Source organism: Tessaracoccus massiliensis (assembly GCF_000826065.2).
GTDB classification, from domain to species: domain Bacteria; phylum Actinomycetota; class Actinomycetes; order Propionibacteriales; family Propionibacteriaceae; genus Arachnia; species Arachnia massiliensis_A.
This window is the reverse complement of record NZ_LN623541.1, coordinates 243,434-338,397: the sequence shown is the minus strand read 5'-3', so window position 1 is coordinate 338,397 and position 94,964 is coordinate 243,434. Positions and strand designations below refer to the sequence as shown.

At 68.4% G+C, this 94,964-nt stretch carries 92 protein-coding genes and 2 tRNA genes (1 of these 94 cut by a window edge); 44 read left to right on the top strand and 50 right to left on the bottom strand.

Annotated elements, in window-relative coordinates; genetic code table 11:
* Positions 1-3,938 (bottom strand): glycosyl hydrolase family 95 catalytic domain-containing protein (locus BN1186_RS05900; protein WP_052459846.1); only part of this gene is annotated, 3,938 nt, incomplete at its 3' end.
* A 194-nt stretch (positions 3,939-4,132) separates the two neighbouring features.
* Entirely contained in the window at positions 4,133-5,713 is a 1,581-nt protein-coding gene (locus tag BN1186_RS05895; protein WP_180349027.1) for a dolichyl-phosphate-mannose--protein mannosyltransferase, read from the bottom strand.
* On the opposite strand from BN1186_RS05895, the gene rsmI reads away from it, so the two are divergent.
* The 5 genes from rsmI to BN1186_RS05870 are packed head-to-tail and all read left to right on the top strand — an operon-like array spanning position 5,712 to position 9,662.
* Entirely contained in the window at positions 5,712-6,557 is an 846-nt protein-coding gene (rsmI, locus tag BN1186_RS05890) for a 16S rRNA (cytidine(1402)-2'-O)-methyltransferase (protein WP_040283141.1), read from the top strand. The two genes, BN1186_RS05895 and rsmI, sit on opposite strands and share 2 nt — an antisense overlap.
* Entirely contained in the window at positions 6,557-7,423 is an 867-nt protein-coding gene (locus tag BN1186_RS05885) for a TatD family hydrolase (RefSeq protein ID WP_040283140.1), read from the top strand. The genes rsmI and BN1186_RS05885 overlap by 1 nt, the downstream gene beginning before the upstream one ends.
* Complete coding sequence (rsmA, locus tag BN1186_RS05880; RefSeq protein WP_040283139.1) at positions 7,416-8,267, top strand: 16S rRNA (adenine(1518)-N(6)/adenine(1519)-N(6))-dimethyltransferase RsmA; 852 nt, start codon at positions 7,416-7,418, stop codon at positions 8,265-8,267. The genes BN1186_RS05885 and rsmA overlap by 8 nt, the downstream gene beginning before the upstream one ends.
* Positions 8,268-8,277: 10 nt before the next feature.
* The gene (locus BN1186_RS05875; RefSeq protein WP_246043250.1) at positions 8,278-9,180 is read left to right on the top strand and encodes a 4-(cytidine 5'-diphospho)-2-C-methyl-D-erythritol kinase; all 903 of its coding nucleotides are present in this window, start codon (positions 8,278-8,280) and stop codon (positions 9,178-9,180) included.
* Entirely contained in the window at positions 9,177-9,662 is a 486-nt protein-coding gene (locus tag BN1186_RS05870; RefSeq protein WP_040283137.1) for a MarR family winged helix-turn-helix transcriptional regulator, read from the top strand. Before BN1186_RS05875 ends, BN1186_RS05870 begins: the two co-directional genes overlap by 4 nt.
* On the opposite strand, the gene BN1186_RS05865 is transcribed toward BN1186_RS05870, so the two are convergent.
* Both BN1186_RS05865 and BN1186_RS05860 read right to left on the bottom strand, forming a co-directional pair.
* Positions 9,663-10,355, bottom strand: coding sequence for a TetR/AcrR family transcriptional regulator (locus BN1186_RS05865; RefSeq protein WP_040283136.1), 693 nt, complete (start codon positions 10,353-10,355; stop codon positions 9,663-9,665).
* An 84-nt stretch (positions 10,356-10,439) separates the two neighbouring features.
* A complete protein-coding gene (locus BN1186_RS05860) occupies positions 10,440-11,018 on the bottom strand; it encodes a DNA-3-methyladenine glycosylase I (protein WP_246043249.1) in 579 nt (192 codons plus the stop codon).
* 136 nt (positions 11,019-11,154) lie between these two features.
* On the opposite strand from BN1186_RS05860, the gene BN1186_RS15425 reads away from it, so the two are divergent.
* From BN1186_RS15425 to BN1186_RS15975, 5 genes are all read left to right on the top strand, one after another.
* Positions 11,155-11,233, top strand: a tRNA-Gln gene (locus tag BN1186_RS15425).
* Between the two features lie 34 nt (positions 11,234-11,267).
* On the top strand, positions 11,268-11,588 hold the full coding sequence (locus BN1186_RS05855) for an antibiotic biosynthesis monooxygenase family protein (RefSeq protein WP_040283135.1): 321 nt from the start codon (positions 11,268-11,270) through the stop codon (positions 11,586-11,588).
* A 29-nt stretch (positions 11,589-11,617) separates the two neighbouring features.
* Entirely contained in the window at positions 11,618-12,403 is a 786-nt protein-coding gene (locus BN1186_RS05850) for an HAD-IIA family hydrolase (protein WP_040283134.1), read from the top strand.
* A 245-nt stretch (positions 12,404-12,648) separates the two neighbouring features.
* Complete coding sequence (locus tag BN1186_RS05845; RefSeq protein ID WP_246043248.1) at positions 12,649-14,016, top strand: Gfo/Idh/MocA family protein; 1,368 nt, start codon at positions 12,649-12,651, stop codon at positions 14,014-14,016.
* 3 nt (positions 14,017-14,019) lie between these two features.
* The gene (locus tag BN1186_RS15975) at positions 14,020-15,699 is read left to right on the top strand and encodes a hypothetical protein (RefSeq protein WP_052459844.1); all 1,680 of its coding nucleotides are present in this window, start codon (positions 14,020-14,022) and stop codon (positions 15,697-15,699) included.
* Between the two features lie 144 nt (positions 15,700-15,843).
* Here the strand turns inward: BN1186_RS15975 and BN1186_RS05835 are convergent, their stop codons facing one another.
* The 3 genes from BN1186_RS05835 to BN1186_RS05825 all read right to left on the bottom strand — a co-directional run bounded on the left by BN1186_RS05835 (position 15,844) and on the right by BN1186_RS05825 (position 17,555).
* Entirely contained in the window at positions 15,844-16,365 is a 522-nt protein-coding gene (locus tag BN1186_RS05835; protein ID WP_040283133.1) for a YetF domain-containing protein, read from the bottom strand.
* Between the two features lie 135 nt (positions 16,366-16,500).
* The gene (locus BN1186_RS05830) at positions 16,501-17,268 is read right to left on the bottom strand and encodes a hypothetical protein (protein WP_040283132.1); all 768 of its coding nucleotides are present in this window, start codon (positions 17,266-17,268) and stop codon (positions 16,501-16,503) included.
* 11 nt (positions 17,269-17,279) lie between these two features.
* Entirely contained in the window at positions 17,280-17,555 is a 276-nt protein-coding gene (locus BN1186_RS05825; protein ID WP_040283131.1) for a hypothetical protein, read from the bottom strand.
* Between BN1186_RS05825 and BN1186_RS05820 the strand changes: the two genes are divergently transcribed.
* Positions 17,545-17,742 carry a hypothetical protein gene (locus tag BN1186_RS05820; protein ID WP_139650873.1) on the top strand — a complete coding sequence of 66 codons (198 nt, stop codon included), beginning with the start codon at positions 17,545-17,547 and terminating at the stop codon, positions 17,740-17,742. The genes BN1186_RS05825 and BN1186_RS05820 overlap by 11 nt on opposite strands.
* 6 nt (positions 17,743-17,748) lie before the next feature.
* On the opposite strand, the gene BN1186_RS05815 is transcribed toward BN1186_RS05820, so the two are convergent.
* Both BN1186_RS05815 and BN1186_RS05810 read right to left on the bottom strand, forming a co-directional pair.
* Positions 17,749-19,500, bottom strand: coding sequence for a DUF2207 domain-containing protein (locus tag BN1186_RS05815; protein ID WP_082031127.1), 1,752 nt, complete (start codon positions 19,498-19,500; stop codon positions 17,749-17,751).
* A 31-nt stretch (positions 19,501-19,531) separates the two neighbouring features.
* Complete coding sequence (locus tag BN1186_RS05810; RefSeq protein ID WP_040283129.1) at positions 19,532-21,970, bottom strand: DUF2207 domain-containing protein; 2,439 nt, start codon at positions 21,968-21,970, stop codon at positions 19,532-19,534.
* Between the two features lie 122 nt (positions 21,971-22,092).
* Here BN1186_RS05810 and glmU point away from each other — a divergent pair, with 122 nt between their 5' ends.
* Together glmU and BN1186_RS05800 are read left to right on the top strand one after the other, a co-directional pair.
* Positions 22,093-23,571: a bifunctional UDP-N-acetylglucosamine diphosphorylase/glucosamine-1-phosphate N-acetyltransferase GlmU gene (gene glmU, locus BN1186_RS05805; RefSeq protein ID WP_040283128.1), complete on the top strand. Its 1,479-nt coding sequence runs from the start codon at positions 22,093-22,095 to the stop codon at positions 23,569-23,571.
* Between the two features lie 5 nt (positions 23,572-23,576).
* Positions 23,577-24,554: a ribose-phosphate diphosphokinase gene (locus tag BN1186_RS05800; protein ID WP_040283127.1), complete on the top strand. Its 978-nt coding sequence runs from the start codon at positions 23,577-23,579 to the stop codon at positions 24,552-24,554.
* Between the two features lie 20 nt (positions 24,555-24,574).
* Here BN1186_RS05800 and BN1186_RS05795 read toward each other — a convergent pair whose 3' ends face one another.
* The 4 genes from BN1186_RS05795 to BN1186_RS05780 all read right to left on the bottom strand — a co-directional run bounded on the left by BN1186_RS05795 (position 24,575) and on the right by BN1186_RS05780 (position 26,616).
* Positions 24,575-25,003, bottom strand: a complete 429-nt coding sequence (locus BN1186_RS05795) for a hypothetical protein (protein WP_040283126.1) — start codon at positions 25,001-25,003, stop codon at positions 24,575-24,577.
* Positions 25,004-25,144: 141 nt separating this feature from the next.
* Positions 25,145-25,399 (bottom strand): DUF6457 domain-containing protein, encoded by a 255-nt coding sequence (locus BN1186_RS05790; protein WP_052459843.1) that lies wholly within the window; start codon positions 25,397-25,399, stop codon positions 25,145-25,147.
* Positions 25,400-25,409: 10 nt separating this feature from the next.
* Positions 25,410-26,234, bottom strand: coding sequence for a dimethyl sulfoxide reductase anchor subunit family protein (locus BN1186_RS05785; RefSeq protein ID WP_040283125.1), 825 nt, complete (start codon positions 26,232-26,234; stop codon positions 25,410-25,412).
* A gap of 1 nt (position 26,235) precedes the next feature.
* A complete protein-coding gene (locus BN1186_RS05780; protein WP_052459842.1) occupies positions 26,236-26,616 on the bottom strand; it encodes a 4Fe-4S dicluster domain-containing protein in 381 nt (126 codons plus the stop codon).
* Here BN1186_RS05780 and BN1186_RS05775 point away from each other — a divergent pair.
* Positions 26,576-27,286 (top strand): ABC transporter permease, encoded by a 711-nt coding sequence (locus tag BN1186_RS05775; protein ID WP_040283124.1) that lies wholly within the window; start codon positions 26,576-26,578, stop codon positions 27,284-27,286. The two genes, BN1186_RS05780 and BN1186_RS05775, sit on opposite strands and share 41 nt — an antisense overlap.
* Before the next feature lie 3 nt (positions 27,287-27,289).
* Here the strand turns inward: BN1186_RS05775 and BN1186_RS15725 are convergent, their stop codons facing one another.
* From BN1186_RS15725 to BN1186_RS05760, 3 genes are read right to left on the bottom strand one after another with little or no spacing between them, the layout of a single operon-like run.
* A complete protein-coding gene (locus tag BN1186_RS15725) occupies positions 27,290-27,778 on the bottom strand; it encodes a hypothetical protein (RefSeq protein ID WP_218975403.1) in 489 nt (162 codons plus the stop codon).
* A gap of 34 nt (positions 27,779-27,812) precedes the next feature.
* Positions 27,813-28,592, bottom strand: a complete 780-nt coding sequence (locus tag BN1186_RS15720) for a class II aldolase/adducin family protein (protein ID WP_040283122.1) — start codon at positions 28,590-28,592, stop codon at positions 27,813-27,815.
* Positions 28,589-28,975 carry a hypothetical protein gene (locus BN1186_RS05760; RefSeq protein WP_139650871.1) on the bottom strand — a complete coding sequence of 129 codons (387 nt, stop codon included), beginning with the start codon at positions 28,973-28,975 and terminating at the stop codon, positions 28,589-28,591. The genes BN1186_RS15720 and BN1186_RS05760 overlap by 4 nt, the downstream gene beginning before the upstream one ends.
* Before the next feature lie 95 nt (positions 28,976-29,070).
* Here BN1186_RS05760 and BN1186_RS05755 point away from each other — a divergent pair, with 95 nt between their 5' ends.
* From BN1186_RS05755 to BN1186_RS05705, 11 genes are all read left to right on the top strand, one after another.
* Positions 29,071-30,459, top strand: a complete 1,389-nt coding sequence (locus BN1186_RS05755; RefSeq protein WP_052459841.1) for a glycosyltransferase — start codon at positions 29,071-29,073, stop codon at positions 30,457-30,459.
* Positions 30,449-31,084, top strand: a complete 636-nt coding sequence (locus BN1186_RS05750) for a 50S ribosomal protein L25/general stress protein Ctc (RefSeq protein WP_040283121.1) — start codon at positions 30,449-30,451, stop codon at positions 31,082-31,084. Before BN1186_RS05755 ends, BN1186_RS05750 begins: the two co-directional genes overlap by 11 nt.
* Positions 31,081-31,665, top strand: coding sequence for an aminoacyl-tRNA hydrolase (gene pth, locus BN1186_RS05745; RefSeq protein WP_040283120.1), 585 nt, complete (start codon positions 31,081-31,083; stop codon positions 31,663-31,665). The genes BN1186_RS05750 and pth overlap by 4 nt, the downstream gene beginning before the upstream one ends.
* A 136-nt stretch (positions 31,666-31,801) precedes the next feature.
* Positions 31,802-35,308, top strand: a complete 3,507-nt coding sequence (gene mfd / locus BN1186_RS05740; protein ID WP_040283119.1) for a transcription-repair coupling factor — start codon at positions 31,802-31,804, stop codon at positions 35,306-35,308.
* A gap of 71 nt (positions 35,309-35,379) precedes the next feature.
* Entirely contained in the window at positions 35,380-35,877 is a 498-nt protein-coding gene (locus BN1186_RS05735) for a hypothetical protein (protein ID WP_139650869.1), read from the top strand.
* Between the two features lie 29 nt (positions 35,878-35,906).
* On the top strand, positions 35,907-36,491 hold the full coding sequence (locus BN1186_RS05730; RefSeq protein ID WP_082031130.1) for a nucleoside triphosphate pyrophosphohydrolase: 585 nt from the start codon (positions 35,907-35,909) through the stop codon (positions 36,489-36,491).
* 94 nt (positions 36,492-36,585) lie between these two features.
* Complete coding sequence (gene eno / locus BN1186_RS05725) at positions 36,586-37,866, top strand: phosphopyruvate hydratase (RefSeq protein WP_040283116.1); 1,281 nt, start codon at positions 36,586-36,588, stop codon at positions 37,864-37,866.
* Positions 37,867-38,065: 199 nt separating this feature from the next.
* Positions 38,066-38,641: an FtsB family cell division protein gene (locus BN1186_RS05720; RefSeq protein WP_180349026.1), complete on the top strand. Its 576-nt coding sequence runs from the start codon at positions 38,066-38,068 to the stop codon at positions 38,639-38,641.
* Positions 38,638-39,129, top strand: coding sequence for a DUF501 domain-containing protein (locus tag BN1186_RS05715; protein ID WP_052459839.1), 492 nt, complete (start codon positions 38,638-38,640; stop codon positions 39,127-39,129). The genes BN1186_RS05720 and BN1186_RS05715 overlap by 4 nt, the downstream gene beginning before the upstream one ends.
* Positions 39,111-40,043, top strand: coding sequence for a Ppx/GppA phosphatase family protein (locus BN1186_RS05710; protein WP_040283115.1), 933 nt, complete (start codon positions 39,111-39,113; stop codon positions 40,041-40,043). The genes BN1186_RS05715 and BN1186_RS05710 overlap by 19 nt, the downstream gene beginning before the upstream one ends.
* Positions 40,043-41,041 (top strand): NAD(P)H-dependent flavin oxidoreductase, encoded by a 999-nt coding sequence (locus tag BN1186_RS05705; RefSeq protein WP_040283114.1) that lies wholly within the window; start codon positions 40,043-40,045, stop codon positions 41,039-41,041. Before BN1186_RS05710 ends, BN1186_RS05705 begins: the two co-directional genes overlap by 1 nt.
* Positions 41,042-41,083: 42 nt before the next feature.
* Here BN1186_RS05705 and BN1186_RS05700 read toward each other — a convergent pair whose 3' ends face one another.
* Complete coding sequence (locus BN1186_RS05700; RefSeq protein ID WP_040283113.1) at positions 41,084-42,592, bottom strand: flotillin family protein; 1,509 nt, start codon at positions 42,590-42,592, stop codon at positions 41,084-41,086.
* Between the two features lie 32 nt (positions 42,593-42,624).
* Complete coding sequence (locus BN1186_RS05695) at positions 42,625-43,143, bottom strand: hypothetical protein (RefSeq protein WP_040283112.1); 519 nt, start codon at positions 43,141-43,143, stop codon at positions 42,625-42,627.
* Positions 43,144-43,233: 90 nt separating this feature from the next.
* Between BN1186_RS05695 and BN1186_RS05690 the strand changes: the two genes are divergently transcribed.
* Positions 43,234-43,307 (top strand) — tRNA-Leu (locus tag BN1186_RS05690).
* A 26-nt stretch (positions 43,308-43,333) separates the two neighbouring features.
* The gene (gene cobT / locus BN1186_RS05685; protein ID WP_040283111.1) at positions 43,334-44,386 is read left to right on the top strand and encodes a nicotinate-nucleotide--dimethylbenzimidazole phosphoribosyltransferase; all 1,053 of its coding nucleotides are present in this window, start codon (positions 43,334-43,336) and stop codon (positions 44,384-44,386) included.
* Between the two features lie 312 nt (positions 44,387-44,698).
* Here the strand turns inward: cobT and BN1186_RS05680 are convergent, their stop codons facing one another.
* Entirely contained in the window at positions 44,699-46,126 is a 1,428-nt protein-coding gene (locus tag BN1186_RS05680; protein ID WP_052459853.1) for an MBL fold metallo-hydrolase RNA specificity domain-containing protein, read from the bottom strand.
* Between the two features lie 176 nt (positions 46,127-46,302).
* Here BN1186_RS05680 and BN1186_RS05675 point away from each other — a divergent pair, with 176 nt between their 5' ends.
* On the top strand, positions 46,303-47,166 hold the full coding sequence (locus BN1186_RS05675) for a Bax inhibitor-1/YccA family protein (protein WP_040283110.1): 864 nt from the start codon (positions 46,303-46,305) through the stop codon (positions 47,164-47,166).
* Here the strand turns inward: BN1186_RS05675 and BN1186_RS05670 are convergent.
* Entirely contained in the window at positions 47,151-47,846 is a 696-nt protein-coding gene (locus tag BN1186_RS05670) for an NUDIX hydrolase (RefSeq protein WP_040283109.1), read from the bottom strand. The genes BN1186_RS05675 and BN1186_RS05670 overlap by 16 nt on opposite strands.
* A 177-nt stretch (positions 47,847-48,023) precedes the next feature.
* On the opposite strand from BN1186_RS05670, the gene ypfJ reads away from it, so the two are divergent.
* Positions 48,024-48,929, top strand: coding sequence for a KPN_02809 family neutral zinc metallopeptidase (ypfJ, locus tag BN1186_RS05665; RefSeq protein ID WP_040283108.1), 906 nt, complete (start codon positions 48,024-48,026; stop codon positions 48,927-48,929).
* 74 nt (positions 48,930-49,003) lie between these two features.
* Here the strand turns inward: ypfJ and BN1186_RS05660 are convergent, their stop codons facing one another.
* From BN1186_RS05660 to BN1186_RS05640, 3 genes are all read right to left on the bottom strand, one after another.
* Positions 49,004-49,999, bottom strand: coding sequence for a hypothetical protein (locus tag BN1186_RS05660; protein ID WP_040283107.1), 996 nt, complete (start codon positions 49,997-49,999; stop codon positions 49,004-49,006).
* Between the two features lie 362 nt (positions 50,000-50,361).
* Positions 50,362-51,921 (bottom strand): hypothetical protein, encoded by a 1,560-nt coding sequence (locus tag BN1186_RS05650; protein WP_040283106.1) that lies wholly within the window; start codon positions 51,919-51,921, stop codon positions 50,362-50,364.
* 153 nt (positions 51,922-52,074) lie between these two features.
* A complete protein-coding gene (locus BN1186_RS05640; protein ID WP_040283196.1) occupies positions 52,075-52,539 on the bottom strand; it encodes an aminoacyl-tRNA deacylase in 465 nt (154 codons plus the stop codon).
* Positions 52,540-52,678: 139 nt separating this feature from the next.
* Between BN1186_RS05640 and BN1186_RS05635 the strand changes: the two genes are divergently transcribed.
* Complete coding sequence (locus tag BN1186_RS05635) at positions 52,679-53,434, top strand: hypothetical protein (RefSeq protein WP_040283105.1); 756 nt, start codon at positions 52,679-52,681, stop codon at positions 53,432-53,434.
* Here BN1186_RS05635 and BN1186_RS05630 read toward each other — a convergent pair.
* Positions 53,316-53,717 (bottom strand): ATP-binding cassette domain-containing protein, encoded by a 402-nt coding sequence (locus BN1186_RS05630; protein ID WP_074436945.1) that lies wholly within the window; start codon positions 53,715-53,717, stop codon positions 53,316-53,318. The two genes, BN1186_RS05635 and BN1186_RS05630, sit on opposite strands and share 119 nt — an antisense overlap.
* A 62-nt stretch (positions 53,718-53,779) precedes the next feature.
* Entirely contained in the window at positions 53,780-53,965 is a 186-nt protein-coding gene (locus BN1186_RS05625; protein ID WP_139650868.1) for a hypothetical protein, read from the bottom strand.
* Positions 53,966-54,353: 388 nt separating this feature from the next.
* Between BN1186_RS05625 and BN1186_RS05620 the strand changes: the two genes are divergently transcribed.
* On the top strand, positions 54,354-55,757 hold the full coding sequence (locus tag BN1186_RS05620; RefSeq protein WP_074436944.1) for an MATE family efflux transporter: 1,404 nt from the start codon (positions 54,354-54,356) through the stop codon (positions 55,755-55,757).
* On the opposite strand, the gene BN1186_RS05615 is transcribed toward BN1186_RS05620, so the two are convergent.
* From BN1186_RS05615 to BN1186_RS05595, 5 genes are all read right to left on the bottom strand, one after another.
* The gene (locus BN1186_RS05615) at positions 55,739-56,203 is read right to left on the bottom strand and encodes a GNAT family N-acetyltransferase (RefSeq protein ID WP_040283103.1); all 465 of its coding nucleotides are present in this window, start codon (positions 56,201-56,203) and stop codon (positions 55,739-55,741) included. The two genes, BN1186_RS05620 and BN1186_RS05615, sit on opposite strands and share 19 nt — an antisense overlap.
* A 55-nt stretch (positions 56,204-56,258) precedes the next feature.
* Entirely contained in the window at positions 56,259-57,659 is a 1,401-nt protein-coding gene (locus BN1186_RS05610) for an HNH endonuclease signature motif containing protein (protein ID WP_052459836.1), read from the bottom strand.
* Positions 57,660-57,835: 176 nt separating this feature from the next.
* Positions 57,836-58,465, bottom strand: a complete 630-nt coding sequence (msrA, locus tag BN1186_RS05605; protein ID WP_040283192.1) for a peptide-methionine (S)-S-oxide reductase MsrA — start codon at positions 58,463-58,465, stop codon at positions 57,836-57,838.
* A 70-nt stretch (positions 58,466-58,535) separates the two neighbouring features.
* Positions 58,536-58,724, bottom strand: coding sequence for a hypothetical protein (locus BN1186_RS05600; protein ID WP_040283102.1), 189 nt, complete (start codon positions 58,722-58,724; stop codon positions 58,536-58,538).
* The gene (locus BN1186_RS05595) at positions 58,675-59,415 is read right to left on the bottom strand and encodes a uracil-DNA glycosylase (RefSeq protein ID WP_082031125.1); all 741 of its coding nucleotides are present in this window, start codon (positions 59,413-59,415) and stop codon (positions 58,675-58,677) included. Before BN1186_RS05595 ends, BN1186_RS05600 begins: the two co-directional genes overlap by 50 nt.
* Before the next feature lie 183 nt (positions 59,416-59,598).
* Here BN1186_RS05595 and BN1186_RS05590 point away from each other — a divergent pair, with 183 nt between their 5' ends.
* Together BN1186_RS05590 and BN1186_RS05585 are read left to right on the top strand one after the other, a co-directional pair.
* Entirely contained in the window at positions 59,599-60,402 is an 804-nt protein-coding gene (locus BN1186_RS05590) for a hypothetical protein (RefSeq protein ID WP_040283101.1), read from the top strand.
* Between the two features lie 3 nt (positions 60,403-60,405).
* Positions 60,406-60,867: a DUF2089 domain-containing protein gene (locus tag BN1186_RS05585; protein WP_040283100.1), complete on the top strand. Its 462-nt coding sequence runs from the start codon at positions 60,406-60,408 to the stop codon at positions 60,865-60,867.
* Positions 60,868-61,026: 159 nt separating this feature from the next.
* On the opposite strand, the gene greA is transcribed toward BN1186_RS05585, so the two are convergent.
* Both greA and BN1186_RS05575 read right to left on the bottom strand, forming a co-directional pair.
* Entirely contained in the window at positions 61,027-61,530 is a 504-nt protein-coding gene (gene greA, locus BN1186_RS05580; protein WP_040283099.1) for a transcription elongation factor GreA, read from the bottom strand.
* Positions 61,531-61,542: 12 nt separating this feature from the next.
* The gene (locus tag BN1186_RS05575; RefSeq protein WP_040283098.1) at positions 61,543-61,941 is read right to left on the bottom strand and encodes a DUF4307 domain-containing protein; all 399 of its coding nucleotides are present in this window, start codon (positions 61,939-61,941) and stop codon (positions 61,543-61,545) included.
* Positions 61,942-62,003: 62 nt separating this feature from the next.
* Here BN1186_RS05575 and mca point away from each other — a divergent pair, with 62 nt between their 5' ends.
* Entirely contained in the window at positions 62,004-62,900 is an 897-nt protein-coding gene (gene mca, locus BN1186_RS05570) for a mycothiol conjugate amidase Mca (protein WP_040283097.1), read from the top strand.
* Positions 62,901-62,904: 4 nt separating this feature from the next.
* Here the strand turns inward: mca and BN1186_RS05565 are convergent, their stop codons facing one another.
* A complete protein-coding gene (locus BN1186_RS05565) occupies positions 62,905-63,438 on the bottom strand; it encodes a rhomboid family intramembrane serine protease (protein ID WP_139650922.1) in 534 nt (177 codons plus the stop codon).
* Between the two features lie 117 nt (positions 63,439-63,555).
* On the opposite strand from BN1186_RS05565, the gene BN1186_RS05560 reads away from it, so the two are divergent.
* Positions 63,556-65,565, top strand: a complete 2,010-nt coding sequence (locus tag BN1186_RS05560) for a thioredoxin domain-containing protein (RefSeq protein ID WP_040283096.1) — start codon at positions 63,556-63,558, stop codon at positions 65,563-65,565.
* A 153-nt stretch (positions 65,566-65,718) separates the two neighbouring features.
* Here BN1186_RS05560 and BN1186_RS05555 read toward each other — a convergent pair whose 3' ends face one another.
* Both BN1186_RS05555 and BN1186_RS05550 read right to left on the bottom strand, forming a co-directional pair.
* Positions 65,719-66,156 carry a hypothetical protein gene (locus BN1186_RS05555; RefSeq protein ID WP_040283095.1) on the bottom strand — a complete coding sequence of 146 codons (438 nt, stop codon included), beginning with the start codon at positions 66,154-66,156 and terminating at the stop codon, positions 65,719-65,721.
* Positions 66,157-66,212: 56 nt separating this feature from the next.
* On the bottom strand, positions 66,213-66,836 hold the full coding sequence (locus BN1186_RS05550) for a GIY-YIG nuclease family protein (RefSeq protein ID WP_040283094.1): 624 nt from the start codon (positions 66,834-66,836) through the stop codon (positions 66,213-66,215).
* Between the two features lie 242 nt (positions 66,837-67,078).
* Here BN1186_RS05550 and BN1186_RS05545 point away from each other — a divergent pair, with 242 nt between their 5' ends.
* The 3 genes from BN1186_RS05545 to BN1186_RS05535 are packed head-to-tail and all read left to right on the top strand — an operon-like array spanning position 67,079 to position 70,303.
* Entirely contained in the window at positions 67,079-67,852 is a 774-nt protein-coding gene (locus tag BN1186_RS05545) for an ABC transporter ATP-binding protein (protein WP_052459833.1), read from the top strand.
* On the top strand, positions 67,849-68,946 hold the full coding sequence (locus tag BN1186_RS05540) for a COG1361 S-layer family protein (RefSeq protein WP_040283093.1): 1,098 nt from the start codon (positions 67,849-67,851) through the stop codon (positions 68,944-68,946). Before BN1186_RS05545 ends, BN1186_RS05540 begins: the two co-directional genes overlap by 4 nt.
* Before the next feature lie 55 nt (positions 68,947-69,001).
* A complete protein-coding gene (locus BN1186_RS05535; protein WP_180349025.1) occupies positions 69,002-70,303 on the top strand; it encodes an ABC transporter permease in 1,302 nt (433 codons plus the stop codon).
* A 576-nt stretch (positions 70,304-70,879) separates the two neighbouring features.
* Here the strand turns inward: BN1186_RS05535 and BN1186_RS05530 are convergent.
* From BN1186_RS05530 to trhA, 10 genes are all read right to left on the bottom strand, one after another.
* Positions 70,880-74,119, bottom strand: coding sequence for a family 20 glycosylhydrolase (locus BN1186_RS05530; protein ID WP_139650866.1), 3,240 nt, complete (start codon positions 74,117-74,119; stop codon positions 70,880-70,882).
* 36 nt (positions 74,120-74,155) lie between these two features.
* Positions 74,156-75,598 (bottom strand): sulfatase family protein, encoded by a 1,443-nt coding sequence (locus tag BN1186_RS05525; protein WP_052459831.1) that lies wholly within the window; start codon positions 75,596-75,598, stop codon positions 74,156-74,158.
* Complete coding sequence (locus BN1186_RS05520; protein ID WP_074436943.1) at positions 75,595-76,746, bottom strand: aliphatic sulfonate ABC transporter substrate-binding protein; 1,152 nt, start codon at positions 76,744-76,746, stop codon at positions 75,595-75,597. The genes BN1186_RS05525 and BN1186_RS05520 overlap by 4 nt, the downstream gene beginning before the upstream one ends.
* A 23-nt stretch (positions 76,747-76,769) precedes the next feature.
* Positions 76,770-77,531, bottom strand: a complete 762-nt coding sequence (locus BN1186_RS05515; protein WP_040283090.1) for an ABC transporter ATP-binding protein — start codon at positions 77,529-77,531, stop codon at positions 76,770-76,772.
* On the bottom strand, positions 77,531-78,373 hold the full coding sequence (locus tag BN1186_RS05510) for an ABC transporter permease (RefSeq protein WP_040283089.1): 843 nt from the start codon (positions 78,371-78,373) through the stop codon (positions 77,531-77,533). The genes BN1186_RS05515 and BN1186_RS05510 overlap by 1 nt, the downstream gene beginning before the upstream one ends.
* Complete coding sequence (locus BN1186_RS05505) at positions 78,370-78,966, bottom strand: PadR family transcriptional regulator (protein ID WP_052459830.1); 597 nt, start codon at positions 78,964-78,966, stop codon at positions 78,370-78,372. Before BN1186_RS05505 ends, BN1186_RS05510 begins: the two co-directional genes overlap by 4 nt.
* A gap of 106 nt (positions 78,967-79,072) precedes the next feature.
* Positions 79,073-79,498 (bottom strand): ankyrin repeat domain-containing protein, encoded by a 426-nt coding sequence (locus tag BN1186_RS05500; protein WP_246043247.1) that lies wholly within the window; start codon positions 79,496-79,498, stop codon positions 79,073-79,075.
* A gap of 785 nt (positions 79,499-80,283) precedes the next feature.
* The gene (gene phoH2 / locus BN1186_RS05495) at positions 80,284-81,630 is read right to left on the bottom strand and encodes an RNA 5'-3' helicase PhoH2 (RefSeq protein ID WP_040283184.1); all 1,347 of its coding nucleotides are present in this window, start codon (positions 81,628-81,630) and stop codon (positions 80,284-80,286) included.
* Between the two features lie 162 nt (positions 81,631-81,792).
* The gene (locus BN1186_RS05490) at positions 81,793-82,638 is read right to left on the bottom strand and encodes a PIG-L deacetylase family protein (protein ID WP_074436942.1); all 846 of its coding nucleotides are present in this window, start codon (positions 82,636-82,638) and stop codon (positions 81,793-81,795) included.
* Between the two features lie 34 nt (positions 82,639-82,672).
* The gene (gene trhA, locus BN1186_RS05485; protein ID WP_040283088.1) at positions 82,673-83,395 is read right to left on the bottom strand and encodes a PAQR family membrane homeostasis protein TrhA; all 723 of its coding nucleotides are present in this window, start codon (positions 83,393-83,395) and stop codon (positions 82,673-82,675) included.
* A gap of 277 nt (positions 83,396-83,672) precedes the next feature.
* Between trhA and BN1186_RS05480 the strand changes: the two genes are divergently transcribed.
* Both BN1186_RS05480 and BN1186_RS05475 read left to right on the top strand, forming a co-directional pair.
* Entirely contained in the window at positions 83,673-84,473 is an 801-nt protein-coding gene (locus BN1186_RS05480) for an isoprenyl transferase (protein WP_040283087.1), read from the top strand.
* Positions 84,474-84,499: 26 nt separating this feature from the next.
* Positions 84,500-85,057, top strand: coding sequence for a DUF4245 domain-containing protein (locus BN1186_RS05475; RefSeq protein WP_074436941.1), 558 nt, complete (start codon positions 84,500-84,502; stop codon positions 85,055-85,057).
* A gap of 6 nt (positions 85,058-85,063) precedes the next feature.
* Here BN1186_RS05475 and BN1186_RS05470 read toward each other — a convergent pair whose 3' ends face one another.
* Genes BN1186_RS05470 through BN1186_RS05460 form a run of 3 tightly spaced genes read right to left on the bottom strand, consistent with a single transcriptional unit; the run spans position 85,064 to position 87,277 of the window.
* Entirely contained in the window at positions 85,064-85,255 is a 192-nt protein-coding gene (locus BN1186_RS05470) for an exodeoxyribonuclease VII small subunit (protein WP_040283086.1), read from the bottom strand.
* Positions 85,248-86,522: an exodeoxyribonuclease VII large subunit gene (gene xseA, locus BN1186_RS05465; RefSeq protein ID WP_052459828.1), complete on the bottom strand. Its 1,275-nt coding sequence runs from the start codon at positions 86,520-86,522 to the stop codon at positions 85,248-85,250. The genes BN1186_RS05470 and xseA overlap by 8 nt, the downstream gene beginning before the upstream one ends.
* On the bottom strand, positions 86,519-87,277 hold the full coding sequence (locus tag BN1186_RS05460; protein ID WP_040283085.1) for a hypothetical protein: 759 nt from the start codon (positions 87,275-87,277) through the stop codon (positions 86,519-86,521). The genes xseA and BN1186_RS05460 overlap by 4 nt, the downstream gene beginning before the upstream one ends.
* 89 nt (positions 87,278-87,366) lie before the next feature.
* On the opposite strand from BN1186_RS05460, the gene BN1186_RS05455 reads away from it, so the two are divergent.
* Positions 87,367-88,332, top strand: a complete 966-nt coding sequence (locus BN1186_RS05455; RefSeq protein ID WP_040283084.1) for a 4-hydroxy-3-methylbut-2-enyl diphosphate reductase — start codon at positions 87,367-87,369, stop codon at positions 88,330-88,332.
* Between the two features lie 58 nt (positions 88,333-88,390).
* On the opposite strand, the gene ilvA is transcribed toward BN1186_RS05455, so the two are convergent.
* Complete coding sequence (ilvA, locus tag BN1186_RS05450; protein WP_040283083.1) at positions 88,391-89,665, bottom strand: threonine ammonia-lyase IlvA; 1,275 nt, start codon at positions 89,663-89,665, stop codon at positions 88,391-88,393.
* Between the two features lie 32 nt (positions 89,666-89,697).
* Between ilvA and BN1186_RS05445 the strand changes: the two genes are divergently transcribed.
* From BN1186_RS05445 to BN1186_RS05435, 3 genes are read left to right on the top strand one after another with little or no spacing between them, the layout of a single operon-like run.
* Positions 89,698-91,185 (top strand): hypothetical protein, encoded by a 1,488-nt coding sequence (locus tag BN1186_RS05445; RefSeq protein ID WP_139650864.1) that lies wholly within the window; start codon positions 89,698-89,700, stop codon positions 91,183-91,185.
* Positions 91,186-91,236: 51 nt separating this feature from the next.
* Positions 91,237-92,757 carry a DNA recombination protein RmuC gene (locus tag BN1186_RS05440; protein ID WP_052459827.1) on the top strand — a complete coding sequence of 507 codons (1,521 nt, stop codon included), beginning with the start codon at positions 91,237-91,239 and terminating at the stop codon, positions 92,755-92,757.
* A 25-nt stretch (positions 92,758-92,782) separates the two neighbouring features.
* A complete protein-coding gene (locus tag BN1186_RS05435; protein ID WP_139650862.1) occupies positions 92,783-94,045 on the top strand; it encodes a M18 family aminopeptidase in 1,263 nt (420 codons plus the stop codon).
* Between the two features lie 138 nt (positions 94,046-94,183).
* Here the strand turns inward: BN1186_RS05435 and BN1186_RS05430 are convergent, their stop codons facing one another.
* Positions 94,184-94,964 carry the 3' portion of an iron ABC transporter ATP-binding protein gene (locus BN1186_RS05430; RefSeq protein ID WP_074436940.1) on the bottom strand. 86 nt of this gene lie beyond the right edge of the window, so 781 of the gene's 867 nt are visible here — the last part of the coding sequence; its start codon lies off the right edge, out of view; it ends in the stop codon at positions 94,184-94,186.

The window sequence follows — 94,964 nt, the reverse complement described above, 5'->3', positions numbered from 1 at the left end:
CCATTCAGATGCCGGTGCAGCCCCGCCAGCGTGTACGGCGCCTCCCGCACGAACTTCTTCGGCTTGCTGGCCGGGGGAGTGGTGGGAGGAGTCGTCGGAGGCGTCGTCGGGTCGTCCGTCGGGGGCTGCGTGGTGGGCGGGGTGGACGCCGCAGCCACGGTCAACGTGAAGGTCTCCTGCGTCAGGTTGCCCGCAGCGTCGACGACGTTGACGGTCACGGTGAACTCGCCCGCACCCGTGGGGGTGCCGGTGATGGCGCCCGTGGCGGCGTCGATCTTCATCCACGTGGGGGCGTTGACCAACGAGTAGCGCAGCGGCTCGGACTCGTCGGTGGCAGCCACCTGGAGGCTGAACGGCTCGCCGACGGTGGTGCTCTGGGCGCCGATGGGCGTGATTGCCGGCCCGTCGCTGTCCGCGGCCTCCGTGATGGTGACGGTGGTCACCGCGGCAGCGTTGTTCTCAGCCACGGCCAGCACCTCAGCTTCGCCGAGAGCAGCATCCGCCGCCACCTCGAGAGTGGCGGTGAAGTTGCCTTCAGCATCAGCGGTGGCGGTGACCGAGGCATCGCCAAGGGTGATGGTCACCGTCTCGTTAGCGCCCCAGCCGGAGCCGGTGAGGGTCAGCTCCCCGCCGGCCGCAACAGTGGCCGGGTCTGCGGTCAGCGCCGCGTTGGGCAGCGGATCCGGAGCCGCCGCGTCAACGCCGCGGACGCCGAGCTCGCCGGCCTGTGCCCAAGCCTGGCCGGCAGCCGCGGGGCTGGTGGCGATGAGCTTGATGTAGCGGGCCGTCACCGGCTCGTCGAAGGTCACAACCTTCGGCTCGGTGTTCTTCTCGAACGTGCCGTTGGCCACCGTGGTGTAGGTGGCGTCTGCGGGTTCCGCGTACTGGGCCTGACGCAGCTGGGCAGCGGTGGGCGCGACCCACGTGCCGCCAGTGGCGACCTGGATCTCGTAGTCACCGATCTGGCCGTTGCAGACTGCGGGATCGTTCGACGAGCCACAGTCAGCCTTCGGCCGCGGCGTGTAGACGAAGGACTGGAACTCGGTGTCCTCACCCAGATCCAGCACGATGTAGTGCGGGTAGGTGGGGTTGGCGCCGCTCCACTGGGTGTGCCAGAACGTCGACGGGTTGCCGTCGATAGCGGCGGTGACGAAGCCGTTGGGGGCAGTTTCGCCGGTGATCTCGGCGCTGTTCCAGGCCGCCACGGTGGCGACAGGGATGGCGGCCGGATCGATCAGCTGGATGCCGACGGTGGCCGTGACCTCAGTCTCGGGAGCCACCAGGCTGACCCGCAGCGTGCCCTGGTCGCCCTCGTTGGGCGCGCGGACAGTGAACGACGCGGTGCCGTCACCCTCGGCGGCCACCTGGCGGACGGGGGAAACCTGCCAACCTTCGGGGGCGTCGACGAGGATCTGAGCGCCGGCGGGGGCGCCGGTGTACCCAACGGTGACGGTGCCGTCGGTGGAGTACTCGAGCGATGCCGGAGCAGCGGTCACGGACAGCTTGGTGTCGCCGGTGATCGTGTAGGAGCCATCAGCAGCGGCGTCGAACTCGACGATGCCGTCAGCGCGGGTCGAGGCGACCAGGGTGCCAGCGGCATCACGGACGGTGACAGGAGCCGTTGCCAGCGCGGTCTTGACCTGCACCGGGCCGGCGTTGCCGGTGGCGATGCGGATTTCTTCCGCTGCACCGGCGCTCCAGGTGGCACCCACGGTGACATCGTTCCAGGCCTTGATGCCGTCGAACGAGCCGTCAGCCCAGGCAGCCGGGATGGCGGGAAGCACGCTGATCAGGCCGGGATCGTTGGCCACGAGCATCTCGTTGATGCCGGAGGTGGCGCCGAAGTTGCCGTCGATCTGGAAGGGCGGGTGCGCATCCCAGAGGTTGGGGTAGGTGGAGTTGGAGATGATGTTGCGCACCATCTGGTGGGCGCGATCACCGTCGAACAGCTTGGCCCAGAAGTTGATCTTCCAAGCCATCGACCAGCCGGTACCGCCGTAGCCGCGGTGTTCCAGCGATTTGCGGGCGGCCTCAGCCAGATCCGGGGTGGTGTTGACGGAGATGTTTCGGCCCGGCCACAGCGCGTACAGGTGCGAGACGTGGCGGTGGCCGATCTCGCCGAGGTCATCGGAGTTCTTCCACTCGCGGAGCATCCCGGTGTTCGGGGAGATCTCCAGGCCGTCGTAGGTGTCGGCCAGCGTGGCCTTGATCTCTGCCACCTCGGAGTCGAGACCGAGGATCTCGGCCGCCTCGATGGTGGATTGGAACAGCTCGGTGGCGATCTGCTGGGTCATGGCCGCGCCGGCGGTGAAGTCGCCGTGCTCGGGGGAGTAGGACGGGTTGGCGACCAGGCTGCCGTCGCGGGGATCCTCAACGAGGTACTGCGTCCAGAAGTTCGAGGTCTTCTTCAGCATGGGGTAGGCCTCGTCGCGGAGGAAGTCTTCGTCTCCGGTGTAGAGGTACTTCCACCAGAAGGCCTGCGCCAGCCAGGCGTTGGCATCCGGGAACCAGAAGGCGGTGGCCCAGTCGAACACGCCGGTGAAGCCCCACGGGGTGGTCTCGTTCATGACCATCCAGGTGTCGTCGTAGCCGAAGATGTTCTTCGCCGAGGTCTCGCCTGCGCCCACCAGCGAGGTGATGTAGTCGAGGTAGGCGTCGTAGGTCTCAGGCATGTTGCCGGAGAGAGCCGGCCAGTAGTTCATCTGGACGTTGATGTTGGTGTGGTAGTCAGCGGACCACGGCGGATTGTTGCGTTCGTTCCACACGCCCTGCAGGTTGGCTGCGCCGAGCACGCGGTCACGCGACGACGAGATCAGCAGGTAGCGGCCGTACTGGTAGTACATGGTCTCCAGCGTGCGGTCCTGGTCTGACGTGCCGCGGTAGGCGGAGCGCGCCTGGTTCGTCGGCACGGTGAGGGCCGCGCCGTTGAGGTCGAGCTTCACGCGGTCATAGATGGCCTTGTAATCAGCCTGGTGGGCGGTGACCACACCGTCCCAGCCCTTGTCCTGGGCTCCGTCGACACGCGCGGTGACGCCTGCGGCGACCTGCTCGGCGGTCTGCCCGTTGCGGTAGGACTTGGTGATGTCGGGGTCGTACTCCGGGCCGTAATCGGTGGCTGCGGCCCACACGATGGTGGCCGAATCCGCGCCGGCCACGGTGATCGAGGCGCCGGAAGCCGACGTCGTGCCGCCCTCGGTGGCCACATCAGCCTGCGCGTTGTACTTCAGGCCGTTGTTACCCGAGACGCCGCTCAGCGTGATGCGGGAGCCCTCTGCGGTGACGGTGCCGGTGGCGAGCGCCTCACGGGTGGGGCCGTGCTGGCGATCTGCGTTGAGGCCCTGAAGCTTGCGGTCGTACGTCGTGGTGAAGTTGACCTTGCCCGGCTGATCGGCCGAGATCTTCATCATGATGACGTTGTCGGGGTACGACGCGATGTACTCGCGGGTGAAGGTGGTCTCGCCCACCTTGAAGCTGACCTTGGCGATCGAGTTGTCGATGTCGAGGCTGCGCTCGTACTCGGTGGCCGTGCCCTCGCCGTTGTTGAAGGCGAACTGGAGCTTGCCGAACGACTGGTATTCGCCGTAGCCGAGCTTGGGCTGGCCCAGCAGGCGAGCGACCTCGCCGGAGCCCATCTTGCCGTTGGAGTTGATGGTCTCGCGCACCTGCTCCAGGTTGGCGCGGCGCTGCTCAATCTGGTCCTCCGGATAGTTGCCGTACCGGTAGCCGGGCACGCCGGGGCCGCCGGTCCAGAGCGTCTTCTCGTTGAGGAAGACCTCATCGTTGGCGATCTGGCCGAAGATCGATGCGCCGAGCGCGCCGTTACCGATGGGGAGGGATTCCTCCTGCCACCGGTTGAGAGGGGCCGGGGCCTCGTACCGCAGGACGAGCGGGTCCTGTTGGGTAGTGGCCGGGGCCGCGGACGCTGTCTGAGACAGCATGGGCGTTACAGCAGTGGTTGCGACTAAAGCCGCCGACAGCGCTGCAACGATAGCTTGTGAAAAGCGGGACATCGTTGACCAACCTGTGTCGAAGGGGACAGTACGGCCACATTCTTGCCTGCCCCTCCGACAAACGGAACCCTGGGGGTCAAAGTGAGCAACCGCGGTGAGGCCTTGTCGTCGGCCGGCCGGCGTCAGACCCAGGCGTTACCCAGCCACATCCGTGCCCACCAACCGTCGCGGCTGATCAGCTCCGCCGTCAGGATGGGGTAGATGTAGGCGAAGTTCAGGATCACGATCACCACGATCAACCCGGAGATCAGCGCCCTCAGCCGCCGTCGGGGATGATCCTCCGGCCCCAGGATCTTGCCGATCACCATGGCCAGCGCGATGGAGCTGAACGGGATCATCATGATCGCATAGAAGAAGAAGATGGGCCGCTCCGCGTACTGGAACCACGGCAGCCAAGCTCCGCACAGCGCCAACACCGGCACCGAGAAGCGCCAGTCGCGTTTGAAGACCCAGAAGTAGAGCGCGGCCACCAGCGCGATCGCCGCGGCCCACCACAGGAACGGGGTGCCCATGCCGGAGATGATCCGCATACACGTCGAGCCCACCGCCTCGCAGCCCTGGTCTCCGGGCTGGATGTTGTTCTCAGCCTCGATGCCGATGGGCCGCAACATGAGGATCCAGCTGGCCGGATGCGACTCGTACGGGTGGGTCGTCTCCGTCATCATGCGTTCACTGGTGTGGAAGTCGTAGGCCTGCTTGTGGTACCACATCAACGACCCCAGCGGCTTGCCGAAGAACCGCACCAACACGTGATCCGGGTTGTTGAGGCCCCAGTCGCGGCTGTATCCGCCCTGCGTCGCGAGCCAGTTCCACCAGGTGGCCACATAGACGGGCACGGCCACGACGACGAGCTGCACGAAGGCGGCGGGCGCGTCGATCAGGATCGAGAACCACTTCCTACTGCCGGCGCCTGCGAGTTGGCGGGCGCCCAGATCCCAGGCGACCGCGACGATGCCGAAGACCGCCAGAAGATAGATGGAATTCCACTTCACCGCGCAGGACAGGCCGAACAGGATGCCGGAGAGAAGGCGCCACGGCCTGAACAGCATCAAAGGGCCGAACCGTCCGCCGAGGTCGTCGAGGTTGTTTCTGCGCAGGTGGTCCGCCAACCGGTGGCGGAACCAGTCCCTGTCGGCCACCAGCGCTGAGATCGCCGCCACCGCCAGCGTGGCTTGGAAGATGTCGAGCAGAGCGATGCGGCTCATCACGAACGCGAGGCCGTCGAACGTGAGCAGGAGGCCGGCGATGGCGCCGATCAGCGTCGAGCGCGACAGTCGCCGGGCCAGACGGATGGTGAAGAACACCAGCAGCGCACCGAAGACCAGCGCCGCGAAACGCCAACCGAACGGGTTCATGCCGAACATGGCCTCGCCCGCGCCGATGAGGAGCTTGCCCAGGGGCGGGTGCACGACGAACGAGCCGGTCTCCTCCATGCCGCTGAGATCGCCCTGGATGATCTGGTCGTTGATGTCCTTGGCCCAGTTGCGTTCATAGCCGGACTGGAGGATGGCCCAGGCGTCCTTGGCGTAGTAGGTCTCGTCGAAGAGCACCTTGTTGGGATGCCCGAGGTTGTAGAACCGCAGGCCGAAGGCCATCAGCGTGATGCCTATCGTCACGACCCACCCGACCATCCGGTCGCGGAGTCGGCCATCGTCGAGCGCGTCCAAGGTCCTTTGCACACAGGCATCATAGGCTCTACCCATGCATGAACTGAGCGATGGAGTGCTGATATTGTCAGCCACACCGATCGGTTCGTCGGAGGACGCCAGCCAGAAGCTGCGCGACGCACTGACTTCGGCGGATCTGATCGCAGCTGAGGACACCCGTCGTTTCCTCACCTTGACCAGGCGGCTGGGCATCGCGCCGCGGGCCAAGGTGGTCAGCTATTTCGAGGGCAACGAGGCCACCCGCACGCGGGAACTGGTCGAGGCCGTGGCGGCCGGGCAGCGGGTGGTGCTGGTCACCGATGCCGGGATGCCGTCGGTCAGCGACCCCGGCTACCGAGTGGTCACCGCCTGCATCGACGAGGGGCTGCGCGTCACCGCAGTCCCCGGCCCTTCCGCGGTGCTCACCGCCCTGGCCGTCTCCGGGCTGCCCGTGGACCGCTTCTGCTTCGAGGGCTTCCTGCCCCGCAAGGCGGGCGAGCGGCGCCGCAGGCTCGCGAAGCTGGCTGCTGAGGAGCGCACCATGGTCTTCTTCGAGGCGCCGCACCGCCTGGATGATTTCCTGTCCGACGCCGCCGCCGAGCTCGGCGCCGGACGGCCCGCAGCGGTGTGTCGCGAGCTGACCAAGCCTTACGAGGAGGTCATCCGCGGGCCGCTGTCGGACCTGGCGACGTGGGCGGCTGGGGAGGTGCGCGGCGAGGTCACCGTCGTCATCGCCGGCGCCGAACAGCAGGAGACCTCGGCCGACGACGCGCTCGCGCTGGTTCGGCAGGCCATGGCCGGTGGTGCGAAACTGTCGGCGGCGGTGGCCGAGGTGGCGAAGGTCACCGGCACCAACCGTAAAGAGCTGTATGCGGCCGCGTTGGCAGACAAGGAGAAGTGATGAACGTCATCGAGGAACTGGGCCTGCCCCCGCTGCCGGAGCCGTTGCCGCGCCCGGTGATCGACAACCACACCCACCTCAGCTCGACGGCGGAGTATTCGGGCCTGCAGGTCGCCGACAACGTGCGCCTCGCAGCGGAGGTGGGCGTGACACGCATCATCGAGGTGGGCTGCGACATCCCCAGCGCCCACCACGCCGTCGACCTGGTGGCGCGGGATCCGCAGATCAGGGCCGCGGTCGCGCTCCACCCCAACGACGCGGCGCGCACCTTCCTGCAGCAGGGTGAGGAGCAGTTGGAGGCGGATCTCGCTCTCATGGCGGAGTTGGTGGCCTACCCGGGGGTCGTCGCGGTGGGGGAGACCGGCCTCGACTACTACCGCACCCGCGAGGACGAGGGCCGTCGCATCCAGGAGGTGTCGTTCCGCCGCCACGTCGGCTGGGCGAAGAGCCACGGCAAGACATTGATGATCCATGACCGGGACGCGCACGACGACATCCTGCGCGTCCTCGACGATGAGGGCGTGCCTGAGCGCGTCGTGATGCACTGCTTCTCCGGCGACGCCGACTTCGCCACGCGCTGCCTCGAGCGCGGCGCCTGGCTCTCCTTCCCCGGGGTGGTCACGTTCGGTTCGGCAGAGCCGTTGCGGGAGGCCGCCCTGGCCACTCCGCTCGACCGGATCCTGGTGGAGACGGATGCGCCGTACCTCACGCCCAAGCCGCAGCGGGGCAAGGCGAACGCGCCCTACCTGCTGCCCCACACCGTGCGCTTCCTGGCAGATCTGCTCGGGGCGGATCTCGCCGAGTTCTGCGACCAGGTGACCGCCAATACCTTCGCGGCCTACGGGGAGCGGTGGGGAGATGCCTGAGCTGGGCCTGCTCGACCCGTCGTCAGTGCGGAAGATCGCCGTGGAGCTCGACCTGCGCCCCACCAAGCAGCGCGGCCAGAACTTCGTCATCGACCCCAACACCGTGCGGCGCATCGTCGACCTGGCGCAGGTCACTGCCGAGGACGTGGTGCTGGAGATCGGCCCCGGGCTCGGGTCGCTGACGCTGGGGTTGCTGGAGCGCGGCGCCACCGTCGTCGCGGTGGAGATCGAGGAGCGGCTCGCACGGCGGCTCCCGCAGACGGTGCGGGAACGGATGGGCGACGACGTGGCCGCGCGGCTGCACGTCGTCGAGGCCGACGCCCTGCAGGTGGAGCAGTTGCCGTTGGCGCCCACCGCGCTGGTGGCGAACCTGCCGTACAACGTCTCCGTGCCGGTGCTGCTGCGCATGTTCGAACTGTTCCCCGACTGGACACGGGGGCTGGTGATGGTGCAGTTGGAGGTGGCGGACCGGCTCGTCGCACCGCCGGGCTCGAAGATCTACGGGGTGCCCAGCGCCAAGGCCGCCTGGTACGCCGAGACCTCGCGGGTCGGCACCGTGCCGCCCAAGGTGTTCTGGCCCGTGCCCAACGTGGATTCGGGGCTCGTGCGCATCACCCGGCAGCCCCCGCCGGAGACGTCCGCCACGCGCGCCGAGGTCTTCGAGGTGATCGACGCGGCCTTCGCGCAACGGCGCAAGATGCTGCGGGCCGCGCTGTCCGGCAGGGCGGGCTCGTCGGCTGCCGCATCGGCGGCGATCGAGGCCGCAGGGTTCGATCCGCAGTTGCGCGGAGAAATGCTTGACGTCAAGGCATTTGCCCGCATCGCTGAGGAACTTCTGCGGTAGGTTCTTGGGCGTGAACAACTCGGTGCGCGTGCGCGTGCCCGCCAAGGTGAACCTCGCCCTGCGCGTCGGTCAGACCGACGCCCAGGGCTTTCATGAGTTGGGCACCGTGTTCCAGGCGGTGTCGCTGGGCGACGAGATCCTTGCTGAGGATGCGGGGCCGGGTGACTTCAAGCTCGCCTTCCACGGCGAGGGCGCCGCGTTCCTCCCCGTCGACGACACGAACCTCGCGATGCGTGCCGCCAAGCTGCTGGCGCAGCATGTCGGCCGTACGGATGTGGGGGTGCATCTCACCGTCCGCAAGCGGATCCCGGTGGCCGGCGGGATGGCCGGAGGATCGGCCGACGCCGCCGCGGTGCTGGTTGCCTGCTCGGCGCTGTGGGGCCTCGGCCTCAGCCGCGAGGAGCTGCACACTTTGGGTGCGCAGCTGGGCTCCGACGTGCCGTTCATGCTGATGGGCGGCACCGCGATCGGCACCGGGCGCGGGGTGGATCTCGCACCCCTGATGACATCGGGCACCTACCACTGGACCTTCGCGCTCTCGCACAGCGGGCTGTCCACCCCCGCGGTGTTCCGGGAGTTCGACAAGATGAGCCAACCCGACGACACCGAGATCCCTCATGCGCTGATCGAGGCGCTGCGAGCTGGTGACGCTCCAGCGCTCGGGGCCGCGCTCTGTAACGACCTGGAGGCCCCGGCCATCGCGCTGCAACCCACGCTGGCACACACCCTGCGCCTCGGATTGGAGGCTGGGGCGTTGGGCGCAGTCGTCAGCGGCTCCGGGCCCACCTGCGCATTTCTGGCTGGATCCGAGGCGCACAGCCATGAGTTGGCGGAGTCGCTGGCCGTGTTCAGCGGGGTCCGGGCGGTGCGGCGGGCCTACGGCCCCGTCGCCGGAGCGCAGGTGATGTCATGACTGACGAGGTGGACCAGGTCGTTGAGGCCTGGGCGCGGGAGCGTAGTGATCTGGCGCTCGACGCCATGCACGTGTGGTCCAGGATCAGCCGGCTCTCCGGCATCCTCGACGGGCACCGCAAGCGGGCCTTCAGCGAGCATGGCATCGAGGGCTGGGAGTTCGACGTGCTGGCGGCCCTGCGCCGCGCCGGCGAACCCTATCGGCTCTCGCCTGGGCAGTTGCTCCGCGAAACCCACGTGACCTCCGGCACCATGACCAACCGCGTCGACCGTCTGGTGAAGCGGGGCGCGGTTACGCGAGACCCAGATCCGTCGGACGGTCGTGGCGTGCTCGTGGCCCTGACCGACGAGGGACTGACGCTGGTCGACGCGGCGCTGGCGTCACTGCTCCGGGTGGAGGACGAACTGCTCGAGGGCTGGTCAGAGGAGGACCGGGACCAGTTCGCCGGGTACCTCCGCCGGCTCCTGCTGGGTTCGGCGTAGTTACTTCTGTGGCCCGGTGCTCCGCTCGTCGCGGCGCTGCGTGACGAGCCGCGGCTCGGTCTGGAGGTTGGCCATCCCGTTCCATGCCAGGTTGATGAGGTGGCGGGCCACCACCTCGCGGGACGGTTCTCTGCTGTCCAGCCACTGCTGCCCGGTCTGCGCCACCAGCCCGACTAGGGCCTGCGCGTAGAGCCCTGCGAATTGCGGATCGTGGCCGGTGCGGGCGAACTCGGCGGCCAGGATGTCTTCCACCTCCACCGCGATGTCGCTGAGGATGGAGGCGAACGACCCGCTGGGCTGCCCCGCAGTGGGCACCGACGATGGGTCGCGCGACAGGATGCGGAATCCGTCGGGGCGCTCCTCGATGTACTCGAGCAGTGCCATGGCGCCGCGCTCTAGGAGCTCGCGGGAGCGAGCGTTGGGCGTGGTCAGGGCGCTGCGGATCGCGTTGTGGAGGGTCTGGGTCTCGCGGTCGACGACGACGGCGTAGGCGCCCTCCTTACCTCCGAAGTGCTCGTAGACCACCGGCTTGGACACTCCTGCGCGGGCGGCGATCTCCTCGACGGAGGTGCCCTCGAAACCCCGCTCCGCGAACAGTTCGCGGGAGATCTCCAGCAGTTGTTCGCGTCGCTGTGCCGCGGTCATCCGGGTCCGCGAGCGGCGGGCTCGGTTCTGCGCGGCGGGTGTGGTCATGGGCCCCAGTCTGCCATCACCGGTCCTTGAGCGTCGCGCCCCGGACGGCGACGAAGGGCTCCCGTAGCCTGTCGCGCACGTCTCTCAGAAGCACCATGGCTCAGCTCCGAGCCAACCAGCACCCCTTGATGTGGTCGTCGACATAGCCGGTGGCCTGCATGAGGGCGTACATCGTGGTGGGCCCGACGACCGGAACCCCCGCTTGTTCATCTCCTTGCTCAGCGCTTGGGATTCCGCGGTGCTGCCGGGCACGTCGAACGCGGTCAGCGGCGCCTGCCCGCGGGGCTCTGGCGTGTGGGCGGTGATCAGATCGGCCAGCCGTTCACCAGCCTCATGCATGGCGAGCAGGGCCCGGGCGTTGCCGATGGTGGCCACGATCTTCATCCGGTTGCGGATGATCTCCGGGTTGGCCATGAGGTCGTCGATGTCGTCCTCGTCGTACTCCGCCACGACGGCGGGCTCGAACCCGGCGAATGCCTCGCGGAAGGCCTCCCGCTTGCGCAGGACGGTCAGCCAGCTGAGGCCGGCCTGGAACCCTTCGAGGCAGACGCGTTCGAGGAGTTCGCGCTCGTCGTCGGAAGTCTTGAGGGGGCGGCCCCACTCCTCGTCGTGGTAGGCCTGATACAGCGGGTCGTTGGCGCCGAAGCAGCGCACCTTGTCCATCTGGTTCTCCTTCGCTGGTGGAACTAGTCTCCCCTCCACTATGGGCAAATGACGACCCGATTCCCCACGCGCTGGCCGGTCTGTGGATAACCCACAAGGTGCTTGGTAGACTCTGTGGAGCCTCAGACGAGGCTGATCCCCGGTTGGTCTTTCGGTAGGGCCCGCCTGACTTTGAATCAGGATTAGCGAAGCAGGTTCGACTCCTGCCCGGGGAGCGCAGACGCTTGGCTTACAGGCCATGATGGTGTCATGGCGACCATCAAGATCAACGCAATCACCGTCCCTGCCGACAGCGGCGGCGAGCTGGCCAAGCGCTTCGCGGCGCGCGCGGGCGCCGTCGACGGGCAGGACGGATTCGAAGGCTTCGAACTGCTCAAGCCCACCGATGACCGCAACATCTGGCTCGTGGTCACCCGCTGGCGAGACGACGCGGCCTACCAGGCATGGGTGAACTCCCGCGACTTCAAGGCCGCCCACGGCAAGGGCGACGTCCAGCAGGGCGAGGGGCACCGTCGGCCGGTGGGTACGAGCGCCGAGGTGTGGAGCTACGAGGTCGTCGATCTCGGCTGAGGCTGAGGGCGGTGGGCTAATGTTCGTGCATGCGTGAGCGCAACGACATCAAGAGCTGGCTGACCGATATGGACGGCGTGCTCGTCCACGAGAACGTCGCCCTTCCCGGCGCCCCGGAACTGATCGAGCAGTGGAAGAGCGACGGAACCGAGTTCCTCGTGCTCACCAACAACTCGATCTTCACCCCGCGGGACCTGGCCGCACGCCTGCGCGCCTCCGGCCTCGACGTGCCCGAAGAGCGGATCTGGACGTCCGCGCTGGCGACGGCGGAGTTCGTCGCCCAGCAGAAGCCCGGCGGCTCGGCCTACGTGATCGGCGAAGCAGGCATCATCACCGCGCTCCATGAAAAGGGCTTCATCATGACGGACCGGGACCCGGACTTCGTCGTGGTGGGTGAGACCCGCACCTATTCCTTCGAGCAGGTGACCACCGCCATCCGGCTGATCGCGGCGGGAGCCCGCTTCGTCGCGACCAACCCCGACGCGACAGGGCCCAGCGCCGACGGCATCATCCCCGCCACCGGCGCCATCGCTGCCCTGATGACCAAGGCCACCGGGCTCGAGCCCTACGTCGTGGGCAAGCCCAATCCGATGATGTTCCGCTCCGCATTGAACAAGATCGGCGCCCACTCCGAGGAGACCGGGATGATCGGCGACCGCATGGACACCGACATCATCGCCGGCATGGAGGCGGGGCTCCACACAGTGCTGGTGCTCACCGGGATCGCCACACGCGAGAACATCAGCGTGTTCCCGTTCCGCCCCGTGGAGGTCCTCGACGGCGTGCACGAGCTCGTTCGCGGCTACGGCGCGTAGTACCGCCCACTGGGGCTCAGGGTTTGTGTAACTTCTGCGCAGTCCGAGTGAGTGAATGGCTTCATCAGACGTAGCTGAATCCTGTTATCGCTAGGTTCAGGTGAACAACGTGTGAGTGCCGAAGCGTTCTCACAGCGGCAGACGCAGTGGTCTGCCGCTCGAAATTCGACACACAGGAGACTTCAGTGACCCACCCATCCAGAGCCTCACGGCGCGGATTCCTGGCAGGGGGCGTCGGAGCCAGCGTGCTCGCAGCCACCGGCGCCGGAGGGTTCGCACAGGCGGACCTGAGAAACCAGGACAGCAAGATCAGCAACACCGGGGGCGGGCCCCGCCCGGCCGGACGCACCTCCATGGTGGGCGTGCCGTTCAACCGGTACGACACCGTCCGGGTCGGCGTCGTCGGCCTCGGCAACCGCGGCCACAGCATGACGCCTGGCTGGGTGTCCGTGCCCGGCGCGCAGGTGGTCGCCGTATGCGACATCCGCGAGGAACGCGCCCGGCGCACCGCTGACAGCGTGGCGGCAGCCACCGGTACCAGACCCGAGACGTACGGGGGCTCGGCGGATTCCTACAAGTCGATGTACGCCGACATGGACCTCGACCTGGTGTTCATCGCCTCACCGTGGGAGTTCCACTACGAACAGGGCCGCGACGCTCTGCTGGCCGGGGCCCACGTCATGGTGGAACTACCGATAGCGATGGAACTCGACGAGCTGTGGAGCCTCGTCGACACCTCCGAGGAGACCCGCAGGCATCTGATGCTGGCCGAGAACTGCTGCTACGGCCGCAACGAACTCGCGATGCTGAAGATGGCCCACGAGGGCGTCTTCGGGGACGTGCACAACGGACACGGCGGCTACCTGCACGATCTCCGCGACCTCCTGTTCGCCGACGGCTACTACACCGACGACTGGCGCCGCCTCTGGCACACGCGGAGCACGTCCAGCTTCTACCCGATGCACGGGTTGGCCCCCATCGCGGCGGCCATGGACATCAACCGCGGCGACGTGTTTACCAAACTCTCCGCGACCGCAACGCCGGCCAAGGGCCTCGCCGATTACCGGGAGCGTCACGTGCCACGCAGCCACCGCTCCTGGAACGAGACCTACATCAACGGCGATCTGATCACCTGCATGATGACCACAGACAAGGGCCGCATCGTGCGCGCCGAGCACGACGTGTCCACCCCCAGGCCCTACAGCCGGATCAACAGCCTGGCGGGCAGCCGGGGCATCTTCGAGGACTACGTCGGCGGATCCACCGGAGCGCGGGTCTACATGGAGCCCGATCACACGGACCACGCCTGGCGCGACTTCAGCGGCTTCCGCCCCCAGTACGATCACTGGCTGTGGACCGACGTCGGCGGCCAGGGCGGACATGGCGGCATGGACGGCCTCATGCAGTGGCGCACCATCCAGTTGATGCGTACCGGCGGTCTGCCGGACATCGACGTCTACGATTCGGCGGCCTGGTGCTCACCGGTGCCGTTGAGTGCAGCGTCGCTCGCGCTCGGCGGTCAGCCGGTCGACGTGCCCGATTTCACCCGCGGCGAGTGGAAGCGGCCCCGTATGGGCCTCGACTCCCGACCCAGCACGATGCCGGAGGTCTGACCAATGACAACCACCATCAGTACCACGAGTAGGACGAAGCGCGGCATCGCGCTGCTCACCGCAACCCTGCTGACCATCTTCGGCGTCTTCATGGTCAGCACCTCGCTGGCCAGCGGCGAGGACCGCGCGGTGACCGTCTCCATCGCCCCGGTGGACCTCGACGGCCCTGCCGTCTCCGATATCGACATCACCATCGCCAACATCAGCGACGCAGCGGTCAGCGACATCACCGTCGAGGTCAGCGGCCCCATCAACTGGACGCTCTACCCCGAGACCCACACGCTCGACGGGGAACTCGCCGCCGGCGGGTCGACCATGGTGACGTCGGAAATCTTCGTTCCCACCAACCCGACGACCCCCACCACGCGCACCTTCAAGGCGACCGTCAGCTACGTCACCGAGGCCGGTGTCCGCGAGGTCGCCACGGGAACGCGCATCCAGCAGAACCAGGACGTGACGCCGCAGACGCTGGCTGAGTCCCGCAGCATCGTCGCCACCACCACCGTCGACACCGTCGCCCACGGCAACTACGACGGTGAGGGCAACTCGTTCTCGCGGGAGCGGCTCGAGGAACTCGGCGTGACGCCGGGAGCCACCCTCGAGTTTGAGGGCGCCACCTTCACCTGGCCGGACGTGGAAGCCGGCCAGCCTGACGCCGTCGCCAGCCGCGGCCAGCTCATCGCTCTGGAGGGCAGCGGTGCACAGCTCGCGGTGCTCGGCAGCGGCCTGGGCCGCGCCGGAGCTTCCGGCGAGTTCGTCATCAACTACACCGACGGCACCACCTCCACCGGCACCATCGGATTCGGCAACTGGTTCTCCGCCACGCCCTCGTTCGACGAGAAAGTCGCCTACGCCACGGACGGCCGCAACACCCCCTCCGGGTATGCCAATGCCGACATCAAGTACGGCATCTACGTGGCCACGATCGACCTTGACCCGGCCAAGACCGTGGAGTCTGTACTCCTGCCGCAGTCTGCAAGCATGAGGATCTTCGACATGACCATCGCCGACGCAGCCGTGGAACCGACGCCTGATCCGACAGAGACGCCCGATCCCACGGAGACGCCTGATCCGACTGTCACCCCGGACCCGACGGAGACGCCGGACCCGACTGTCACTCCGGACCCGACGGAGACGCCAGACCCGACTCAGGATCCCGATCCCACCGATTCGCCCGATCCGACGGACAAGCCGGACCCGACGCAGAAGCCGGACCCGACCGAGAAGCCCACGGCGACGAAGAGCCCCCGCCCGGAATTCCAGCGGACGGCTCCTTACACGTTGGCCGGAACCCACGACCTCAACGCCCGCCAGTGGGTCACCACCTGTGAGAAGTACTCGCAGACCGAGCGCTGCCGCACGGAGATCTGGGCCACCGTCGTGCTCCTGGAGAACGGACAGTTCACCGTGAAGCAGGGGTGGGCCTTCAACAACCTCACCTACCTGCCCTTCATGGAGCGTGACGAGTGGAAGGGCAACCCGCTCGGCGAGACCGGAGCCTGGACCGCGGCGGGCGGCCGGCAGTGGCGCACGGAGTGCGATACCGCAGCCACGGGTCGCAACGGCTGCCGCAGCTACACCATGACGACGGTGTACTCCGCCACGCCCGCAACCGGGGGCGGCTACGAGTTCAGCCAGAAGAACGAGTGGGTCTTCAACAACATTGTGATGTTCAAGGCCTGACCCCCCACTCTCGGAAGGCCCCGCGGCGCCCAGCGCCGCGGGGCCTTCCGCGTGCCTCCCACCCCTGCCGCCTCTTAAGTGAGGGGTTCGGAACCGACTTCGGTATCAAAGCCTTCAGCTAAGGGCTCGGAGCTGCCCGGTCGCTCAGATCTTCACGTTGGCCAACAGCCGCGGGTCCAGCTCCGTGCCGGAACGCACCACGGTCAGCGAGCCGTCGGTCTCCAGGATGAGCAGTTGCACCTGGTCGAGGTGCGTGACGCCGGACTGGCGCAGCTTAGCCCAGACGAGCCGCTCATCGACGTGGTAGCGGCGCAGTTCACGCTCGACGAAGTGCCCGTCGCGGTACAGCATCACCGCGCGCCGGTGGCCGATCAGCCCGGCGCGGCGGCCGGAGCCGAAGAAGGCCTCGAGGCACAGCAACGTCGCGAGGCACAGGAGCCCTGCCAGCAGGGTGACGTTGGGGCCCAGCATCGACCGCCCCACGATCGCGCCCAGCACGAGCACGACGGCCAGCCCGGTGCCGGAGCGGTTGGCGAACAGCCTCTGCCCCCACAGCCTCAGCACCGTGGTGAAGGTCAGATAGAGCACGCAGGAGGCGATGACCACCGCCGTCGCCTGCGCCCGGGTGATCCCGATCTCATGCCACAGCTCTTCCCCGAATCCCATGGACCCATCGTCGCACGCGTCGCACCTCTGATCTGACGAAGATCACCGGCGATAAGCATGTGCGAGTTGTGCAGCGGAGTTGATGCACAACTTGCACCTGCCTGCCATGGGAAGGTCGGCAGTGCCGGGGATTGTTCAGGCCCTGGCCGTCTCGCGGGCGGCGTCGAGGGCCTTCGACTGCTGCAGCGTCGAGACCGCGTAGCCCATCAACCCGACGGCGATGATCAACTCGAGGTACTCCTTGCGGGCCCAGGAACGCAGCCCCTCCACCGACGCGTAGTTATAGGTGGTGAAGTAGTAGACCATCACGCCCACCAGCACCAGGAACGCGCCGTAGACCATGAACTTGGGGAAGTGGCCCGCATCCAAGCTGCCGACGGCGAGCCTGAACAGGATGAAGGCCGTCACCAGAGCGGCGATGCCCGCGGTGGGGTCCTTCGTCACGCTGGTGCCGACGTAGCCCACCATCACCGAGGACGGCAGCAGCAGCCACTGCGCGGGCAGCAGCGTGGCCAACTCCTCCTGCTTCAGCTTCGCGAGGAACGCGATGAGCGGCTTCTGGAAGTAGGGGAGCAGGATCAGCGCGATGAAGCCGCCGAAGTAGAAGATCTTCTCCGAGACGCCTGTGTTGAAGTTGTGGAGATTGATCTCGTTCTGGATGTTGCGCTCGATGAAATAGTCGGTGGTCTCGAAGCCCAGGATGCGCTGCATCCAGGAGATCTCCTCCATGCCGATGACGAACAGCACCACTGCGAAGAGGCCCGAGACCACGGCCACCAACACCCTCCTGCGCCGCAACTGCCCCACCATCACCGCCACGAAGGCGGCCGCCCCGACGAACAGGGCGGCTGCGGACAGGGTTTCGACGAACCCGTCCTCGTTCGACATCGCATCAAAGAGCATGGGTCTCCTGCTCAGGAGGAACAGCGTGACCACGCCCACCCCGAAGCAGCATGCTGTGACGAACGCCTTGAAGTTGCGGTAATGATCCGTCGATGGAACACGAGCACGTAGGCCAGCGCGGCGAGCAGGACGGGGTACAGGACGGAGCCGGTGATGCCCACGGGGATCGTCGTGCGGTCGGCAACCCAGAAGTAAGCTCCCATGACCACGAGGCCGAGAAAGGCCACGGAGATCCACACGGCCGGGTGCTTCAACGCGCCGACAAGGGTGGATGTGGTGGGCTTCATCCCGCGAACTTTACCTGTGTGCGCAGTGAACGCGTCTTCGGCCCGGATTCCGGCACCGCCCAACTTCAACGGCGACGATGGCTCGGGCCTCGGCGCCGCGCATCAGACGGGCTGGGCGGCGATGGTGGTGGACCTGATCTGCGGGGAGAGCGGCGCCGACCCAGCGGAGGGCGACACGACGAGCTGAGGCCCGTCACCAACTGCCGGCGCTGGTGCCGCCGCCTCCGCCGCCACCCGACGACGAGCTGGAGAAGCCCGACGACCCGCCCGAGCCGCCGCTCGCCGACGCCGGCGTGCTCAGCGCCGCCAGTTCAGTCGAGAAACCTGACAGGGTGCCGGGCAGGGTGGCCGCCGAGGCGGGCCCGAGGAGGAACGAGGTGTCCATCGCGATCCTGCCCTGGGACGCCAGCTCGCCACAGACTCTCGTCCACCGGTCCGTGAGGCCGTACAGCACCGCCCACGGTAGGTAGCGACGGAAGATGTCGTGCTCCGCCTCGAAGTTGAGCTGGTGGGCCTCCGCGGTGGCGAGGTACTGCTCGAAGCCCTCCACCTGGTCGAGCAGCGCGCTGCCACGCGCCGTCAACGGCTGGTTCGGCAGCATGGGGACCACGACGAGGCCGCCCAGCCCCGCGAAGCCCAGCCCACCCACCGTCCAGAGGCTGGCGCCCTGGAAGTACTGGTAGGCGGCCACCGCCAACACGGCCAGGCACAGCAGAAGAAGACCCGCCGTCAGCGCCGTGAATCCCTTGCGGTGCAACGTGCCGGACCGGCGCGCGAAGAGCTCGCTCTGCGTCTGCACGATCAGCCGCAACTGCTCGGCCTCCGGAGCGGTGAGCGGGCGGGGCTCCCTGGGCGCCGCGCCCACCAGCTGCGCCTCGAACCCGGCCAGGCCGGTCACGGGGCCCACCTGCTGCACCGTGAGAGGCGAGGACCCGACGCGCAGCGCGCCCCGCGCAGCGAGGTCGACCAGCGTGGCTGCCAGGTGCGCGGGGTGGTAGGCGCGACCGCGCAGCGCTCCGGCCCCGAACAGCTCCACGTCGGGAGGCTCGAAGCGTACCGGCGGCTTGGGGAGCCGCCCCCGCGTCGTCGCACTGCCGATGGCCCCGGGAGGAGCATCCGTGTAGCGCTCGTCCCGGGGGCGCAGAGCCAACCCGATCGCCGCGATGAGGGCGGGGATGCCGAGCGCGATCCCGATGGCGCCCAGCGGCCCCCACCCGCTGCCCCGGGCCGAACTCCCGCGGCCGGTCTCCCGGCGGGGTTCGAGGACGGGCTCGGCGCCGGCCACCGAGCCGGCCGGCAGCGCGGCCACCACCGAGACGACGCCGCCCACCGCCGAGGCGGAGTACTGCGCCTCACCGCCCGCGGTGGTGGCCGAGCACGTGCTGGAGCCCATCAGGCAGCGGGCCTCGGTGACCCCCTCGGGCGCGGTCACTGTGGCCGTGAAGCGCTGGATGGGCGGGTAATCGTAGCTGGTCACGTCCCAGTAGAACTCGGGCCGCCCGTCGAAGGTGCGCAGGGCGCCGCGCAGCGTGTACTCGATGACGTAGGTGGCGTCCTGGGTGTCCAACGTGGTGTCAGGATCCCCGATCCGCAACATGACGTCCTCGTTGGAACCACTGCCCCGGGTGGTCTGCTCGACGTCGACCGGGGCGCCCGACGGGCTGCTCACGCGGATGTCGTCGATCTCGTAGACCACGTCCTGCGACGGGCCCGCGTCCCACGGCTCGCGGGTGGCGATGCCGAAGGTGATGCCGCGCTGCCCAACGTCGGCGAAGCGCCACTGCAGCTCGTAGCGCACGTCGACGCTGCCGTCGGCCTGGATGGCGAACGTGACGTCGAGATGCCTGACCGAATCCTCATCCGCCCGGGCCGGAGCTGCCGCCGCGAAGAGCAACAGCAGGCTGATGAGGACTGCGGCTGCCACAGTGCGGGGTAGGCCTGTCATGGTGCCATCGTAGGGCGAGGTGCGTTCAGGCTCACCAACTGCTGGCGCTGGTGCCGCCGCCACCGCCGCCACCCGAGGACGAGCTGGAGAAGCCCGACGACCCGCCCGATCCGCCGCTGCTCGACGACGATGACGATGACGGCGGGGAGGCGGCTCGGGAGACCTCCGAGGAGAACGTCGACAGGCCGCTGGACAGGTCGCCCAGCGACATGGAGCCCACCAGGAACGAGGTGTCCAAGTCGACCTTCCCCTGGGCAGCCAACTCCCCGCAGACCTCGGTCCACCGGTCAGTGAGGTCGAACAGCACCGCCCACGGCAGGTAGCGGCGGAAGATGTCGCGGTCCGCCTCGAAGTTGAGCTGGTTCGCCTCGGCGGTCGCCAGGTACTGCTCGAAGCCCTCGATCTGGTCCACGAGTGCCGTTGCATCTGCCGTGCGGGCCCGTCGGGGGAACGCGAACAACCCGAAGAAGGCGCCCGCGAACCCACCCACGATCGAGCCGAAGAACAGCGGGAAGTGGAATGGTCCCAGCGCGTCCTCCAGCGCGGTGCCGCCGGCGAAGAACACCACCCACGGGAGCACGACGAGCGCGGCCAGGCCCCACAACTGGGTTGTGCGGCTCTGCCGGGGGAGGAACCACTTCTCGTCCTCCTGGATCAGGTTCGCCCGCTTCTGCAGCGCGCTGCGCATGCGCCGGGCGCTGGAGACGGGCAATTCGATGTCGCGCTTGGTGGCGGAGCGGCGCACCTCCGCCTCGTAGGGGTGTACTGACACCGAGCTGGAGGTGTGCAGCACCTTCAGCGGGTCGGTGCCCAGCTTCACCGCGCCCTGCACCGCAAGGTGCACCAGCGTCGCGGCCAGGTGGCTGTCGCGATAGCCACCGTGCCGCAGGGCGCCCGCCTCGAGCGGCAGCAGGTCCGGGGGAGTGAAGCTCACCGGTGGCTTGTCGGCGCGGCGGTTCGTGCGGATCGCGGTGGGTGACCCCACCAGCCCGGGCGCCACATCTCCGTAGCGCTGGTCGCGTCGGCGGCCCGTGCGGGCCACGCCGATGCCGGCGGCCGCCAGCCCGGCGGCGGTGGCGACGCCGCCGGCGATCCCCCACCGGCCGAGGGCCTTCTGGCGGCCGTCGAGGCTGGCCACCAGCGTCTCGCCCGCTCCGGGAAGGGCAGAGGCCGGGAAGGTGATGTCGGTGACCGTGCCGTCACCGTCGAGGTCCTTGAGCGACTCACCGGCGACCGTGATCGTCTGGTCGTCCACCAGGTGGGGACCGAACTCGCAGGTGTCGCGGTAGCGGTTGAGTTGCGAGCCCAGGCAGCCGACGGCGGTGGGCTTCGTGGGGAGGTGGATCCGCAGCATGGGGTCCGCCACCGTGTGCAGCGGCGGCGGCGCCGGCTGGACGCGCAGCCTGGCCACGCCGTCGTCGACCACGGCGGCACCCTCCAACCGGTAGGTCACGGTGAACGTCCGCTCGAAGGAGTCCGTGGCGGGGGCGTCGAAGGTGAACCGCCGCACCTGGAAGCTCTCGTCCTCGGGGTGTGGTGCGCTCATGGAATGGGGCAGGCGGTTGCCCTCTTCGTCGCGCACCTCCACGTCGCGGAACTCGTAGGCCTGGTCCCGGTCCTCGCTCCACGGCACGCGGCTGGTGGCCGTGAAATGCAGGTACACGGAGTCCTCGTCCGCGGGCACCTCGTAGCTCAACTTCTGCGCCACCTCGGCCGAACCGTCGGCCGCCACGGTGATGTCGCTGCTGTAGCCGGTCAGTTCGGGTGCTGACAGCCTCCGCCGTTCCAGCGCTGGCTCCGCGTTCGCAACGGAGCCGGCGGGGAACCCGGCCACCACCGTCAGCACCCCGCCCACGCGGGTTGCGGAGTAGGCGGCCTCGCCGCCGTCGACCGATGACGTGCACTCGCCCTGCCCCACCAGGCAGCGCGCCCGGTCGATGCCGTCCGGGGCGGTCACGCGCGCGGTGAACCGCTCGATCGGCGGGTAGTCGGGGCTGGTCACGTCCCAGTAGAACTCCGGTCCCTCGTCGAAGGTGCGCAGAGCGCCGCCCAGGGTGTATTCGATGACGTAGGTGGCGTCCTGCGTGTCGAGGGTCACATCCGGGTCTCCGATGCGCAGGTTGACCGAGCCGGTCGACGATGACCCCTCCTCCGTGGCGGTGAACTGCGCGGGCGCTCCGGAGGGGCTGCTCACCTTGATGTCGTCGACGGTGTAGACGACGTCCTGCGACGGGTCCGGTTCCCACGGCTCACGGGTGGCGATGCCGAAGTTGATACCTCGCTGGCCCTTCTCCGCGAAGTGCCAGTCCAGCTCGTAGCGCACGTCGACGGTGCCGTCGGCCTGGATGGCGAACGTGACGTCGAGGTGTCTGATCGACTCCTCATCGGCCCGGGCCGGGGCAGCCGAGCCGAGCAGAATGAGCAGGCTGACAAGGACGGCTGCTGCCAGGGATCCGGGGGCGCGACGCATCCGCCCATCGTAGGGCGAAACGCGGCTTCGGCGGTCAGCGGCGGATCGGCCCCGCTGCCGCCGTGGGTGCTGGTAGTTTCGTGTCTGTGAGCCCACCCCGGCGTCGTCGAAGGGAAGATCTCGTGTCCGACACTGACAATGATCTCGCGCAGGTCGCGGCGGTGGTCGTCCTCGCCGCAGGCGGCGGGACGCGCATGAAGTCCAAGACCTCCAAGCTGCTCCACGAGGTGGCGGGCAAGCCCATGCTCAGCTACGCCGTCTCCGCGGCCGCGGCTCTCGATCCGGAACGCCTCGTCGTGGTGGTCGGGCACCAGCGCGAGCAGGTCGTCGCGCACCTCGAGCGCCTCTCGGAGCAGGTCACCACCGCAGTCCAGGACGAGCAGTTGGGCACCGGCCACGCCGTCGCCTGCGCGCTGGAGGAGTTGGCGGATCTCGAAGGCGACGTGGTGGTCACCTACGCCGACGTGCCCATGCTCGCCGGCGACACGCTGCGGCAACTGGTCGCCGTGCACCGGGGCCGCCACAACTGCGTCACGGTCATGACCTCCCGCGTCGCGGATCCCACGGGATACGGCCGTATCCTCCGCGAGAAGGATGCGGTCACCGGCATCGTCGAAGACCGGGACGCCACCGACGAGCAGCGCCAGATCGACGAGATCAACTCCGGCATCTACGTCTTCGACGCCGGCACCCTCCGCGAGGGCCTGGCCACGCTGACCACCGACAACGACCAGGGCGAGATGTACCTCACCGACGTGGTCAGGTTCTGCCACGAGCGCTCGCAGCGCGTGGGCGCCCACCTCGTTGACGACGTGTGGCAGACCGAGGGCGTCAATGACCGCATCCAGCTGGCCCGCGTCAACCAGGAGATGCAGCGCCGCATCCGCGACTCGTGGATGATCAAGGGCGTCACCATGATCGATCCCGGCTCCACGTTCATCGACGTCGACGTGGATCTGGCCCCCGACGTGCTGCTCCACCCCGGCGTCATCCTCCAGGGCGCCACCACCATCGGCGAGGGTGCCGTGATCGGCCCCAGCACCACCCTGATGGACGTGGAGGTGGGCCCCGGCGCAGAGGTGGTGCGCACCCATGGCTCGTTCGCGGTCATCGGCGAGGGTGCCGTCGTCGGCCCCTTCGCGTACCTGCGGCCCGGCACCATCCTCGGACGCGACGGGAAGATCGGCAGTTTCGTGGAGACGAAGAACGCCCAGATCGGCGCCGACACCAAGGTGCCGCACCTGTCCTACGTGGGCGACGCGATCGTCGACGAGGGCGCCAACATCGGCGCCGGCACGATCTTCGCCAACTACGACGGCGTGCACAAGTCCAAGACCCACGTCGGCAAGGCAGCCTTCGTCGGTTCCAACTCCGTTCTGGTGGCGCCGGTTGACATCGGCGCTGGCGCACTCGTCGCCGCTGGGTCTACGATCACGGACGATGTGCCTGCGGGCGCGTTGGGCGTGGCCCGGGGGAGGCAGCGCAACGTGGAGGGCTGGATGGCCCGTGGCCGTCCGGATTCCAAGCAGGCCGCTGCAGCGGCCGAAAGCGACGGCACCGTCCACCCGGCAGTGATCGAGTCCCGAGAGAAGAAGGCCTGAGCCGCATGTCCCAACAGATCGCCAACAACAACAAGCACCTGATGCTTTTCAGCGGGCGCGCCTATCCGGAGCTCGCGCAGGAGGTGGCGAGCCTGATGGATGTGCCGCTGGTGCCCACCCGTGCGCTGACCTACGCCAACTCCGAGATCTACGTGCGATTCGAGGAGTCCGTGCGTGGCTGCGACGCCTTCGTCATCCAGTCCCACACCGCCCCGGTCAACGAGTGGATCATGGAGCAGCTGATCATGGTCGACGCGCTCAAGCGCGCCTCCGCCAAGCGGATCACCGTCGTGGCGCCCTTCTACCCCTACGCGCGCCAGGACAAGAAGCACCTCGGCCGCGAACCCATCTCCGCCCGCCTCGTGGCGGACCTGTACAAGGCCGCCGGTGCCGATCGGATCATGTCGGTCGACCTGCACGCCGCGCAGATCCAGGGCTTCTTCGACGGCCCGGTGGACCACCTGTGGGGCCTGCCGGTGCTCAGCGAGTACGTCAAGGAGAAGTACGACCCCTCCGAGATGACGATCGTCTCGCCCGATGCCGGCCGCGTGCGGCTGGCGGACCTCTGGACTGATTACCTCGGCTGCCCGCTGGCCATCATCCACAAACGCCGCGACCCCAACACCGCCAACCAGATAGAGGTGCACGAGGTGGTCGGCGAAGTGGAGGGCAAAACCTGCCTACTGATCGACGACATGATCGACACCGCCGGCACCATCGCCCAGGCGGCGCACGCCCTGCGTGAGCGCGGCGCGAAGCGGGTCATCGCGGCGGCCACGCATGCGGTCTTCTCCGGCCCTGCCGCGCAGCGCCTCAACGCCTCCGGCATGGATGAGATCATCGTGACGAACACGCTGCCCATCCGCACGCCGGAGCCGGTGCAGAACCTCACGGTGCTGTCCATCGCCCCGCTGATCGCCAAGGCCATCGACGCCGTCTTCCTCGACGGGTCGGTCACCTCGCTGTTCGGCGGCCAGGCCTGATCCTCGCCTGAATTCAGGGGTCAGACCGTGGGCGTCCTCTCCCGTGGCCTGAGCGCCGCCAACGCGACGGCGAGCCGCTCCGCGTGTGTGCCGCGCGGCCCGGCCATCGAGCCGCCGAGCGGGGCGACGCCGGCCTCGCGCGGGGGTGGTGCGCTGTAGCGCACCTGGGTGCCCTGCGTCGCGTCACCGTCGAGCAGTATGCGCTCGGTGATGCTGGCGAGGTTGTGGAACCGGTGGCGGGTCTCAGCGGCGTGCTCGCAGTGGTCGACGGCGATGTGTAGCGTCGAGTGCTCAGCCAGCTCCACCAGCCACGCGAGGGGAACGTCCTTCAAGCAGCGGTCGAGCACGATGGCGCCGTCAAGCGGCGACTCTTGGCAGCTGAGGGTCACGTCGCACAGGCCTGCGGTGGCGAGCCACTGCAGGACGGCTGCGTGGTGTACGTCTGACATCCGAAACTCCTTGCCTATGGCCACGAACCATAGCGGGCATTCCGGGAAACGGTTGTCGAAGCGCACCAGGTTGCTGATAACGCTCAATGCACGTCGTCGGTTGTTAACGGTAGCAGTTGTGAAACTTTCTAACGTGGATCATCAGGTGTCCTTCCACGTCTTCGCCAACCCGGTCAGGGCCTTGGCTGAATCGGCCCCGTTGGCGCACTTTCCCGCGGCCAGCCCGGCGACGAAGGCCGTCACAGGTGCCATCGGCCGCGCCAGGTCGTAGGCGACGGCGGACGCCAGGTCGAGTAACTCGTCGATGGGGATGTCCTCGACGTTGACGCCTACCTCAGCGGCGGCGTCGGTCAGCCAGCGGAGCCACAGTTCGCGATCATCGGTGGGTCGTGCCATGTGAGCCTCCCTAGATTCCGATGCGGACCATGCTGGCATAGAACAGCATGCGGCCGATGACCTCACCGGTCAGGACCAGGAAGAATGAGATGAGGGCGATCCTGGGCAGCAGCCTGCGGCCCGCGGCGCCACCGGAGAGGCGGAACAGGAGGTAGCCGAGCAGCGCCACGCAGAGGAAGACGAGGATGGCCTGGGCCAGGGACCAGCCGCCGTACTGCTCGCTCAGGATCCGGATGGATTCCTGAACGGCCGGCTCGGGGTGGCGGGCCAGGTAGCTGGTGTAGAAGGGCAGGCCGATGGCCTTGATGCCCATCAGGACCAGGGAGCCCAACGCGATGCCGCGCACCGAGTTGGTCAGCAGCGGCATGGCGTCATGGTCATGCTCCCCCTTGCGGGCGCGGTAGAAGGCGGCGACCACCAGGGCTGCTCCGACGGCCAGGCCACCCAGGAGGAACGCCGTGGTGAAGAAGCGCACCGCGGTGTACGGGGCGGACCAGGCTGGCACCGTCCGAAGCGAGTACACCTGCGAGATGGCGTAGACGAGGAACAGGCCGGGGAAGGCCATCCCCAGGAGGATCTCCCGGCTCAGCCAACTCTCCTGCCAGTGCAGGATGGCGTTGGGGGCGCGCAGGGGAGAGCCGAGGTGCAACGTCGACGCGGCGAGCCCGAGGACGAGCAGGGGACCGATGGCGTACAGCGCCGGGCGGGTGACCTTCCCCATGGTGGCGGGAGGCAGCCGGCTGCCGAGCAACTGGATGATGCCCAGAGTGACGAAGGATCCCACGGACATCTGCGCGCAGATCGTGAAGATCACCAGGGGCAGTTCATGCAACATCTCAGACCACCTTCGTCATGGATTCGATACGGCCCGTGCCCTGCCCGGAGGTCTGGGCGTCCGGGTGGGGTGTGATCACCAGGTTGGGCTGCGTGATGCGGGGATCGGGCAGCGGCTCGATACCGGCCTCGGCGCCGTACCGGGCACGCAGATCCTCGATCTCGCCGAAGTCCAGCGCGCGCGACGGGCATGAAGCCACGCAGGCGGGCTTCTCGCCGACGGCCAGGCGGTCGCGGCAGAGGTCGCACTTCGTCATCACGCCCGTGTCGGGGTTGAACTGCGGCGCGGTGTAGGGGCCGTCGATCGCCGCCTCGCGGGTGAAGCCGCTCGAGGCGCTGCAGGTGGCGCTGGCCACCGCCCGCACCTCCGGCACGGAGTCCATCTTCGCCTCCTACCCGGTGGATTTCACGGTCTCCTTTCACGAGCAGGGGGTGCACGCAGATCTGGTGGAGCGGCTGGAGGCGATCGACAGCGTCGACGACGTACGACCCACCACCGAGGGTGACGCGCCGGCGCTGGAGATCACGCTGGAGGATCGCGGGGATGTCACGAGCATCGACCAGGTGGTGCAGGTCCTGGAGTCGGTGCCCACGGCGGATTTCAGTGCATCAGACGCGGGCGCCATCCTGGTGCTCAACCAGGTGCTCGACGTGATGCTCATAGTGCTCACCGGGCGGCTGGGTGTGGCGGTGGTCATCGCCCTGGTGGGCGTGAGTAACACGCTGGGCCTGTCGGTGATCGAGCGGCAACGCGAGTCCGCCCTGCTCCGGGCGCTCGGTATGCCGCGCTCGGGGCTGCGGTGGATGCTGCTGATCGAGGCGATCGCGCTGGTGGTCGTCGGGGTGGCGGCCGGCATGTTCTTCGGCTGGCTCGGGGTGTCGTCGGCGCTGTTGATGATGCCGGGGGAGAACATGCAGCTGCACTTCTCCATCGACGTGCTCTACACCGCAGGCCTGATCGGGGTGTGTCTGGTGGCCGCGGTGCTGGCGTCGCTGCTGCCCGGCCTGTCGGCGGCCAGCGCCCCGCCGACGGAGGCGCTGGCCGCCGAATGAGTGCTACCCGGCCGCGACTTTCTTGCGGTAGGCCTCGGCCTCCCAGGTCTCGATGAAACGGCGCTCGCGCTCGTCGAGGGCTCGGACGCGGCCGAGGACGTTGGCGGCCTGACCCACGGTGAGGGCGTCAACGTAGACCTCGAGCGCGGTGGTCGCCTGTTTCTGATCCGCGCCGACGGCCACGACGCCGATGCCGGGGACTACCGCGATGATCGGGTCGCTGCCTCGGCGCTCTCGGTGGGCCTCAACGGCCTCCGCCACATCGGCACCCTCGGGAACCACAGCGGGGAAGGAGCCCGCATAGACGATTTGGTCAGGGATGAGTGGGCCGTCTACGAGGAAGCGCGCACCGGCCTCCGTTGCAGGGAACTCGGTGGCGACCACGCTATCGTCATAGGCGGCGTGCTTGGCTCCCACAGCCTCGCGGAATGCCTCGGCGAACGCGGGGAGACCACCCTGTGCCACGTCTACCGCCCTCCGGATGGTACGCATCACACGGTAGCTGTCCACTCGGATTTGGGCTGGATCATCGCCGGAGACGATCAAGCCGTGGTTCATCAGGAAGGTGATCTTCGGGGGCCGGGTTGCCGGTGCGCTCGGTGTAGGCGCTGCGGCAGGCGGCGATCTCCCTGGCCAGCGGCAGGCCCGGGTCCACGTAGGGCACCCACAGCACGTCGTCGCCGAAGAGTTCCTCGGTCAGTGCCACCCCGTCGGCGTTGCAGGTCACGGCGTTGATCAGCAGGGGGTGGGTGTGCAGGACGTAGGTGTCGTCGATGAGGGCGTGGAACAGGATCTCGACGGACGGTCGGCGGGGGCCATCGTCGCGTCTGGCCTGCCTAGCGAGGAAGTTGACCGGGTCGCCGTGGCTGGGATCCGGATCGGGGGCGTCGAGGGCGTCCTTGAGGACCTGGACGTCGAGCGGCACCAGGTCCTCGGCGGACAGGGTGGCCATCGACACGCCGCTGGGCTTGATCCACAGCACGCCGTCCGCCTTGGCCGACGAGTTGCCGCCGCCGGCGCGCGTGAACGCGGGGTCGGCGCCGAACTCGTTGGAGAGGGCCACGATCTCGCGCAGTTGTTCCTCGGGCCGGTGGAGGGTGGGGGAGTAGGAGGTCAGGTCGGTGGACTGCATCACGATCCTTCGGAGGTCTGCCAGCGAGCCGTGGACGAGGCCGACGGCGCGGGCCTGGATGAGGGAGTTGCCGATGGCGGTGGCCTCGACGGGGCCGGCGGTGACGGGCAGGCCGGTGCGATCGGCCGCCAGTTGGCTGAGCAGCGCGTTGGCGGAGCCACCGCCCACGATCACGATCCGACGGGGGGGCGCGGCCAGTCAGCTGGGCGAGCTCGGCGATGGTGTCGCGGTAGCCGATGGCCAGCGATTCCAGCACGGAGCGGGTGAAGAACACGGGGTCGTCGAGCCGCTCGTCGCCGCCCACGAGCGCCTTGACCCGGGCCGGCATGTCCGTGGGTGGCGTCGAAGGTGGGGGCGTCCCGGACGTCCTTCGCGGCTTGCGCCAACTCCGGGGCGGAGTGGTGCTTGCCCTCGGCCTCCCACGTGCGGATGGCCTCGGAGAGGATCCAGAGCCCCATGATGTTCTTGAGGTAGCGCACCGTCGCGTCGACGCCGCCCTCGTTGGTCACGTTCAGGCGGCGCGACTCGTCGCTGAGCACGGGCTCGGGCAGCTCCATGCCCACCAGGTAGGTGTCGGCAAACTTGGTGTAGCTGGACCCAGCCCACCGCTCGGAACCTAGCGTAGGCTGCGTTCAAAGGACGGAATCGCCCGATGGCCTGCATTGTGATCGCCCCTGTCACGTTCAATCTCGCAGAGACGACGCGCGGCATCGTGGTGGCGCGGGCCCTGGGCGCGGATCACCGCATCGTCTTCCTGGCCTACGAACCTGAGTATGTCCACCTCATCCACGAGGCCGGTTTCGAGGTGCGGCAGCTGGCTCCGGTGATGTCGCCCAAGGAGCGCGCTCAGGCACTGGCCCTGGATCAGGGGCGCGGGTTCCGCCATCCGTTCACCAGGGATTTCGTCCGTCGGCGGGTCGCGGCGGAGCGGCAGCTCATCCGCGACGTGAAGGCCGATGCGGTGGTCCACTTCACCAACGTGAAATCGCTCATCTCCGCTCGGGCGGAAGGAGTGCCGATCGTCTACCCGGTGCCGTTCGCGCTGACCCGCCCCCACGTCGAACAGGTGAAGAGGCTCGGACTCATCCGCGGAAAGTCTCCGGTGGCCAGGGCTGCGGACCGCGTCGCATCGGGAATCCTCAGGCTCATCTATGCGCGTCTCTCACTGGCGCCCCGGGCCTTCAGCACGGTGGCTCGCGAGAACGGCGTGGAGCCCATCAGGACCATGGCCGATCTGTTCGCGGCGGACTGGAACCTGCTGACCGTCCTGCCGGAGGAACTCGACGGGATCTCGCTGCCGGAGAACTACCGGCGGGCGGGGCCCATCTTCGCCAAGCTCGACGGTGAGGTCCCCGCCGTCGTACGGCAGTTGGCCGCCGCGCCTGAGCCGCTGATCTATCTCGCCCTGGGGTCTTCCGGCAACAGGAGCCTCGCCCTTGCGGCAGCTCAGGCCCTCGGCGACATGGATGTCAATGTGGTGGCGCCGCTCAGGCACTTCATGCGCCCCGACGACGAGGTGCCGCCCAACGTGCATCTGGTGGATCTGATCCCTGCTCACCTGATCGGCGACATGGTCGACGCGGCAGTCCTGCACGGCGGGCAGGGCACGGTCCAGACCGCCTGTGCCACCGGCGTGCCGTTCGTCGGGATCGGCTTGCAACCCGAACAGGTGTGGAACGTGGACGTCTGCGCACGGCGGGCAACGCCGTCGCACTGTCACGGCGCGACGTGGGTGGGGCGCGGTTCAGCCGGGCGGTCGAGCAGGTGCTCCACGACCCGTCCGTCCGGGCAGCCGCGGCTCAGGCTGCGAAAGATGCGCAGGGTGAGGACGGGGCGGCTGCTGTCGCCAGGTTCGTCATCGAAGAACTCCCAGGCTTGCAGAGGCCGCCGGGTTTCACCTCTCCGCGGGACTGAGGTAAGCTTGCCAAGCTGCCTGGCGAGGGACCCCCAGCGGTCCGTGATCGACGAGCTACGCTTCTCGCTCGGCGCCTGCATGCGCACAACGTTTGAAGAGCTTGAGGAGATTTCACATGGCTGCTGACGCACAACTGTCCGCCCAGACCCGCACCGAGTTCGGCAAGGGCGCTTCGCGTCGCCTCCGCCGCGACGGTGCCACCCCCGCCGTCCTGTACGGCCACGGCGCCGAGCCCGTGCACCTCGCGCTGCCCGCGCAGGAGACCTTCCTCGCGCTGCGCACCACCAACGCGCTCCTGGAGATCAACGTGGAGGGCGAGAAGAAGCCGGTCCTGGCCCTGGTGAAGCAGGTTCAGCGGAACCCCATCCGCCCCGTCATCGAGCACGTCGACCTCCTCCTCGTCCGCGAGGGCGAGAAGGTCCAGGTCGAGGTCTCGCTGGTCGTCGTGGGCGAGGCCGAGCGCGGCTCGCTGCTCAACCAGGACCTCCAGACCCTCACCGTCATGGCCCCCGCCACCGACATCCCCACCGAGTTCGAGGTCTCCGTCGAGGGCCTGGAGATCGGTGCGCAGGTGCTCGTCTCCGACGTCAAGCTCCCCGAGGGCGTCGAGTCGATGGTCGAGCCCGAGACCCTCATCGTCTCCATCAACGCCCCGATCGTTGAAGAGGAGACCGACGAGGCCGCCGAGGGTGAAGAGGGCGCCGAGGGCGAAGGCTCCTCCGACGCCGAGGGCGACGACTCCGAAGAGTGACCAACTCTACCTACCTCGTGGTCGGGCTCGGGAATCCGGGCCCGGCCTACGAGGTCACCCGGCACAACGTCGGGTTCTGGGCCGTGGCGGATCTTGCAGACCGCCACGGTTCCTCCTTTTCCTTGAACTCACGCCAGAAGGCGGAGGTCGCCACGGTGACCCTGCCCGGGCCGGAGCCCGTGAAGCTGGTGCTGGCCAGGCCCACCACGTTCATGAACCTCTCAGGGGTCGCGGTCAAAGCCATCGCGTCGTTCCACAAGATCGAGCCGGACCACGTCATCGCGATCCACGACGAACTCGACCTCGAGCCCACGCGCCTGCGCGTCAAGCTGGGCGGGGGAGACAACGGGCACAACGGCCTCAAATCGATGCGTCAGCACCTCGGCACGGGAGACTTCTACCGCGTGCGGGTCGGCATCGGTCGCCCGCCGGGCCGCCAGGCGGCCGCGGATTACGTGCTGGCCAAGATGCGGCCCAAGGATTTCGACCTCATGCTCGTCGACGCGGCGGTGGCCGCCGACGCCGTCGAGTCACTGGTGCGCGAGGGCCTCGTCGCCACCCAGAACATGTTCAACTCCTGACCCCCTCGCCGCCCACCCTCCGTGAGCAATTGGATAGGGTCACGGTCCGCTGAGGGCGTTTTTCCCGGCGTGTCGCGCCGTGACCCTATCCAATTGCTCACGGAGGGGCGGCCGGAAGCGTGGCAGGATTGAGCGCGTGAAGTATCCAGGCCTCCTGCGGGCTCTCGAAGCATCCGAGGGGCTCCAGTACACACTCGCCGACGCGCGCCGCCCCGGCGTGACCACCCTAGACGTCACCACCGTCGGCTCGTTCTTCCCGCTGCTGACCGCGCTGATCGCGGAGGAGGGCGGCCGCACCGTCCTGCTCGTGACCTCCACCTACCGCGAGGCCGAGCAACTCACCAGCGAGATCGGCGGGTTGCTGGGCGACGACGCCGTGGCCTACTACCCGGCCTGGGAGACCCTGCCCCACGAGCGGCTCTCGCCCCGCGCCGACACCGTCGGACGCCGGCTCTCGGTGCTGCGCCGCCTCGCGGGCAACTCCGAGCGGCCGGTGCCCAGCGTGGTCGTCGCGCCAGTGCGATCCATCCTCCAGCCGCAGGTCAAGGGCCTGGCCGACATGGTGCCCGTGCGCATCTCGGTGGGGGAGACCTACGAACTGGGCACCCTGCTGCAGGACCTCTCGGATGCGGCCTACAACCGTGTCGACATGGTGGAGCGACGCGGCGAGTTCGCTGTGCGCGGCGGCATCGTCGACGTGTTCCCCCCCACCGCGGAGCTACCGGTGCGCATCGACTTTTTCGGCGACGAGGTCGACGAGATCCGCTACTTCACCGTCGGGGACCAGCGCTCCACCGGCGACACGGCGGAATCCATCGTCGCGCCGCCCTGCCGTGAACTGCTCCTGACCCCGATGGTGCGCAACCGTGCCAAGAAGCTCGCCGCGGCGCACCCCGAGCTGGCAGACATGCTCACCCGTGTGGGCGAAGGCCAGGCCGTCGAGGGTATGGAGGCGCTCATCCCCGTGCTGGTCGACGGCATCGAGCTGCTCGTCGACGTGTTGCCCAGGGGATCACTCATCCTGGCCGCCTCACCCGAGCTGATCCGAACCCGCGCCGCCGAGCTCGTGGCCACCAGCCAGGAGTTCCTCGAGGCCTCCTGGGCCGCCGCCGCAGGCGGAGGCAGCTCGCCCATCGACCTGGGGGCCTCCGCCTACTGGGCGCTGGGCGACGTGCGCCAGCACGCGCTGGAGATCGGGCACCGCTGGTGGTCGCTGTCCCCGTTCATGGCCGCGCCCGAGGACGTGGCGGACGAAGGCCCGGCCATCCCGGAGGCCGACGCCGTGCACTCCCGTTCGCTCGACGTGAGCGCCAGCGAGACGTTCCGCGGCGACACCGACGCCGCCGTCGTGCACATCCGGCAACGCCTGGCCGACGGCTGGCGCGTGGTGCTCACCGTGGAGGGTCAGGGCCTGGCCAACCGCATGGTGGAGCTGCTGGGCGAGGCAGGGATCGACGCCGTGCTCGACGACCTCGCCGCGCCACCCGAGCCGGGCAGGGTCGCCGTCGTGCTGTCCACGCTGCGGCACGGTTGGCGCGCCGAGGGCCCCAAGCTGGAGGTCATCACCGCCGGCGAACTCACCGGCCAGGTGGAGTTGGACCGCTCCGAGCGAAAGCTGCCCCGCCGCCGCAAGGCCACCATCCAGCCGCTCGAACTCAAGGCTGGGGACCCCGTCGTGCACGAGCAGCACGGCGTGGGCAGATTCGTGGAACTGCTGCAGCGCACCGTGCAGGGCAACACCCGCGACTACCTGGTCATCGAGTACGCGCCCAGCAAGCGCGGCCACCCCGGAGACCGGCTGTTCGTGCCGATGGACCAGCTCGACCAGCTCAGCCGCTACGTCGGCGCGGAGTCTCCCACCCTGGACAAGATGGGCGGCGCGGACTGGACCAAACGCAAGTCCAAGGCCCGCAAGGCGGTGCGCGAGATCTCCAACGAGCTCATCAAGCTCTACGCCGCCCGCCAGGCCACCAAGGGGCACGCCTTCGGCCCCGACACCGTGTGGCAGCGGGAGTTGGAGGACGCCTTCAGCTACGTCGAGACCAACGATCAGCTCTCCGCCATCACCGAGGTCAAGCAGGACATGGAGCAGGTGGTGCCCATGGACCGCCTGATCTGCGGGGACGTGGGCTTCGGCAAGACCGAGATCGCGGTGCGCGCCGCGTTCAAGGCGGTGCAGGACGGCAAGCAGGTGGCGGTGCTCGTGCCCACCACCCTGTTGGTCACGCAGCACTACCAGACGTTCGCGTCGCGGTTCGCCGGGTTCCCCGTGCAGCTGGCGCAGCTGTCGCGCTTCCAGACCGACGCCGAGGCGAAGAAGATCGTCGACGGGCTGGCCACCGGCCGCATCGACGTGGTCATCGGCACCCACCGCCTCCTCAGCAAGGAGATCCAGTTCAAGGACCTCGGCCTCGTCGTCATCGACGAGGAGCAGCGCTTCGGCGTCGAGCACAAGGAGCGGCTCAAGGCCATGCGGGTCAACGTCGACGTCCTGTCGATGTCGGCCACGCCCATTCCGCGCACGCTCGAAACCGCCATCACCGGCATCCGCGAGATGAGCGTCATCGCCACCCCGCCGGAGGAGCGCCACCCCGTGCTCACCTTCGCCGGCCCCTACGACGACGGGCAGGTCAAGGCCGCCATCCGCCGCGAACTGGCCCGAGAGGGGCAGGCATTCTTCGTGCACAACCGCGTGGGCACCATCGAGAAGACCGCCGCGCACCTGCGCGAACTGGTCCCCGAGGCGCGCATCGTCACCGCCCACGGACAGATGGGGGAGAAGCGGCTCGAGCAGGTGATGCAGGACTTCTGGGAGCGGCGGGCAGACGTGCTGGTGTGCACCACCATCGTCGAATCCGGCCTCAACATCCAGAGCGCCAACACGCTGATCATCGACAGCGCGGACAAGATGGGCCTCTCGCAGCTCCACCAGTTGCGAGGCCGCGTCGGCCGCTCGCGCGAGCGCGGCTACGCCTACTTCCTGTACCCCGCGGACAAGACGCTCACCGAGGCGTCGCACGAGCGCCTCGCCACCATGGCGGCCAACACGGACCTGGGCTCGGGCATGGCCATCGCCATGCGCGACCTGGAGCTCCGCGGCGCCGGCAACCTCCTGGGCGAGGACCAGTCCGGCCACATCGAGGGCGTCGGCTTCGACATGTACCTGCGGATGGTCGGCGAGGCCGTGGCCAACTGGCGCGGTGAGGATACCGAGCCCGAGCCCACCATGCGGGTGGAGATCCCCGTCGACGCGCACCTGCCGGACGACTACATCACCTCCGAGCGGCTGCGGCTGGAGATGTACAAGCAGATCGCCGAGATCCGCACGGAGGCCGACATCGACGGCGTGCGCGCCGAACTCCTCGACCGCTACGGCGAGCTGCCGCCCCCCGTCGAGCAGTTGCTGGGCGTGGCCGCATTGCGGAATCTGGCCCGCGAGCACGGCATCCAGGAGATCGTGCCGCAGGGCAAGGTGGTGCGCTTCTCGCCGCTGGTGCTGCCGGATTCGAAGCAGTTGCGCCTCAACAGGCTCTACCCCGGCTCGGTCATCAAGTCAGCCAACGACCAGGTGCTGATCCCCAAGCCGGCCACGGACGACTATCTCACCTGGACCACCACGCTGCTCACCCAGCTGTTCGCCTGACAGAGGGCGCCGGATCCTGCTGCGGTAGGCTGGCCCCGGTGCCCGCGCACCCCCAGTTCGAGAGGACCCAGATGAAGCTCACGCGTCTCGTATCCGCAGCAGCCGCCGTCGTGCTGCTGGCAGGCTGCAGCCCCACTCCCGGCACCGCGCTGGTGGTGGACGGCACCCGCTACTCCGAGAACCAGATCACGCAGATCAGCGAGGCCTGCGCGGAGGCGATGAACATCTCGGCGGAGCAGATGAACCGCCGCGGCATCGTTGGCACGCTGCTGCTGGGTGGCCTGTTCGACAGCTTCGGGGCAGACATCACCGACGACCAGCTCCAGGAGCTCGGCGCCCAGCAGGGGCCCGAGTCTGAGCAGCTCTTCACGGTGGACGAGTGCCGGCCGCTGGCGCTCGCCGACGTCAAGGTGAAGATGCTCGGCCAGCTCGACCAGCAGTTCCTGTTCGACGGCGCCAACGGCCTCGACGTGCAGCTCAACCCCCGCTACGGGAAGTGGGAGCCCACCTCGCCGGAGTTGATCGACATGTCCGGCTCGCTGTCCGAGCCGGTAGCCGTCGAGCAGTGACCTCTGAGCTGGAGCGCCTGCGCCAGGTGATGGCGGAGCTGCGGGTCAAGTGCCCGTGGGACGCCGAGCAGACCCACCGCTCGTTGCTGAACCACCTCATCGAGGAGGCCTGCGAGGTGGTCGACGCCGTCGAGGCAGGCTCGGACACCGAGCTGGTCGAGGAGCTCGGCGACGTGTTGCTGCAGGTCTACTTCCACGCCAGGATCGCCGAGGACGAGGGCCGCTTCACGCTCGACGACGTGGCCCGCGGCATCTCCGACAAGCTGATCCGCCGCCATCCCCACGTGTTCCGGGATGAGGACATCCCCCAGGACATGTGGGAGAACTGGGAGAAGCGCAAGGCGGCGGAGAAGGGGCGTAAATCCGCCCTCGACGGCATCGCCGAATCCCTGTCGGTCATCGGCCGGGCCCACAAGGTCGTTTCGCGGACCCGCTCGCACGGGGTCGCCGTCGACCTGCCCTCCGAACCCATCGACGAGGCCACCGTCGGCCGCGAGATCATCGCTCTCGTGTCCCGCGCGCAGGCCAACGGCATCGACGCGGACGCCGCCGCCAGGCAGGCCCTCCGCAACTTGGAGACACAGATCCGGGCAACCGAACCGTCGGTTGACTGAAACCCACTCAAACCTGCTGCACCCGGCGCGGGAACCCGCGCCTGTAACAGCTAGGCTGGGGCACGAGAGACCACTCTTTGAAAGGGACCATTACATGGCATCCATCGAATTCATCCAGGCTCGCGAGATCCTCGACTCCCGCGGCAACCCCACCATCGAGGTTGAGGTCGAGCTGGAGTCCGGCGCTCAGGGCCGCGCCGCCGTCCCGTCGGGTGCCTCCACGGGCGCCTTCGAGGCCGTTGAGCTTCGCGACGGCGACAAGGGCCGCTTCGGCGGCAAGGGCGTCCTCACCGCGGTGAAGAACGTCACCGAGGTCATCGGCGAGGAGATCCTGGGCCTCGACGCCTCGGAGCAGCGCATCCTCGACCAGGCGATGCTCGAGCTCGACGGCACCGACAACAAGGCCAAGCTGGGCGCCAACGCCATCCTCGGCGTCTCCCTGGCCGTGGCGCACGCCGCCGCTGAAGAGGCCGGCCTGCCGCTGTACAAGTACGTCGGTGGCCCCAACGCCCACATCCTGCCCGTACCCATGATGAACATCCTCAACGGTGGCTCGCACGCTGACTCCAACGTTGACATCCAGGAGTTCATGATCGCCCCCATCGGCGCCGAGTCCTTCGCCGAGGCACTCGAGATGGGTGCCGCGGTCTACCACGCGCTCAAGTCCGTCCTCAAGGACCGCGGCCTCAACACCGGCCTGGGCGACGAGGGTGGCTTCGCGCCCAACCTCGAGTCCAACCGCGCCGCACTCGACCTGATCCTCGAGGCCATCAAGAAGGCCGGCTTCGAGCCCGGTGCCGACATCGCGCTGGCCCTCGACGTGGCCGCCTCCGAGTTCTTCGAGGACGGCTCCTACCTGTTCGAGGGTGAGAAGAAGACCGCCGAGCAGATGGTGGACTACTACGCTGAACTCGTCGACGCCTACCCGATGGTCTCCATCGAGGACCCGCTGAACGAAGAGGACTGGGACGGCTGGAAGACCATGACCGACCGCCTCGGCGATAAGGTCCAGCTCGTCGGCGACGACCTGTTCGTCACCAACGTCACCCGCCTGCAGCGCGGCATCGACACCGACACCGCCAACGCGCTGCTGGTGAAGGTCAACCAGATCGGTTCGCTGTCTGAGACCATCGACGCCGTGGACCTGGCCCACCGCAACGGCTTCCGCACCATGATGTCGCACCGTTCCGGTGAGACCGAGGACACCACGATCGCCGATCTCGCTGTGGCCCTGGGCTGCGGCCAGATCAAGTCGGGTGCCCCCGCCCGGACCGACCGCGTGGCCAAGTACAACCAGCTGCTGCGCATCGAGGAGGATCTCGACGAGGCGGCGGTCTACGCCGGTCGCTCGGCCTTCCCGCGCTTCCAGGCCTGACCGGTCTCTGAGCCAGCCCGTCGAGCTTGCGAGCCAGGCTGGTCGAAGGGGCCAATGGATTCTCAGGGCCTTGACCTTCACGGGTCAAGGCCCTGAGTGCGTTTCCTGATCCTTCGTTGCCGCGCGGGGCGCGATGCTCAGGGGCCGGAACCGCGTGGCGGAATCCGGGCATCTTGGCGGGATGGGGCACACTGGTCAGGTGGCGCAGACCCCTCGATCCAGGCAGGCCAATCCGGGCCCCGGCCGCGGTACCCCGCGGTCCCGTACCAGCGCGCGCCCAGGGGAGCGCAGCCGCAAGCCGCACGTCGAACCGCTGCCGGAACAGGACGTCCCCAAAGCGATGAGCCGGAAGCCGGAGCCGCAGCCGCGGGCCAACCGCGCGATGACCGCCACCTGGCGGCTCACCGTGTTCCTCGTGGTCATCGCGGGCATCTGCCTGGTGCTGGCCACCTCGCTGCGCGTGTACTTCGCGCAGGCGCAGGAGATCGCGGCTGTGCGCAGCGAGATCGCCGCTGAGCGCGAGCGGATCGCCGACATGGAGGATCAACTCGAGCGCTGGCAGGACCCGGAGTATGTGCGCTCCATCGCCCGCGTGAGGCTGGGCTGGGTCATGCCCGGGGAGGTCGGCTACCGCGTGATCGATGCCGACGGTAACCCCCTCGAAGGCGCCACCATGGAGGATCCGGAGCCGGAGATGAAGGGGGAGTGGTACGAGAAGATGTGGACCTCTGTGCGGCTCGCTGATTCCCCCGTCGAGGATGAGGAGCAGGGGTGAGCGAACCCACCGCAGAAGACCTGGCCGCCGTCGAGCTGCAACTCGGCCGGCAGCCCCGTGGCGTCGTCGAGGTGGCGTGGCGCTGCCCCTGCGGGAAGCCCGGCGTGGTCAAGACCGAACCGCGGCTGCCGAACGGCACCCCGTTCCCCACCACCTACTACCTGACCTGCCCGCGCGCCACGTCCGCAACCTCCACCCTGGAGGCTTCGGGCCTGATGGCGGAGATGAGCGAACGGCTGAAGACCGACGACGAACTCGCCGCCGCCTACCAGCGCGCCCACGAGTCCTACCTCGCAGACCGCGAGGCGCTGGGCCACGTGGAGGAGATCGACGGGATCACCGCCGGCGGCATGCCCACCCGCGTCAAGTGCCTGCACGTGCTCGTCGGCCATTCCCTGGCGAAGGGACCCGGCGTCAACCCGTTGGGCGATGAGGCCGTCGAGAAGCTCGGCGAGTTCTGGTCCACCCCATGCCTGGAGGACGAATGACCACCGTCGCCGCCGTTGACTGCGGCACCAACTCCATCCGCCTGCTCGTCGTGCGTCGCGAGGCCGACGGGGCACTCACGGAGCTCGCCCGCGAGACGCGCCTGGCCAGGTTGGGGCAGGGCGTCGACGCCACCGGCGAGTTCCATCCGGACGCCTTGGAGCGCGCCAACCGGATCTTTGAGGAGTACGCGGCCATCATCGCCTCCCACGGCGCTGACCGGCAGCGGTTCGTCGCCACCTCCGCCGCGCGCGATGTCAGCAACCGGGCGGTGTTCGAGGCCAACGTGCGCGAACGGATGGGCATCGAGGTCGACGTCATCCCCGGCGCCGAGGAGGCCTATCTCTCCACCCTCGGCGTGCTCAGCGGCGTGGACGCCCCCACCCCCTGCCTGGTCTTCGACATCGGCGGCGGCTCCACCGAGCTGATCGTCGTCGGCGAGGGTGCGGAGATTGTGTCGGCTATCAGCCTGGACATCGGCGCGGTGCGGATGAACGAGCGCTTCCTGCCGGGAGACCCGCCGGCGGACCATGAGGTCGCCGCCGCCAGGGCCTACATCGGCGAACAGTTGGACGGCGCCGGCGTCGACTTCGCGACGCTCGCCAGCGCCGTGGGCGTCGCCGGCACGGTGACCAGCTTCGCCGCGGCAGAGTTGGGGCTGCAGACCTACGTGCGCCAGGCGGTGCACGAGACCACCCTCACCAGGGAGGACATCACCCGCCACCTCACCCGGTGGCTGACGCAGCCCGCCTTCGTCACGGCGGAGGAGCCGTGCATGCACCCGCTGCGCGCCGCGGTGATCGGGGCGGGCGGGCTCATCCTCGACGAGATCTCGCTGCGCGTGCCCGACGGCACCGTGGTGGTCAGCGAGACCGACATCCTCGACGGCATCGCACTCGGCCTGCTGGAGCGCTGATGCTGCCCACCCTCCCCATCATCCAAGGGCCCATGGCCGGTGTGCAGGGGAGCGTACTGGCCCTGGCCGTGGGGCGCACAGGGGCGCTCGGGTCGCTGCCCGCCGCGATGCTGAGCGACGACAAGCTCGCCGCGGAGATCGCCCTCCTCGCGGCGGCGGACGTGCCCTACAACGTGAACTTCTTCGCCCACCGTCCGCCGGCGCCGGACGCCGCCCGCGAGGACGCCTGGGTAGCCGCTCTGGCGCCCTACCGCGCCGAATACGGCGTGGCGGAGACCCTCGGCGGCGCGCCGCGCCGACCCTTCGACACCCAGATCTGCGACGTCATCGAGCCCTTCGCCCCGCCCACGGTGAGCTTCCACTTCGGCCTGCCCGAGGAGGGGCTGCTCCGCCGGGTCAAGGCCTGGGGCGCGGTGGTCATGAGCACCGCCACCACCGTCGATGAGGCGAAATGGCTGGCGGAACACGGTGCAGATGCAGTGGTTGCGCAGGGCTGGGAGGCTGGCGGCCATCGCGGCCACTTCCTGTCGCCCGACCTCTCGCTGCACCTTCCCACGTTGGACCTGGTGCGGGCCATCCGTTCGGCCGTCGACGTGCCTGTGGTCGCGGCCGGCGGCATCGTCACCGCCGCGGATCTTCGTGCCGCCCTCGACGCCGGGGCCCGCTCGGTGCAGGTGGGCACGGCCTTCCTGCTGGCCGACGAGGCCCTCACCTCGCCGCTGCACCGCGCCGCGCTGCGACAACCGCACGAGACGGTGGTGACCACCGCGCTGACGGGTCGGCCCGCCCGCGGGATCCCCAACCGCCTCATCCTCGACCTCGGCGAGTTCCCGGAGGCCGTGCCGGAGTTCCCGCTGGCGGCAGGCCCGCTCGCCCCGCTGCGCGCCGCGGCGGAGGCGGTGGGCCGCACAGACTTCACCCCGCTCTGGTGCGGCACCAACAGCCACGCGCTGATGGCTGCGCCGGCGGCAGACATTGTGGCCGCACTCGCTCCCTGAGCGTGCCCGGCTCCTTCGTCGCGGGGCACGCTCAGGGAGCGGTCACTCCGCGCTGGGAGTGGCGTCTTGCAGCGGAGCGTCCTTCTTGCCCGCCATCCGGTCGAGGACCTGGGTGAGGTCGTAGCCGGTGGCGTCCTTGACCATCTGCATGGTCTGCATCATGTTGTTGGTCACCGTCTTGGGGAGCGCGGAGGCGCCCTCGGACGACACGATGGTCAGGTTGTCGATGTTGCCCATCGGAGCTGCCACCTTCTCGGCCATGTCCGGCAGGATCTCGATGAGCATCTGCAGGACGGCGGCCTCGTTGTAGTGTGCGAACGCCTCGGCTCGCTTGTCCATCGCCTCAGCCTCGGCCTGGCCCACGGCCAGCACCGCGGCGGCCTTGGCCTCACCCTCGGCCCGGACGGCGTCGGCCTCGGCGATACGGCGGGCCTTCTCAGCCTCACCGCGCTTGGCGCCCTCGATGGCCTCCGCCTCCGCGAGCGCGGCACGGCGGGACTGCTCACCGACACCGGTGAGGCGGTCACGCTCGGCCTGCGCCTCGGCATCGGCGATCGAGGCGGCCTTGCGGGCCTCGGCGTCGAAGATTGCGGCGTTGCGCTTGGCCTCTGCCTCGGTCTCGACGCGGTACCGCTCGGCGTCCGCCGGGCGGCGCACCTCGGTGTCGAGCTGGCGTTCCTTCAGCGCTGCCTGCGCGACGGCGACCTTCTCCTGCTCCTGCAGGATCACCTGGTCGCGGTCGGCCTGGGCCAGCGGGCCCGAGGCGGCCGCGGTGGCGCGGGCGGCGTCGGTCTCGGACTGGATCTCGGCCTGCTTCAGCACCAGCGCCCGCTGCGAGATGGCGATCTCCTGCTCGGCGGCGATCTGCGCCTGTTCGGCCTCGCGGCGCGCCTCGGCCTCGGCGACGGCGGCCAGGCGTCCCAGTTTGGCCGACTCGGGGCGACCGAGGTCGGACAGGTACGTGCCGTCGTCGGTGATGTCCTGGATCTGGAAGGTGTCGAGCACCAGGCCCTGGCCGGTGAGTGAGGATTCGGACTCGTCGGTGACCCGCTGTGCGAACGCGGCGCGGTCACGGATGATCTGCTCCACGGTCAGCGAGCCGACGATGGCGCGCAGCGAGCCGGCGAGAGTCTCCTGAGTGAAGGTCTCGATCTCGTCCTGCTGGGAGAGGAACCGCTGGGCGGCGGCCCGGATGGAATCCTCGTTGCCGCCCACCTTGACGATGGCCACGCCGTCGACGTTGAGCTTGATGCCCTGACCGGAGACGGCGTTGCGGATGGTGACCATGATGCGGCGCGACGACAGGTCGAGCACGTGCAGCTTCTGGATGAACGGGATGACGAACACGCCGCCGCCCATGACGACCTTCTGGCCGCTGAGATCAGTGGAGACGAGGCCGGTTTCGGGGTTGCGGACCTCCTTGCCCTTGCGGCCGGTGATGATGAACGCCTCGTTCGGCTTGGCCACCTTGTAGCGGCTGGCGATGAGGAGCCCGATCAACACCAGCAGGGCGATGAGGCCCAGGATGGCGATGACGACTGGACTTGGCATGGGCGCCTTTCGGTTGGTGTGCTGGAGGGGAACTAGGGGGTGAGTTCGTCGGGGGCAGCGGTGGGCATGACCTCGACGGCGGTGGGGGACAGGATGGCTGAGACCCACACCTCGTCGCCGTAGGCGACGGGAAGTTCAGACTTGGCGGAGATCTTGCGCACGTGGCCGCCCACGCTGATGCTGATCTCGCCGTAGCCGCCCTCGGGGATGGCGGTGATGACGCGGGCGGGGTGGCCGATCATCGAATCCGAGCGGAAGCTGGCGGCGCTCTCACCGCTCTTCAACGCGCGGGTGAGGCGCAGCGCTCCCCACGCGGCGAGGGCACCGACGACCAGGCCGATGATGACGGCGATGATCGTGTTGTCGAACGCTGCCAGGCCCAGCGCGCCGCCGAAGCCGAACGCGCCGACGAAGGCGGAGATGGAGGAGACGGAGAACAGGTCGCCGCCGAGGGTGTTGAGGTCGAACAGCCCGTCGACAAGATCCCCCAGCAGCAGCGACACGAGAACCAATGCGATGCCCACGCCTCCGATGATCAGAAACGTGGTCAAGATGGCCCCCTTCTCCAGTGGTCCAGTCAAGTTTACCGGGGGTAGTGGTCCACCGCCGTCAGACTGCGGTCCCACTAGACTCAGGCGCAGGCCCTCGTAGCCCAACTGGCAGAGGCAGGCGGCTTAAACCCGCCCGAGTACGGGTTCGAATCCCGTCGGGGGCACCCATGCCATCGAAAGGAATCCATCCATGACCCTCGACGCCACGATCGACGCGATCGCCATCATCTCAGGTGAGGCACTGGACGCCGCGGAGGAACGCCAGAACAGCCTCACGAAGCCGCCCGGCTCGCTGGGCCAGCTCGAGGTGGTGGGCAACAAGCTGTGCGCCATCGCCGGCACGTGCCCCCCGCCGGTGCCGGCCAAGCCCCTGATCGGGTTGTTCGCCGGGGACCACGGCGTCTGGGCGCAGGGAGTCAGCCCGTGGCCGCAGGAGGTCACGGTGCAGATGGCGCTCAACATCGCCTCGGGTGGCGCCGCCATCAGCGTGCTGGGCCGCCAGCTGGGGGCGCAGGTGTGGGTGACCAACGTCGGCATCGCGAGCGACGTGCCGGAGCACCCCGGCATCCGCCAGAAGCTGGTGCGCCGCGGCACGCGCGACTTCTCGGTGGAGCCAGCCATGACGCGCGAGGAGGCGGTGGCCGCGCTCGAGGTGGGCATTGCGACCGCCAATGAGGCCGTCGACGGCGGAGCCGACTGCCTGCTGACCGGCGAGATGGGCATCGGCAACACCACCCCGGCCTCGGCGCTGATCGCCGTGCTCACGGGCGCCTCCATCGACGCCGTCACCGGCCGCGGCGCAGGAGCGGACGACGCGATGCTGGCCCACAAGGTGGCCGTCATCGAGCAGGCCATCGCCCTGCACGGCGTGGACCGCAGCGATCCGCTCGGCCTGCTCGCCGCCGTCGGCGGACTGGAGCACGCCGCTCTGGCGGGCTTCATCCTGGGCGGCGCCGCACGTGGGGTGCCCGTGATCGTCGACGGCGTGATCGCCGCGTCGGCCGCACTCGTCGCCGTGGCCCTCGCCCCGAACGCCGCCGGCTACCTCATCTCCGGCCACGCCGGCATGGAGCCCGGCATCACCGAGGCCGTCTCCGCGCTGGGGCTGCGCCCCCTGCTCGACCTGGATCTCCGGCTCGGCGAGGGTAGCGGCGCCGCGATGGCGCTGCCCATCGTCCAGGCCGGCGCTCGGGTGTTGGGGGAGATGGCCACGTTCGACGACGCCGGAGTTGCCCGCGGTTGATCGGCCCCTGAGCGTCGCGCCCCGCCGCTGGTTGAGCCCGCGAGTTCTACGAGCGGTGTCGAAACCCTTGAAGAGTGTCCGTCACCTGTGCCACAGCTGGTTTCCGCTGTCTCTGATGGGGGCCTTCGCCGACCATGCAGAAGGCGGTCACTCTGTGGTGCTGCTCGGTGCTGGTGGGGGTGACCGTCTTCTGCAACGCCCGACCCACCTGCTCAGGCCCCCATCAGAGACTGCTTGATTGCTGGGCGTCAGTGCAGGGTTGCCCCGGCCACTCCTTGAACTTTCGCTGGTCCCTGAGCTCGGGCCCGAGGCTCAGAGCTCCGGGCTGTCAGGGTCGAGGTCCCGCGGCTCCAGGTCGTCGGCCAGCAGCGTGACGACCTCGCCGTACTTCGGCGCCACGGCGACCCAGCCCAGCTCGTCGGAGATCCGATCCGCGAAGAGCTCGGCGACGGCGGGCTCGCCGTGGGTGACGAACACCTCCTCCGGTTCCTTGTCGAGGGCCTTGAGCCAGTCCATCAGATCCGAGGCGTCGCCGTGCACGGAGAACTCGCGGTCGCGGACGATCTCGGCGCGCACCTTCACGTACCGGCCGTTGATCTTGACCTGGCGGGCGCCGTCCTCCAGGGCGCGGCCGCGGGTGCCCTCGGCCTGGTAGCCGGTCAGCACGACGGCGTTGTTCGGGTCCGGCAGGAGCCGCTGCAGGTGGTAGAGCACCCGGCCACCCTCGGCCATGCCGGAGCTGGAGATGATGATCATCGAATCGGTGCGCTTGTTGAGCGCCTTCGAGTCCCTGGAACTGCGGGCCGCGGTGAGATCCAGATCAGTGAAGTCCGCCACCGAGATGCCGTCGCGGAGCTCGCCCAGCGACTCGTCGACGTAGACCTCCATCGCCCGCAGCGACATCGGTCCGTCCACCACCACGGGCACCTCGGGGATGCAGCCCTCGCGCCGCATCTGCACCAGCGCGTGCAACACGGTCTCGGTGCGGTCGATCGCGAACGCCGGCACCACCACGGAGCCGCCGCGCTCGACGGTGCGGCGGATCACGTCGGCGAAGTCCTCGTGCGGGACCTCCGGCTCGGGGTGTTCGCGGTCACCGTAGGTTGATTCGATCAGCACGATGTCTGCGCCCGGGGGAGTGTCGCGGCTCTTCAGGATGGGGTGGTCGTGGCGGCCCAGGTCTCCGGAGAACAACACCGAGCGGCTACCGAACTCCACGTGGATCGAGGCGGAGCCCAGGATGTGCGCCGAGCGGGTCCAGCGCGCCCAGATGCCGTCGATGTCGATGTTGGTGTCCCACTCGACGGCGCGGAACAGCGGGAGCGTGGCCTCCACGTCCTCCATGGTGTAGATCGCCTCGGGGTTCTCATGCTTCGAGAAACCGCCGCGCACCGCGTCGCCCACGGACTGTTCCTGCAGCTTGCCGGAGTCGCGCAGCACGATCTCGGCCAGCCGGATGCTGGCCTCGGTGGCCCAGATGGGGCCGCGGAAGCCGTGTTTGACCAGCGCGGGGAGGTAGGCCACGTGATCGGTGTGCGCGTGGGTGAGCAGCACGTCGGAGATCGATGCCGGGTCCACGGGGAACTCGTCGCGGTTCTTCAACCGCCACTGCTTCTCGCCCTGGAACATGCCGGCGTCGACGAGGACGCGCCGGTCGTCGAGGGTCAGGAGGTACTTCGAGCCGGTCACGGTGCCAGCCGCGCCGAGGAACGTCAGGGTCGCCTTCTGGGGAGTGCTCATCACCCGATGGTGGCACGGGGCGGGGCCGCTCGGCGGCACTTCTGCGGACTCGGGGGCGCCAGCAGCGGGCCCGGGCCCCTGGACTCGCGGCGAGACACAGGGGATTGACAGATCCGTCACGTACCATGGAGCGCGACGATCCCTCAGGGGACCTACGAACCAGAAAGAGCAACGATATGGCTAACCCGATCATCGGCCGGCCCGACGCCTTCACCAAGAACGCCCCGCAGCAGCGCGGCTACACGGGCTACGGAGGACCGGAAGGCTACGCGCCGCCCCAGTACAACCAGCAGCAGTTCGGCCAGCAGCGCCAGGAACCCTACGCCCCGCCGCAGCACGACGCCCCGCAGGCCGGCGGCGTCATGACCCTCGACGACGTGCTCGCCAAGACCGCGATCACGCTCGGCGTGGTGGCGGTCACCGCGATCGCCGTGTTCCTGGGCTTCTGGAACGGCATCATCCCTACCACCCTGCTGACCCCCGCGGTCATCGTCTCTGCGCTGGTCGGCTTCGTGACCGTCCTGTTCGTCGCCGGCCGCCGCAAGCTGCCCGTCGGTGGCGTGCTGTTCTACGCCGCCATCGAAGGCATCTTCGTAGGTGCATTCTCCACGCTGTTCGAGGCCATGTTCCCCGGCATCGTGACCGCGGCCGTCATGGCCACCTTCGTCACCGCCGGTGTCACCCTCGCGGCGTACAAGTTCTTCAACATCCGCGTGACGCCCAAGTTCCGCAAAATGGTGTTCATCGGCACGGCCGCCATGGCCGGCGTGCTGCTGGTCAACTTCGTGCTGGCTCTCATGGGTGTGGCTACGCCCATCCGCGAAGTCGGCTCGGGCGCGGGTTGGATCTCCATCGGCATCTCGATCCTCGCCGTCATCCTCGCTGTGCTCAACCTCGTCACGGATTTCGATTCCGTCGAGCGCGGCATCGCCGCCAAGGCCCCGGCTCAGGAGTCGTGGCGCGCGGCCCTCGGTATCACCGTCACCATGGTGTGGCTGTACATCGAGATCCTGCGCATCCTGAGCTACTTCAGGGACTGACCCATCGACAGCTTGCGGGCGTACTGACTCAGCAACGTCCGCGAGCTGTTGGTCCAATGCAGAGACCGCCACGAGCGGGTAGGCACCCAGCCGGCCTCCATCGTCGAACCACCAACATCGTGGACGACAGGGTCGCTGGGTGCTTTGCATGTCGCCCCGTAGACCACGCGCAGCGCGTGGAAATCCTCCAGCCGCCCGGACATGGAGCGGCCCACCCAATGCTCCGATTCGAGGCTGAGCACCCGGTCGATGACGACCTCCTGCCCCGTCTCCTCGTACACCTCCCGCAACACCGCATCCGACGGTGACTCGACCTCGTGGACACCGCCACCCGGGAGCGACCAGGTGCCCGGCGCAGGGGTCGCCGTCGAGTTGACGGTGCCGAGGATGCCGCGATCGGAGACCACGAGGGCGTAGGCGCCGATGCGCTGGTATCTGGCGGGGGTCTCCGACGGCGAATTGACGTAGACCGTGTGCCGCTCCGGTGGACGATGGTCCGCCTCGTGCACCTCGCGTACCAGCCACGTGAACACGATCTCACCGTCGATCATGGCCGCAGCGAGCGGGCGGAGCGGCACAAAACCGTGGTCGAACATCGTCACCCGCGGGTGCTCACCGTGGCCCACCTGGAAACTCGCGACAGGCGCCCGCAGGGGACTGGTGACACCGACGACGCGCATTGCGCCAGTGTAGTCGGGGCCCTTTCAGCTCCCGAGGGCTCAGGGGCGCGCGGTGGCGTTTCGGCGGCAGAACGCCCCCGGCGCTTGTCACGGCTGCCCCGCCTACGCTGAAATGGGGATATTGTTTTCGCTGACTAGGACCCCGGGCCGTCCGGGGCGCAGCCGATGGAGGGTTCCATGGAATTTCGCGGTGGTTCAGATATCAGCGGTTCCCGCGTACGCCGCCGCGGTGGTGGAGGCGGTATGGGCGGCGGTCGCCGCGGTGGCCCCATCGCCGTCGGCGGCGGCATCGGCGGTCTGATCCTCGTCGTGCTGATGATGATCTTCGGCGGCGGCAGCCTGGGCGACCTGTTCGGCGCGCCGCAGACGCAGCCCGAGCAGCAGCAGCCCCGGGGCGATCAGAACACGCAGTGCCGTACCGCCGCGGACATCGAGGAGAACCGCGACTGCCGCTGGGACGCCTACGACGTGGCGCTGGAACGGTACTGGTCCTCCGCATTCACCGAGGGCTTCCAGCCCATCTCCGCACTGAACCTCTACTCCGGCCAGATCCAGACCGCCTGCGGCACCGGCCAGTCCGAGATGGGGCCGTTCTACTGCCCGGGTGACCAGGGCATCTACATCGACGACGCCTTCATGGGCAAGCTCCTCGAGCAGTTGGGCACCACCCGCAGCGACGCCGCAGAGCTCTACATCACCGGCCACGAGTACGGCCACCACATCTCGTACCTCACCGGCGACATGCAGAAGGCCCGCTCCGGTGGCAACGACACCGGCCCCCGGTCCGGCGCCGTCCGCCTCGAACTGCAGGCCGACTGCTACGCCGGCGTGTTCTTCAAGAACACCACCGAAGACCCCGAGTCGCCCATCGAGAAGGTCACGCAGGACGATCTCAACCGCATCGTCGACGCCGCCCGCGCCGTCGGTGACGACCACATCCAGCAGCAGCAGGGGGGCCGCGTGGTGCCCGAGAGCTGGACGCACGGCTCGTCGAAGATGAGGCAGTACTGGGTGGCGAAGGGATTCCAGAGCGGCGACCCGAACGCCTGCGACACCTTCAACACCGACGACCTCGGCGAGTAATATCCCGCTCCCTGAGCGTGCCCTTCGTCGTCCGCTGGCTCGCAAGCTCGCGAGCGGACGCTCAGGAACCGGCCTCAGCCAGCGTTGACCAGGGCCGTCATGTCGCGACCCTCGAGGTCGGCGAAGTGCACCTCACCCTCGCAGTCGACCCGGACGACGGCGGCGCTGCGCCGCGTCGAACGGTCGATGCGCACGTCGCACGGCACCGCCGGGTCCGGCTGGAAGCGGGCGATCACCATGGCCAGCGTTGCCGGCTGGATCGCCCGCGGGTCGAACGTCTCGACGGCGGGGGTCTCGCTGCGTCGGGTCTCGAAGACGGGCAGCCCGCCCATGCGGTTGCGGCTGACGAGTACGCCGGGCTCGTCGTCGGGGAGTTCCGCCCAGTAGCCCTGGGTCGCGTTGAAGCCCACGGCGAAGGCCTCGGTGTCGTCGCCGATCACCTCGGCCAGGCCGTCGGCCAGGTCCGCGACCCCGGTGTAGCCCAACTCGGCGACCGCGGTGCCGTCAGGCCGGAAGAAGACCGTCGTCGACTCCGGCCTGGACGTGACCGTCATCAGCACCTGTCTCTCACGGTAGTCGACGATCTGCAGCACCAGTTGCCCGCGCACGCCGCGGAGGTCCGCGATGTCGAACATGCGGGTGGTCGAGGCCAGCGGGAAGTCCGACGGGTCGAACGTGGCCTGATCCAGGTACTGGATGTCTGAATCGACCCTGGCGATCTCATCCCCGCTCCACCGGTAGCTCAGCACGCCCCTGTCCGGCAGCAGGGCGGTCAGGGTGGCCTGGTCGACGGTGACGTCGACCTTGAGGACGGGCAGCCCGCCGGCGACCCGATGCAGTTCCTCGACGACGGCCTCGGCGGAGTCGATCAGTTGACCCGGGATGGGGAAGGCCAACGGCAGTTGGTCGTCGGGGATGGGGCTTGCACCGGGCGAGGCCTCCCAAGTGGTCGGCGACCCGCTGACGCCAGCCGGAGGTGGCACCGGGTCCGGGGCGCCGGGGGACAGGGGTGTACAGCCCGAGAGGACGACGGCAGCCAAGGCGGCGGCCACGGTCGTCTTCTTCTTCACCCGGACAGTGTAGGCGCGCAGGGTGCGCTACTCCTCCTCGGCGACCCCGGCGCGGTCGACGAAGTACGAGTCGTCCATCGCCGGATCCGGCGCGATCGGGATGTACTGGCGGCGCACCCGCGCCTCGCCCCACTCGCGTGACTCGACCACGTCGCGCGCCTCGTTGACGGCGTCGCACTGGTCCTGGTTGAGGTAGAACTCGATCTTCTCGACGGCGCGGTCGGCCCGTGTGAACGCCTCCGGATCCTCCCCCTCGGCGGAGGCGGCGACCAGGCGGTCGACGGCGCGCTGCACCGTCGCGCGGCGCACGCGCCGCTTGGATTTGGGCAGCAGATCGATGCGGCCGTCCTCGGAGACGATGATCACCATCGCGCCCTTGCCTGCGCCGGCGAGGTAGCGGATGGCGGAGCCGAAGCGGGCGCCGCGGGCAGGGTCCCCGGTGCCGGTGGCCAGCCCGTCGAGGATGACGCCGACGGCGTGGCACCGGCCGTCGGGGGAGACCAACACCGCGCCGTCGATGCTGGTGGCGGCCTCCAGCGCACGATCCGACAGGCGGGTGGGGGTGATGGCGTAGCCCTGGGGAGGAGGCGCGCCGCCTCCTCGATGCTGGTGGCGGCCTCCAGCGCACGATCCGACAGGCGGGTGGGGGTGATGGCGTAGCCCTGGGGGAGGAGGCGCGCCGCCTCCTCGCCTGCCTCGGGGTGCACCACCAGCATGGTGCCGTGCGCCTGCTGCGAGCAGGCCACCGCCACGCGCCACAGGATGCGGGCGTTGCGGGCCGAGACGTTGGGGAAGACGCGCTCGACGGTGACGGAGAACTCGTCCTCGTCGAGGAGGTCGCGCGGCATGGCGGGGATGCCGTTGTCCACGCGGAGGAACGGATCCTCGTTGTCCCACAACTCCCACGAGCCGTCCCCGGAGATGCGCACCTCATAGGTGTGCTCGCGGGCTTCCGCGTCGACGGTGCCCAGGCCGTAGACCTCGCGGCCGTCGCACAGCAGGTGGAGGCCCGGCCCGGAGAGTTCGAGGATCTTGCGCAGCCCGCGGGTGCGGCCGATGGGCACTGGATGCTCGAGCGTGATGATGCGGGTGGCGCTCTCGTCGTCCGCGGGCACGAGGGCCAGCGTGCCCTTGCCGGCGCGCCCCTCGTAGCGGGTGGCGGCGACGGCGTCGAACGCCTGCATCGCCCCGAACGCGTAGTCCTGACCGGTGCGGGCAACGACGGCGGAGACGAACGAATCGGCGGCGGCGCGCAGCACGTTCTCGGTGTCTGCGCGCACGATGCTGCCGGGCACCTGACGGTCCAGTTCGCGGGAGGCCACGTCGAGGACGGTGGTGACCACGGCCTCCTGGAAGGAGCGGGCGGTGAGGAATGCGTCCTCGGCGTCATCGGGAAGTTGCGGCAGTTCTTGCCAGGGATCTGCCTGGAGTGCCAGGACGGGGAACGCGATGTGGTCCCCGATGCGCACGCCGAGGCCCACGAAGTGGATCCGTCCCGAGGCGCGGGCTGCGGCGTCGAGCTTGTCGGCCACTGCCCGACGGCGGGTGCGGGCCTCCAAAGCGGCGAGGTGCGCGTCGCTGTCCTCGTCGAAGCCGTTGTCGCGCACCAGCTTGTTGAAGCGGCGGGTGGCCAGCGTGCTGGCCTGCTTGAGGACTGCCCTGTCGAAGTGGCCGCGCTGGGGCTCGACGAGGACGTCGCCGTCGGATTCCACGGGCAGCGCGACGACGAAGGCGCGAGGGTCCAGGTCGACGCCGGCGGCGTCGAGCACATCGTCGGCGACCTGCTCGAGAGATCGACGGAAACGCGCTTGTCCGTCCCACAATTGCCAACCCACGGGGGCATCATGCCACGGGTGGGGATCGGCGCGCCTGCTGGCTCCCAGGTCGAGCAGCGGGTGTGCGTAGATCAGCGGATCAGGCATCGCTCCAGTCTTGCAGACGAAGTGTCCGTGGCCGCGCCGTCGCCATCGGGGAGCGTCTGGAAGTCCTCAAGGACTACCCCACGCCACCCAACTGCACCTCGCCGTACGCCCCCACCTGGATCGGGGAGATGGTCCGCCGCAAGGGGGAGTAGCTCAGGCGCCGGGCTCGGTGATGTCGGCGACGGTGGCGCCGAGGTGGGCCAGCAGCGCGTCGCCATCGAGGGTCGCGGCCACGCCGTGCTCGCCCGCGCCGATCGAGACGGTGCGGCCCCGGATGAGCTCATCCGCCACCACGGGCAGCGGTTGTTTCGTGCCGAACGGGGTGATGGTGCCGCGCTCGAAGCCGGTGACCTCGAAGGCCGCCCGGGCATCTGGCATGGAGAGCCGTGAGACGCCCAGCAGTTTCCGCAGCTTGGGCCAGGAGATGGTGCGGTCCCCGGGCACCAGGGCGAGGAGATGGTCGTTCTCGGCGCGGCGCACCACCATGGTCTTGATCAGGTCGCGGTGCTCGACGCCGCGCGCCTCGGCGGCTTCGGCGAGGGAGCGGACCCGGCCGTGCCGGGTGACGGTGTGTTCGAGGCCGGAGGCCGTGAGCGCTTCGAGGGCAGGGTTCGTCACCGCTTCAGCGTAGCCGGGCCCCGTCGCCGGATCAGCAGCATCGAACATTGGCGAGGAGGGGAGAGCCGCATCAGCTGTGAGCGTTGGCGGGTGCAGCGTATGTTGGTGGGGCCATCTTGACGAAGGAGCCGCCCCGCCCATGGATAACCAGCCGGCGACCACCAGCCATGGACAACTCGGCCGCACGTTCATCACCCAGCAACGCGTCATCAGCTCGCTGGCGTTCGTGTTGCCCGTCGTTCTCGTCGGGTGGAGCCTGCTCAGCGGCCAGGGCATCCGCGGCAGCATCTCGGAGTACTACTACACCCCGGTGCGCGACGTCTTCGTCGGGACGCTCTGCGCGCTGGCGCTGTTCATGTGGTCCTACCGCGGCTATCACCCGTACAACCCGGAACTCCGCGCGGACCGGGTGGTGGCCAAGGTCGCCTCGGTGTCGGCAGCGCTGGTGGCGATCGCTCCTCTGCGGCCGCGCGGGACGGATCAGTGCTCGCTGCTCCAGTGCGTGCTCGGCCCGTACCCCACCGAATGGATCCACCACGCCGCGGCCGTCGTCTTCATGTTGTCGCTGGCCACGTTCTGCCTGGTCCTGTTCCCCATGACGGGCATCCCCGGGGACGGGATGGGGCGCAGGCTGGTGATCTACGGCATCTGCGGCACCACCATCGTCGTGGCGGTCCTGCTCATGGTGCTGTGGACGTTCCTGCCGGTGGACATCTACTTCATGCTCGGGCACTACAAGCCCATCATGATCCTGGAGACCATGGCGCTGTTCGCCTTCAGCATCGCCTGGCTGCTGCGCAGCCGCGCCGTCGAACACGCGGCGTTGGCAAGCTATGGCCCGCCCGCAGAGCCTCGTCGCGCGAGCGGTTCAGCACTTCCTGCTGGGCGACCGTGATGTTGTCGAGCACCTTCATGTGGGGGAACAGGTTGAACTGCTGGAACACCATGTCCACCCGCGAGCGGATCCGGTTGAGGTGCGCCTGGTCATAGCTCAGTTCGTCGCCGGCGACGGTGATAGTGCCGCTGGTGATCTGCTCGAGGCCGTTGACGCAGCGCAGCAGCGTGGACTTGCCCGCGCCGGACGGGCCGACGAGCACGACCACTTCGCTCTTGCTGACGTCGAGGTCGATGTCCTCGAAGACGAGGATCTCGCCGAACTTCTTGGTGACCTTGCGCATCTCGACGACGTTGGCGTCGTGATCTGAGGCGTCGAAAAAGTCCTGTTCAAGCTGGGTCTCGCTCAGGCGTGGGCTCCCTTCTTATCGGGGTTCATCGTGCGTTCGAGCAGCGTGACCAAACCGGTGAGCACGAGCACGATGATCAGGTAGGAGACCGACACCGTCAGGTAGGCGTTGAGCGGCGAATACTCGGCTGCGGCCATGTTCTGCGCGGTGCGCAACAGTTCGCCCATGCCGATGAAGGCCACCAGTGACGAATCCTTCACCGCGAAAACGGCCGGTACTCCCCGCTCATGGCCACCACCAGTTGGCCTTCGTTGATGAGGCCGGGTTGATCTCCTGATCCTGGTCACCGCTCGCACTGCATGCGGTGAGCAGCAGGCTGTTAAGGGCGAGGAAGATCACGGACGTGACGGTTCGCGTCCGTGTGCAATACGTTTGTCTCTTTTGCCCCGCTGCAATACAATCGCCAGGCTGATCGCCGACCACCGGGCCGCGGACCACCCGCCCCGATGCGCCACGACGGCCACCTCCACGCACTGACGCCGGACCCTACCCAACGGGTCGGGATCGACGGTGCGCGCTGACCCCTCCCGGACCGCGTCCGGACCGCCCACTTCTCGGAAGAGACCCTGCATGGCCAAGAACCTCACCGTCGGATCGCCGCTCAAGCTGATTGTCGTCTTCACGCTGCCACTGCTCATCGGCAACCTGTTCCAGCAGGCTTATGCCGTGACCGACGCGATCGTCGTGGGCCGCATGCTCGGCGTCGATGCGCTCGCCGCCGTCGGGGCCTCCGGCAGCCTGCAGTTCCTGCTGTTCGGCTTCGCGATGGGCTGTTCCACCGGCCTGGCCATCCCCGTGTCACGCGCGTTCGGCGCCGGGGACCTGCCGGCCATGCGACGTGCGGTGGCCACCGGCGCCGTCATCAGCGCGCTGGTCGCCCTCGGCATCACGGTCATCGGCACCCTGGGGGCGACGACGCTGCTGGGCTGGCTGGGGACGCCGGCCGAGCTGATGGGGCAGTCAGCCACCTTCCTCGGTGTGCTGTTCAGCGGCGCGCTGGCAACCGTCGCGTTCAACTACCTCAGTTCGGTGATCCGGGCGCTGGGCGACAGCCGCACCCCACTGCTGTTCCTGATCCTGGCGTGCGTGCTCAACGTTGTACTCGTAATCACTTTCATCGGCGGCCTCGGCATGGGCGTGGGCGGCGCAGCCCTGGCGACGGTGCTCTCGCAATTGGTCTCGGTGCTGCTGTGCCTGGCGCTCATCTGGCGGCGGATGCCGGATCTGCACCTCAGCCGTGCCGACTGGCGGATCCGGCTCAGCGGTGCCCGTGAATCCTCGAAGCTAGGCCTCACCCTGGGCTTCCAGATGTCGATCATCGCCCTGGGCGCTGCGCTGCTGCAGTTCGGTATCAACTCCCTGGGCACGGATGCGGTGGCAGCCTTCACGGCCGCGATGCGCGTCGATCAGGTGGCTGTGATCCCGCTGGCCACCGTCGGCGTGGCGATGACCACCTACATTGCGCAGAACGCGGGGGCCAGGGAATGGGCCCGCATCCGCACAGGGGTGCGCCGGGCCGCGATGCTGACCGTCGGCATGTCACTGGCGCTGGGGCTGCTGATCGTCGCGTTCGGCACCGAACTCGTGCGCGCGTTCGTCGGCTCCGGCCAGGAACACGTGGTGGCGATGGCGCACCAGTACCTGCTGATCAATGGCGGGCTGTACGCCGTGCTGTCCATCCTGTTCCTGGTGCGCAGCACCATCCAGGGCCTGGGCTCCACGCTCGCGCCGACGATGGCGGGCGTGCTGGAACTGGTCGTGCGCGGCATCATCGGGCTGTTCGTCATCCAGCACGTGGGCTTCATCGGAGTCATCCTGGCCGCACCGGCCGCCTGGGTGGCTGCGCTGATCCCGCTGCTGATCGCGTGGCGCTTCCACCACCGTCGCCTCGTGGCCTCCGAGGCGGCTGACGCCGCAGCGGTCGCGGAGCTCGCCCACCCGGGGGAGGGGCGCCTTCAGCCCTGCGCCGCCTGAGTCAGTTCCTTGGCGAACCAGCTGGTCGCGTTCGGGTTGTCGTTGAAGGGCTCGACGGCGACGTAGCCCTCAGCCTGGTACAGGCGGTTGGCCGAGGCAAGGTCTGCGTTGGTGTCGAGCACCATCCGGGTCGCGCCCATGGAAGCTGCGTGGCTCTCCAGCTCCCGGAGCAGGGCGCGACCAATCCCCTGACCGCGGCCGGCGGGTGCCACATAGAGGTGCTTGACCTCCATGCCCTGACCCTCGACGGGGCGGATCCCGCCGACGCCGAGAGCCACCCCGTCGTCGCCTTCGGCCACCAGCAGCACGCCGCGGCTGAAATCAGCGGGCTTGGGCTGGTAGGACGTGTTGGGGTCACCCCACTGGGCGATGCGCTCGGCGAAGTAGGCGTTGAGCAGTTCGGCGGCTGCGGGGTCGGCTGCGGTGGTGACGCGGAAGAGAGGCATGGCACCGAGCGTAGTGGCCGCACGGAGCACGGGATGCGGGTTAACGCATCGGTGCCTAGCCGCTGTCGGCCCAGGCTGGTGAGGCGTGTTGGAGCAGGTCCTTGAGGATGAGCTCTCTGCTCTCGGGTGGGCATGGTGGTGCCCCAGCGGCGGGTTCGAGTTTGATGTGGTGGAGGATGAATCTGGCGTTCTGCCGGGGCCTTCGCCTGGGATCGATGTGTCTGGGTGGGGTGAACCACGGCAACCCGGTGACCTCGTCGAGGTGGACCTGCCATTGCGATTCTGGCGGTTGGTTCGGGTCTGGTTCGACCAGCCTGTGGTGGTGGGGACACAACAACACCCCGTTCGAGACGCAAGTGGGGCCCCATGCCCACCAGGGCACGATGTGGTGCGCGTGACACGACGCCGGTGGGACGTGGCAGTTGGGGAAAGCACAGCCCTTGTCCCGTTCAGCCAGCGCGGCGATCATCGCCGGGGTGAACAACCGCTTCTCGCGGCCCACGTCCAGCGGACGTGACGTTCCGTCGAGCACGACGGGGATGATGTTCGCGTTACAGGCCAGGCGCCGTGCTTCACCGGCGGAGATCCCGTCCACGGAATCATGGCCGAGCAGGTCAATGCTGCCCAGCCCGGAGACGAGCGTGTCGAAGTCCATCGTGATATGCACCGTGGGACGGTCCCCACCATGGGCCGGCAACTCACCGGCGTTAGCCACTGCCTGACACAACAACACCAGCGCATCAGCACGCCGCACATCCGGCCCCGGGACCTCACCGGTCTCTGCATAGGACGAGATCGACGGCATCAACGCATCCAACTGGGCAGACAGCTGCGCGGCATCAGCCACAGGCAGTTGTCCGGTGATGCGCATGGAGCCATGAAAGTCAGGGGAGAGGTGCAGGAACCGGCCCCGCCGCGCCGCGCGTTCCTCGGTTGCGAGGCGCTTTGATTCCTCCATCTCGGCCTGCTCCGGGTCGATGATCTCCAGCAACCGCGACGCAAGGATGCGCAGTTCACTGGGGCCGAAGGTGTCGGTGTACTCCAGGATCGTTTCCTGACACCGGACCAACTCTGAGCCGGTGAGCCGGGAGGGGAGTTTCCGTAGCCCGGCGATGATCGCCTCGGCCTGCGCCAGTGAGATGGTGCCGTCGTTCAACGCGGACCCGATCACCTCGAACCGTTCCCCGAGTTCGACGGATAGTTTCAACGTGGAGGTGGCCTGCGCTGTGGTGGTGCGCACCGATTCCCGCACCCCGGCCACCACGGCGTCGGCGCCAGAGAGGCGGGCTGCGTGGAGCAGGTGCAGCTTCAGCCCGGCCAGTTGAGCCTCAGCTTCGGCCAGCGAATCGACCAGCCCGGCCAGGGCCTGGTGAGCGGTTTCGTCGGTTCCCAGTGAGCGCGCGGTGTCCCACAGCGCGGCGATGTACCGCTGTGTCAGATCCCGCGTCTCGTTCATACAACCGATATTAAACGGCCACTCTGACAAAACCGGACGGATCCAGAGTTATCCACAGAAGACGTTCTTCTGAGATTGTCGCCGGGGCCTGGAGCGTGCTCGTGAGGGCCTCGAGTAGCCAACGGCTGGTTCAGGCCCCAGGCCCCCGGGCCTCCAGATAGCCACAATGGAACGACTCAATCCGCCGGGCCGCACTTCACGCCGGTGGCGTGGTTGGGGCAGTAGCCGTCCGGGTTCTTGTGCAGGTACTGCTGGTGCTCAAGCTCCGCGTAGTAGAACAGCTGGTCCATCGTGATGTCGGTGGAGATGGGGCCGTACTCCTGCTCGGTAAGGCGCTGCTGGAACGCGTCGCGGCTGCGCTCGGCAGCCTCGCGCTGGGCCTCGTCGACGGGGAAGATCGAGGAACGGTACTGCGTGCCCAGGTCGTTGCCCTGCCGGTAGACCTGCGTGGGGTCGTGGTTCTCCCAGAAGAGGGTGAGCAGATCGTCGTAGCTGACCTGAGCGGGGTCGTAGACCACCTTCACCGTCTCCGCGTGGCCCGTCTGGCCGGTGCAGGTCTCCTTGTACGTGGGGTTGGGGGTGAAGCCGCCCATGTAGCCGACGGCGGTGTTGAGCACGCCGGGCGTCTGCCAGAACATGCGCTCCTCGCCCCAGAAGCAGCCCATCGCGAAGTAGGCCACCTCGGCGCCCTCGGGCACTTCATCGAGTGGCAGGCCGAGTACCTCGTGCACGGGCAGGGGGTCGAGGACGGGCGTGTCGCGGCCGTCGAGGGCCTCCTCCTCGGTGACCATCTGCGGCTGGGACATGCGGGCGTTGAGCCAGGCGAGAACGTCGATCTCCATCCCCCCAGGCTACCCGCGTGTGGCAACGGCGGGGCTACGGCTGCTCATCGTCCTCGTTGAAGATGCCGTAGAGGCCGCGGACGATCATGTAGCCGCCCACCACGCCACCAACGGCCCACAGCGCCCGACGCCCGGGCGTGATCTCGGCGCTGCGCCTGCCGGCCGGCTGGGCATCAGGCTCCTCTGGCGCCGGTTCCTCGGGCGGGACGGGATGATGACTCATGTGGTCCGTCTGCCCGCTGATGTGCGCCCCAGTCGATCGGCTCGCCGCCCTGCTCCTCGAGCAGCCTGTTCGCGGTGCTGAACGGGCGGGAGCCGTAGAAGCCGTTGCGTGCCGACAACGGCGACGGGTGGGCGCTGGCGATCACAGGAGTCTCACCCAGCATGGGCTTGGCCGATTGGGCATCCCGGCCCCAGAGGATCGCGACGAGCGGGCCCCCTCGTCGGGCGAGGGCCTGGACGGCGCAGGCGGTAACCTCCTCCCAGCCCTTCCCGCGGTGGGAGGCGGGCGCGCCCGGACGGACTGTGAGCACCCTGTTGAGAAGGAGCACACCCTGCTGGAACCAGGCGGACAGGTCGCCATGGATGGCCTGCGGGATGCCGAGGTCCGACTCCAACTCCCGGTAGATGTTGCGCAGGCTGCCGGGGATGGGGCGCACATCCGGGTTGACGGAGAAGGACAGGCCCATCGCGTGGCCGGGGGTGGGGTACGGGTCCTGGCCGAGGATGAGCACCCGCGCGTCGGCCATCGGCTGGGTGAAGGCGCGCAGGATGTGCTCGCCCGCGGGCAGGTAGCTGTGTCCCGCCGCGATCTCCTCGCGGAGGAAACCGCCCATCGCCGTGATGTTCTCTTCCACCGGCGCGAGGGCTTCAGCCCACTCAGGGGCCACAAGTTCTGACAGCGGCTTCGGCATGCCCCAACTCTGGCACAAGGCCTGTCCCCGCGTCGTCGATCTGCTCCTGCCTGTGCACAACCGGCCCGGGGGAGAGGCCCCAAATCTAGATTCGGGCGCTCAGGGTAACCACGGGGGAGGGCCAGGGTTCAGACAAGTGAAAGATCCGATTCCCAGAATGGAAAGGAGGGGTAGAGTTTCTGCATGAGTAATGCTGATCTGGGTCCGATTCTGGACGACCTGGCCGCCGGGCGCATCGACGCCGCCGAAGCCAGCCGACGTATCGACGCCGTCAAGAAGGCGGCCGCGGGCGGAGACGATGCCACTGTGCACACCGACGCTCCGCAGGACACGGCCTCGAAGGGTGGCCCGAAAGCGGGCGGCCTCGCGCGCGTCTCCGTCACCGCGGTGGGCCGCCGCGTCCGCATCGAGGGGGATTCCTCCGTCAGCACGTTGACGATCGACGGGCCGCACGTGCTGCGCCGGGTAGGCACCGTCATGGAGGTCAGCTCCACCGGCGAGATCGGCCCCAACTTCCAGGGCTTCTCGTTGATCCGTCCCCCACGGAACCTCGACGACCTGCGCGACATCTCGCTGGGCAAGGAACTCGTCGTGCGCGTCAACCCCAAGCTCATTGTCGACGCCGAGGTCACCACCGGCGGCCTCCGCACGGTCGGCGTGCCCCGGCTGGGCCGCATCCGCGTCACCGCCGGCGGCTCCACCCTGGAGGATGTGGAGGAGATCGAAGACCTCCTCAGCCAAGCCGGCGGTGTCACTGTCGAGGGCCCCATCAGCCTGGGCCGCTCGCGGCTCAAGGTGGAATCCGGCACGCTCACCGTCACCCTCTCGGAGGGCGCCAACGTCACCATCCGCGGCGAGGCCAAGCTGGGCCGGATCAGCTGGCCGGACGGCAACGACAAGGTTGACGAGTACATCGTGGGCAACGGTTCGGCCCGCCTCGACGTCGCCGTCGTCATGGGCATGGCCACCATCAAGAACGAGGAGTGAGACATGGCAAAGCCCGTCTACCACGCACCCGCTGACTGCCCCGTGTGCGGCGATCAGCTCATCACCACCCGCAAGGGCTGCCTGCATTGCGGCACCGAGATCGCCGGCGAGTTCGCAAGCTGCGAGTTCTGCTCGCTGGGGGAGGCGGACCTCACTCTGCTGAAGGTGTTCCTCGCCTCCCGCGGCAACCTGCGCGAGGTGGAGAAGCACCTTCAGGTGTCGTACCCCACGGCCCGCGCCCGCCTGGACGCGGTGCTCGCCAAACTCGGCCTCGACCCTGCCGATCCCTCGGCGCAGCCCACCGCCACGCACGCGGAGGGCGACGACGACGGCACCGCCGCCCAATCGGAGTACGGCGACGCGGTGCCGGAGGACAAGGGCTCCCCTGAGGACCAGATCCTCGCCCGGGTCGCCCGCGGCGAGCTCAGCCCCGAACTGGCCGCCCAACTGCTGTCCGACTCCTGACCCTGCACCCTGAGCATGTCCGATGCGTGAGTCACCGGGATGCTCCGCCGGGCTGCCTGGCGTTGCTGCCGAAACCGTAACGCAGACGCCCGGCTGGAAACTCCAGCCGGGCGTCTGCAACAAACGGTGTCCAGGGGCGGGGCCCCACAGGTGGATAGGTCAGAGGGTTTCGACCTTCTTGATCACGACCATCAGTTCCTTGCCGTTGGGTGTGGTGTAGCGCACCTCGTCGCCGACCTTGGCGCCGGTGATGGCCGAGCCCATGGGCGACTGCGGCGAGAAGACGGTGTGCTCCACCGAATCGTCTGTGCCGAGCACCTCGCGGGAGCCGAGGAGGAACGTGTCGGTGTCGTCATCGTCGCCGTCGTAGGCGACCGTGATGAGCTTGCCGGGCACGACCTCGTCCTTGTCGCCCTCCGGTTCGCCAACCTGGGCGCGGCGCAGCAGATCCTCCAGTTGGCGGATGCGGCCTTCCATCTGTCCCTGTTCCTCGCGCGCGGCGTGGTAGCCGCCGTTCTCGGACAGGTCGCCCTCTTCGCGGGCAGCAGCGATCCGTGCGCTCACTTCTTCGCGGCCCACGGTCCTGAGCTCGTTCAACTCGGCCTCGAGGTTGTCGTAGGCCTCCTGGGTGAGCCACACCACTTCAGTAGCTGTTTCGGACATTGAACCAGCCTATCAGCCGGCCAAGCGGCAACCGTCGATTCGGATCGCCGTGGCTTCCTTCGTCGTCTTCAGGCTCACGTCCATGGTGGTGAGTTCCTCGGTGCCGGGAGGGACCTCGACGATGCGCTCGGCGACTGTCTCGTAGCTCTCGGCCTGCGCGTACATCCGGCACTCGGCGGCCTGCGTCGGGTCCTTGCGCTGCACGACAAGCTCAGCGGTGATCTCCGTGGCCGACGGCACCTCGAACCCGCGGATCATCGCCACCACATCCGGGTTGGAGTTGCGCAGGCCCGAGATGATCACCAGCACGATCGCGGTCAGCACCGCCACTGCGGCGAGCCCGCCGAGGAGGTAATCGGCGGGGCTGGCCTTGGGGTAGCGGGCCTTGATGCGGGCTTCGTCGGTGGTCACGGACCCCATTGTGCCTGAGATGACCACTTGGCTATCGGCTGGGGCACGGCACAATACAGATCATGCCTGACTCCGGAGCCCCCCAGTTGCGGTTGCTGCACGTCCACGCCCATCCCGACGACGAGTCGAGCAAGGGCGCGGCGACCACGGCGAAGTATGTCGCCGAGGGTGTCAAGGTGATGGTGGCCACCTGCACCGGGGGAGAGCGCGGCTCGGTGCTCAACCCCAAGTTGGCCGGCGATCCCGAGATTGAGCGCAACATCGCCGAGATCCGCCGCGACGAGATGGCCCGCGCCCGCGACATCCTCGGCATCGAGCAGGTGTGGCTGGGCTACGTCGACTCCGGGCTGCCGGAGGGCGACCCCCTCCCGCCGCTGCCCAGAGGCTGTTTCGCGCTGGAGGACGTCAAGGAGGCGGCCGGACGGCTGGTGAAGGTCATCCGCGACTTCCGCCCCCACGTCATCACCACCTACGACGAGCAGGGCGGCTACCCCCACCCGGATCACATCCAGTGCCACCACATCACGCTCGAGGCGTTCAAGGCGGCAGCCGATTCCTACCAGTGGCCGGAGCACGGCACGCCCTGGCAGGCCGCCAAGCTGTACTACCACATGAGCTTCCACCGCCGTCGCTACGAGCAACTCGAGGCCGCGATGCACGAGCACGGCCTGGAGTACCAGGTGCCCACCCGCGACAACGACCCGTACTCCTACGGCCGCCTCACCACCTTCGTCCCGTGCGCAGACTACTTCCACGTGCGCGACGAGGCATTGCGTGCGCACGCCACCCAGGTGGATCCGGACGGCCCGTGGTTCGCCGTACCGCTGCCGATTCAGAAGATGGGGTGGCCGACGGAGGACTACCAGTTGGTGGTCTCCAAGGTGCCCACGATGATCCCCGAGGACGACCTGTTCGCAGGCCTTCGCCCCGACAAGCTGGTGCCGGAGTTCATGATCTGAGGGGTCAGCCCCCGTGGCGCTGCTTCTTCGAGTGCAGCAGATACGCGGCCAGCACACCACCGACGGCGCCACCCAGGTGGCCCTGCCAGCTCACGCCCGGCGTCCCCGGCAGCACCCCGAGCAGCACGGTGCCGTAGATGGCGAAGACCACCACGGCCAACAGGATCTGCGACGGCTTCTTCGTGAAGATGCCGCGCACCAGCAGGTAGGTGAGGTAGCCGAAGACCACGCCTGACGCGCCGGCGGTGATCGTGCCGGGCGCGGCGAGCAGCCACGCCGTCAGGCCGGAGACGACGGTGCTTACCACGGTGGTCACCACGAAGCGGGCCACCCCGGACAGGTAGGTCAGCACGCCCAGCACCAGGAAGGGCACCGAGTTGCTGATGAGGTGGGCCCACCCGAAGTGCAGGAACGGGGACCACAGGATGTTGGGCAGATCCGAGGCCTGGCGAGGCTCGATGCCGAAGGCGTCGAGGGAGTTGAGCGTCACCGAGTCGATGGCCTCGAGCACCCACATCACGGCGAGCAGCCCGCCCACCACGAGCAGGGCGCTGGCGAACGGGGAACGACTGGTGCGGGTTTCGCTCATGCTTCCATTGTGGCCGATGGGGCGGCCAGGACAACCCTCAGACCGGACCAGATACGCTTGGGCACCATGGTCAACCGCCTCGCCGAATCCTCCAGCGACTACCTGCGCCAGCACTCCCACCAACTCATCGACTGGTGGGAGTTCACCGACGACGCGCTGGCCTCGGCGCGTGAACTCGACCGCCCCATCCTTCTGTCTGTCGGCTACGCCGCGTGCCACTGGTGCCACGTGATGAGCGCCGAATCGTTCGATGATTCGGAGGTCGCCGCCTTCATCAACGAGCACTTCGTGGCCATCAAGGTGGACCGCCAGCAGCGCCCCGATGTCGACGCCGTCTACATGCTGGCCACGCAGGCCATGAACAACGGGGCGGGCGGGTGGCCCATGACCGCGTTCCTCACCCCGGAGGGCAAGCCGTTCTTCACCGGCACCTACTTCCCGCCGCAGGCTTCGCCGGGGCAGCCGTCGTTCATGCAGGTGCTGCAGGCGATGGCCGACGGGTGGCACAGCCGTCGCGACAAGATGCGGGGCTCCGCGGACTACCTGGCGCAGGTGCTCGCCGCCCGCGACGACTCGGTCGCCGACACCGCGCCCGACACGCGCGAGGCGATCGACGCCGTCGAACACTCCTTCGACGTCCTCCACGGCGGCTTCGGCACGCAGCCGAAGTTCCCCAACCCAACGCTCATCGACGCGCTGCTGGTCAAGGGGGATCCCCGTTCCCTCGAGTTGGCGCATCGCTCGCTGGAACACATGGCCCGAGGCGGCATCTACGACCAGGTGGGCGGCGGCTTCCACCGTTACTCTGTCGACGCCGGCTGGGTGGTGCCGCACTTCGAGAAGATGCTCTACGACAATGCGCTCCTGCTGGGCACCTACGTGCGGGGCTGGCGCCGCACCGCCGATCATGACGCCGGCCTGCGCGCGCTGTTCGAGCGCACCGCCTACGGCATCGTCGAGTGGCTGGAGCGCGAGATGGTCAGCGATCAGGGCGGCTTCATCTCGGCGCTCGACGCGGACTCGTGCGACATCCGCGGCGCAGTGCACGAGGGGATCTTCTACCTGTGGAACCCGGAACTGCTCACCGACGCGCTGGGTGAGGAGCTGGGCGACTGGGCTGGCGAGGTGTTCCACGTCACCAAGGGCGGCACCTTCGAGGACGGCCTTTCCACCCTGCAGCTGCGCGGACGACCGGATTTCGCGCGCCTGGAGGAGGTCGCGGCCACGCTGCTCGCGGAGCGCGAGACCCGCTTCCGTCCGGCCTCGGACAACATCGTGGTGGCCGCCTGGAACGGCTGGATGATCTCCTCGCTGGTCACCGGCGCCCTGATCTTCAACGAGAAGGGATGGCTCGAGCTGGCCCTGCGCGCCGCAGAACACCTGGCCGAGGTGCACGTCTTCGACGGGGGGCTCCGCCGCACCTCGCGCGAGGGCGTGGCGGACGCGGCCGTCGGCGGCGCAGACGACTTCGGCGCGGTCGCCGAAGCGTTCGCCCTCCTCGCGGGGGCCACCGGCGACGCCCAGTGGCTGCGCCGGGCCGAGGCGCTCGTCGAGAAGGCAGACGAACTGTTCAGCCACCCCGACGGCGGGTTCTACGACGCGGTGGACGCCGGCCTCTTCGATCGCCCGCGCTCCCTGACCGACAACGTCACCCCCAGCGGCACGTCCGCACTGGTGGCGGCGCTGCGGATCGTCGGCGCGCTGGCGGAACGCCCCGAACTCGTCGAGTGCGCCGACCGGGCCGCCCGCACCACCTGGGCCACCGTCGCCGAGAACCCCCGCTTCGCGGGCGCAGCGCTGGGGGACCTGCTGATCGCCGACGAGGCCCGGCGCGGCCTGAAGCCCGCGGTCGCCGTCGTCGTGGGCGAGGACCCGTTCAGCGAACTGGCACGCGCGTCCTGGCGGCTGGCCCCTGCCGGCTCCTACGTGGTCACCGCACCGGAGGGTGCCGAGGGATGGGGTTCGCACCTCGAGCAGCGCGCCGAGGGCTTCGTCTACGTGTGTCGCGGCACGGTCTGCTTCGACCCGGTCGACGACTACAACCACCTCAAGACGCCACTGTGGAGCAGGGTCTGACATGACACGCCACCTGAACTGGGCCGATGGCACCTGGACGAGGATCCCCGCGGCGGTGCGCGAGGAAGGCGGTGACCTGCTCGCGTGGTGACCAACCCGTTCTCCGACTGGTCGACGGCTTCCGCAGACGCCTCGATCCACTGACGGGGCGGCTCAGAGGAAGGCCAGGTCCGTCCTGGCGACGGTGTAGCCCTCGGAGCGCAGATCCTCGGCGACATCCTCGGCGTACTCGCCGGGCAGCACCAGCGCGTCGCCCTTCAGCGAGGTGATGGAGCCGTCGTACTTGAGGATCAACGACTTGGGGAACCACTCCAGCATCCGCGCCTGCAGCCAGGTGGGGTAGTAGCGGTCCGCGACGCCGGGGATCGCGTCGGCGTTGAAGGCTTCGTCCGGGTCGATCTCGTCGAGCGTGCGGCCGAGGTTCTTCTCCACGAGGTACTGGTACTCGAACGGATCCATGAGGTCTTTGAACTCGCCCCAGGTGGTGGCGTTGTTCAGCGCGCGGCGGATGCGCGCCACCGTGTGCGCCTCATCCCGGCGGGCGAAGACGGCCTGCCCGAACTCGTTGTTGGTGGTGAAGAGAATCTCCATGTGCCGCTCCTGTCGCCGTGGACCCAGGCTAACGCACTGTCAACTGCAGGTTGGCCTCAGACCGCGACCTTGATCTCGCAGTCGTCGCACCAACCGGAGGCCAGCGGCACCTGGATGAAGCACGACGGGCAGATGAGGTTCTTCGGAGTGACGCGCTCGGCATCGTATGTGCGCGGCTTGACCAGTTTGGGTTTCGGGGCCGTCTTCGGGGCGGTGGCCGACGGCGCGGCGGGCTCCGCGGCCACGCGCGTGGCCTTGGGGCGGGTGAGCTTGTTGCCCATCGGGTCGAACTCGGCGATCAGCTGCTCGGCCACCTCGGCCGCGTCCTCGGCGGACGTCTCGGGCCGCCACCAGAAGGAGACGCGGTGCTCCGCCTTGTACGCCGCGTTCATCAGGTTGTTGATCTTGGCCGCACCCTCGTCGGTGGTGGAGGCGGTGACGGAGGTGAAGTCGCCGCGCTGGTGCGCGACCAACGACAGGTCATCGGTATGGCCCACGAAGATCACCTTGTCGGTGACCACCCAGGCGAAGACTCCGGGGGTGGCGCCGGGGATGGTTTCCACCTCGAGTTGGCAGAACGGGCCGGCCTTCGGGGCTATGGGAATGCGGAGGTCCCAATCGCTCACCTTGACCCTGCTGGATTCAAATTCAAGATCCGTCAACTGGTTCGTCTGCCGCATGGCGTTCCTCCCGCATCAGCGACCTTTGGGCCGCCGGTCCCACGATAAACCTCCGGAGAGGGTCACGTCATGTTGACTGCGTGTCGCGGGGGTAGCCGCCCTCCACGTCAGACCTGGGACCATGGCGGCTCCGACCTTCGTCCATACCTTTCATGACCCGGGCGAACACCCATCCTGCAGGGAGCCGGGACGGCTATCTTTCTCGCAAGCGACAGTCGCTCACGAGCCGCGAGGAGGTGTCCATGACAGCTCAACAGAACCGACCACCGCTGCCGGCCGTAGGCGAACCGCTGGTCCAGACCCGCGACCTGAGCAAGATCTTCCGCGTGGGCGACACCCGCGTCGTCGCGCTGAACAGGATCAACCTCACCATTCCCCGCGGCAGTTTCACCGCCGTCGTGGGCACCTCGGGCTCCGGGAAGTCCACCCTGCTCAACATGCTCGGCGGGCTGGAGAAGCCGACGGCGGGGGAGGTCTTCGTGGCGGGCCAGCCGCTGCACCGGTTCAACCAGTCGCAACTGGTCACCTACCGGCGCGAGCAGGTGGGATTCATCTTCCAGTCGTTCAACCTGCTGCCGCAGCTGACAGCCATCGACAACGTCGCGCTCCCGCTCACGTTCCGGGGCATCCCCAAACGCGCCAGGCAGGCACGGGCCCGCATGATCCTGACGCAGCTCGGCCTGGCCGGACACCTGCACCACAAGCCCGGCCAGATGTCCGGTGGCCAGCAGCAGCGCGTCGGCATCGCCCGGGCGCTGGCCGTGCAGCCCACGCTGGTCTTCGCCGACGAACCCACCGGAAACCTCGATTCCCGCACCTCGGAGGAGACGCTCAGCCTCTTCCGCACGGTCATCCGCCGCTTCCAGCAGACGTGGATCATGGTGACCCACGACCGCCACCTGGCCTCGTTCGCCGACACCATCGTCAGCATCGGCGACGGCCAGATCACCGACATCACCCAGACGGAACACGCCCAGACGGAGCCCGCCGTCGCCAACCAGAAGGTCGCGCCATGAAGAACCTCCACCGCCTGATGATCGTGCTCATGACGGTGTTCAGCCTGAGCCTCATCCCGCTGGCCAGCGCGGCCGGCGATCCCGCCACCGACGGCGGGGTCCTCGGCGACGGCACGGCCGACCCCGGCGCCGCGGAGCCGGGCGCGGCGCCCGGCAGCGGAGGCGCGGCCGCCGATCCCGGCTCGTCCCCGGCCATCCCCGGCGTCTCGACCCCGCGGGTGATCCTCTCCGGCTTCACCAGCAACCCTGCGGAGGTGCAGGCAGGGGAGGACTTCCAGGTCACGTTCACGCTGCACAACACGTCGCGTCGCACCCGGGTGCAGAACATGAAGGTGACGCTCAGTTCCGACGCGGCGTTCCTGCCGGCCAACGGCTCATCGTCGATGTTCATCAACCGCATCGGCGCCGATCAGATCGAGACCGGCACCATGAACTTCCACTCGCTGCCGTCGCTGGAGGAGCGGCCCTATCAGCTGACCATCAGCATCGAGTACGAGGACACCGACGCCAACGCCTACTCCGCGCAGGAGGTGGTGGCCATCCAGGTCAAGCACAACATCCGCGCCGACGCCTCGGTGCCGCAACTGAACCCGCAGCAGCTCACCACGGGGCAGGAGGCGTCACTGACCTTCAACATCTTCAACCAGGGCAAGACCAAGCTCTACAACGCCAAGGCCACCGTCGCCGAGGGCCAGCCGGTGTCGGCACCCGAGGTGTTCATCGGCACCATCGATCCCGGCACCTCCGGGGCCGTGGACATGACCATCCAGGCGATGGAGGAGGGCACCGGCCCGGTCACCGTCACCGTGTCCTATGAGGACGTGGAGGGCAATGTCAGCACCATGGACAAGACCGTCGAGGTGGCCGTCAACGCGCCCATGCCCATGGAGGAGCCGGGCGCGTACCAGGAGGGGCCGGTGGAGGAACCGGGCGCGGCCTTCCCGCTGGTGCCCGTGCTCGTGGGCGCAGGCCTGCTGCTCCTGCTGATCGTGGCGCTGCTCGTGCGCCGTCGCCGCCGCAGGAGGGCCGAGGCCGAAGACATGGAGTCGCTCGCCGCGCTCGGCGAGCCCCTCATCGGCCCCGACGCGCGCTGAGCCCATGCGCTGGTCCGACCTTCTCGCGACAAGCTTCGCGAGCCTGCGACAGCGGTTGTTCCGCACGTCGCTGACCGTGCTCGGGGTGCTCATCGGCACCACCGCCGTCATCGTGATGGTGTCGCTGGGGGTGGGGCTGTCGTCGAGCTTCACCTCCCAGTTCCAGAACATCAACCTGAGGCAGGTCTCCGTCCACGGGCCGGCGGCGCCGGAACAGGCCACGCCCGGCATGCCCACCAAGATGAACGACGCCTTCAAGACCTACCTGGAGGCGGTGCCCGGCGCCCAGGCGGTGTGGCCCGTCTACAGCGCGGAGATGGAGTTCAGCATCGGCGGCTCCAGCATGAACATGTCCGTCACAGGCCTGCCCGCCGAGGCGTTTCCGCACATGGACCTGCCCCTGGCGTGGGGCGAACTACCCCGCAGAGGCACCTTCGGCCTGCTGCTCGGCGACATGTTGGCCTCCCAATTCTGGGACGAGAACACCGGCATGCCCCTTGAGGTGGACTTCCGCACCCAGACCGTATTCGGCACCCTGACGAGCTGGGGCGAGTACGGGCCCGTTCCCCTCGACGGTGGCGGCGAGGGCGATGATCCCTCGGCGCCACCGAAGCCGGCCAAGCGGCACATCCTCCCCATCGTCGGTGAGCTGTACAACGAGAACGAGGACCAGTGGGGGCCCAACTCGATGATGGTGTGGGCGGACCTCGACGCTTTGATCACATGGATGCAGAAGGCGCTGCCCGGGAAGGCGCTGCCCAACCAGCCGGCCACCTCCGATGGGAAGCCGTTGGGTAAGGAGTTCATCTACAGCGAGTTCCGCGTGCTCACGGAGGATCCCGAGGCCGCCGAGGCGATGCTCAATACCCTGCGTGAGCAGGGCATCCAGGCCTCCGCCGAGGTGGAGTGGATCCGGCAGGCCCAGGGACAGGCCGTCATGATCCAGGCCGTGTTCGGCGGCATCGGCTTCATCTCGCTGCTTGTGGCGGCCATCGGCATCGCCAACACCATGATGATGAGCGTCTATGAGCGCACCAAGGAGATCGGCATCATGAAGGTGATGGGAGCGGCGCTGGGCGACATCCGCAAGATGTTCCTCATCGAGTCGGCCACCATCGGCTTCTGGGGCGGCGTGCTGGGCCTGCTGCTCTCCCTGGCCGTGTCCGCGGTACTCAACGCGACCCTGGGGTCCGCGATGGGCGACGTGGGCGGTGGTGCCGGGCAACTGTCGGTGATCCCGCTGTGGTTGATGGTGGGCGCCGTCGCCTTCGCGACGTTGATCGGCACCCTGGCCGGGATGATCCCCGCGCAGCGGGCGATGAAGCTCAGCCCCCTGGCCGCCATCCGCGCCGAGTAACGGTCTCTGAGCGTCGCGCGCCGCGCGGCGACGAAGGCACCGAAGCCGATCCGACACCTCAACCATATCGGGTGTGCGCCGCCGAGGATGAGGGATGAAGGACGCGAGTGTTGCCCGTACGCGTGGACGGCGACGCTCAGCTGTCGCGTCCCGGCGTGGCCTCGAAACTCGCGTCCTTCATCCCCCACCCTCGGCTTCAGCGCTTCTGCGCGGCCTGAACTCGACCCCGAAACCGTTGCTGGCCCGGTTGCCGGAGCGTCCGGTGTCGGGGTGCGTTGCTGTTACGTGGCGTTGTCGGGCAACTAGGGACCTGGGTGGGGTCCGGTGCCGGAGAAGCACTTGCGTACCCCCGACCCCGGCCACTCCTTCACGTTCCGCTGGTCCTTGAGCGTTCGCCTGCGAGCTTGTGAGCCAGCGGACGACGCTTGTGCTGAGCCTGTCCCAGCGCGAAGCGCCGGACAGGTCGAAGTAAAGGGCCCCCGCAGCCGATCTGACACCCTAACCCCTGGGGTCAAGGTCATAGTCATGCTGCGGGGGCCCTTCGTCGCCGCGCGGGGCGCGACGCTCAGGGGCCAACTACTCGAACATCACGATGTTGTTGAACATCCACTCGTTGTTCTGCGAGAACACGTAGCCGCCCTCGGGCTTCGCGGTGGCCTTGTAGACCGTCACGAACGTGTAGGAGCGGCAGCCGTTGCGGCCGGTGCGAGCGGTGTCGCATTCGGTCTTCCACTGGCGCTGGTCCGTGGTGGCGGCCCATTCGCCGGTGTTGGCGAGGGGGTTGGCGCCCCAGGCCTCGCGGGTCATGTAGGGCAGGTAGGTGAGGTTGTTAAACGCCCAGCCGTCCTTGCGGACGAACTGACCGTTCTCGATCACCACGATGGTGGCCCAGATGTCGGTGCGGCACCGCTCGGTCTGCGAGTAGGGCTCGCAGGTGGTGTTCCAGTCACGACCGTTGAGGTTCCGGTGCAGCCCGGCCAGGGTGTACGGCGCCGTGCGGACGTACTTCTTCACAGGAGGCGTCGTGGGCTGCTGCGTGGGGTCGTCCGTGGGGTCTGCGGTCGGCTCGTCGGTCGGTTCCGTCGGGGTGGGCTTCGTCGTCACCGTCAGCGTGAAGCTGCGGGTGGCGGTGCCGCCGTTGCCGTCATCGACGGTCACGGTGACGGTGTGGTCGCCCACCGCGTCGGTGGTGCCGGAGATCAGGCCGGTGGCCCCATCGATGGCCAGCCCAGCGGGCAGGCCGTCAGCGGAATAGGTGAGGGCGTCGCCGTCGGGATCGGTGGCGACCACCTGGATCGAGACAGCGGCACCCGCCTGGAAGACGGCGTTGCCCAGGGTGGCGAGGGTGGGAGCCTCATTGGCAGCGGCCACCGTGATGGGCAGCTGCGCCGTCTTGGTGGCGCCCTTGCCCGTGACCGTGATGGTGGCGGTGTGTTCACCGACGGGGAGAGCCTCGTCGGTGGTGAGCACGAAGATCGAGTTGACCTGACGGTCGTCGAACTTGGCGCCCACGCCATCCTTGTAGATCCGCTCAGCGGTGGCGTCGAGCGTGATGGTCTCGCCGCCGATCTCGAGGGTGGCGCTGACATCGGCATCGGTGGCGTTGGGCAGCGAGGCCCAGCCCACCACACCCGGCGCCTCGTCCTCGGCCAGCTCGGGAAGTACCGCGCCGCGGACGTCGAGTTCCCAGGTGCCGTCCGACGGGAAGAAGTTGCGGCCCTCCACCGTCAGGGCGGTGCCCAGGGTGGTGAGACGTTCACGGAAATCAGCGATGGTGCGCTCTCCCTGGGGAGTCCACCCCACCTCGGCGGTGGCCATCAGGCGGGGGTACATGAGGTACTCCAGCGAGTTCAGGCTGCGGATGTGCTCCTGCCAGATGGCGGCGGAAACACCCAGCACCGAGGCCTCGGCGACGCCGGCCTGCGCAGTGGGGTTCCAGTTGTAGAACTGGTTGATGCCGCAGCCGCCGCCACCGCAGGCCCACGCGGGACCGAGGATGCCGGGGCCGGGGACCTGAGGCAGGTAGGCGTTGCCGGCCGGCGACATGACGATCTTCATATCGCGGGTGTTGATCAGGGTGCGGGCCGTGGCGCTCACGCCGCCCACCCAGTGGTGGATGACCGAACCGTCAGGCATCTGCTCGGGAGCCTGGTTGAACGCCTCGTTCCACGCCATGGGGATGGCGCCCAAGTCTTCAACGATGCCGGTGGTGCGCTCCATGTAAGTGCGGTAGGCGGCATCAGAGGTGTTGTGCGACTCGTCGCCGCCGATGTGGAAGTAGCGCTCACCGTTGACCAGGGTGGCGTTGTCCTCGATGAGCTGCTTGAACACGTGACGCATGAACGTGTAGGTCAGTTCGTTGCCCGCATCCAGGCTGGACTCGCCCACGCTGGTGTTGGTGATGGGCGGCGCCACCGTCTGGCCCTCGGTCAGGCGCGGGTAGCTGCCCTCGGAGTTGAGCTCGGGGATGGCGTGCAGGATCGCGTTGGAGTGGGCCGGGCCGTCGATCTCGGGGACGACGGCGATGTGCCGCTCGTCGGCGTAGGCGATGATCTCGGCGAACTCGTCGGCGTCGTAGAAGCCGGTGCGGCCCGGGAGGTCGGTCCACTGCGTGGTGGCGACGGCGGTGGCGCCGGAGCGCAGCGCCAGCAGCGAGTAGTCGATGGGGTCGCCCTCCACCTTGCCCTCGTTGCTGATCGCGATGCGCCAGCCTTGGTCGTCGCTCAGGTGCCAGTGCAGCACGTTGAGCTTGTGCGCCGACATCTCGTCGAGCACTTCCTTGATCTCGTCGACGGGCACGAAGCTGCGCGACACGTCGAACATGAAACCGCGGTACTGGTAGCGGGGGCCGTCCTCGATCTCGACGGCCGGCAGCGTCCATTCCTGGGCGACGGGCTCAGCCGAGCGGACCCACGGGCCCATGAGCTGCAGCAGCGTCTGCGCGCCGTAGAACAGGCCGGCCTGGGTGGGGGCCTCGACGGTCACGCCGTCGGAGGTCACCGTGAGGCGGTACTGCTCGTCGGTGAGGCCGGGTAGCTCGAGGCTGGTGTCCAGCTTGAAGGAGATGGCGTTGGCGGTGCCGGTGGCGGCAACGGTCAGCGGGAAGCCCGTAGCTGGCCGCGCCTCCTCGGCGAACTGCGCGGCGGTGGCCGCAGCTTCACCGGAGCCCACCACGACGGTGGCCTCGTCCAGCGTGAGGTCGCCCCCGTCGCCGGCGACGGAGACGGCCGGCTTCGGGATCACGTTGACCGACAGCGGCTCGACGATCTCGCCGTCGAGGGTGCCGAGCGCCTGGATCTCCCAGATGGAGACCGGCCATTGGGTCGACTTGGAGTTCACCTGCACCTTGAGATGCCGGTAGCCGGTCTCGGACAACTCGACGGTGGTCCAATCGGCGCGCACGCCTGCCAGGCCGCCCTCCAACTCCGTGAAGGTCGTACCGTCCACCGAGCCGAGCAGCGCATAGTCGGTTGCGAAGGTGTTGCCCCAACGGATCCGGACGCTCTCAAGCGTGGCGGGCGCGCCGAAATCGACGCTGACCCAGGCCGGGTCACCGGTGCCCGACCAGCGCGATGCGCTGGGCTCGTTGTGCACCGCGGGCGGAGTGGGATCCTCCGGGCCGATGTTGCCGTCGAACGCCCGCTCCGCAGCGAATCCGGCCTCCTGTCCGGAGGACTGCACGGGGCGGTCCAGCCCGAGGTTGACCGGCTCTGCGGAAGCGGTCTGTGCCGGTACGAAGGGGGTCAGCAGTAACAGGGCGGTCAGTACCGACGCGAAGCGAACCCCACGTCTCCTGGTAGTTCGGGTGATGGCCATGGTGTCGTCCAATCAGTCGAGAGTGTGTTGGTGACGTCAGATGCTCCAGTCGAGCCTGGGGGTGTCCGGCCCGGCGTAGGGGCGGTCGCCGTAGCGATCCTGGAGGCGGGCGAGCTCAGCTTCGAGTTCGGCACGGATCTCACGGTACGCGGGATCGTCGGCGACGTTGTTGAGTTCGGTGGGATCACTCACCAGGTCGTACAACTCGTACTCGCTGGGCAGTACCCTGCCGGAGGACCCGGGGGTGCCCAGGCCGTCGTTGTAGTAGTGGATGAACTTGTGGGTCCGGGTGCGCACGCCGTAGTGGGCGGGCGCGTGGTGCTCCGGGTCGTCGTGCTCCCAGTAGCGGTAGTACATCGACTCGGGCCAGCCCTCCACGTCTTCCCCACGCAGCAGGGCGCGGAAGCTCCGCCCCTGCTGCTGCGGCAGTTGCGCGGTGTCCTCGCCGCAGACATCCAGGAAGGTGGCGGCGAAATCCACGTTGGTGATCATCGCCTCGACGCGGGTGCCCGCATCGATCTCGGCGGGCCAGCGCACCAACATGGGCATCGTCAGCGACTCGTCGAACATGAGGCGCTTGTCGAACCAGCCGTGGTCGCCCAGGAAGAAGCCCTGGTCCGAGGTGTAGACCACCAGCGTGTTCTCGGCCAGGCCCTCGTCGTCGAGCCAGTCGAGGACGGTGCCCACCGAGTCGTCGATGGCCTGCACGGTGCGCAGGTAGTCGCTCATGTAGCGCTGGTACTTCCAGCGGCTGCGCTCCTCCCACTTGTCGTCTCCCTGCAGTTCCTGCGGCACGGGCTGCTTGACGTCGTTCTCCGTGAGGTCGTCGAGCGTCATCCGCGCCTCCTGCACCACCCGGCTCATCGACTCGTGGGTGTCCCACATCGTCTCCGGCTCGGGGATGGAGCCCTCGGGATAGAGGTCGTCGTGCCGCGGGTGCGGGACCCACGGGCGGTGCGGTGCCTTGTGGTGGACCAGCAGGCAGAACGGGCGGTCCCGGTCCACCTGCTCCAGGAAGCCGAGGCTGAGATCCGTGATGATGTCGGTGGCGTAGCCCTCGATCCGGCGCTCGCCCTCGGGCCCGTACATCAGCGGATCGTTGTACTCGCCCTGCGCGGGAAAGATCAGCCAGTCGTCGAAGCCCCGGGGGTTGGCCTTCTCGGTCACTCCCAGATGCCATTTGCCGTACAACGCCGTCTGGTAGCCCGCCTGCTGGAGCACCTGCGCGAACGTGGGCACCCGGTAATCAAACTCCGAGTAGATCGAGCAGGCCCGGTTGATGTGGCTGTAGGTGCCCGTCAGGATCGTCGCCCGAGACGGAGTGCAGATCGAGTTGGTGCAGTAGACGGCGTCCAACCGGGCACCCTCCTCCGCGAGACGATCGATGTGGGGGGTCCGGTTGACCACGCTGCCGTACGCCGAGATGGCGTGGGCAGCGTGGTCGTCCGACATGATGAAGACGACGTTGGGACGGGTCATGCCTGTTCGTATTCCTCTGCCAGCCAGTAGTCGCCCACCGCGGTGACCGATTCGGCCTTCTCAGCCTTGACGAACTCCTCGTTGAGGCCGGTCAGCCAACCCTCGATGGTGCCGTCGTTGGTGAGTTCGACGACCTGCTCAGCGGTGAAGATCTCGACGAACTCCTGCTCGCTGGAGATCGCGTCGGCCGGGGCCTTGATGAAGTCGGCCAGGAGGGTGTTGAGCTCCTCGCGGTTCCCGGCCGCCCAGGTGAACGCCTCCTTGCAGACGGCCTGGAACTTCTTCAGGACCTCGGGGCGGTCCGTGATGTCGGTGCCCGCCACCTGCGCGGCGAGGAACGCCAGGTCGTCGAAATCGGTGGACTTGGCCACCTCGACGAGATCCGGCACGTTGTTCTCGATGGTGGACACATGGGGGTACCAGATGCCCGCGGCGTCGATCTGCTTCGAGGTGAAGGCCGAGATGGTGGTGGGCGGGTCCATCGGGACGCGCTCAATGTCGTCGACGGTCATGCCGGCCTCTTCGAGGGCGAGGTTGAGCAGCATGTCGCCCGAGGTGCCCTCGGGGACGCCCACCTTCTTGCCGCGGAGGTCCTCCATGGAGTTGATGCCGGCCTGGGCGATGACGCGGTCTGCCGTGCCGCGGGAGTTGATGCTGACCACCTTGGCCTGGTTGCTCATGGGCAACCAGAGCGCGCCGAAGCCGATGTAGCCGAAATCGAGGTCGCCGGTGCTCAGTGCCTGGATCTGCAGTGGGCCGTTGGTGAAGGCCAGCGTGTTGGCGTTGAGGCCGTGCTTCTCCCACAGGCCCTGAGCGGCGGCCACCGCTACGAGCATGCAGCCGTTGCCGTCCTCGATGTAGCCCACGTTGATGTCGTCGACGGTGGTGGGGGCCTCGGCCGTCGTGGTCTCGCCGGCGGGGGCGGTGCCGTCGGTGGCGGGTCCGTCCGCCGTCGGGGAGGCGGGGGTGTCTGTGTCGTCGCCGCAAGCCGTGAGGACGGCTGCCCCCGCGAGGCTGGCGGCGCCGATCAACACATGGCCCGTCGGGGAGGCGGGGGTGTCTGTGTCGTCGCCGCAAGCCGTGAGGACGGCTGCCCCCGCGAGGCTGGCGGCGCCGATCAACACATGGCGTCGGGTGAAGTTGGACATGGTTTCTCCTTGGTTTCTAGGCGTCATTGCCTGTAGACGGCGTTCCACACTTGGTTCCTGAGCTCGGTGAACTCAGGTGAGAGGCGAAGATCATCATCACGGGGGTAGGGGAGATCGACGTCGATGATCTGATGGATGCGCCCGGGGCGGGCCGCCATCACGATGACCCGGTTTGCCAGGAACACCGCCTCGTCAACATCGTGGGTGATGAACATCACCGTGCGCTTCTCCTGGGACCACGTCTCCAGGAGCGCCGCCTGCATGTGTACCCGGGTCAGCGCGTCCAGCGCGCCGAAGGGCTCGTCCATCAGCAGGATCGACGGGTTGACGGCATAGGCGCGCGCGATCGCGCAGCGCTGCTTCATGCCGCCGGAGAGGTTCTTGGGGAGGGCGTCGGCGAACTGGGTGAGCCCGGTCAGTTCGAGCTGCCTGTCGGCGATCCTGCGGCGCTCGGCCTTGGGAATGTTCTGCAGTTCGAGACCGAACTCCACGTTCTTGCGCACCGTGAGCCACGGGAACAGCGCGTACTGCTGGAAGATGACGCCGCGCTCTGGGCCGGGGCCCTTCACCACTTTGCCGTCGACCCGGACCTCGCCGGAGGTGGGGTTCAGCAGGCCGGCCGCCTGGTTCATGATGGTGGACTTGCCGCAGCCCGAAGGGCCCACCACCGTGACGAACTCGTTGTCCGCGATGGTGAGGCTGAGTTCCGCGACGGCCGTGAAGGGTTTGCCGTTGAGTTCGAAGACCTGGGTGACCCTGTCGAAGACGATCTTGTCGTTGTCCATCAATGACGCTCCTGCCAACTGGTGAGGCGGTTGTCGAACCAGAGGATGATGCGGTCCATGATCAGGCCGAAGACGCCGATGGTGACCAGGCCGACGAAGATCGTGGAGATCTGGTAGTAGATCTGCGCGTTCTGCATCCGGTAGCCGACGCCCTCCTGGGCGGCGATCAGTTCAGCGGCCACCAGGGTGGCCCAGGCGGAACCGAGGCCCTGTCGAAGACCCACCATGATGAACGGGAGCGACGCGGGCACCGCGATGCGGCTGAAGATCGTCCAGTCTCCGGCACCCAGTACCCGGCCCGCGTTGATCATGGTCTTGTCGACGTTGACCACGCCCTGGAACGTGGCGATGATCGAGACGAGGAAGCTGGCGAGCGTGATGACGAAGACCTTCGGTACCTCGCCGATGCCGAGGAACACGATGGCCAGCGGAATGATCGCCAGCGGGGGGATGGTGCGGAAGAACTGTGTCCACGGCTCGATGATGGCGCGCACGGGCTTGTACCAGCCCATCGCGAAGCCCAGCGGGATGGCCAGGCCGGAGCCGATGAAGAAGCCCAGCAGCACGCGGCGCAGCGACGCGGCGATGTCCTTGATGAGTGTGCCGTCGCTGATGAGTTCCCAGGCGCGGACGGCGACCTCAGCCGGAGAGGGGAGGGTGGTCTGGAAGTGGGAACCCACCCACCACAGAGCGATGCCGCCGAGCACCGAGACCACGCTGAGCCACGCCCACGGGTTGCGCTCCTTCTTGAGCTTCGCCTCCGAGGTCTTAGCCGCAGCGGCCGGTGGTGGCGGTGGTCCTCCGGACACGCTCGGCGTGTAGCCCGGATCAGTGTCGGTCATGCGGTTGCCTCCCTGCTGCTGGCGGTACTGGTGGCGCGCACAAGTCGCTCCAGTTCGCGCTCCGTGGTTTCCAGCCAGCCGATGAACCATGAGGTGGTCTGCCAGCCGCGGTCCTTCGCCTTCGCGTCGAGATACTGCAGCCACTGCAGGTCGATTTCCGGGATGGGATCGGCGTTCTCGCTCGCGAGCGCGGTGTCCTCCGCCTGCCGCTGCCGACGGCGGAACTCGAGTTCGGTCCGGACGATCTCCAGGGCGTAGGTGGGGCCCAACTGCCCGGCGAACTGCAGGCGCACCGTGAAATCCGGCGCCATGGGACGTTCCGCGGGCTCGTAGGGCGAGGCGGCCCAGTCGAGCAGCGCCTGTCTCCCGGCGGGGGTGAGGCTGTACACCTTCGCGTCGGGGGCCGCGTCGCGCTGATCGACGGTGACGCTCAGCCAGCCCCTCTTCTGCAGATCCGCCAGGGAGCGGTAGATGGGCGTCATGGAGGGCTTGCGGCCGAGGAAGCGGCCGTCGATGCGCAGCCACTTACCGATGTCGTATCCGCTGGCTGGCCTACGCGCCAGTAACCCCAGCAGGGGATAGTCGGGCCTCATTGCTCCTCCTAGTACCAACGGGAGATAGTTTCGTGCCCTACGGCACACCTGTCAAGGGTTTTGCTATAACCAGCTGGAAAGAGTGAGCGTTTTGCGCGAGGTGGGGTCAGGAGGCGCCCAGGAGCGCGGCCGTCTCGTCGTAGCCCCGGCTCTGGGCATGCCCGAGGGCCGTGACGCCGTCGTTGTCGGCGATGCTGGGATCGGCCCCTGCGTCGAGCAGGATCTGCACGATCTCCTGATGTGCAGCGCCGCCGTCGCCCAGGATCACGGCCTCCAGCAATGCCGTCCAGCCCAGATTGTTGACGTGGTTGACGTCCATCCCCGGCAGCGTGGCGGCGAAGCGCACGTACTCGACATGGCCGCGCTCAGCGGCAGGAATGATCGAGATCCCGCCGTAGCGGTTCTTCCTGGTCTGGTCCGGGTCGCCGGCCAGAAGGACTTCGGCCATCTCGACGGAGCCGGTGACGACGGCGAGGTTGCCGTCTGTCGCCGCCTGGAGGAAGGTCTCGGGCTCAGGTGTGGTGATGGTCACGGCGGTCTCCTGTGAAGTCGGCGTTGGCGTGGCGTCAGCGTAGGGATTGGTGTCGAAAGGGAAGGGGCAGCGCTGGAGGTTGCGCTCGGCGTCGGCTCGGGCGTCGGCGCCGGCTCAGTCTGGGCGCATGCGGTCAGCGTCAGGACGGCGATGAGGCCGAGGCGGCGCATGCCTGCCAGCCTTTGCCCGACGTGAAGGGTGCCCCAGCCGTCGGTCCCTGAGCGTGAGCGCCCGCGCGAACGACGAAGGGCCCCCGCAGCATGTCTAGCACCTCAGCCACAGCTTGGTGCCGCAGTCTCTGATGGGGGCCTTCGCCGCCCATGCCGAAGGCGGTCACACTGTGCTCACTGAGAGCCATGGTTGGGGTGACCGTCTTCGGCAACGCCCGACCCACCTTCTCAGGCCCCCATCAGACACTGCTTCACACGCTCAGGGCGGTGTGGGGTTGTTGCCGAAACCGTTGGCACTGCGGTTGCCGTCGTGTCCGGTGGCGGGGTGCTTCGAAGATGGTCGGCGTTGTCGGGCAACAACTACCTGGGTGGGGTCCGGGCTCGCGCGCGTACTTGCATCCCCCCGCCCCCGGCCACTCCTTGACGCTGAGGCCGACCACAGGTGCCGGGAGTAACTGTGAGCAAGCTCGGGGTTTGAGCCCTTCCCCACAGCGACCCGGGCGGTGGTGAGCCAGCAGAGAAACTGCGGGCCCTTTACTTCGACCTGTCCGGCGCTTCGCGTGGGGACGTGCTCAGCGCAAGCGTCGCCGCGGGGCGCGACGCTCAGGGGCCAGGTCAGGCGAGGGAGCCGACCTCGAGCAGGTCGGTGACCAATGCGGCGATCTGGGAGCGCTCGGAGCGGGTCAACGTGACGTGGGCGAACAGCGGGTTGCCCTTCAGCTTCTCGATCACCGCGACGACGCCGTCGTGGCGGCCCACCCGGAGGTTGTCGCGCTGGCCGACGTCGTGGGTGAGGACCACACGCGAGTTCTGGCCCACGCGGGAGAGCACCGTCAGCAGCACGTTGCGTTCCAGGGACTGGGCCTCGTCGACGATGATGAACGCGTCGTGCAGCGACCTGCCCCGGATGTGGGTCAGCGGGAGCACCTCGATCATGTCCTGGGCGAGCAGTTCGTCGATGACGTACTTGTTGGTCACGGCGGAGAGGGTGTCGAACACCGCCTGGCCCCAGGGGGCCATCTTTTCGTCCGCGGTGCCTGGGAGGTAGCCGAGTTCCTGCCCGCCCACGGCGTAGAGCGGGCGGAAGATCATCACCTTGTTGTACTTGCGCTGCTCCAGCACCGCGTCGAGGCCGGCGCACAGGGCGAGGGCCGACTTGCCGGTGCCGGCTCGCCCGCCGAGCGACACGATGCCGATCGAATCGTCCATCAGCAGCTCCAGCGCCACGCGCTGTTCGGCGGAGCGGCCGCGGATGCCGAAGACCTCCCGGTCGTTCCTGATCAGCCGCAGGTCACCGTCGGCCGTCTTGCGTGCCAGCGCCGATGAGCCGGGGGCGTTGACCACGACGCCGGAATGGGTGACGACGCCGTCAGCTGCCTCCGTGCTGAGCGCGCCGTCGGAGTAGAGCGCATGCACCTCGTCGGAGGTCACCTCGATCTCGGCCATCCCGGTGTTGCCGGTGTGGATGGCCATCTCGTTGCGGTACTCCTCGGCGGCCAGGCCCACGGCCGCGGCCTTCACCCGGAGCGGTAGATCCTTGGTGACCAGCACCACATCGTGGCCCTCGTTGGCGTAGTTGAGCGCGACGGCGAGGATGCGGGTGTCGTTATCGCCCAGTCTGAAGCCAGCGGGCAGGGAGGTGTCGTCAGTGTGGTTGAGCTCCACGCGCAGGTTGCCGCCCTGCTCATTGGTCTGGAGGGGAGTATCGAGGCGGCCGTGCTGCATGCGCAGGTCGTCGAGCAGCCTCAGTGCCGAGCGGGCGAAGTAGCCCAGTTCGGGATGGTGGCGCTTGGCCTCCAGCTCGGTGATCACCACGATGGGCAGCACCACGTTGTGCTCGGCGAAGCGGAGCATCGCCTTGGGATCAGAGAGGAGGACGGAGGTGTCGACGACGTACGTCCTGATGGTGGTGGAGGTGTGGGCAGCGGTGGGGGAAGTCTGCTGATCTGACAGGTTGAGCATCATGCTCCCTTTCGCGGGGGCCGCGCTCAGGCCTGCCCCCGTATGTGGTCAGGGGACCGGTGTGGCTGCGATGGAGTGGATCTCCATGCCCCGACGATAACCCGGGAGGGGACCTCATCGGGGCACAAATCACAAAGGTGTGGTGTGGAGTTCACCTGTTCGTCACCTAGCCAGGGCCCCGTCGTCGGTTCCTCCGCGCCAACGGTCCGGCCGCCGCGCCAACGTCCAGTTCTCCGCGCCGGAGCTGATTCGCGGAGCCTGCGATACATCGCAGGCGCCGAAAACCAGCTCTGACGCCGCGAATTCTGCGTTGGCGGAGAGAGTCTGTGCGTTGGCGCGGAGGGCAGGTGAGGGGCGACCGAGCAGGCGGAAGTTGACGCGGATCTCGCGGTCGCTGCGCTCGATGCTGCTGTACACCTGGGCCCTTGCCTGGGCCTTCACCGGGGTCTCAGGGTCCAGCACGGCGAGGTAGACGTCGTGCTCGGCGAAGGAGCGGACGGCGGCCTGGACGTCACCGTCCTCCACGAGGACGTGGTGCGTAGGCTCGGGGCCGTTCTCGAAGTGCCACAGGCTGCGCCCCTTCAGCGCCTCGAGCGTGGCCTCGCCGACGGCGATGTGGTCCGGCTGGTTGGGCAGGTCCGGAGCGCACTCCGGCCCCATGTAGGTGGTGATGACGACCTCGGCCGGGTGGGCGTCGATAGCTGCGCGGATGGCCTCGGCAAGGTTGGTGGTCTCGGAGAGCTTGCCGTCGGGCAGTCCCAGCCACACCAGTTGATCGACACCCACCTGGATGCCGGCCCGGCGCTGCTCCTCCTCGCGGAGGGGGCCCGCCTTGGCCGGGTCCATCCCCTCGATCCCGGCCTCACCGCTGGTGGCGAGGATGTAGGTGACCTTCTTGCCGACGCGGGTCCATTTGGCCACCGCGGCGGCCATCCCGTACTCCGGGTCATCGGGATGCGCGACGACGACGAGGGCGTGGTTCCAGTTCTCCGGGAAGAGCTCAGTCATGGTTGCGACCCTACCCGTGGCGGTCATCGACGCGTCAGAAGATGGCCAGGCCGATCGCGATGGCATGCAGCACTGCCGCGATGATGGTGCAGGCGTGGAACACCTCGTGGAAGCCGAACCATACGGGGGAGAAGTTGGGCCGCTTCAGGCCGTACGCCACGGCACCCAGGGTGTAGACCAGGCCGCCGGCCATGATGAGCAGGACGACGGCGGGGCCTCCGGTGGCCCAGAACTGTCCCAGCCAGCCGACAGCCGCCCAACCCATGCCCACGTAGAGCAGGGTGTAGAGCCACCTGGGGGCGGACAGCCAGAGGACGCGGAAGCCCACTCCAAGGACCGCGATGGACCAGATGAGGATCAGCAACGACCAGCGTGAGGTGCCCTCCAGCATCGTCAGCGTGAGGGGCGTGTAGGTGCCTGCGATGAACACGAAAATGTTGGAGTGGTCGACGCGCCTGAAGATGGCGTTGGCGCGGTCCGACCAGTTGCCGCGGTGGTAGGCGGCGCTGGTGCCGAAGAGTTGCACGGCGGCCAGCGTGTAGATGGCCGCGCCGATGCGGCTGGTGAGGTCTGGGGCGAAGGTGGTGAACGCCAGGCCCACGATGAAGATGATCGGCGACATGCCCAGGTGCAGCCAGCCGCGCAGCTTCGGCTTGTGGGCGTTGGCGGGCTGCTCCCGGATCGGTGCTTCGGCGGTGGGCTGAGCGGCCGAGGCCGGCTCTGCGGCCGCTGGCACAGCACTGGATGGCCTGGTCATATTCTTACCTACGCTTCCGTAACTTACGCATCCGTAGGTTACCGCTTCGAGGCCCACATGCCCAAGTCGAGGTCTCTGTGTGCCAGCGTCAGCGGATACCCGGGGTGTCAGAGATATCTCTACCAAATCCGGGGGTTGATGTGGATAATCCACACCTGGGGCCTTCCCCGGTAGAGATATGTATGGGGTCCCACCCTGGTGCCGCACTTCTTCGACCTGGGTCGCCGAGTACCGGAAGCTGCTCCGGTGCGTTGGGGCGATGCCCTAGGCTTCCCCTATGTCCTGGGTGAGCCGCCTCGTCGATCGGTTGTGGCCGCCCAGATGGCTCTACGCCACCTACGAGCGTTCGGTGTTGGGCAAGCTCGACAAGGGCTCCCTTCCGCACCATGTCGCGGTGCTGGCCGACGGAAACCGCCGCTGGGCCCGGATGAACGCCCCGGGTCAGCCCCTGGTGGCGGGCTACCGTGCGGGCGCGGCCAAGCTGATCGAGTTCGTCGAGTGGTGCGAGGACGCGGAGCTTGAGGTCATCACCTTGTGGGTGCTCAGCACGGACAACCTGAGCCGCGCGAATGAGGGCGAACTCGGACCGCTGCTCGACGTGATCGACCAACTCGTCGCCGATCTCGCGGCGCGCCAGAGGTGGCGCGTGAAGGTGGTGGGCGCGCTCGATCTGCTCGACGACGAGCGTGCCGCGTCGCTGCGGGCATCGTCGGACGCCACCGCGGGGATCGAGGGGATGGCGGTCAACGTCGCCGTGGCCTACGGAGGCAGGCACGAGTTGCGCGACGCCGTCCGGTCTCTCCTCGCCGAGAAGGCGGAGGTGGGGGCGCAACTGGGCGAGGTCGCCCGCACGCTTGAGATCGACGAGATCTCGGAGCATCTCTACACCAAGGGCCAGCCGGATCCGGATCTGATCATCCGCACCTCGGGCGAGCAGCGGCTCTCCGGCTTCCTCCTGTGGCAGTCCGCGCACAGCGAGTACTACTTCTGCGAGGCGCTCTGGCCGGACTTCCGCCGGGTGGACTTCGTGCGTGCGCTGCGCGCCTACACGCAGCGCGAGCGACGATTCGGGCGCTGAGGCGACCCGTCGGTAGGGTGGCGCGCATGGCTCGCAACCCCAATGCCCGCTCGAGGGACATGATCATCTCCCTGGCGGTCATTGCCATCCCGATCCTGCTGATCGTGTGGCTGTTCTCCTCCACTCCGGAGGACGAGGCCGAAGCCATCGACCTGGGGCCGTTCCTGAGCCGCGCTGAAGCGGAGTCGCCGTTTCCCGTGCTGATCGCCAGCGAGCCGGGTGAGGGCTGGCTGCCCGTGCGCGCCGCCTGGGCGCAGGAGGGCCAGCACTGGATCACCACCGAGCCCGCCGTCGGCAACTCCTGGCAGGTGGGCTACCTCTCACCCGAGGAGATCTACTACGGCGTGCTGCAACGCGACGCTTCCGGCGCAGAACTGATCCGCAGCGCCACGCGTGAAGGCAAACAGCTCGACGGTGGGGCGGCTGAGCTGGCCGGCCGGGACTGGACCCGCTACGAGAGCCCGGACGGCCGCACCCGCAGCCTCGTCAACGAGCAGGGCGATGTCACGACGGTGGTTTCCGCAGACACCGACTTCGCCGAGCTGGAGGCCTTCACCTCGACGCTGGTGGAAGCCGGCGCCTGACCGCGGCTACTCCTCGCGGGCCTTGGCCACCTGCTCCTTGGCGCCGTCGAGGAACTCCTGGCAGATCTTCGCCAGTTCCTCACCACGCTTCCACAGCTCCATCGAATCCGCCAGCGATGCGCCGCCGGACTCGAGCTTGCCCACCACGGCGACCAACTCGTCGCGGGCGGCCTCGTAGGTCAGTTTCTCGTCAGCCATCGGTGGGGTTCCCTTCGGTGCCGGGTTCGTTGTGCGGCGCTGCGCCGGACGGCGCCTTCTGTGTGATGGTGGCCACGTCGAGGCTCAGCTGGCCATCGGCGAGGTAGGCGTGGATGCGGGCGCCGACGGTGGTGTCGGCGATGCTGGAGACCGAGGTGTGCGCGTCGTCGACGAGGACCGCGTAGCCACGCTCAAGCGTGCGTTTGGGGGAGAGGGCGCGCACGGTGCTGACGGCGGAGCGGAGGTCAGACTCCTCGTCGCGCAGCCGCCTGTCGATGGCGTTGCCGAGCCTGTGCCGAAGGAGCGAGAGCCTGTCGTAGTGGGCGGCGAACGCGCTCGTGGGGTCCACCATGACGGGCCTGGAACGGTAGGCGTCGAGGAATTGCTGCTGGCGGGTGAGGACGCCGTCGATGGCGCGATGCAGCCGCGCCACCGCCTGCTCGACGCCGGCGACCTCGGCGGCGTGATCCGGCACCACCCGCTTGGCCGCGTCTGTGGGGGTGGAGGCCCTCACGTCCGCCACGAAGTCCACCAGCGGGAAGTCGCGTTCGTGCCCGATGGCGGTGATCACCGGTGTGCGGGCGGCGTGCACTGCGCGGACGAGCCCCTCGTCGGAGAAGCTCAGCAGATCCTCGAGCGAGCCGCCGCCGCGCGCGATGATGATGACCTCCACCTCCGGATCCGCCTCGAGGGCAGCCAACGCAGTCATGACGGATTCGGCGGAGTTGGCACCCTGCACCAGCGCGTGACGGGTGCGGATCACGGCGCCGGGCCAGCGTTGCTCCACGTTGGTGAGCACGTCGCGCTCCGCGTCGGAGTTCTTGCCCGTCACCAGGCCGATGACGCGGGGAAGGATGGGGAGCCGCCTCTTGTGGTGGGGTTCGAACAGGCCCTCAGCCTGGAGCTTGCGCTTGAGCTGCTCGAGGCGTGCCAGCAACCTGCCTTCGCCCGCGACGCGCAACTCGAGGCACTCGTAACTCAGCGACGAGTTGCGGTCCCAGACGCGGGGCTTGATCCGGGCGACGACGCTGGACCCCTCAGGGATGGGGCCCGCGGCATCCAGCACGAGGGTGGAGGCGGTGACCTGGCAGGACATATCGGCCCGCCGGTCACGGAAGGTCATGAACTGCGTGGGCGCGTTGCGGCGCTTGATCTCCACCACCTGCGCGTCCACCCAGATCTCGCCGCAGCGGTTCACCCAGTCTTTCACCGCCCCGATGACGCGCCCGAGCGGCTGTGGCTCTTCGGGGGAGCTGGTCAACGTCATGCGTTGTTGTCCCAGGTGCCGGCGTTGACCGTGGCGTAGAACGTGCCGTGGATCACGTTGCCGGGCTCGACGGGGTGCTCCATCGGGACGGCGATCGTCAGGTCCACGGTGGAGGAGGCCCTCACATACTGGAAGTTGACCTCACTCAACTCGTTGCGGCGGACCTCGACGCTTTCGACGACCGCGCCCATCAGCAGCGTCGGTGTGGCCTCCTCGACGGTGAGCGAAGCGGCCTGCAGGCCCATGAGGGCCGGCGACGCCATCGACTTGGGCTCCATCAGCATGGGCCCCACCCGCGCCGAATCCGACGCGGTGAACGCGGCCTCGTCCTCGAAGACCTCCACCTCCATCGCCAGCGCCCCCACCTGCAGGGCCTGGATGATGGAGAAGCCGCCGCCGGGGCCGAGATCGTGCTGTTCGTAGGCGATGGGATCGTCGACCATCGCCAGGAACTGCGTCATCAGCTTCCCGTCCTCGCCGGGAGAGTAGAGGGCGACGCGGGCCAGGACGTCCGTGAAGCGGATCACCTGCGCCCGGTACGTGGTCTCGGACCGCAGGCCGGCCGACACGTTGGCCGCCTGCCCCTTGCGCTGCAGGAACGCCAGGCGCGCGCCGCTGGGGTCGCTGTAGGCGCCGATGAGGGCGAACCCCGGTGCGGTGTTGACGCCCCTGACCCCACCGTCGAACGCGGCCTTGATGAGCGCGTCCATGTCCTTGAAGTCGAAGCCGACGGCGTGGAGTTGCGGTGATTTCATGGCTCAAGGCTACCGGGAGGCACCGACAAAGTTCCGTGGGCGGAGCGTGGGCTTTCGGGCCTCCCGGGGCGGGCACCTAGACTGAGGGCATGACTGCCACCAAACGAGTCGTTGTCGCCGCTCCCCGTGGATACTGCGCGGGAGTCGACCGCGCCGTGATCACCGTCGAGAAGGCGCTGGACCTCTACGGCGCGCCCGTGTACGTGCGCAAGGAGATCGTGCACAACCGGCATGTGGTCGAGGACCTGCAGGCCCGCGGCGCGATCTTCGTCGAGGAACTCGAGGAGGTGCCTGAGGGCTCGACGGTGGTGTTCTCCGCCCACGGCGTCTCGCCCGCGGTGAAGTCCGAGGCGGCTGACCGTGGCCTCAAGACCATTGACGCCACCTGCCCGCTGGTCACCAAGGTGCACCACGAGGCCAAGCGCTTCGCGTCCGAGGGCAAGACCATCCTCCTGATCGGCCACGAGGGCCACGAAGAGGTCGACGGTACCCGCGGCCACGCGCCCGAGCAGACCATCCTGGTGGAGCACCCGGATGACGTGGCCGGGGTGGAGGTGCCCGAAGGCACCGAGGTCGCCTGGCTGTCGCAGACCACGCTGTCTGTCGACGAGACCATGGAGACGGTGGGGCTGCTGCGTCAGAAGTTCCCGCTGCTGATGGACCCGCCGTCGGACGACATCTGCTACGCCACCCAGAACCGGCAGCTCGCCGTCAAGCAGATCGCCGGCAAGGACTGCGACCTGATGATCGTGGTGGGCTCGGCCAACTCGTCGAACTCTGTGCGCCTCGTTGAGGTGGCTCTGGAGGCGGGCGCCAAGGCCGCGCACCGCGTCGACAACTACACCGAGATCCAGCCCGAATGGCTCGACGGCGTGGAGTCCGTGGGCGTGACCTCAGGTGCCTCGGTGCCTGATGATCTGGTGCAGGGCGTGCTGAAGTTCCTGGAGTCGAAGGGCTATCCGGTGGCGGTGGAGGAGCGCCTGACGGAGGAGACGCTGCAGTTCGCGCTGCCGCCGGAGCTCCGCAAGGATCTCCGCCGCGCCGTCAAGCACTGAGTCGACGGTTTCGACGCGCCTGCGGTCCGTTCCCCGGACGCAGCCGGCTCAACCAGCGTCAGACGAGGAAGGTGAAGTACGGGGAGTCGTAGGCGACCTCTTCGGCCTTCATGCCGCACTCGTCGATGCGTTCCAGCAGGAAGCGGTAATCCCCGGGGTGCCCCAACTCGACGCCCACCAACGCCGGGCCGGTCTCCTTGTTGGTGCGCTTGACGTACTCGAAATAGGTGATGTCGTCCTCGGGGCCCAGCACTGAATCGAGGAACATCCGCAGCGCGCCCGGCTGCTGCGGGAACTCCACCATGAAGTAGCGCTTGCGGCCTTCATGGATCAGTGAGCGCTCCACGACGTCGGCGTAGCGCGACACGTCGTTGTTGCCGCCGCTGACCACCACGAGCACCCGCGACCCCGTGGGGATCTGCACCCGCTGCCCCACGCCGCCGGTCGGGAGGGCGGCCGTCGCGAGGGCGCCGGCGGGCTCGGCGATGATGCCGTCGGTCTGGTACATGTCCAGCATCTCGGTGCAGATCTGGCCCTCGGGCACGCGGGCCAGTTCGAGGTGCGCCTCCCGGATGGCCTGGAACGTGAACTCGCCCGCTCTGCGGACGGCGGCGCCGTCGACGAACGTGTCGATGGAGGTGAGCGTCACCGGGCGACCGGCGGAGATGGCGGCGGCCATGCAGGGCGCCCCCTCGGGTTCGACGCCGATGATCCGCACCTCGGGGTGTACGGCCCGCAGCCACGCGGCGCAACCGGCCATCAGGCCGCCGCCGCCGACGGGCAGCACCACGACGTCGGGCACGAAACCGAGCTGGTCGAAGGCCTCGACGATGAGCGTGGCCTGCCCGGCCGCCGTGCGGGGGTCGTTGAAGGCGGGGACGAGCACCATGCCTTCGCCCGCCAGGCGGACCGCCTCGTCCGAGGCCTCGTCGTAGGTGGCGCCGTGGAGGACGAGGTCGACGAATTGGCCGCCGATCTTCTGGATGCGGTCGCGCTTCTGCCGCGGTGTGGGGTGGGGGACCACGACGGTGGCGTGGATGCCCAGCGCGGCTGCGGAGTAGGCGACCCCCTGGCCGTGGTTGCCGGCCGAGGCGCACACCACGCCGGCCTTCTTCTCCTCGTCGTTGAGCTGGCTCATGAGGTTGTAGGCCCCGCGCAGCTTGTAGGAGCGCACCGGCTGGAGGTCTTCGCGCTTGAGCCAGATCTCCGAACCCGTGGCGGCGGTCAGCCGTTGGTTGAGCTGCACCGGCGTCGGCACCGCGACCCCGGCGAGGCGCTCGACGGCGTCGGGAATGGATTCGGCAAGGTCGGCCAAGGTGCTCACCCGCCCCATTGTAGGAGCCCCGTGACTGGCAGGATGGCTGCATGTCGTCGACCCCGTCTCCCGCCGGCGCACCGCGCGACGACTCTCCATTCCAGCGGCCAGGCGCCGAGCCGGGGCCGCAGAGGGCGACCGTACCCGGCAGCACCGCGGACGAGGGGATGCCCACACCCACGGGATACGTACTGCAGAGCTCCGTGGCGCCCGAGCCCGATGAGCAGGCCGACGGAGATGAGGCGGCGCCTGAGCCGGGCCGACGGTGGCAACCCGGGGTGCTGTTCGCCGCGGTGCTGGCCGGGGTCGTGCTCCTGGGCGCGGGCTGGCTCGTCTACTCCCGCTCCCCTGAACCTGCCCCGCCCTCGCCGACGCTGATCCTGCAACCCCCGCCATCGGGGTTGAATGAGGACCTCGAACCGCCCCATGGCGACGCAGGTTTTGAGACCGCCGCGCCCGTGTGGCCGGAGGTCCCGCCGGCGGTGCCGGATCTGTCGCGGACGGTGGTGCTGGCGGGCGAGGACCCCATCGTCGCGCGGGTCTCCCAGAGCACGGCGCTGGTGCTGGTGGGAGGCCGGCTGAGCTACCTGAACCTCTCTGAGGGGACGGTCAACTGGGACGCGCCGGCGGAGGGCCGGTTCGCGAGTTCGCCGGGATCCGGTGCGGTGGTGCAGGTGGCCCCGGACGGGGAGGCCGTCAGCCGCGTCGCACTGACGGGCGACGAGCTGTCCCGCGGGACCATCACCGGCAGGCCGGCGCTCTGCGGGGACCTCCTCCTCGACATCGGCGAGTCCAGCGTCGACGCCTACCAGGCGGGGGAACTCGGCGAAAAGCTCTGGAGCCTTCCCCTCGACGAGGGGGCGGCGGCCACGCTGGACGCACCGCACCTGGACTGCTGGCAACGGGGGCGCTGGTGGTACGTCGGGGACCGGCCACAGTACGGCCTCCGCGTGGCTCCGGCCACCCCCGAGGTGCGTCCGGTCCGGGGCTGGGAGACGGAGACGGTCCGGGTGGAGGCCGACGGCGAGCTCACCGCCATCATCGGCCCGGCTGGCCAGAGCCTCTATCCGGGAGAGGTGGTCGCCGTCGCGGAAGCCGGTCAGGTGGTGGCCACGGTGCACCACCCGGCCGACGGCGCCCCTGTGCTGCGCGGCAGTTCCACGCAGGACGGCACCGAGTTCTGGAGCGTGCCTGCCGGCGGCATCACGCACCTCTTCAGCGCGGGCGGGCACCTGTTCGGCTGGGACGGCGAGACGCTGCGCAGCATCGATCCGGCCACCGGAGAATCCAACATCGATCTGAACGCCGACACGGGAGAGTCCGCCTGGGGAACGGGCGACCACGTCGCTGCCGATGCCCATGGCAACCTGTGCAGCTACAGCTCCAGTGATCCTGTCGGCCTCGGGGAGATCCGCGTGGCGTGCGCCACCGGGGATCAAGCGGAAGACTGGGCGTTGCGGCTGCCGGGCGGGCGCCTCCGCAACATCGACGGCATCTGGGTGGTGGAGCACGGCTCCGAGGTGGAGGTGTTCCAGTGACTGCGGAGTGGGACACCGAAATTGTCTGAGCCCCCTGATTAGCTGGAACACATGGAAGCACTCGCAGTTCTCCTGGCCCTTCTCGCCCTCATCCTCGGGGCGGTGGGCGGCTACCTCTACGGCCGCCGCAGCACCGCCGCCGCGGGGGAGGACGACGCCGCAGCACGGGAGCAGGAGCGTCGTCAGCTGATGCAGGCGCGCGACGATTCGGCGCAGGCCCGCGCGGACGCCAGCCGGGCCCGCGAGGAGGCGGCCATGGCCAAGGCGGAGATCGCCCAGGTGCTGGCGGACAAGGCCGAGCTCCGTGCCGTCGCCGCTGACGCGCAGCGCATGGTGGCGGAGGCCCAGGGGGAGACGGCCAAGGTGCAGGCCCTCGTGGCCGCCACCGCCGCGGAGCGCGATGCTGCGGTGCAGAAGGCCGCCGAGCAGGCAGCAGACCGTGAGGTGCTGCTCAACCAGTTCAAGGTGATGAGCTCGGAGTCGTTGGAGAAGCAGGGCAGGGCAGCGGATGAGGTGGCCCAGCAGCGGATGCAGGCCACCGAGCAGCTCGTCGCGCCGCTGGCGGACGGGCTGCGGCAGATGCAGGAGAAGCTGCAGCTCGTGGAGAAGGACAGGGTGCGGATGGCCGCGGAGCTGTCTGAGCAGGTCAACAGCGTGCGCCAGTCCGGGGAGGCCATCCGCCGCGAGACCCTCAGCCTCAGCAACGCGCTGCGCACCCCGCAGGTGCGGGGAGCGTGGGGGGAGCGCAGCCTCAAGCGCATCGTCGAGATCTCCGGCCTCACGGAGCGCTGTGACTTCGACACCCAGCACACCTACACCTCGGAGGATGGCCTGTTCCGTCCGGATCTGCGGGTCAACCTGCCCGCTGGGAAGGTGATCTTCGTCGACGCGAAGGTGCCGCTCGCCGCCGTGCTCGAGGCCTACAACACTGAAGACGAGGCGTTGCAGAAGACGCACTTCGCCACGTTCGCCAAGCACGTGCGCACCCACATCGACCAGCTCTCCGGCAAGAACTACTGGCAGCTTGATCTGGGCTCCCCGGAGTTCGTGGTGCTGTACCTGCCGTCGGACGAGTTCTACCGCCTGGCGATGGAACAGATGCCGGATCTGCACGAGTACGCCACCCGCAAGCACGTCGTCCTCGCCTCGCCCGGGCTGCTCATCCCGCAGTTGCAGATCGTCGCCAACGGCTGGAAGCAGGTTGCGCTGGCGGAGACCGCAGGCGAGATCTCCAAGCTGGGCCGGGAACTCTACGAGCGTCTCGCCACCCTGGGCCAGCACTTCGACAAGCTGGGTCGTTCGCTCGGCAGCGCCGTGACGAACTACAACAAGGCCGTCAGTTCGTTGGAGAGCCGCGTGATGGTCACAGCGCGCAAGTTCCGCGAGTACGAGGTGAGCTCGGAGGAACTCGCCGAGCTCAGCGGCGTCGACGCCACCACCAAGCAGGTCACGGTGCCGGAGATGATCGAGTACGACGAACTGCGCCAGTTGGAGCGGGAGGCGCTCACCCCCGATGCGGCGTTCCCCGAGCCGGAGGTGCGCCAGCTACCCCGCCGCACCGACGCGGGCTGAGCAGCCTGCAGCTATGTTGGTCCCCATGCTCAACACCGCCCAGGAACACATCACAGATCTCGCAGATTTCGTCGTCGCCTCACCCACCAGCTACCACGCGGCTGACGCACTGGCCGCCCGGCTGCGTGCGGCCGGCTTCGAGGAACTGGACCCCCGCCGCCCGTTCAGCGGGGTCTCCGGCAAGCGGTTCGTGCAGCGCGAGGGCGCAGTGGTGGCCTGGACGGCCCCCGAGAAGTTGGGTGAGGACGCGGCGTTCCGCATCGTCGGCACCCACACGGATTCGCCGTCGTTCAAGCTCAAGCCGGGTGACCTGATCCGCAGTGCGGGCTGGGTGCAGGTGGGCGTGGAGGTCTACGGCGGGCCGCTGCTCAACTCCTGGCTGGACCGGGACCTCGGCATCGCCGGGCGCATCGTCACCCGCGACGGCCGCAGCCACCTGGTGCGCAGCGGCGCGATCGCGCGCATCCCGCAGTTGGCCATCCACCTCGACCGTGGGGCCAACGAGGCGCTGAAACTGGACAGGCAGCAGCACATGCAGCCTGTGGTTGCAGTCGACCTGAGGCGCCCCGTCCTCACGCACCTGGCGGAGGAGGCCGGCATCGCGGCGGAGGACGTCGCCTTCCACGATCTGTACCTGTTCGATACCCAGCGCCCCGCCGTGATCGGCGCCGAGGGTGAGTTCTTCGCCTCGGCGCGTCTCGACAACCTGTCGTCGACGCACGCCGGCCTCACCGCCATGGAGTCGCTGGAGGTGGGCTCGGATGTCGCCATCCTGGTGGCGTTCGACCATGAGGAAGTGGGATCGGCCACCACCACCGGCGCCGGCGGCCCCATCCTGCAGGACGTGCTGGAACGGATCGCCGCCGGGTCCGGCCTGAACCTCGACGCGACGCGCGCCATGTTCGCCCGCTCCTCCTGCATCTCGGCGGATTCGGGTCACCTGGTGCACCCCAACTACGTCAACTTCCACGACCCGATGAACCACCCGCAGGCCAACCGTGGCCCGCTGCTGAAGCTCAACGCCAACCAGCGCTACGCCACCGATGCGACAGGTGCGGCCATCTGGCTGGAGGCGTGCGCGAAGGCGGAGGTGCCCACGCAGCCGTTCGTCTCGAACAACGCCATGCCCTGCGGCTCCACCATCGGCCCCATCACCGCCACCCGTCTGGGAATCACCACCGTCGACGTGGGCATCGGGCTGCTGAGCATGCACTCCGCCCGGGAGATGTGTGGGGTGGAGGACGCCTGGCTCCTGGCCCGCGCACTCGGGGCGTACCTGGCCGGCTGACAGCAGTTGCAGCGCCCGCAGCGTGACTGTGGCCTTCGCCTCGGCGGTTGGGGTGTCAGATCGGCTGCGGGGGCCCTTCATCGTCTCGCGGGCGCGACGCTCACGGACCAGGATGGCCTGGACCCCTGTGCGTATTTCTCAGCCGGCGTTGAGTTGTCCCAGGGTCACCGGCACAGGGCCGGTGACCTGCCGGTCCAGGCAGCAGTGGTCGCGCTGCGACGAGTTGCAGTTGCCGCACGTGGGCACCGGCAGGTAGAAGTGCGCGATGGGGCGGCCGCGGAACTCGGTGACCTCGATGTCCAGGTCGAAGACCTCGTGCAGCAGCGCAGGCCGCACGATCTCGTTCGGTGACCCGACGGCGTGGATCCGGCCGTGCTTCATGGCGACGATCTGGTCCGCCCAGCAGCTGGCGTAGTTGATGTCGTGCACCACGATGACGACGGTCTTGCCCAACTCATCGGCGGCACGGCGTAGCGTCTGCAGCATCCCGTGAGCGTGCGAGACGTCCAGGTTGTTGAGCGGCTCGTCGAGCAGCAGGTACTCGGTGTCCTGCGCCAGCACCATGGCGACGAAGGCGCGCTGCCGCTGGCCGCCGCTCATCTCGTCGAGGAAGCGGTCCCGCAGGTCGTCGAGGCCCATCCAGCCGATGGCCTGATCGATCGCCTCACGGTCGGCCTGCGTGTGGCGGCCGCCGCTGTGTGGGTAGCGCCCGAAGCCCACCAGATCGGTGACGGTGAGGCGCGACTGCACGTCGTTGTTCTGCCGCAGGATGGCCAGCCGCTTGGCCAGCTCGCGGGAATCCGCGTTCGCCACGTCGAGGTTGCCGACGCTGATCTCGCCCGCGTCGGCGCCCAGCAGACGCGCAATCATCGACAGCAGGGTGGACTTGCCCGCTCCGTTGGCGCCCACGATGGCGGTG

What these genes read in the sequence shown, in the direction of transcription:
- rsmI (WP_040283141.1), top strand. Translation starts at nt 5,712, where the DNA reads ATGCATGAACTGAGCGATGGAGTGCTGATATTGTCAGCCACACCGATC.
- BN1186_RS05895 (WP_180349027.1), bottom strand. Translation starts at nt 5,713, where the DNA reads ATGGGTAGAGCCTATGATGCCTGTGTGCAAAGGACCTTGGACGCGCTC.
- BN1186_RS05885 (WP_040283140.1), top strand. Translation starts at nt 6,557, where the DNA reads ATGAACGTCATCGAGGAACTGGGCCTGCCCCCGCTGCCGGAGCCGTTG.
- rsmA (WP_040283139.1), top strand. Translation starts at nt 7,416, where the DNA reads ATGCCTGAGCTGGGCCTGCTCGACCCGTCGTCAGTGCGGAAGATCGCC.
- BN1186_RS05870 (WP_040283137.1), top strand. Translation starts at nt 9,177, where the DNA reads ATGACTGACGAGGTGGACCAGGTCGTTGAGGCCTGGGCGCGGGAGCGT.
- BN1186_RS05865 (WP_040283136.1), bottom strand. Translation starts at nt 10,355, where the DNA reads ATGACCACACCCGCCGCGCAGAACCGAGCCCGCCGCTCGCGGACCCGG.
- BN1186_RS05860 (WP_246043249.1), bottom strand. Translation starts at nt 11,018, where the DNA reads ATGGACAAGGTGCGCTGCTTCGGCGCCAACGACCCGCTGTATCAGGCC.
- BN1186_RS05855 (WP_040283135.1), top strand. Translation starts at nt 11,268, where the DNA reads ATGGCGACCATCAAGATCAACGCAATCACCGTCCCTGCCGACAGCGGC.
- BN1186_RS05850 (WP_040283134.1), top strand. Translation starts at nt 11,618, where the DNA reads ATGCGTGAGCGCAACGACATCAAGAGCTGGCTGACCGATATGGACGGC.
- BN1186_RS15975 (WP_052459844.1), top strand. Translation starts at nt 14,020, where the DNA reads ATGACAACCACCATCAGTACCACGAGTAGGACGAAGCGCGGCATCGCG.
- BN1186_RS05835 (WP_040283133.1), bottom strand. Translation starts at nt 16,365, where the DNA reads ATGGGATTCGGGGAAGAGCTGTGGCATGAGATCGGGATCACCCGGGCG.
- BN1186_RS05830 (WP_040283132.1), bottom strand. Translation starts at nt 17,268, where the DNA reads ATGCTCTTTGATGCGATGTCGAACGAGGACGGGTTCGTCGAAACCCTG.
- BN1186_RS05825 (WP_040283131.1), bottom strand. Translation starts at nt 17,555, where the DNA reads ATGAAGCCCACCACATCCACCCTTGTCGGCGCGTTGAAGCACCCGGCC.
- BN1186_RS05815 (WP_082031127.1), bottom strand. Translation starts at nt 19,500, where the DNA reads ATGACAGGCCTACCCCGCACTGTGGCAGCCGCAGTCCTCATCAGCCTG.
- BN1186_RS05810 (WP_040283129.1), bottom strand. Translation starts at nt 21,970, where the DNA reads ATGCGTCGCGCCCCCGGATCCCTGGCAGCAGCCGTCCTTGTCAGCCTG.
- BN1186_RS05800 (WP_040283127.1), top strand. Translation starts at nt 23,577, where the DNA reads ATGTCCCAACAGATCGCCAACAACAACAAGCACCTGATGCTTTTCAGC.
- BN1186_RS05795 (WP_040283126.1), bottom strand. Translation starts at nt 25,003, where the DNA reads ATGTCAGACGTACACCACGCAGCCGTCCTGCAGTGGCTCGCCACCGCA.
- BN1186_RS05790 (WP_052459843.1), bottom strand. Translation starts at nt 25,399, where the DNA reads ATGGCACGACCCACCGATGATCGCGAACTGTGGCTCCGCTGGCTGACC.
- BN1186_RS05785 (WP_040283125.1), bottom strand. Translation starts at nt 26,234, where the DNA reads ATGTTGCATGAACTGCCCCTGGTGATCTTCACGATCTGCGCGCAGATG.
- BN1186_RS05780 (WP_052459842.1), bottom strand. Translation starts at nt 26,616, where the DNA reads ATGGACTCCGTGCCGGAGGTGCGGGCGGTGGCCAGCGCCACCTGCAGC.
- BN1186_RS15725 (WP_218975403.1), bottom strand. Translation starts at nt 27,778, where the DNA reads ATGCGTACCATCCGGAGGGCGGTAGACGTGGCACAGGGTGGTCTCCCC.
- BN1186_RS05760 (WP_139650871.1), bottom strand. Translation starts at nt 28,975, where the DNA reads ATGGAGCTGCCCGAGCCCGTGCTCAGCGACGAGTCGCGCCGCCTGAAC.
- BN1186_RS05755 (WP_052459841.1), top strand. Translation starts at nt 29,071, where the DNA reads ATGGCCTGCATTGTGATCGCCCCTGTCACGTTCAATCTCGCAGAGACG.
- BN1186_RS05750 (WP_040283121.1), top strand. Translation starts at nt 30,449, where the DNA reads ATGGCTGCTGACGCACAACTGTCCGCCCAGACCCGCACCGAGTTCGGC.
- BN1186_RS05735 (WP_139650869.1), top strand. Translation starts at nt 35,380, where the DNA reads ATGAAGCTCACGCGTCTCGTATCCGCAGCAGCCGCCGTCGTGCTGCTG.
- BN1186_RS05730 (WP_082031130.1), top strand. Translation starts at nt 35,907, where the DNA reads ATGGCGGAGCTGCGGGTCAAGTGCCCGTGGGACGCCGAGCAGACCCAC.
- eno (WP_040283116.1), top strand. Translation starts at nt 36,586, where the DNA reads ATGGCATCCATCGAATTCATCCAGGCTCGCGAGATCCTCGACTCCCGC.
- BN1186_RS05710 (WP_040283115.1), top strand. Translation starts at nt 39,111, where the DNA reads ATGCCTGGAGGACGAATGACCACCGTCGCCGCCGTTGACTGCGGCACC.
- BN1186_RS05705 (WP_040283114.1), top strand. Translation starts at nt 40,043, where the DNA reads ATGCTGCCCACCCTCCCCATCATCCAAGGGCCCATGGCCGGTGTGCAG.
- BN1186_RS05700 (WP_040283113.1), bottom strand. Translation starts at nt 42,592, where the DNA reads ATGCCAAGTCCAGTCGTCATCGCCATCCTGGGCCTCATCGCCCTGCTG.
- cobT (WP_040283111.1), top strand. Translation starts at nt 43,334, where the DNA reads ATGACCCTCGACGCCACGATCGACGCGATCGCCATCATCTCAGGTGAG.
- BN1186_RS05680 (WP_052459853.1), bottom strand. Translation starts at nt 46,126, where the DNA reads ATGAGCACTCCCCAGAAGGCGACCCTGACGTTCCTCGGCGCGGCTGGC.
- BN1186_RS05675 (WP_040283110.1), top strand. Translation starts at nt 46,303, where the DNA reads ATGGCTAACCCGATCATCGGCCGGCCCGACGCCTTCACCAAGAACGCC.
- BN1186_RS05670 (WP_040283109.1), bottom strand. Translation starts at nt 47,846, where the DNA reads ATGCGCGTCGTCGGTGTCACCAGTCCCCTGCGGGCGCCTGTCGCGAGT.
- ypfJ (WP_040283108.1), top strand. Translation starts at nt 48,024, where the DNA reads ATGGAATTTCGCGGTGGTTCAGATATCAGCGGTTCCCGCGTACGCCGC.
- BN1186_RS05650 (WP_040283106.1), bottom strand. Translation starts at nt 51,921, where the DNA reads ATGCCTGATCCGCTGATCTACGCACACCCGCTGCTCGACCTGGGAGCC.
- BN1186_RS05635 (WP_040283105.1), top strand. Translation starts at nt 52,679, where the DNA reads ATGGATAACCAGCCGGCGACCACCAGCCATGGACAACTCGGCCGCACG.
- BN1186_RS05630 (WP_074436945.1), bottom strand. Translation starts at nt 53,717, where the DNA reads ATGCGCAAGGTCACCAAGAAGTTCGGCGAGATCCTCGTCTTCGAGGAC.
- BN1186_RS05620 (WP_074436944.1), top strand. Translation starts at nt 54,354, where the DNA reads ATGGCCAAGAACCTCACCGTCGGATCGCCGCTCAAGCTGATTGTCGTC.
- BN1186_RS05615 (WP_040283103.1), bottom strand. Translation starts at nt 56,203, where the DNA reads ATGCCTCTCTTCCGCGTCACCACCGCAGCCGACCCCGCAGCCGCCGAA.
- BN1186_RS05610 (WP_052459836.1), bottom strand. Translation starts at nt 57,659, where the DNA reads ATGAACGAGACGCGGGATCTGACACAGCGGTACATCGCCGCGCTGTGG.
- msrA (WP_040283192.1), bottom strand. Translation starts at nt 58,465, where the DNA reads ATGTCCCAGCCGCAGATGGTCACCGAGGAGGAGGCCCTCGACGGCCGC.
- BN1186_RS05600 (WP_040283102.1), bottom strand. Translation starts at nt 58,724, where the DNA reads ATGAGTCATCATCCCGTCCCGCCCGAGGAACCGGCGCCAGAGGAGCCT.
- BN1186_RS05595 (WP_082031125.1), bottom strand. Translation starts at nt 59,415, where the DNA reads ATGCCGAAGCCGCTGTCAGAACTTGTGGCCCCTGAGTGGGCTGAAGCC.
- BN1186_RS05590 (WP_040283101.1), top strand. Translation starts at nt 59,599, where the DNA reads ATGAGTAATGCTGATCTGGGTCCGATTCTGGACGACCTGGCCGCCGGG.
- BN1186_RS05585 (WP_040283100.1), top strand. Translation starts at nt 60,406, where the DNA reads ATGGCAAAGCCCGTCTACCACGCACCCGCTGACTGCCCCGTGTGCGGC.
- greA (WP_040283099.1), bottom strand. Translation starts at nt 61,530, where the DNA reads ATGTCCGAAACAGCTACTGAAGTGGTGTGGCTCACCCAGGAGGCCTAC.
- mca (WP_040283097.1), top strand. Translation starts at nt 62,004, where the DNA reads ATGCCTGACTCCGGAGCCCCCCAGTTGCGGTTGCTGCACGTCCACGCC.
- BN1186_RS05560 (WP_040283096.1), top strand. Translation starts at nt 63,556, where the DNA reads ATGGTCAACCGCCTCGCCGAATCCTCCAGCGACTACCTGCGCCAGCAC.
- BN1186_RS05555 (WP_040283095.1), bottom strand. Translation starts at nt 66,156, where the DNA reads ATGGAGATTCTCTTCACCACCAACAACGAGTTCGGGCAGGCCGTCTTC.
- BN1186_RS05550 (WP_040283094.1), bottom strand. Translation starts at nt 66,836, where the DNA reads ATGCGGCAGACGAACCAGTTGACGGATCTTGAATTTGAATCCAGCAGG.
- BN1186_RS05545 (WP_052459833.1), top strand. Translation starts at nt 67,079, where the DNA reads ATGACAGCTCAACAGAACCGACCACCGCTGCCGGCCGTAGGCGAACCG.
- BN1186_RS05540 (WP_040283093.1), top strand. Translation starts at nt 67,849, where the DNA reads ATGAAGAACCTCCACCGCCTGATGATCGTGCTCATGACGGTGTTCAGC.
- BN1186_RS05530 (WP_139650866.1), bottom strand. Translation starts at nt 74,119, where the DNA reads ATGGCCATCACCCGAACTACCAGGAGACGTGGGGTTCGCTTCGCGTCG.
- BN1186_RS05525 (WP_052459831.1), bottom strand. Translation starts at nt 75,598, where the DNA reads ATGACCCGTCCCAACGTCGTCTTCATCATGTCGGACGACCACGCTGCC.
- BN1186_RS05520 (WP_074436943.1), bottom strand. Translation starts at nt 76,746, where the DNA reads ATGTCCAACTTCACCCGACGCCATGTGTTGATCGGCGCCGCCAGCCTC.
- BN1186_RS05515 (WP_040283090.1), bottom strand. Translation starts at nt 77,531, where the DNA reads ATGGACAACGACAAGATCGTCTTCGACAGGGTCACCCAGGTCTTCGAA.
- BN1186_RS05510 (WP_040283089.1), bottom strand. Translation starts at nt 78,373, where the DNA reads ATGACCGACACTGATCCGGGCTACACGCCGAGCGTGTCCGGAGGACCA.
- BN1186_RS05505 (WP_052459830.1), bottom strand. Translation starts at nt 78,966, where the DNA reads ATGAGGCCCGACTATCCCCTGCTGGGGTTACTGGCGCGTAGGCCAGCC.
- phoH2 (WP_040283184.1), bottom strand. Translation starts at nt 81,630, where the DNA reads ATGCTCAACCTGTCAGATCAGCAGACTTCCCCCACCGCTGCCCACACC.
- BN1186_RS05490 (WP_074436942.1), bottom strand. Translation starts at nt 82,638, where the DNA reads ATGACTGAGCTCTTCCCGGAGAACTGGAACCACGCCCTCGTCGTCGTC.
- trhA (WP_040283088.1), bottom strand. Translation starts at nt 83,395, where the DNA reads ATGACCAGGCCATCCAGTGCTGTGCCAGCGGCCGCAGAGCCGGCCTCG.
- BN1186_RS05480 (WP_040283087.1), top strand. Translation starts at nt 83,673, where the DNA reads ATGTCCTGGGTGAGCCGCCTCGTCGATCGGTTGTGGCCGCCCAGATGG.
- BN1186_RS05475 (WP_074436941.1), top strand. Translation starts at nt 84,500, where the DNA reads ATGGCTCGCAACCCCAATGCCCGCTCGAGGGACATGATCATCTCCCTG.
- BN1186_RS05470 (WP_040283086.1), bottom strand. Translation starts at nt 85,255, where the DNA reads ATGGCTGACGAGAAACTGACCTACGAGGCCGCCCGCGACGAGTTGGTC.
- xseA (WP_052459828.1), bottom strand. Translation starts at nt 86,522, where the DNA reads ATGACGTTGACCAGCTCCCCCGAAGAGCCACAGCCGCTCGGGCGCGTC.
- BN1186_RS05460 (WP_040283085.1), bottom strand. Translation starts at nt 87,277, where the DNA reads ATGAAATCACCGCAACTCCACGCCGTCGGCTTCGACTTCAAGGACATG.
- BN1186_RS05455 (WP_040283084.1), top strand. Translation starts at nt 87,367, where the DNA reads ATGACTGCCACCAAACGAGTCGTTGTCGCCGCTCCCCGTGGATACTGC.
- ilvA (WP_040283083.1), bottom strand. Translation starts at nt 89,665, where the DNA reads ATGGGGCGGGTGAGCACCTTGGCCGACCTTGCCGAATCCATTCCCGAC.
- BN1186_RS05445 (WP_139650864.1), top strand. Translation starts at nt 89,698, where the DNA reads ATGTCGTCGACCCCGTCTCCCGCCGGCGCACCGCGCGACGACTCTCCA.
- BN1186_RS05440 (WP_052459827.1), top strand. Translation starts at nt 91,237, where the DNA reads ATGGAAGCACTCGCAGTTCTCCTGGCCCTTCTCGCCCTCATCCTCGGG.
- BN1186_RS05435 (WP_139650862.1), top strand. Translation starts at nt 92,783, where the DNA reads ATGCTCAACACCGCCCAGGAACACATCACAGATCTCGCAGATTTCGTC.